Consider the following 115,343-nt stretch of genomic DNA (forward strand, 5'->3'; position numbering starts at 1 on the left):
AATACCGGCAGCTTTCGCCTTGTCCTCAAAGGACTTCTTAATCATGTCGGTAAAACCATCCCCATCTTTATGGTTCAGGTAAAACACCGTGCCCGAAGCACTTCCGCCGCCGCAGCCAGTAAAACACAACATGGTTACAGCAACCAACATCAGCCCTAGCAGTGTCCGAAATAGTTTCATCACACCCACTCCTCTTTCCCAGACATAAAATTAAACAATTTCCTCATGTTCCTCAGTGAGTTCATGAGCTAATTTTATTAAAACGCGGGTAATCCGCGCTCCGTCCACTTCTTCCACGTAGAAAAAATTTCCCTGGACAGCTGCCATCTGGCCGACCTTCGGCTCACTGCCAATCTGGTCATAGAGCCAGCCCCCTACGCTGTCCACATCTTCATCTTCAATGGTGATTTCCAAAATATCTTCGAGTTCTTCCAAGAGCATCTTGGCATCCACCGAATATACATTGTTGCCTCTGGCTTCCGCCGTGGGACGTTCCTCGTCAAACTCGTCCTGAATGTCGCCGACGATTTCCTCCATGATGTCCTCAATGGTCACCATGCCTGCCGTCCCACCATACTCGTCCACGACAATAGCCATCTGACTATGGCTGCCCTGCATGGTCTTTAAGAGCACATTGACATCCATGCTCTCGGGCACCACCAGCGCCTTGCGCGCCAATTTGCGGAAATTCGGCCGCCGCCCGCTGGCCATGGCCTTCATCAAATCCTTCACATGCAGGAAGCCGATGATATGGTCCTTGTCCTCCTTACAGATGGGATAACGGGTCATCTGCTCGGAGAGAATCACATCCATATTCGCCTGCCAGCTGTCCTCCAGATAAATAACCACCATATCCGTGCGCGGCGTCATGATTTCCCGCACGTTGAGCTCCGTAAAGTCAAAGACATTGTCCACAAAATCTGCTTCGGTATCATCAATCAAGCCCTGCCTGTGGCTTTCCTCCATAAGCAGGCGGATTTCTTCTTCGGTATGGGCCGACTCGCTCTCACTGGCAGCCTTAAAGCCCATGCGCGCCGTCACCCAGTTGGCCACATGATTGAGGAGCCAGACAAAGGGATACATGATACGATGAAAAATCAGCATGGGCAGAGCGACCGAAAGCATGATTTTTTCCACGTTCTGAATGGCCATGGTCTTCGGCGTAAGTTCCCCCAGCACAATATGCCCCGCTGTGATGATGGAAAATGCCACCACTAAAGACAGGGTATGTCCCACCATATCATCAAGCCCCGCCATCTGCGTAAAGGGCAGGATAAGCTGCGCAACGGCCGGTTCACCGACCCAGCCTAAGCCCAATGAGGCCAGCGTAATGCCCAGCTGGGTTACAGAAAGTGACGCATCCAGATGGTCGGTGAGCCTTTTGGCGTACACCGCCCGGCGGCTGCCCTCCGCAATCAAGGTTTCCAGCCGTGACGAACGGATTTTCACGCAGGCAAACTCCGCCGCCACAAAAAAGCCATTCATAAAGATTAAAAACGCGACCAGTACTAACTGCAATAGTATCGGTACAATGTCCAAAAGTTATTCCCTCCAAATGTTTTCGCTCACCTATGGTTATGTATTTGGTTTACTTCGCCGTTGCCTTCCGTTTTCCCTGCCGATTTGTATGTTTCTTATTTTTAGAGGCAGTTTTTTTCGGCAACGTGTTGTTGTTCTTCTTCACAGCCGCTTTTTTCTTGGCCGGTGCAGGCTTATCGCCGCCCTTCAATGGCTTGAACGCTATGCCCAGCTTCTTTTCGAGCTGTTCAAGCTTATAGGCTTCCTTGTTGTCCGCCAGCGTGATAACCGTGCCCTTGGCGCCGGCACGGGCCGTACGGCCTGCACGATGCTGATAAACTTCACTGCTTTCCGGCAGGTCGAGGTTGAATACATAGTCTACATCCGGAATATCGAGGCCGCGAGCCGCTAAATCCGTGGAGAGCAGCAGCTTAATGCGCCCTGCCTTAAAATCGGCAATGGCCTTCTGACGGGCCTGCTTGTTATTGTGTCCCAAGAGCGTGCCCACCATAAAACCTTCGTAGCGCAGCTGCGCCAAAATGCGCTCAGCATCAAAGACTTTGTTGATAAAGACCAGACCGCGCTTGACTGCCAGACGGCGGGCCAGATGGCGCACCGTTTCCACCTTGTTGCGGAACGGCGTCATGCGGTAGAGGTCTTCGCGCAGAGCCTGTACTGCAGGGTCTGCCTCCACCTTGATGACTTCCGGATGCTGCAGGAAATCTGCCCGCTCCAAGGCCTTTTTCGGTGCCGTTGCCGAAACCATCACCACCTGACGGTCTTCCGGCAGCAGGCGCACGACATCCGCGGTGTTTTCCATATTCTGGTCGTCAAAGAGGCGGTCGAACTCGTCGAGCACCAGCATTTTGACCTTGTGCAGTTTGAGTTTATTCTTCTGCGCCAGTTCGATAATGCGGCCCGCAGACCCCACAATCAGCTGTGGTTTATCTTTCAGCTTATCCATCTGGCGGGCAATATTGGCCCCGCCGATAAGCCCCTGCACCTTGAGCCCCAGGCCTGCGCCCTGCGCGAGGTCACGCGCCACATTTGTAATCTGCATGGCCAGCTCATAGGTCGGCGCCAAAATCACCGCCTGCACATCGCGGGATTCCGTGTCGATTTTCTGCAAAACCGGCAGCAGATAAGCCAGCGTTTTGCCCGTCCCCGTGGGGGCCTGAGCCACCAGATTGCCGCCGCCCAAAACTTTGGGAATGACGGCTTGCTGCACCTGCATAGGGGATTCAATATTCTGTTTCGTTAAAACAGCGGCTAACGCTTCGCTGATGCCGAGGTCTATAAAATTGCTCATTTTTTGATTACCTTTCTCTTGTTCGTGATGGTTGTTAATAAGTGCCGGGAGCGGGGGCACGATTGGGGAGCTGCACTAAATGTCTGGCATGATTAGTACGTGAATCTAGTTACTCGCGCCGGTCACCACGGCGCATTTACATCGCGTTGTCCAGTTTTTTTGACTTGCCAGCCAGCGGAGCAGTCGTTCCGCTCCCCAATCGTGTCCCCGCTCCTGCCGCTTTTGCGGCCGTTGCTATTCGCTTACTTTTTCATCGACTGCTATTGTGGGGAACGTGCATTCCCGTAAAAAGGCCTTAAAGTCAGTCTCCATAGATTATGAAAGCATTATACCATAAAAGACCGTCCTGCGCATAAAACCTCATACTAAAATTAACGGGCAGCGACTTGGGGGAGGGGGCATGTTTTGCGGGTGGAACGACTGCTCCGCTGGCTGGCACTACAAAAGGCCAACGAGCTAAGATGTCAATGCGCCGTGGTAACCGGCGCAAGCACCTATAAGCCACGACATTCTCATGCCAGACATTTAGTGGAACCCGCAAAATATGCCCCCTCCCCCAGCACAAACGCCTCAAAAGCAGGAATAATTACCTTTAACAACGAATAAAGATAAGGGTAATTTTATCTATGCAACAAAGGAGGTTCACTATCTTGAAAAGAATTATCACGTTATTTGCAATCGCCCTCTGCCTGGCCCTGCTGCCCACCAATTTCAGCACCGCAGCAGCCGCTCCTGCAGTTCAGGGCAAGAAAATAATCTTTATCCCCCTCGACAACCGTCCCATAACGGACAAGGAAACGCGGGAAGTTGCAGAAAAGGCTGGCTATAACATCGTCGTGCCGCCCGAAACCTTGCTTGGCAGCCGTGAGCAGCACGGCGACCCGGACGGACTTTGGCATTGGCTGCAGGATAATGCACGCGGTGCAACAGCCGCGGTTATTTCCACCGATGCCATGATTTACGGTAGTCTCGTCAGCTCCCGCAACCACGAACTGACACAGGAACAAATCACCGAACGGGTGAACCGCTTTCAAAAACTCCATCAGGATTTTCCCCGCCTGCCCGTCTACGGCTTTGGCACCATTTTGCGCACCCTCTTAACTGCGACCCATTCCGGCGCGGGCATGGAACCGGCAATTTATCAGCAGAATGCGGTAAAAATCCGCGACTACAGCGCTCTCCGCGATAAAACCGAAATGGGGCTGGCCTCCCAAAAAGAACAGCGTGCCATGCAGAAGCTGGAACAGGAAATCGCTCCGGCTGTCATGGAGGACTGGACGCACCGTCATAACCTCAACTACAATGCCAACAAAGCGCTGATGGACCTCACCAGACAGAACAACCTTTCCTTCCTGCTGCTCGGCGGTGATGACGGCGCTTTATACTCCCAGACCCATTACGAAATCCGCCACCTGCAGGAATATGGCCAGAATATCGGCAAGACGAAATTTCAGGTAACCTCCGGCGCCGATGAGCTCGCCATGGTCATGCTCTGCCGGGCCATTCTTGACGACAAGCGCGATATTCCCTTTGTCTACACCGCCTACAATATCGGCAAAGGCCGCGACACCATCCCTGCTTATTGCAATGAAAAAATCGGCATGGATATGGATAACACCATTATCGCCGCCGGCGGCATGCAGGTTCCTGTACCGGAACGCGCTGAACTTATCATGGCCATCAACACCAATCCGGACGGCAAAACCGGCGCGGCCAACTCCCCCGCCAACACGACTAAGCCCCGCCAAGGCACCAAGCCCTTTGTAAATATGGTCAAAGATTTTGTCAGCAAAGGCTATCCCACAGCCGTAGCCGACATCGCCTATGGCAACGGCGCCGACAACGCCTTGATGAACGAGCTGCACAAAGCCGATTTGCAGTTCAAGCTGCTGGCCTACGGCGGCTGGAACACCGCGACCAACACCACCGGCTTCCTGCTCGGCACAGGAATGCTTGCCAAATGGATGGACAGACAGTCGCAGGAAGAACTGATGCTGACCCGCTACTTAGAAGATTGGGGCTATCAGGCCAACGTGCGCCAGAGCCTTGCTGCTGCCGTTTGGAGCCAGCCCGGCTACAACCAGCAGACCGGCGAACTCAACGGTGCCCGCAGCTTTGCCGCCGCCAAAGGCACAGAGATGCTCAAAGCATTTGCCCAGAATAATATCAAAATCCCCGCAGGACTTTCCCTGGAGAAATTCCATATTACACATCCGTGGAACCGCTTGTTTGAATGTGCGATTTTCTTCTGATTTCATTCGCAGGATACATAGCTGACTCGTCAAATGACGGGTCAGTTTTTTATTGGGGTGTTCCCCGCCCAGCAATGCGCCCTGCCTTCAGCAGGCAAAATAAAAAGAGCACATCGGATGTGATATGCTCTCTGTCTATTCTGTAATCAAGCGAGAATGTTGTTTTGGGGCTTACCCGGTTGTGTCCACTTTGGTTTAAAGAAATCGAAGAACTCCTTTATTTCCTTAGCTCCATTTTTGACTTTGTTTTCCAATTTATCCATAAATTTCTTCATCCCTTTATCACATTCCTTGCTTGTAAAGAATGCACTACCTCCAGCTACCATGTCCAGTTCCATAACGTCCAGCTTATTCATGAATTTCTTATCCATTTTATTTTCCCCCTCACATCTTTGTGTGTTGTTATCTTGCTTTCTGTTCTTTATATCCCCGAAAGCAAAAAGTGTGTAGCGATGTGAAAAAAATTTTTGTAATGCAAATAAGCGCGGTGTCCGGTGATGTCTTTCCTTAGCTTGACAAACCTGTCTAAGTGAAGGAAAGATATTACCGAACACCGCGCGTCTTAGTATATCGATGTTCTACGAATCCAATAACGGCATGCCCTTATTATCATCGAAGGTCGCCGTACACCGCGGATAATTCGTGCATCCCCAGAATGCCCCGTTCTTCCCGCGAATCAGCCGCAAATGCCCTTCCCGGCATTTCGGACACAAATATTTATCATCTGCCGTCTTGCTTTCCTTGGCGGCTTTTTCCATGGGACTTGCCGAATACTTGGGCTTATCGCCCCAATTCTGCCACGGACGTGGTGCCGGACGGCTGGCCTCATAACTTGCCATATCTGCCGCCATCTGTGCTTCGTAATCGGCCGCGGCAAACAGGGAATTCAAATCCGCCATATCCTGCGCACTCGGGCCGGCGCCTGTCTGGGCATAAGCCATTGTGGGAGCCGGTCGCGGCGTGGACGCAGTACGAGTACGCACCGCTCCGCCGCTTTGCCGTGCCAGCTGACTGGCCGATACTGCCGCAGGGGCACTATTGCGGAAACTGCGTGCCATTCTTGCCTTGGCATCTTCAAAATCTGGCTTGCCGTCCTTGTCGTTGCAGGTCATGCGGCATTTAGGATAGTTGGAACAGCCCCAGAACAGGCCGTTCTTCCCCTTGCGCTGGGTCAGTACGCCGCTATGACAGCGCGGGCAGACGTTTTCGCCCGTGACTTCCATCTGCGCATTGCCCGCCTTGCCGCAGAGTTTTTTCGTGAATTCAATCTGGCCCTGCAGAAATTCTTCCAAGGTGCCATCCCCTTCGGACATGGAATGGAGCTTATCCTCCCAAATGGCCGTGGAGTCCGGATAGGTCATTTCATCGGGCAGGGCATCAACCAAAAGATACGCCGCTGGCGTGGGCACGAGATACTTCTTCTTGCCCTGTTTCTGCATGAATTTGCGTTTGACCAAATCCTCGATAATGGTCGCGCGCGTAGCTTCGGTGCCGATACCGTAGACATCCTTTAACTGCTTTTTGGCTTCGGGATTCTTCACATACTTGTGGATTTCCTTCATGCCCGCGAGCAGCGTGGATTCCGTAAAGCGCACAGGCGGTTTAGTGGCCCGCTGGGTAATATCTCCTTTTTCATAGTTGACATTATCCTTTTTCTTCATCACGGGCAGGGTTCCGTCACTCTCGTCCGATTCATTGTCGCTGTCGTTATCCTCGTCGGCAGATTTTTTCTTGGCCGCCTGATACATAATTTTCCAGCCCAAATCCCGCTCTGTGCGGCCGCTGGCGGTGAACAGTTCTTCCTTATAAGTAACCTCGACCTTGGTCTGGTCGTAGAGGTGTACCGGATAGAACTGCGCCATATAGCCGCGGGCAATCAAAAAGTAAAGATTGCGCTCCTCGGTGGTCATGGTCTGCATATTTGCCTTGACCGTGGTCGGAATGATGGCATGGTGCGCCGAAATCTTCTTATCATTCCAGGCCCGGCTTTTGCATTTCGTATCTACGCCATTTGTCCAGCCGGCCAGTCGTTCATCTCCAGCCTGCGCCAGATTGGTGATGATTTTCGTCGCATCGCCAAACTGATTGGTGGGCAGATATTCACAGTCAGAACGCGGATAGGTGGTGAGCTTCTTTTCGTAAAGCTTTTGCGCCGTATCGAGCACCACCTGCGGGGCATAGCCGAACATCTTGCCCGCCAGCACCTGCAAAGAGGACAGGGAAAACGGCAAGGGCTGCGGCTCCTGCTTTTTCGTCTTTTGGTAGGCCGAGATTACGCCTTCGCGCGGCTCCTGCTGAAATTCCGCGAGTTTTGCTTCGGCGATAGACTTATCAATCAGGCGGTTTTCGCTGTCCAGCCCCGCCATGGTATCCCTGGGCTTCCACTGTGCGGCAAAGCGGCCGTTCTCGTGGGAGAACTCCGCCTTAATCGTATAGTAATCGACGGGCTTGAAGTTCTCTATCTCCCGCTCCCGGCGCACGACGAGCGACAGGGTCGGCGTTTTTACCCGGCCAATGGGCAGCACCAACTTATCATGGCCCGCCCGCCGTGCCGCCAGCGTATAAGCCCGCGAAAGGTTCATGCCGATAAGCCAGTCCGCCCGCGCCCGCGCCAGTGCCGACTGCTTGAGATTGAAGAACTCACTGTTTTCCCGTAGGTTGGCATTGGCTTTCTTGATACTCGCCTCATCCAAGGCATTCAGCAAAATACGTTTGACCGGCTTTTTATTGCCCAGATAGTCGAGCACCTCATCCACCAGCAGCTGTCCTTCGCGGTCAGGGTCCCCGCCATGGACGATTTCATCACAGCGCTCAATAAGCCCCTTGACGATGGCAAACTGCTTTTCGCAGGATTTATCGACAAAGAGTTTCCACTGCTGCGGGATAATCGGCAAATCCTCCGCCCGCCATCTTTTATACTTCGGGTCGTATTCGTCAGGCTCCGCCTGCCGCAGGATATGGCCAAAGAGCCAGGTCACGACCCCTTCCCCGGTTTCCAGATAGCCGTCACCACGGCGCACAGGCCCCTTTAAGCATTTGGCGATTTCCCGCCCCATGCTGGGCTTTTCCGCAATATATAAACGCAATTTTTCTTACACCTCAAAAAATCAATCGATAAATTCCATAGATAACCAGCCCGAGCCAGCAGATGACGAACAGGGTCGCCGTAAACAAAATGGCCGGCATATAGCGCAGCATTTTCCCCGCCTGCGCTTCTGCCTGATAGCGCACATGCGATGGCAGCAGATTCGTAAGTCCCATGACCGCCGCCGGCACAATCACCGCATCATCAATGACTCCTGCCAAAGGAATGGCATCGGGAATCAAATCAATCGGGCTGACCAAGTATAAAATCGCCGCGATTAACAGCCCTTTCACATTCTTCGGGGTATCCCGATGTTTCAGAGCCACCAGCATCACCAGCAAATCATAGCGAAACAGTTTCAAAAATGTCAGGATTCTACGCATAATTTATAACACCTCACAACAGGAGCGCATTTATCTTTTTGTCGAGAATGTCCAGATTATTGGTGGAAATACTCAGCACCTCCGCCCCCTTGGACACTTCACTCTTGGCCTTCTGAGTGCAGGCATGGGAGACGGCATTGGTATTAATCACGAGGATATCCGTCCCTGCCAGTTTTTCCCGGTCAAAGTTCTTATTGCTGCCAATTATCTTAAAGCCGGGATGGCGGGCCACGACCTTGGCCTGCCAGGCTTCAGTGCCGCCGATAACCGCAATCTTCCACGGCAAACCGGCAAAGCAATCGACATCTTCCTCTGCCTGCGCTTCTTCCCCTTCGGGAACGTCCTCTGCCACAGGCTTTTCCACCAGCGGCTCATGCTTGCGCAAACGCTCTCTTACTTCCGTCAATTTTTCCTGCAGGTGGATATTTTCCACCAATATATCTTCGTATTTTTCCTTATAGCTGTCCCGCTCCGTCTGGAGCACTGCCAGCTGATTTTCCAAATCCGCACAAATCGTTTCCAGCTCCGCCAGCCGCTTCAACGCACTTTTCGGAGGCTTCGTCTGGGCCATCGCATTCACCTCATCTTCATCTGCTATTGTACTATGAATTCTTGGTGAGTCAAGCCTGCACGATGCAGAGCGCGGGAAAAATACGTTCATTAGTGCGTGCTGTAATATTTTTGTTACAGCTCAGTGGGGGCGGAGGTGGTAAGCAACAAGTACATCGATGTTCTTGTAACGGGAGTAACGGATTCGATGCAATAACCCAGGCCGTACCTTTGGGCGAATGGGGGAGTGCTTTTTCTGTAGGAGCGACTGTCTGAGCGCAGCGAAGACCGGCCCGCCGTAGGAAGTTACTAAGTTAATGCGCTGAAAGGAGCGCCGCCGGCCTGCCCGGCGCAGGTAACGAAACAGCTATAACCTTGCAGGGCGGGTCGTTTAGCGGAGACAGAAAAAGTACTCCCCCATTCGCCCCTGACAGCGTACAAACGGGATATATTTTGCACAAATCCGCTTATAATTTCTTATAACACGACGCATATATTAATTGACAATAGTATACCTCCCTGTTATAATTAGTTACAAATTTACAGTTAATAATCATTCTCTCTACCAACAGGAGGAAAGCGATGAGTAAAAAATATTTCCCTTTGTCCACTGACAAATTACATGAAGTCATCCAGAAATTCCCCACACCCTTCCATATATATGAAGAAAAAGCCATCCGCGAAAACATCCGTGCCCTGAAAGATGCGTTCAGCTGGGCACCGGCTTTCCATGAACAGTTTGCCGTCAAAGCCCTGCCCAATCCCCGCATTGTGCAGATTCTCCACGAAGAAGGCGCTGGCACCGACTGCAGCAGCCTCGCTGAACTCTTAATTTCCGAAGCCGCCGGCCTCAAGGGCGAGGAAATCCTGCTGACCTCCAACGATACACCCGCTGACGAATTCCAAAAGGCCGTGGAACTGGGCGCCATCATCAACTTGGACGACATCACCCATCTGGACTATCTCGAAAAACACGCTGGCCTGCCGCAGGTGCTCTGCTTCCGCTACAATCCCGGGGACGAAGTCGAAGGCAACGACATCATCGGCCAGCCCACGGAAGCAAAATACGGCCTGACCCATGACCAGATGCTCGAAGGCTACCGCCGCGCAAAAGAAAAAGGCGTCAAGCGGTTTGGCCTGCACACCATGGTCGCTTCCAACGAGCGCCGCACGGAAGCCTTCCTGCTCACAGCCCGGCTGATGTTCGATTTGGCGGTGGAACTCAAGGAAAAACTGGATATCTCCGTGGAATTCGTAAACCTTGGCGGCGGTTTCGGCATTCCCTACCGCCCCGAGGAAGAACCGCTGAACCTCAAGGAAATCGGCGAAGGCATCCATCAGCTGTACAACAAGATGATGGTGCCCCACGGCCTTGATAAGGTCGCTATTATGACGGAAAGCGGCCGCGCCATGACCGGCCCTGCCGGCTGGCTGGTTTCCACGGTCCTGCATGAAAAGCATACCTACAAGGACTATATCGGTCTGGATTCCTGCATGGCTAACCTCATGCGTCCGGCTCTCTACGGTGCTTACCATCATATCACCGTAGCCGGCAAGGAGGACGCCCCCTGCGACCATGTTTATGATGTGACAGGTTCCCTCTGCGAGAACAACGACAAGTTCGCCATTGACCGCAAACTGCCGGAAATCAATGTCGGTGATATCGTGATTATCCACGACACCGGCGCGCATGGCAGCGCCATGGGCTTTAACTACAACGGCAAGCTCTGGTGCGCAGAGCTGCTGCTCCGTGAGGACGGTTCCATTGAACTCATCCGCCGCGCCCAGACCATTGATGATTATTTCGCCACATTAAAATACCCGGGCTCACTGCTGTAAGTCCGGGCAAGAAAATCACATATTGACCACTACACAATTCCGGCCATTATTCTTGGCCTGATACAAGGCACCATCGGCGCGCTTGAACAGCGTGGCGGCGGTGTCTTTTTCGTTCTGCCAAAGGGTGATGCCAATGCTACAAGTTATCCTATGGCCTGCAAAAACCATACCTTCCACCTGCTGGCGAATCTTCTCGGCCAAAACCTTTATTTCCGTCAAATCGGCGCTGTTTACCAGCACGAGGAATTCCTCGCCGCCCCAGCGGACGCAGGGGTCGTCTTTGTCCAGCTGCTGCCGCACCACGGTGGCAAAGCCCCGCAAAACTGCGTCTCCGGTATCATGGCCATAATTGTCATTGATTTTCTTGAAGAAGTCAATATCAAGCATCAGCATGCCAAAGGGGATGTCTTTTTTCCGGGCCTTGGCGATAGCCGCCGCCAGTAAATCCTTCAGCTTGTTGCGGTTATAACAGCCCGTAAGCGCATCGGTTTCGGATTTTCGCTGTATGACGGCCACTTCCTGTTCCAGCCCGGCCGTCTGCTGCAACAGGGATTCCTCGTGGCGCACCTGCTCCCGCAGGATGCAGATGACGAAGTACAAAAAGGCATAGGCCCCCAACGGCGTCAGATACATACGCCATGGCAACAGATGATAGTGACCTGCTATCCCGTCAAACAGCCCGAGCAGGGTAAAGGCCACCGTGGGAAACAGTACCGCCTTGCAGAGGGCATCCCCCTCCCTAGCTGCCTGTATGCACCAATAGATAGCAAAGCCTTCCCCAAAAGGCAGCAGCAGATAGAAGAAGGGCATCAAGCCGTTCATGCTGTGCAGGCCTAAAGCCTCACCTGTCATAGCCGTCACAAAGAGCAGCACATTAGCTCCCAGCACGTATTTCATGCGGGCATAGCTTTTCCCCTTTAAGAGTTCCAACAGCACGAGATTGGAGGTGATGGGCAGCAGATAGGCAAAAATGCTCAGCATGTACCACCAAAAACGCGGCCAGTCCCCAAAGAGACTTTTCACGTTGGAAGCACTGACACACCAGAACACAAACACCGTCATAAAGAGGGTGATATACGCGTAGAGCCGTTTCCATCCCTGCGGATTGAAGTAGTAATAGAGGAACATGATAAAGATGATGGCCAGACCGACGGGAATCGCGATGACCAGCGGAATATCCGAAAAAAAGAGCTGGCTCATCTGAACCTGTTCTGTATCTACCGAAAACATACTAAACCAGCCCAAGTCTTTGGCAGCATGGGCATAGAGCTCAATCACCAATAGCTGCTGGCCGGAAAACTCCGGCAGATGAACCATATAGGGCTGTGAGCCTTCATCAAAACGCTGTGGCTGAAAACTGCCTGCCGAAAAGAAATACTCATCCCCCAGCCACATGCGCACCGCCTGTTTGGCTGTCAAAAAGAGCAGTATTTTCTTTTGCGGCTCTGTATCGTTCACCTTCACTGCCAAGAGCAGGCGGTCGGTGCCCTGCTTGAAGAGAGGCCGGCGTTCCAAATCAAAGAGGGGCCAGCTTTCCACATTCTGCCGGGCAAAATTCGGGGCGGCCGTGAAGGGGGCCCCCGTAAATTCATAGTAATGCCATGGGCCTTCGAGTTCAGCGGCTTGCGCACTGCCGCCTGCCAGCAGTCCCAGTCCCAAAACCAGGCAGAGCAAAATTCTATATATGCTTTTTCCCATCTCACTCTGCCTCCTTTCCCTTTTCTCCGCTTTTATTCTACCGCCACCTGATTGCGGCCGTTGCACTTAGCTTTATAGAGAGCATCATCCATGCGGCGGAAGATGCCCACCTGACTGTCGGTATCCGCATGCCACTGCGCCACGCCAGCGCTTACCGTAAGCTGCCGGTGACGGAAGAAGGGATGCACTTCCACCTGATGGCGGATTGTATCAGCCAGCACACAGGCCTGTTTCACATCATATTTAGGACAGTAGATAACGAACTCCTCCCCGCCCCAACGGAAGAATTCCTGTTTTTCCGTCATCTGACTACGCACGAGCTCCGCAAACTGCCCCAGCACCCTGTCTCCAGCTTCATGTCCATAAGTGTCGTTAACGTCTTTGAAGTAATCAATATCCAGCATAATCAGCGAAAACTTTTTGCCCGCCGTAATCTTTTGACGAATGAAATCTTCAAAAGCGCCCCGGTTGCGGCAGCCTGTCAGCTCGTCCATTTCCGCCCGCGCCATGGTGGCAGCAATTTCAGCCGTCAGTTCTTCCGCATGAGCCTCCAGTTCCCGTTCCCGCACAATCTGCTCCCGCACCATACAGATGACAAAGGTGGTGCAGGCATAGATACCCAACGGCAGCAGATAAAAATGCCAATTCCAGAAACGGGTGTAGAGCAGGACGCCATCTAACAATCCCAAAACAGCCATTACGACCATGGGCACCAGTGCAAATTTGGCGTAGGTGTTCCCCCGTCGAATGGACTCCCACATGCTATGAAAGACAAGTGCCTGTAAGCAGAGCAGGGAGCCATAGAGCAACTGGCGGCAGACGAGCAGGCCGTCATGTCCTGTAAATTCGAGCAGCAGGGCCACACCAGCTAGCCCCGCATACCCCACCACGGTACGGTTAATGGCTGGGCGCAAATCCGCCTCCAATATTTCGGCCATCAGGGAGTTGGCCACCACCGGCAGCAGATAACAGAGGAAATTCTCCAGAAACCGCCAAACCACCGGCGCATCCCAAAGCAACTGCTTCACATTGGACAAGCTCACCGTCCAAATGCCGATTATCGTCATCAGCAAAATCAGCTTGATATTAAGCCAGCGGTGCGCCGCCCGGTTGAAAACATACATCAGGGTAATCATGGCCAGCAGAACTGCCACTGGCAGAGAAATCACATAGGGAAAATCCATCGAGAATATGCGCTTGGCCTGAGCCTCCTGGCTATCCACGATAAAGTTCTTAAACACCCCCAACTGATGGGAGTGATCCGCATAAAAGTGAAAGAGCAGCATGGTCTGATGGGGCACATATGGCAGCTCCATCAAATGCCATTTGCGGCCATGCCCCAGAAAGCGGGCAGAAAAATCACCATCGCTGTAAATTTTGCTGCCCTCCACAAAGACCTCCACTGCCTGCCCATCGGTTGAAAACAGCAGGGTATTCTTCTGCGGTTCCGTAGGCAGCAGAGGAACCTCTAGCCAAACCTCGTGCTTATCACCGGGGATTGGCGACTGGAAACGGCCAAAGTCAAAATACTTCCACTTGCCCTCGCTGTCCTCCGTCAGATACTGCCAGTCTTTGCCGATTACCGCAGCCTCGCCTGCGGACAGAAAAAACAGCATACCAAAAAAGAGACACAATACAACTACGCTTATCCGCTTCATCGTCTGCGCCTCCTTCTGCAAAAACTGCCTTCCTTTGCTATATAATTAGATATTACCCGGTAAAATTCCTTTATTCTGATTCCTCATCACTGTAGAGATTTTTGAACCAGTGCAAATTGCTCTTCGGTTCCCGGCATACCCGGTTGCGCCCCGTGCGCTTAGCCATATAGAGAGCATCATCCACCCGCTTTAAGAGCTGTGTCTCCGAATCATCCGCACCATGCCAGGATGCCACGCCCAGACTGCAGGTAATGCGAATCTTGCCGTCATAGAGCGGCGTGCTCTCCACCTTTTGGCGCAGCCGCTCCGCAATCATCATGGCCTCCTCACCAGTGCAATGACGGAACAGGATGATGAATTCCTCACCGCCCCAGCGGACCAGCACATCCTTCTTCTTGATATTGTGCCGGATTACCTCCGCAAAACCGGCCAGCACTTCGTCTCCAACCTCATGGCCGTAAGTGTCATTAACTGTCTTGAAAAAGTCGATATCCAGCATAATCACGGAGAAGGGCTCCTCCTCATTCTTATGCTGCAGGATTTCCGTGGCCAGCACAATCTCCAGCTTATTGCGGTTGTAGCACTTGGTCAGATTGTCCATGGTGGCCTTTTCTATGGCCTGGCTTACCTCCTGCTTAAGACCGGCCTCACGGTTCATCAGCATGCGTTCCCGCTTAATCTGATGGCGCATGATAAAGGCCACGAATACACAAAGCGAAAGGGTGGTATAGGGCAGTAAATAGCCATCAACTACATACCAGTGGCGATAAAGGGAAATGCCATCCAATGTGCCGGCTCCCGCCATAAAGAGCAGGGGCACTGACACCGCCCTTGCATACATATTGCCCTGATGGGCAGAACGGGCAATGGCATATAGTGCTGCCATTTCCAGCAGCGGCAGGAATGTATAGAGGAGCACCCTGCCCCGGCTCATGCCGTTGAAGCCCAAAAACTCTGCGCCCACGGTGATAAACAAAAGCACCGCATAGATGAGTACCGTCCAGCGCACCATCTTCTTGTAGCTTCTGTCCACCACCTGAAAGATTACGATATTGGCCAGAAGCGGCAGCAGATACTCCGACATCTGCATACTGAAGCGCCAGAACAGCGGCGCATCCAGCACATACTGCTTGGAATTGGTGGCACAAATCATCCAGATAATGAACACCGTGATAAAGGCAATAAAGGAATTATAGAGTCTTTTGGGCGCAGCAGGACTGGTGGCGTAAATCATCATCATCACCAGCATGAACACCGCCAACGGAATATTCATCAAATAGGGCACATCCTGACGGAAGATGCGCAATACCTGTTCCACATTGCCATCCAGCCAAATCTGGCCAAAGTACCCCAAGGTAGCATCCGAGGCCGAATAAGCATGAATCCTTAGTTCCCTGCCCCCGCTGCCATCCGGAATACTCACGATATGCCAGCGCTGTCCATAGGACATAAAGGCAGGCCGCATCTCCCCATAGGTATAAATACAGCTATCGCCCAGCCAGACTTCAAAAGCCTGATCGCGGGACTGAATCAGAAGCGACGCATCCCGCGGCATATCCTGTGGCAAATTGGTCTTGAGCCATACCTGCTGCGTATCGCTTTCCACCGGCGGATTCTGCGGGAAATCAAAAGGGCGCCAGGGCTCCCCTGCCGCTGCGCCTTCCTCTGTCTGCCAGAACCATTGCCCAGCCAATTCAGCCGCTATCCCCCGCATGGGCAGCAGCAGTATGCATACAAAAAAGAGGGAACAGGCCAGCCATAGCAATAAGGCCGTGCCTTTCAAAGCCGACTTTAATTGCAAGGTTATCCCTCCCTCTTTGTTTGTTTTAATTTAATTTATGCCAGCACGCGGGCAAGGCGTACCAGTTCCGGATTCAGCGTCTTGGTGTTGTTTACGGCATCAAAGAGATTTACGCCCACAACCTTGCCTTCATTGAAACCAAAGACCACATTGGTTGCACCGGAGATAATGGCAAGCGCTGCCTTCTCACCCAGCATGGAAGCCTTGATACGGTCTTCAATGGTCGGAGAACCACCGCGCTGAATGTGACCAAGTACGGATACGCGGGTATCGATGCCCGTCTTGTCCTCAACCACCTTGCCGAGGCCCACAGCAGAGCCAGCGCCTTCTGCTACCACGATAATGCTGTAGCGCTTGCCGGCATCATACATAGCCTTGAGTTCATGGCAGATTTCATCGAGGTCATATTTCACTTCCGGTACGAGCACGTATTCAGCACCGCCAGCGATACCAGCCATCATAGCCAGCCAGCCGGAGTTACGGCCCATAACCTCTACGAGCATGATGCGGCGATGAGCCGAAGCCGTATCGCGCAGCTTATTGATGGCATCGACAATGGTGTTGGCAGCCGTATCGCAGCCGATGGTGTAATCCATGCCCCAAACGTCGTTGTCAATCGTGCCCGGCAGGCCGACAATCGGCATGCCCGTTTCCTTGGACAGGAGAGAGCCACCAGTCAGAGAGCCGTCACCACCGATGATAACGAGGCCCTCAATGCCGCGTTTCACCAGATTATCAAAGCCCTTCTTGCGGCCTTCGGGAGTCTTGAACTCCATACTGCGGGCCGTGCCCAGGAAGGTGCCCCCTCGCTGAATCATATCGGACACGCTGCGGCTCGTAAGCTCTTCGATATTATCGTCAATCATGCCGGCATAGCCGTCATAGATGCCGTATACCTTTACCCCTTCATGCAGGGCAGTACGTACTACAGCGCGAGCTGCCGCATTCATCCCCGGGCTGTCGCCACCAGAGGTCATTACGGCAATTGCTTTTTTAATCATGCAAACATCTCTCCTATATAGAAATCCATAACAAACAAAACTAATTCAAAACATAACTATCTTTATTTTACGCAAGTCACTAGCAAATGTAAAGTATTTCCGCGCAATTTGTCGGGCTTAACACGAAAAACCTTCCCCGCAGGGAAGGTTTTTCTATAAAGTTTCTAAATTACACCTTCATGATGCCCAGAGCATAGCAGATGATGCCCAGTGCGAAGAGACCGAAGATAATCCAGATTGCGTTGACTTTACGCTTCAGGAGTGCCATGCAGGCAAAGGTCATGAGCAGAGGAACGAGGCCCGGCATCAGCTGGTCGAGGATACCCTGAACCGTCGTTACCACATGTTCGCCCTTAGCATTGGTGATTTCAGATACAACTACCGGAATGTTAACGGACGTCCATTTGTTAACGAGCGCGCCCATTACGAACAGACCGAGGATGGAAGCACCTTCCGTAATCTTCTGCAGCTTGTTGCCAGCCACATCCTGTACAACATCCGTACCTTTGGCATAGCCGTACTTAATACCGTACCAGCGAACGCCCAAACGAATCAGGTTGAAGAGAACGAAGAACAGGATTGGGCCGATGATGCTGCCGGTCATAGCAAAGGAAGCACCGAGAGCAGCCGTAATCGGACGGAGCGTACCCCAGAAAATCGGGTCACCAACACCAGCCAGAGGGCCCATCATACCAACTTTGATACCGTTGATAACACCGTCGGGAATGTCAGCACCGTTGGCCTTCTTTTCCTCGAGAGCGGCCGTGATACCGATAATCGGAGCAGTTACGAACGGCTGCGTGTTGTAGAATTCCAGGTGACGTTTGATAGCCTGCTTCAGTTCTTCACCTTCATAGAGACGGCGCAGGATAGGAACCATACCGAAGCAGTAGCCCAGGCCCTGCATACGTTCCATGTTCCAGGAAGCCTGCAGGAAGTTAGAACGGACGAAAGTCCAGAAAAAGTCGCTAGAAGTAATCTTCTTTTCCATTATATTATCCTCCTCAAGTTTCAGCTCAGTGCAAAATTAGTCCAGTTCGTCGTCAAGGTCGCTGGAGCTTGCAGCGGCAGCAGCCGGAGCAGCAGCAACTTCAGAATACTTCGGGTTGAGCTGGATGTAAACCACAGCGCAAACGAGGCCGATAACGCCCAGAGCAACCAGGTTGAAGTTCGTGAAAGCAGCGACAACGAAACCGAGGAAGAAGAACGGCATGAGGTACTGTGCGCCCATCATGTTGATAACCATTGCATAACCAACAACTACGATGAAGCCACCAGCAACCTGCAGACCACCGGAGATAACGGGAGGAATAGCATTGAGCATGTCCTCAACAGCGCCCGTACCAACCGTCATAGCAACGAGCAGAGCGGGGATACCAACGCGGAGACCCTGCAGCAGCAGTGCGCCGTAGTTGCAGAGGTCGATACCGAAGAGGTTGCCTTCTTCAGCATAATCATCAGCTTTGTGCTGGAATACCACGGAAACCGTCTTACAAATGATAGCCAGAACCTGACCAGCAGCAGCCAGCGGCATAGCGATTGCGATACCCGTTGCCACATCCTGATGGCTGGCAATTACGAGAATTGTGGAAATTACAGATGCCAAAGCTGCATCCGGAGCGATTGCCGCGCCGATGTTCATCCAGCCCAGAGCCATCATTTCCAAAGTACCGCCAATGATAATACCGGTAGTCATATCGCCTAAGATAAGTCCAGTAACGGTGCAAGCAATCAGCGGACGGTGAGTCTGCATTTCATCGAGGCAGGAACCCATACCCGCAATTGTTGCAAAAATAAAGATTAACAAAATTTGCATAGTGCCCATTATATATTCCCTCCATTATGATAATCCTGCGGTGACGGGCCGGCATACACCCCAGCCCGCCGCCGCAAAAATACGGCCAATTATTTGAGGACATCCATCAGCATGACTTTCTTATCCGTGTCAACCTTGCGGATTTCCAGTTCAATGCCTTTTTCATTCAGCTTCTTGAAGGATTCGATATCCTGATCGTCAACGGAAACAGCGCCCGTAATCTGATGCTTGCCTTCGTGGAAGCTCATGCCGCCGATGTTAACGCTCTTGATGTCTACGCCATGTTCTACCATGTAGAGAACGCTGGTCGGGTTCGTGAAGAGCAGCAGGCATTTTTCGTTTTCGTATTTCGGGTTGTTGTAAACGCGAACAGCTTTTTCGAGGTCTACAACGTGGGATTTGATACCAGCCGGAGCAACCTGTTTCAGAAGCGTTGCGCGGATGGTGTCTTTTGCCACATCATCATCGCAAACGATGATGCGGGTGCAGCCCGTAACCTTGGACCAAACGGTTGCTACCTGACCATGAATCAGACGGTCATCAATTCTTGCAAGTACGATATTCATTACAGTTCATCCTCCTCATCATCGGCAATCTGGCTGGCATGGAACGTCTGCAAACCGCTGCGGCCTGCTTCTACGGCGCGTTCCATCAGAGCTTTGATGTCAGAACCATCATCAGCCAGCTGAGCGCTGCACATCTCGATGAGCATCGGCAGGCTTACGCCGGTAACAATGCCATAATTTTCGTTGCTGATTACCAGACGGCAAGCAGCGTTGTACGGGCTGCCACCGAACAGGTCGTTCAGGAACAGCACACCATCCTTGCAGTCAAGGCCTTTGATGGCTTCTTCGTACTTAGCCACCACATCGTCCGGGCCTTCACCAGGAACCAGCGTTACAGCTGCAACATTTTTCTGTTCACCGCAAATCATTTCACAGGAACGAACCAGTTCTTCTGCGAAGATGCCATGCGTACCAACAATAATACCAAACATTCTTTCTACCTCCTAAACAATTTCCCCTAAATTCATATTTATGGTTGAATTTGAACGTTTTTGGCTTTTTTTGCCTTACGCCCCTATATAATGCAAGATGCGTGCCAACTTTGTGTATCAAAAACGAAATTTTATGTTTTCGTTTGTTTTTCCGTGGTTTTCACGTTTTTTCAGAATAATAATCTTGTTTATGATACTATAATTCTTGTTTTGATACACTTCGATACACTATTCAATACTCTTTTCCTAAAAATGACCCTCATCATGATAAAAAAAATACACTATGACAAATGTCATTGTCATAGTGCATTATCTGTATCAGAGCATATTCGCCATAAAATAATACTCATCTTCGTCAAAACGTAATTTCAGTGTTTCATCGAAGATTTTGGCCGCTCTTTTGAGTGCCATGAGTTTCTTTTCATCTACGGCTGACTTGTCTTCCTTATATACCAGCGGGCTGCGGGTCACCACGCGCTCCAAGGCACAACCGCAGTGCACGAGCAGGCGCACCCGCAGGGGATTGGAGAGTTTTAACTGCAGGTCTGCTTCCAGTGACTTGTCAAATTCCAGCAGCACACTCATGATTTTGGCAGGATTCAAATAAGTAAGGAACCGTTGCAGGGATTCTTCGCAGAGCCGCTGCACCACCATGTTCCCCTTCCCCTTGCCCTCGCTGGGGGACAAACTCGTTTCCAGCACCGACTCACTGTCAAAGACCAGCTCGGTAAGCAGCCGCTCCCCTTCGCCGTCAATCAGCTGTTCCAAGGGAATAAACGGCACGTTCATGGCAGGCTTCTTCATGCCCACCGCCGCCACAATGCGGTATTCCTTGGCGATTTCCGCCAACCGGTCATCCATATGCAGAACGCCAATGGGAATGACCTCGATAATCCGTCCCGCATGACGCAGTACATCTTCCACGAGCGCCTTGAGTTTCATGGCCGCACCGTGTCCCGAGGAACAGATGGTCACAATGGCTTCCTGTGTATTAATGGGCAGCTCATGTGTATCAACTGCCTCATAACCTTTGAAACTCAACAAGGATTCATAGATACTATCCAAATCCATGCCGGCAATATCCACCTTGCGCATGGCTTCGAGTATCAGCGGCGTGGAAACCATATCCAGCGTGCGCACAGGAATCTTGAGCCGCTCGGCCAGCATGGCCCCGATATTGCAGAGGGATCCCATATCTGCAAGAATGAGTACCCCCTTCTGACATTCCATGCCCTTGAGCATGGCCGCCGTCTGTTCGAGTATATCCTGTGGATTAACCTCCAGCGGCATATCAATGGCAATGATGTTGGTATCCGTGGAGCTGAACAGCCGCTTGGCCACATCCACCATGGAACTGGCCGTAGCCTTTCCGTGAGTGGCCACCAGAATGATGATTTTTTCTTCCAAGTCATCATCATCCGAGGATTCCAACAGCAGCGCGATATACTCAATCTCAGCCTGCGGTACCTTCACATGGTAGTGCTTTTCAATCAGCGCGCCCAGTTCCTCCGCCACCCGCATATAGTCCGAATCCTTGGGGATGGCCCCTTCGATTTCCGTGTAGGGAATGGACTCCTGTGCCTTGACCCGCTTGAGGAAGGCCGACAGATGCAGGCTGAACGCATACAGGAACCGGTCACGGTAACTGCGGTTGAGCCGTTTCTGCACATAGAGAGAAATCTGCTCGGAAAAATCCACCAGCGCCTCATCCACAATCTTTAAGAGCCGTTCCCGGGTGGTCATGTTGACGGAATGCTTCTTATTATACAGTTCCTTTACGTAGACATTCACATCCGTGGCTACAATCTGCTTGACGAGCTCATCACTGATGCCTTCTCCTTTGAGCAAGGCCACCTTATCTTCCACGACCTGATAGAGGTTGAAGCCTTCCCGGCTGCCCTCGTCATCCACCTTGAACTTGCCGCCCGGTGGAGACACGAGCAACGGTTCGCTGACATACTGGGTCAGCTCCGCCAAAGCCTGACGGTTGGCCGAAAGGGTCAGCAGCCCATCCCGCACCCCCAAAGGCAGCATGCGGAAGTCCGCCTCGATAAAACTCGGATTGTCAATGCCGTTCAAAAAAGCCTGCGCACAGAGCAATTTGATGTTGGATTTCAGCTGCCCCACATTGCCGCTGCCGATACTGCCAATCAAAGCCTTGACGGCTTCCACGCTGATGCGCACCGGCTTCTTGACCCGCTGGGCTTCTTCCATAAAGAGCAGCTTCAAAATATCGAGCTTTTCTTCCAAGGTGCGTTCCGACAACGGCTTAATGGTAATGATGTTGGGAATACGGCGCACAAAAGTCTTGGTCAGCGCCGAATTGGGGTCCTCGGTGGTAGCCCCGATAATCAGCACCTTGGCCTTGCGGCTGCGGGTGGTTTCCCCCAAACGGTTAAAGGTGCCCGTATCCATAAAGTAGAAAATCATTTCCTGCCCTTCCGGTGGCAGGCGGTGAATTTCGTCCAGGAATAGCACGCCGCCGTCCGCTTCTTCCACCAGACCGGCTTTCGCCGTATCCGCTCCCGTAAACGCACCCTTGATATGGCCGAACACATGGGAGATTAAGAGCTGCGGATTGTTGTAGTAATCCGCGCAGTTAAAAGTGATAAACGGCGCATCTTCGGAGAAGCGCTTCATGGCCTTGCCATACGCAAACATCATATGGGCAAAAAGCGTCTTGCCGACACCAGTCTGGCCGACAATCAGCGTATGCAGGCCATCCGGCGGATAGAGAATCGCCGCCTTGCCCTGCTCTACCTGCCGCTTGAGGCTCTTATCCGCACCAATCAGCCGGGCAAAAGGATTGGCTTCTTCTTCCGCATCACTGGCAAACAGCCGCTTGCACTCCTCCACATCACGGAACTGCAAAGGCCCCTGCCCCAATTCTGTCCCCAACAACTCCGCTAGTGTCTCCCTGTCAAAATACCGCACCGGCCGTCCGGTAAACTTCACAATCTTGTCCTGCCGGTGCAGTTCATTTAATTCCTTGGACACATTATTCCGCAGAATATCCAGCTCCGCCGCAATCTCCTGGGCATCAAAACCGATTTGCCCTGTCAAATCCTTGGCCTTAATCGCTGCGGAACGCTCCTGTATATAAGTCAAAATCCGCTCACTGCGTTTCAACTGTATCACACCCCTTCGATACTCTTTCTAAATCATATAACAGAGTATCAAAAAAGGCAAGCAACCGATAAGCTCGTTGCTTGCCTTTTTTCTTTAATAACGCTGTCTATCTTTGAGCGCCCGTTCTACTTCGCGTTTTGCGGCTTTCTCATGCAAATCCTGCCGCTTGTCGTAGTTGTGCTTGCCCGAAGCCAAAGCCAGTTCGAGCTTGGCCTTGCCATTCTTGAAGTAAATCTTGAGCGGCACGAGGGTAAAGCCCTTTTCCCGCGTCTTGGCGAAAAGCTTGACGATTTCGCTCTTGTGCATCAGGAGCTTGCGGGGGCGCAAAGGGTCATGGTTGAAGATATTGCCCTGGTCATAGGGGGAAACGTGCATGTTTTCCACGAAAATTTCCCCGTTCTTAATCATGGCGTAGCTGTCCTTGAGGTTGGCCTTGCCCGCCCGCAGGGATTTCACCTCCGTGCCTTGCAGGGCAAGCCCGGTTTCATATGTTTCATGAATGAAGTAGTCATGCCGTGCCTTGCGGTTTTCGCAGACCACCTTCATGCCGATATTCTTCTTGCCCATTGTATCACCTCAGTTGTTATTTGCTATTGCCCGTGCCGCCTTCAGTCTTGCGGTGCGGACGGGGACGACGCTTGCCCTTGGATTTCTGCGCCTTTTCCTTTTCGGCCTTGGCGGCAGCAGCGGCCATTTCCCGTTCCTTCTTCTCATGGTATCCGGGAGGGTCCGGCCAGACGGCACTGTTGAGCCCCGTCACATAGACCCGATGATAACCGGCCTCTTTGTCGCTGCGGCGTTCCTCACGGTTGCGGCTGCGTCCTTCTCCGCGGAAAGAGCCTGTACCTACGCGGCTTTCCTTATCTGAGCGTTCATTACGGCCCGGACGGCGCTTGCGGTCAGCCTTGGGCTTACGGCTTTCACCCTCGCGCTTTTCGCCCTGCGGCTGGGGCAGTTTTTCCCCGGAAGCACCGCGCTTTTTGTGGCCGTGACGCTTCTTGGCAGGCTTCTGTTCCTTCTGCTTGGTTTCTTCCTCCGTCAGCATGGGTTCTGCAATCAGTTCATCTTCCAAGAGCGGCTTGGCTGCCTTCTTGGGACGAGGCCCCTTCTTCTTGTCCCCTTTGCCTTTTTTGCTGCTATTGCCCTTCTGCGCAGGGCGTTCCGGCACATACTGGCCGTTATCTTTCAACACAAAATCCAAATTCCGTTCCTCCACATTGGCCCGCGCCAGGATTACCTCTACCTCGTCGCCCAGACGGTACTGGGTGCGGGTGCGCTCGCCAATCATTGCATATTGTTCTTCCACATATTCGTAATAGTCATTGGTCATGGTGGAAACATGAACCAGACCTTCCACGCCGTTATCGAGCTCTACAAAGATGCCAAAAGCGGTCACACCGCTGATAACGCCCGTGAATTCTTCGCCCACGAACTGTGCCATATACTCGATTTTCTTCATGTCCGTGGTTTCCCGTTCCGCCTCGATAGCAACACGCTCCCGCTGGGATGTATGGTCGGCGATTTCCGGCAGAACCATCTTGAGCTTTTCCTGACGCTCAAGGGGCAGACTGCCCGTAGCAAAAGTCTCCCTGAGCAGACGGTGAACAATCAAATCCGGATAGCGGCGAATCGGCGAAGTAAAGTGCGTATAATAGCGGGCCGCCAGACCAAAGTGGCCCAGACTCAATTCACTGTAACGGGCCTGCTGCATAGAGCGCAGGGATACCGTGCTGATAATCCGTTCCTCGGGACGGCCTTCAACCTTTTCCAAGACCTTCTGCACATCCATAGGCTTAATCTGCCCGGCCTCATCCCGCTTCACATAGAGACCAAAGGTCGCCAGCAGATTGTTGAGCCGCTCGATTTTCTCTTCGCTCGGCTGCTCGTGAACGCGGTACATAAAGGGCAGATTCTTCGTATCCATATGGCGGGCCACGGTTTCATTGGCCGCCAGCATGCATTCCTCGATAATGGACTCGGCAAGGCTGCCCTCACGCTTGATAAGTGCCACGGGATGACCATTCTCATCCAATTTGACCTTTACTTCCGGCAGGTCAAAATCAATGGAGCCGCGGCGATGGCGCTTGGCCTTCAAGGCATGGCGCAGCTCGGCCAGCGTTTCCAGCATGGGCAGGATGTCACCATTATCGGAAACAAAAGGTTCTGCCTTGTCCACGAGAACCTTGTTGACGATATTGTAAGTCAAGCGGCGGTAAACGTGTATCACCGTCGGAATAATCTCGTAGCTTGTTACCTCACCCTCTGCAGAAATCTGCATTTCGCAGGCCATGGACAGGCGGTCAACGCCGGCATTCAAACTGCAGATGCCGTTGGAAAGTTCCTTGGGCAGCATGGGAATAACACGGTCCACCAGATACACGCTCGTCCCGCGGGCATAGGCTTCCCGGTCAAGCGGCGCATGTTCCCTGACATAATGGCTCACATCGGCGATATACACGCCCAGGAAGAAGGAACCATCCGGGTTCTTGCGGGCATAGACACCATCATCCAAGTCCTTGGAATCCTCGCCGTCCACGGTCACAATCTGCAAATCGCGTCTGTCGCGGCGGCCAGCATATTCGGCCGGATTCGGCTCCGTTTCCGTGGCCGTAGCTTCTGCCTGTACATCCTCCGGGAACGTCTCGGACAGCTCATACTGGCGCATAACGGAGAGCACATCCACACCGGGGTCGCCCACCTTGCCCAGCACTTCAATGACCTCGCCTTCCGCACTGCGGCGGCCGCTGGGCCATTTGGTGATTTTCACGACCACCTTGCTGCCGGTCTTGGCGCCCTTGAAATACTTTTTCGCCACAAAGATATCCTGCGTGAGCTTCACGTTATCCGGCGTTACAAAGCCAAAGGTCTTGCTGCGCTCGAAGGTGCCCACAATCTTTTCATTGGCACGTTCCAGAATGCGGATGATTTCCCCTTCGCGGGAACGCCCTTCCTCCTGCGCAGGCGTGACACGGGCCACCACGCGGTCCCCATGCATAGCCGAGCCCACGGCATTGGCGGGCACAAATACGTCCGATTCATCTTCCGTTTCCCGCACGTCGGGAATGATAAAGCCAAAGCCCTTGGCGGTCATGGAAATACGCCCCACCACCAGATGCATCCGGCTCGGCACACCGTAAAGGTCACTGCGGTTCTTGATAATGGCGCCCTCTTTTTCCAACTCTTCCAGCGCCACCGGAAAATCCACTAATTCCTCGTCCGTCAGTCCCATAGCTTCGCCTAATTCCTCTTCGGCCAGCGGTTTATAGGCGCTTTCCTTCATATAGGCGAGGATTCTTTCTTTTAAGTCCATTTGTTCTCCTTACAAATTTCGATTCTCCCACAGTCGTTCTCTTTAATTCTGCAGGAAGGCCACAGCCTCTTCAAAAACTCTCTCTCTTTCACTGGCCAGCGGCAGAAGATGTCCCGACTCCTCCAGCCAAATGATTCGCGCCTGTCCTTTTACATGGGACAGGATATAATCCGCACTCACCGGTGCGGCAGTATGGTCATCACGACTATGCATGATGAGCAGCGGAGCCGTTACTTCCTCAATGGCTCCCTTGGTCTTTTCGATAACGTCCACCAATTCATGAATAGAGATTAAAGGCATTTTCCGATAAGTACGATTAGCGGCAGGCGGTACGTTCTTCAGACGGCGGCGGGCCTTGGGCACATAGCCGCCATAGCAGGCCTCACGAGGCGGCAGCGCCGCAAGTCCCCGCTCCTCGGGGATAAAAATCGGCGCCGCCAGCGTCACCACATGGGAGACGATTTCTTCCGTGGCCAGAAGCAGGGCAAAGAGCCCGCCCATGGAATGGCCGATAACGGAAATATCCTCACAGTAGCCGGACAACAGGGCATAGCCGTCCCGCACAGAGTCCATCCAGTCTTCCCAGGTCATGTGACTCATATCCTCTACCGTGGTGCCATGGCCTGCAAGCCGCACCCCCAGCACGGTAAAGCCCTGCTTGTTCAAAAATTCCCCCATCAGCAGAAGCTCCGCCGGCAGTCCCGTAAATCCGTGGATAAGGAGCACCCCTTTTTTCCCGCCGGGCATAAAGAAGGGCTCCGCTCCCGGTAGTATCATCCTTTCACCCCCTAAACTTAAATATCCCTGTTCCGGCTAGAGAACAGGGATATTGCCGTTATTAGCTTGTCATTTTGGCAATCACCATGGTGATAATGGCAAACAAGATGGCAAGTACCACCGTCACCCGCGCCAGCAGGGCATCCATCCCCCGGGCCTTGCCGGAGAATACGGTATCAGCACCGCCGCCCATGCCGCCCATGCCAGCGGATTTTGCTTCCTGTCCCAGTACTGATGCGATAAGGCCAATGGCCACAATAGCATCAATTATCATCAAAACGGTAAGCATTAGATAAGCCTCCCTTTAATTACAGTCTCCAATCAATAGTAACACAATTACAAGGGCTTGTGCAAGTTTTTTCTCTATTAGTTTGCGGTGATGAGTTCGAGGCTAAAGGCGCGTCAGGCGGAGAATATCTGCCCTGCGCTATGACTGGGAGCTAAAATTGTTTTTTGCCCTTAACTCACTGACAGGAAAAGCCAAAACTCGCTTCGCTCAAACAGCAGCCTTTTCCAGCCAATACAGCGGTATGGCAAAAAACAATTTCTTCACGCTCCCAGCCATACGCTCCATTCAGACATCCCCCGCCTGACGCTCAATACCGTGCTTTGCACGCAATATTGGCAGAGCATCCTGTCTTTCTTGCTTGGACATATTCTGTTATAATATATGTGCCGCCTCGAAAAAGGAGGTGAGTCTCGGTTGAGTCGGAAAATCGTGGAGTTGATACTAGCTCCGCTGATAGTGGGCATTTTGGTGTCATTGTTCAACTATTGGTTGAATCACTAAAAGCAAAGTAGTAGAGAACACCCCCAGTACTGGCATACTGGGGGTGTTCGAGTCTCGGTTGTTCGTTTTCGTAACCTCATTATAGCACTCCACATCGGGAAAATCAATCATCCCCACCCACGTTTTATGCTCCCTTAAAATGAAAATGTACGTTCCAACGCATCCAGCCACACTCCAGTATTGTAGTCATAGGTACGGATGACAATGCGGTCTTTGTAGATATAAAGTGAATTGGTATACAAATGCCGCGCATCTATTGTCGGATTGTGGATATTGACCAGATTTTCATTGATACGGTTCACGCGGATATCCGCATAGCTGTCATTGGTCGGCGGCGTATGCGTATGGCCGGATATCCAGAGGCTGCCCGGTGGAACAGCAGACAAAATTTCCAAAAGCTTCTGCGACGGCTGCGCCGTAGCTGCCACCGTATTAATCTTCTTACTATACGTGCGCAAAGTTCCCATAATCGGGCCATGGAAAAAGAACAGTATCGGCCCGTTACGATGGGACGCAATCTCCTTCTTCAGCCAGACAAGCTGCTCGTCTGAAATCTCCACCGAACTGTGGCATCCATCCGGGGACAAATATAGCATCCGGCACCGCCCCACATCACGGGCGTAATAAGCCCCAGGCAAATGATACCGCTTTTGAAAAGCTGCCAGCTTTGCCTTTTTCTCGGCCAAAGTCCCCGCTGCTAATTTGTGCTTTTTGCCCTTCTTCGTTTCAACCGGCTCGTCCTTATATGCATAGTCATGATTGCCCGCTACAGCATAATAAGGAAATTGCAGCTGTCCCAGATAATCATCTACCACACGGAATTCTTTCTCATTGCCATAACGGGCAGCCAAATCGCCTAACAAGGCCACCTCATCCACATCCGCCCACGCATTTACGGTTTTTAGCAGGTTTTGTTTTTTCGCCCAAATATCGGCCTGTGCTTCCTTGTTCGGAAATTTCTTCACCCGCACAGGCAGATGCAAATCGCTGATAAGCAGAATGTGATAATAATCCCGCCCTTCGGCAAAGCCCAAAGGCATTCCGCCCATAGCAAACCAACCTAAAAAAGCAACTGTAGATTTTAGGAAATCTCTACGTTTCATGGCAAAATCGCTCCTTATAAATACAAAAGCTTTAATTCCATGTTTGGTTTTCGTACTCCCATTATAGCCCCTCCGCATCAGGAAAATCAATCATATGTATCGGATGGCGTATCCACCATGCAGAGCTGTGTTATTCGCTAAAAAAGAACAGCTACTGCACACATCACATTTATGTGCAGTAGCTGTTGGGAAGCTGCTAATCAGGTAATATCTTTTACGAGCTCGTAAGTATCTTCAACGATGTTTTTAAGATCGTTCCACCAGCTGCCACCAGACACATTGTCCAGTTCCATAATCTCCAGTTCTTTCTTCTCCACTACGTTAAGTTCTTTCTTGTCCATCATTTTGAACATCCCCTTTCTATTGATATTGTTATTGGATAGGATTTACCGTATCATACACGAGCTTCATGCCCTTCCAGGTCACTTCCACCGCTTCGTTTGTAACATCTTTAACGCCATCCCAGACATCTTCTACAACATTTTCAACCTCATCCAAAAGGTCACCAAAGAAATTACCACCAGCCACTGTGTCCAATTCCATTAAGTTGAGTTCTTTCTTGTCCATCATTTTTTGACAACCCCTTTCTGTTGTGCTTAGTTGACTTTGTTTACCTTTGTCTATACTTACGATTGATAAGGTCAAGCATTACAAAATTTTTTCCAATATCGCACACACCGGACTCGATGCTGCTATAGACAAATTCGCTAAAGCCGGCTTAGTGGCTTGGGACGCAATCAATGCACGACGGGGTGGGATTATTGACAAAAAACCTCTATTCTTCTTAGAAGAATAGAGGTTTATCATTTCATTATGGTGACCCAGGAGGGACTCGAACCCCCGACCCTTTGATTCGTAGTCAAATACTCTAATCCAACTGAGCTACTGAGTCATTGGTTAACTGCTCTCGCAATCAACAGAAATCATTATAGCGTTTACGAGAGCAGGTGTCAATACTTTTTTTGAAATTATTTTTCCAAAACTGCCTCTGCTTCCACTTCAGCTTCTGCATCATCCTGTTTATTGATCAGGCGATTAAGCAGGGGAACTGTCAGGGCCATAACCAGCGTTACGCCCAGCGTAACCATACCAATCTGCGTGAACACGTCAGAGTAAACGCCCAGCGTCAGCACAGGGTCGGTTACATCCTTCGGCACAGCCGTGAGGCTGGCTACCCAGCCGCCGATGATAGAAGAAATAGCCGTGGTCAGGAACCATGCGCCCATCAGGAAGCCGATGAGTTTCTGCGGCACGAGTTTGGAAATCATGGAAAGGCCCAGACCGCTGATGAGAAGCTCGCCAATGGAGCTCAGGAAGTAGGAACCTACCAACCACCAAGCCGATACAATACCTGCTTCGCTGGCAAAGTTAGCCGAGAAGCCAACCACAAGGAAGGAACCTGCCGTCAGCAGCATGCCCAGCGCAAACTTAGCCGGCATCGAAAGGTCTTTGCCCTGGCTGCCGAAACGGGAATAGAAGTATGCCAAAACCGGGCTGGCCAGCATAATCCAGAACGGATTGAGGGTCTGGAACACCTGCGCATCAGGGATGTTAATGCCCATAATGCTGTGTTCCACGTTTTTAATCGCAAAGAAGTTGAGCGACGTCGGCATCTGATTATACAGCGTGAAGAACACGATAGCTTCCACAATCAGAATCATAGCCGCAATCATATGGCTGCGGGTAGCACCAGAAGACTGGAAAATCATCTTGATGAATACACCGTACACCAGAATACCAATGATAAGGAGCAGCCAGTGTGCTACGGACAGATGGCTGAGCAACCAGCTGGATATAAAGGTCATAGCCACAACGCCAGCAATCGTTGCCAGGAGTTTCGGCATGGACAGTTTTTCAGCACCTGCCGGAGAGTCAATGCCGCGTACCAGATGACGGAAACTTACGAAGCCGCCAATAGCCAGCACCAGCCCCATAGCGCAAATCATAAAGCCCAGGTCAAGGCCGTACTGCGCACCAATGATAGGCACGAGCAGCATGGAAACGAAAGAACCGATATTTACGGCCATGTAGTACATGGTAAAGGCACTGTCCAGTTCTTCCTCTGCACCTTCATAGAGTTTGGAGAGCAGGGAGGACGGGTTTGCCTTGAAGATACCATTACCGCAGGCAATAGCACCGAGTGCCAGGAACACCATATCCTTGTTGGTACCAGCCATGCCCATCATGAAGTAACCAATCATGAGCACCGCTGCGCCCAACGTAATCGTGCGCTGGGTCCCTAGCACTTTATCGCCTAAAAAGCCGCCAATGGATACATAACCATATACCATGGCGCTGAATGCACCAAATACTACGAAAGACTCTGCATCTTCCATGCCCAGGCTCTTAACAAAGAAACCTGCCAAAACGGCCTGCAGGCCATAAAAACCAAACCGTTCCCAAAACTCCAGGAAGAAAAGCATATTAAACGCCTTTTTACGGTTCACCGGTTGCGTTCCAACCATAAAACATTCTCCTAACTTCTTACAAATTACACATACAACAACGCATTTCCCACAATGTTTGTTACGAGTAGACATTATAGCACAAATTTAAGTATCTGCAAACCACCCGTAAGTGTAAAAACTGTTACATGGACAACTATACATTTTTTGCCTCTGTATTTCAAAGACATTTGTCTTTATATTAAACTACTATCCAATCATCATAATGCCACATCCTCATCCAAGGAAATATATGCTATAAAAATAACACAAAAAATTTATCGTATATGTAAAGATGTATTTTTATCACTACAAGGCCATAAAATGTCCACAATCTGTATACACTACCCCCGCCTGCAAATTGACATTTGAAGGATATTTGTTACAATAATAGCGGACATGCAGTCCATTACTTTATTGCAGAAAGAAAGGTTTTATCATGCTCTACATCGTTACCTGTCTTATAACAGAGGAAGCCAGTACGGAGTTTTCCATCATTGGCGCCGCCGCCGACAAAAAAAAGGCCGCCGCTATGGCCGCCGAAATTTACAAGGATTATAACAAGGTTGCATCCTTCCAGAATATCGAAATGATTACGGAGTGGCTGGCCACCCGCAGCAGCTATTCCTTCCGCAAAGACAAAAGTCATCGCCTGCAGCTGGCCATCACTGAAGTGGATGCCGAAACGGAAACCGCCAATAAGCAGGTAATCTTCTCTGCCGCCGCTGAACAGGACGAGCTCATGCGCAAGGTCAGCCAGGCACTCTTTGAGGGCAAACACACCGCCGAGCGCGGTGGCGAAGTGCCCTCCTGCCCGATAGGTTAACCAACCCACCGCCTCCACGGCCATATGTGCTAAACACATATAAAAAGCCAGCCCGTGTGACTGGTGATGTTTTTCCGCAGCTTTTGACAAGCCTGTCTATGGCGAAGGAAAAATATTACCAGTCACACGGGCGTCTTAGTACCACAATGTAAATGATATAAACTATGCAATATATACACTAAACCCGTCACCGGGCATCTTTTGCATATAAACTGGTGCGATTGGCGCGATTCGAACGCGCGACCTGCCGCTTAGGAGGCGGACGCTCTATCCAACTGAGCTACAACCGCAACATAGATTAGTATAGCAGAAATCCTGCCAAATGAAAAGCCTTGCCGCAAAATCGGCAAGGCCTTTCTATTTTAGGAATCCCGGCGGCAGATATCTGCGCCCAGTCCTACTAATTTATCTACTAAGTTATCATAGCCACGGTCGATATGATGGATGTAGCCCACCTGGGTTTCCCCTTCGGCTACGAGACCAGCCAGCACCATAGCAGCACCGGCGCGCAGGTCAGTGGCTTTCACCTGACAACCCGTCAAGGTTTCCACGCCCTCCACCACAGAGGTACGGCCATCAATCTTGATGTTGGAGCCCATGCGCTTGAGTTCATCCACATGCATAAAGCGGTTCTCGAACACCGTTTCCGTCACGAGGCCAGTGCCCTCCGAGATAGCCAGCATAGCCATAAACTGCGCCTGCATATCCGTCGGAAAGCCCGGATACGGCATGGTCTTGATATCCACGGCCTTGGTCCGCTTGTCGCAGGTCACGCGGATGCCATCCACATCTTCTTCAATGGTAACGCCAGCTTCCTTGAGCTTGGCGATAACCGGTTTCAGATGTTCGCTGATGGCGTTTTCGATATAGACATCCCCCTGCGTCATGGCAGCGGCTACCATATAGGTACCTGCTTCAATGCGGTCAGGAATGATGGTGTAATCACGGCCTGTCAGTTTGGGCACACCTTCGATCTTGATGACGTTGGTACCCGCACCGCGAATCTTAGCGCCCATCACATTGAGGTAATTGGCCAAATCCACAATTTCCGGTTCCTGCGCGGGATTTTCCAGCACCGTAACACCTTCTGCCATGGAGGCAGCCATCAGAATGTTCTCCGTAGCTCCTACGCTGGGGAAGTCCAGATAGATTTTCGCACCTTTGAGGCCTTCCGGAGCCGTGGCTTCGATAAAGCCGTGGCCAATCTTAATCTTGGCTCCGAGGGCTTCAAAACCTTTCAAGTGCAGGTCGATGGGACGGGTGCCAATGGCACAGCCGCCGGGCAGGGAGATTTTCGCCTGTCCGCAGCGAGCCAGAAGCGGCCCCATAATCAGGAAAGATGCCCGCATCTTGCGCACCAAATCATACGGCGCTTCGCAGCTGCCGATTACCGTGCTGTCCACATTCAGCTGATGCTTTTCCTCATCAAATTCTGCCTTGACCCCTAATTTCTTCAAGACCTCGGTAATGGTGTGTACATCTTCCAGAGCCGGGACTTCGTCCAAGAGGCTTGCCCGCTCCTGGCCCAAAAGGGTGGCTGCAATGATGGGCAGCACCGCATTTTTGGCCCCGCTGATTTTTACGCGCCCTTTAAGTGGACGTCCCCCATGTATAATCAACTTTTCCATTAAGTTCCTTATCCTCCTAGTAGTCATGCTCTTCAAAAAGCACCAACCAATAGTTTACCATTAACCGTCAGTCTTTACAATAGGTTAGTTTTACTTTTGCCCAGGAACGCTTCCCCTTAGCGTTCCACTATCAGCGAGGCATGAATCACATTGTCAATGATGTAGCCTGTTGCAAATTTCGTCTCGCCCGGAGTCACCGGTTTCTTGCCCAGCTTGTCGAGGTTGCTGACCCGCTCTTTGCTCTGCTGCATAGCGGCCTGCTGCGCCTCCTGCATGGCACCCTTGCTGACCGGTTTCTGTACCTGTCCCGGAGCAATGACGATTTCATTGTTCTTGCCGGCTCTTTCCAGCTTTTTCAGTTTATCTTCCGTGGTCTGCTTGTTGTCGCCTTCGCTGACCACATCCACGCCGGACTGCTGCAGGAGCATCAGCGTGGTGACAGGCACCAGCCCGCCGCCCCGAATATCCAGATTCAGCGTACCGCTGGGCTGTGCCACGGGTACCGTGTACGGAATAATCAACGTTTCCTTGGCTTTGCGATAGGGTTTGATGGTGGTGGTGAATTTCACCGTCTCACCGGGTTTGACCTTTTTCTTGTCCGGTACGGCCGAAATCAGCGAAGCCGTTTTGCGGTCGCCGTCCACGGTAATGTCCACCTGTACATCGATGATGTCCGATTCCTTGTCGGAATTCTGGCAGATGGTGCTCATGGCCTGCATAAGCTCTGCCATGGCAATCTGGCCTACATCCGCCGTGTTATAGAACATATTATCTCTTGCGACCACACCATCCTTCACCGCATCAGTACGAATCTTGAAGCCGACTTTGGCTGTGCTGCCGCTGAGATTATCGCTAGTCTTGGAAAGCGCCGCATAGGCAATACCCCCGGAAAGCTGCGGCAGGAAATCCTCATCATAGGCAATCCGTGCACCGTAGTTTTCACTGCGGGAAAGGCCGTTGTCCTTGACATTGACCTTGATGGGAACCACCGATGGGAACTGTCCCAAAGTCCCGGCAATGCCCGTAGCCCGGTCCTGACTAATACGGCCGATGATATTGCCGATATTGGCCACCTTCATGCCGTTGCTCTGACCGCTGATGGTGCCCACTACAGTGGCATCGGTCATAAAATAGTTCACATTGCCCCGATGGAGGAAGGGATGGCCAAAGGCCAGAATCCGCTTGCCGTCCACGGCCGTAACCGTGCCCGTAGCACCTACGGCAAAGTCACCATAAGTAACCGCCACGCCCACTGCCGAGCCCGGTTCGAGCGTTGCATGGTAGTCGGTCTTATTCATATCCGCTGCACTCGGTGCGCCCATGGGCAGGAACTTGTAACTGCCCTGCGGGTCAATCTGGCGCTTCAGAAAATCCAAGCCTGCCTGATTGAAGCCGGAAAAATACATGACATCCTTGGGTTCTGCGTTGGCATCTGCATTCTTTTCCGCATCGGAAGCAGGCTGTTTTTCCTTGCCCTTTTCCTTATCAGCAGCTACTGCCGCCCGCGCTCTGTCCAGAAGTTCATCCCCATAAACTTTCTTATCCTGGGATTTAGCCCGTTCTTCCTGCTTTTTCTTCTTCTCGGCCTCAGCCTTTTCCCGCGTTTCCGCCGCTTTCTTGATATTTATCGTGGAAATATGCGTCTTGTTCTTCTTGTCCGGCATGGACCAAAGGGGCAGCATCTCATCAATCGGCGTAATGAAGAAGGTATACGGCGTCATATCCTTGATACCTGCCGCCACGGCGCCGATAAGATAGCCATCCACATAGACCGGACTGCCGCTCATGCCCTGCAGGATGCCGCCGGTCTGCTCAATCACAGGGCCGGAAGCCTTAGCCATAATCATGGGCTGGGAGCCTTTGCCGTTGTCCATATTGCCCACGATATCCACCTGGAAATTCCGCAGCTCGCCGCTACTGTCAATCACCGTGTAGGCCGTGCCCGACATCCCTTCCGTTACCTGACTGTGGGGCAGTATCGGGTCCATAGCCATCCCTGCAGTCGGCGGCACAGCCAGCATGGCCGCCATTCCTAAAGCAGCCACTTTCCTTATATATTTACGCAAAACAATTCACCTCATTTGCTCGCTTTTAATCATTATTTTTTTATTATATCGTGATTAAGACGTTTTTGCCATAGGCACAAAGTCCCATTCGGATTATTTATTGGTGAGAACCAGTGCCGACCCCACGGAACGCTCATGGCCATCACTCGGCGAGTTCTGCAGTTGGCCGCCCACTACCAGAGCGCTGGAACCGCCGCCATCCAGATTCATGGCGTCCTTGGCGCCCATCTTCACCAGCAGTTTTGCCCAATCGGTGAGGGTCAGGCCCTTGCTGCTCGCCTGGCGGCCATCTACCACGCCAAAGAGGTAATTGCCGTTTTTAAGGATGGCCACTGCACTGCGGGGAGCACGCCCATAGCGAATATCCGAGGGGAACTGTTCGGCTCCAGCCGTTACGTTCACCTGACCATTCTGCACCAGACGCGGGCCGGCGCCCATGATTTCCAAAGCCTGATTCCAGGGAGCGCCCAGTTCCTGGGAGATAACCGCCCGGTCTCCGACCTTGACTCCGGCAAAGGCATCTGCAACCTTACCATGCACCGATATCACGCAGCCATTCTTGGGAATTACGGAATTGCCCGTGTTGATGGCCGTTACCTTGCCATTTACCACGGTGTATTCGCGGCCAAACTCATTGGTTCGCGTACGGCTGCCGTACCAGTGATTGTAAACGGTCAGATTGTCCGCACCGCGCTCCGCATCCACACCGGATATCGGCTGTGTCACTTTTCCCAGAGTTACACGGCCCGTGTAGGTGACCTGCCCCATGAAGGGCTTGCCGTCCGAGCCGATGCCCAGCGCGGTGCGCCGATAATAAGTAGTGCCTGCCATATCGCCATCAATCTTCACCATGCCGATGGCATCGCCATTGCCGGCAAAATAGGTGGCATTGACGGCCGCCACCGCATCCGTCATATCGGAGATGCCACTGGTGGTCTGCAGCCCCGGCACCCGCCCGCGAGCCAGTACCGGCTTAATCTTATAGAGATTCTTGTCCGCTTCGATAAAGTACGCGGAAATCTGCCCGGCATCATCCCAGTAGACATACTCACGGCTTGCCAGTCCCGGCGCCACCATTTCCGTATACAGGCCATCATAATGGAGATTCATCACATTGCCACCGGTAATGGTCGTGCCCGGTTTCTTATTGGTACCCGGCTTAACCTGTCCCGCAGGTTTCTGCGCCTGCTTGCGATTGCTTCCCGCTGCCTGCGGCAGTATATCGATAAAGACGCGGGCAGGATTCGCAAGCTTTGCCACCTTATAGGTCAGCCCGGGCTTCAGCCGCACCGACACCAGAAGATGCCCGTTCTTCTCCGTATAGGACACCTTCTCAATGCGGGAGCTGGAGAAGGATTTTTCATCAATACTGCGCTTGTCCGCATTGTAAAAGTCCAATGTCACCGTCCGCTTGTCGCTGGAAACCGTCACATTGTAGCGGGGCATTGCTGACCAGTCAAAAACCACCCGGTCATGTGCCGAGCCGGAATGATAGCGCACGGAATTGAGGTCCGCTGCCTCAGACCAGGCAGGAACACCTAATAAAGATACGGCCAATGTCAAAGCCGTCAAATTGCGTTTATTGAAAAACAAAATATGACCTCCCTAAATAGAAATCGGGACGGCCCTTTCACCGTCCCGCCTTCCATTCATTTTATCACATTTTGCGCTGCATTGCGACTCTCAACCTGCGGTTTGAGCTGTTTGTACATCATATCCGCAATACCAATGCCGCCGCCCGCCGCCACGTTCTTCATCAGTTCGTCATCCCGCATATCCTGAAAAATTTTCAGGGCATGGGACTCGCCGAAAAGTGTGTTTTCCGGCACCGTGGCCCGCATTTGGCGATACATCATATTGAGAAAGATGGCTTCAAAGCCCTCGCAGGCTTTTCTAAGTTCTTTATCCCGCTTTTCCATGGCCTTGGCTTCCTGAAGAGCCGCTGCCTCCTTGGGGTTCAAGGCTTTTTCTGCCCGGCCCTGTACCTCCTCAAGAATCTTGGAGAACTTCACCGAGTCAGCCGCGGCTTTGGCCGAATTATAACTGGTGTTGCCGCTCCCCTCCAGACCTGGCGCTGTAAGTGGTCCTATCTGCATTGCCATCACCTGCCTCCTGCAAAGAATCTTAAATCAGCTGCAGGTCTGCATGAATAGCCCCAGCGGCCTTCATTGCCTGCAGGATGGAAATAATATCTCGTGGGGTTGCTCCTACTGCGTTGAGCGCCCCGACAATATCGTTGATATTGGCCGTAGCCGGCAGTACCACGGTGCTGGCCTTATCCTCCGTCACGGTCACATCCGTATTCTTGGTCACGATGGTAGTACCATAGCTGAAGGGGTCCGGCTGATTGGCATTTTCGTTTTTCTGCACCCGGATGGAAAGGCCGCCCTGCGTGATAGCGATTTCGTCCACCGATACATCACCGCCCATGACAATGGTACCCGTGCGCTCGCTCACCACAATCTTGGCCACATTATCCGGTATAATCGGCAGTTCCTCAATGGACGCCACAAAGCCCACGACATTCCCACGGAAATAGGAAGGAATGTTTAGGTCAATACGCCCGGGGTTCACGGCATGCGCCACGTTCCCATACTGGGAGTTGATGGCTGCCGCCATGCGGGTTGCCGTGGTGAAATCCGGATGGGCGAGGGACAGCGAAATACGCCCGTTAGTGCCCAAATCATCCTCCACCGTCCGTTCCACGATAGCCCCATTGGGCGTCATGCCCACCGTGGGAAAGTTCTTGGTTGCCGTGGAATTATTGCCTCCACGGCCAGCCTGAAAGCCACCGGTAGAAACAGGGCCCTGTGCCACGGCATAGACATTGCCGTTGCCCGCCTTCAGCGGCGTCTGCAGGAGCGTCCCCCCCTGGATGCTTTTCGCATCGCCCAGGGACGATATCGTCGTATCAATCGTATCCCCCTCACGCACGAAGGGCGGCAAGGTAGCCGTTACCATAACCGCTGCCACATTGGAGGATTTCAGGGAACCCTGATTTACCGCCACGCCGTAAGTCTTCAGCATATTTACAATGGACTGTACCGTTTCCGTGGATTTATTGGAATCGCCGCTGCCGTTAAGCCCTACCACCAAACCATAGCCCATGAGCTGGTTGGAGCGGACGCCCTGCACCTTGGCAATATCCTTTATTCGTGTCACCGCATTATCTGCCGAAGCCAGCGAGGGGATTCCCCCTAAAACCAACGCTCCGGCCAATAAACAAGCCAATACTCTTTTCATAAATAGCCTCCGTATCCTGTTAGAACAAGAAGTTGAATATCTGCGTCAAAATGCCCTGCCGCTGTTTCGCGTTCAGGGGGCCCTTGCCGTCAAACCGCACCGTGGCTCCCGCAATCTTCGTCGAGGAAATGGTATTGTTGGCGGTCACATCTTCCGGACGGCATATTCCCTTGAAGGTAATCTTGTGTTCATTCTTGTTATTCCAGATGGACTGGGTGCCTTCCAGCACCAGATTGCCGTTGGGCTGCACATCCACCACCGTCACCGTCACATTGGCACGGGTGGTATTCTTGGATGAAGCCGCCCCATCGGCATTAAAGGAATCCGAACCGCCAATGGAAGCCGCTTTGATGAAGTCAAAAATGCCAATACCAGCATTCACAGATGACTTTCCGCTCTTGCTGTTGGAAGTGGAGCGGGTATCCGAAATGCTAGTGGACTCACTGATGACAATGGTGAGGATATCCCCCACATCCTGAGCCTTGCGGTCAGCAAAGACACTGCGAATCTTGCCTCCATCTGCCGCCCATAAAGACTGCGCATCTACCGTAGCCGGAGCCAATGCATAGAAAAGGCCTCCCGCCGCCAGAGCCAGAGCAATCTGCCGCTTATATTTATTCTTCATAGTCACTACCTGCCTTTTTCTGTCACTCTATCTCCACGGTCGCAGCATCCACTACCTTGCCCTGCAGAATCCGGGAGGAATTGGCATTGCGTACCTTTATCCTGCCCCCCACACGGCCCTTCTGCATGGCAATGCCATTGGCACTGACCTCTATGCCCTTATATTTGGTCACGAGTTTTACAGGCGTGCCCGCCTGAATCACCACGGGATTTTGCAGCATATTCTGCTCCAAGGGCTGTCCCATATGGATATAACGCACAGGAACCCGCCCGGCAATTTCCTCAAAGGAGGAAAGATAGCGGCCCTGTCCGCCATGGACTTCCCGCTCCTCCAACCGCACAGCATTCGGCGCGATGGCTTTTTCTAAAGCCAAATCCGCCCCCGCCACCAGCACCTTATCAAACACCTGTACCCGGTAATAGCAGACTACCTGACGGTAGAGTTTTTCATCCAGTAACAGGCGAATATGAACCGGCTGAACATTGCCGTAACGCAAAGGCCCGGGAAGTTCTGCCTCATAGCGCAGTTTCCCGGCCGGCAGCCGCAAATCACTGGGTGCATTGGTCAGCGTCAGCACATGCCGCCGCTTCTCCCCGGCTTTATAAAATTCCAGTTCCAGCTGCTGCCGCGCAATCCCTGCCAGCTTCTGGGAACTTATCATCTGCGGGAAGACTTCCGCCTGCATATGGCCGCCATAAACAGCTTCTGCCTGCGGCGAAAAAGCAAGGGCTAACAGACAGAAGAAGCCACTCCATAGCATACAGAGTATGCTGCGAATGGCTGGGCGGCTCCTCTTAATATTCATCAGCGTTTAAGCCCGTTGGCAATTTCCAGCATGGAATCGGAAGTGGTGATAGCCTTGGAATTGGACTCATATGCACGCTGGGAAACAATCATATTGACCATTTCCTCCACAATCTGCACATTGCTCATTTCCAACGTGCCCTGGGTAAGCGTTCCTGCCCCGTCCTCACCAGGATTGCCTTCAATAGGCTGACCGGATGCTTCCGATACGATAAAGAGATTCTTGCCAATGGCCGTCAGCCCCGCAGGATTGACAAAACGAGCCAGCATAATACGCCCCACATTCTGCTGCGTACCGCCTGCCGGCGTTTCCGAAACCTGACCATCGCCAGCAATAACAATGGAGTCCACTGGCGAATTTTCATTAAAGGTAATACCGTCTGCCAGCAGATAGCCGTCAGAGGTCACAAGGCGCCGCTGGGAGTCCAGCTTAAAAGAGCCATCACGGGTATAGCCCGTGGTGCCATCCGGCAAAGTCACGCGGAAATAACCTTCCCCCTGAATGCCCACATCCGTAGGATTCTCCGTCGTCTGCAGTGGCCCCTGGGTGATTACGCGCTGCGTAGCCGCAACACGGGTACCCAAGCCAATCTGCAAGCCGGTAGGATACTGATTATCCTGCCCGCTCTGTGCCCCGGCATCCCGCAGGGTCTGATAAATCAAATCCTGAAACTCCGCCCGAACCTTCTTGCCGCCATATGTATTTACATTGGCAATATTATTGGCAATAACATCCATATTAGTCTGCTGCCCCTTCATCCCCGAAGCTGCCGACCAAAGTGCTCTCATCATAACGAGCTACCTCCTTACACCACAAAACGATAATGCTATATCGTTGCCCAGCGCCCAAGAAAAGTCACACCTCGAACCTCTCCAATATATATCGAACAAATCATCAAAAAACTTAAATAAAAATCAGGTTAAACGACCTACATCATTAACCGATTTATCCAGCATCGCATCCTGGGTCGTAACCGCTTTGGAGCCGGCTTCATACATGCGGTAATTATTGATGAGTTCCACCATCTCCGACACCACATTGGTATTGGAGCGCTCCAACAGTCCCTGCTGAATCTCCCCTGTCGCAGGTGCAGGCCGCGCGCCTTCCTGCGGATAATAGAGGTTATTTCCCTGTTTGAGCACCGCCCGCCGATTGTCGAACTGCACGAACTGCAGCTGCCCAATCTGCACATTGTCGGCATAGACTTCCCCTTTGCTGCCCACCATGATGCTGACCGTGTCCTGCGGGATAGTGATGCCGCGCCCGTTGCGCCCGAGCACCGTCTGACCATTCACGGTCTGAATCTCGCCTCGGGCCGATTTATAGAAGTTGCCGTCACGGGTATAACGCACCCCGTTTTCCGTCTGAATGGCAAAATAGCCGTTGCCGGAAATGGCCAAATCCAAAGGATTTCCCGTGGTTTCAAAAGCCCCCTGGCTGTGCTCGGTGGCAATTTCGTCAATATAAGACCCCAGCCCCAAAGTCCCCACCACAGGATACTGCTCCCCGACATGGAACTGCTTGAAACTGGTTACATCATTATGATTAATTCCGTCGTTGATGCGTTTAATCAGCATGGGATGGAACTCCCGGCTGATGGCTTCATCCCGTTTGAAGCCGGTGGTATTGGCATTGGCAAGGTTGTTTGCCAGCGTATCTGTGCGCTTGCTCTCGGTAATCATGCCCGTGCCTGCAGTATATAGGCCACGCCACATAGTATAATCCTCCCTTAAAACCTCATCCGTCTCGCATATGCTCGACACCGTCCCCATAGAGGAAGACATTTCCATACTTCTTCTTGCCTGTATATTTCGCGCAAAAAGGCGAAACTCCTTTCGAGTTTCGCCTTTGTCAAAAAAATATATTTTTTTATCGTCCAGTCTTTACATTGCGGGCTTTGCCGTCAAACTTATTAAAGCTGTCCAGAGCCATGCCGCAGCCGATAGCCACGCAGCTCATGGCATCTTCTGCCAGGGCCGTGGGAATATCCGTTTCGCGGCGAATCAGCTCGTCCAGACCATAGAGCATAGCGCCGCCGCCCGTGAGCACAATACCGCAGTTCATCACGTCTGCCGACAATTCCGGCGGCGTGTCCTCCAGCACCTTCTTGACGCAGTTGACGATTTTCGTCACGCTGTCATGGGTGGCTTCTGCTGCCTGTGCCGTGGTAATCTGCACATTCTTCGGCAGACCGGAAAGCATATCGCGGCCGCGCACATCCATGATTTCATTGCGTGCACCGGCAAAAGCCGCGCCTACACGCATTTTGATTTCCTCAGCGGTACGCTCGCCAATCATGATGTTGAATTCCTTCTTCACGAAAGCGGTGATATCCTCATCGAACTTGTCACCGGCCACACGGAGGGAGGCACTCGTCACAATGCCGCCCAAGGAAATCACGGCGATATCCGTAGTGCCGCCGCCGATATCCACGACCATGGAACCACGCGGTTCTACGATATCAAGCCCGGCGCCCAAAGCAGCGGCCAGCGGTTCTTCAATGAGCTGGGTATGACGCGCACCAGCCTGCTCAGCAGCTTCCTGCACCGCACGCTGTTCCACCATGGTGCAGCCTGAAGGAATGCAAATCATGATGCGGGGACGGAATACGAAACGGCGGCCCACCACCTTTTCAATGAAGTGGCGCAGCATGCTCTCCGTGATGTCGTAGTCGGCGATAACACCTTCCCTCAGAGGGCGGATAGCCACGATATTGCCCGGCGTACGGCCAATCATCTGGCGTGCTTCCTCACCGATAGCCAGCACCCGGTTCGTATCGCGGTCCACAGCCACAACCGAGGGTTCCCGCAGCACAATGCCCTTGCCCTTTACATATACCAGCACGTTAGCCGTGCCCAAGTCAATACCAATATCTAAAGACATGCCAAACATATGTCAAACAATCTCCTTCCGAAGTCAGCCAATCAAAGTAACAATCTATAATATATAATAAATAACCTGCAAATACAACCGCCTCTTATAAAAAATCTACGGCTTTCCCGCAGGTCTGACGAATTTACACATTTTCCCGTCATTTTTGACAGTTACACTAATTTTGCGAAAAATATTGCTTTTGTTTCTTTGCAAATACTTATTGACACCAGGTATTAATAGTGCTACCATTAACACGACTTAGGGATATATTTCACAATTTGATTCAGGGGGTAATAACAAAATGAACAACAGAAGAAAAATCGTCGTCATCGGCGCCAGCAACGTTGGCTCCGCAGTTGCCAACAAAATCGCTGACTTCCAGCTTGCTACGGAAGTAGTCCTCATCGACCTCAACGAAGACAAGGCTTGGGGCGAAGCTAAGGACTCCAGCCATGCAACGAGCTGCATCTACAGCACGAACATCAAGTTCCATCTCGGTGACTATGAAGACTGCAAAGATGCAAACATCATCGTTATCACGGCAGGCCCGTCCATCCGCCCGGGTGAAACTCCGGACCGCCTGAAGCTGGCTGGCACCAACGCTAAGATCATGAGCTCCGTAATGGGCGAAATCGTTAAGCGCACGAAGGAAGCTATGATCATCATGATCACCAACCCGCTTGACGTTGCTACTTATGTTGTTTCCACGCAGTTCGATTATCCGCGCAACCTCATCCTCGGTACCGGTACGATGCTCGAAACCTATCGTTTCCGTCGCATCCTGGCTGACAAGTACCAGGTTGACCCGAAGAACATCAACGGTTATGTTCTCGGTGAACACGGCAACGCTGCTTTCGTTGCTTGGTCCACGACTGGCTGCGCTGGTTTCCCCATTGATGATCTGGATGAATATTTCCATCGTACGGAAAAACTCAGCCACGAAGCTGTTGAACAGGAACTCGTTCAGGTTGCTTACGATGTTATCAACAAGAAGGGCTTCACGAACACCGGTATCGCTATGGCTGCTTGCCGCTTCATCAAGTCCGTTCTCTATGATGAACACACCATCCTGCCCTGCTCCGCAGTTCTCGAAGGCGAATATGGCATCAAGGATGTGGCTCTGTCCATTCCTCGTATGGTTTGCGCTGATGGTATCATGCGCTCCTTCGAAGTTCACCTCACTGACGATGAACTCGAAAAGATGCACAAAGCTGCTCAGAGCGTTCGTTCCGCTCTCGATGGCGCTGGCATCAAATAATTTCATTTGTTGCTTATATGCAGACAATAAAAATCGCTGGACTTTCGTCCAGCGATTTTTTATTGTCCTTATTTATCAGCAAGTATGGCACTCGTCGTAAATGCCCGCTTTTTTCAGCGTATCGACAACGGTTGCGCCGATATGGGCAACGGTGTCGGCTACTTCAATACCAACGCCGTTGAGGGCCTTAATCTTATCGGCAGCTGTACCTTTGCCGCCGGAGATAATTGCACCGGCATGGCCCATGCGTTTTCCCGGAGGCGCCTGACGGCCGGAGATAAAGGCAGCTACCGGTTTGTCCGGCATGTTTTCCTTAATCCATTTGGCGGCGTCTTCTTCAGCCGTACCGCCGATTTCACCAATCATCAGCACAGCCTTGGTTTCGGGGTCATTCTTGAAGAGTTCCAAGGCATCGATAAAGTCCGTGCCCTTGACCGGGTCACCGCCGATACCGATAGCAGTCGTCACACCAATTCCGGCATTCATAAGCTGAAAAGCTGCTTCATAAGTCAAGGTTCCGGAGCGGGAAACGAGGCCTACATGACCTTTTTTCTGGATATTGCCCGGAATGATACCGAGTTTGCATTCATCCGTGGTCAGAATGCCCGGGCAGTTCGGCCCAATCAGGCGGGTCTTCTTGCCTTCCATATAGCGGCGGACTTTGACCATATCCTGTACGGGAATATGCTCCGTAATGCAGACTACCAAATCAAGACCGGCATCCACACCTTCCATGATGGAGTCAGCGGCGAACCTTGCGGGTACATAGACCACGGAGGCCGTAGCCCCTGTTGCGTCCACTGCGTCCTTAACGGTGTTGAATACGGGAACTCCTTCTACAACTTGTCCGGCTTTGCCCGGCGTTACACCAGCGACAATCTTCGTGCCATAGGCCAGCATCTGCTTCGTATGGAAGGTAGCCTGTTTGCCCGTAATGCCCTGTACGATTACCTTTGTATCTTTATTTACTAAAACACCCATTTAGATGGCCTCCCTTACTTTGCTGCCTTGACACGTTTTACGATTTCTTCCGCGCCGCCCTCCATGGTCGGTGCCATGATGACGTTGGCAATCGGAGAATCCTGCAAAATCTTACGGCCCTGTTCCACATTGGTGCCCTCTAAGCGCACAACTACAGGAACCGGCAGGGACTTGCCATCATCCGAGATAATCTTGGCTGCTTCGACAATACCGGCTGCTACTGCATCACAGCGATTGATGCCGCCGAAGATGTTGACGAAAATGCCCTTGGCCTGACCGCCGTCCAGCATAATCTGGAAGGCTTCGGCAATCTTTTCCGGCGAGGAATCGCCGCCCACATCGAGGAAGTTGGCCGGCTCGCCGCCATAGTGTTTGATGATATCGACTGTAGCCATTGCCAGACCTGCGCCGTTAACCATGCAGGCAACATCGCCGCCGAGGTTGACGTAGTTGAGGCCAGCTTCTGCTGCACGGCGTTCCTTGGGATCTTCCTCGCTCTCATCACGGAGTTCTTCGATATCCGGATGACGGAACAGGGCGCTGTCGTCAAAGTTCAGCTTGGCATCAAGGGCAATCACATCATCTTCCGCCGTAACTACGAGCGGATTGATTTCCGCCAGCGAGCAGTCCTTGCCAACAAAGGCATTGTACAGGCAGGTCATGAGCTTCGTAGCCTTGCGGATGGCCGGCTGTGGAATGTTGATATTGTAGGCCATGCGGGTAGCCTGGAACGGTGCCAGACCAACCACCGGGTCAATGTATTCCTTGAAAATCTTTTCCGGCATTTCAGCGGCCACTTTTTCGATTTCCATACCGCCTTCTTCGGAGCCCATCATGACCACGCGGGCCGTCTGACGGTCAATGACGAAGGACAGGTAATATTCTTTCTTGATATTGGAACCAGCTTCGATGAGGAGGCGTCCCACCTTCTTGCCTTCCGGCCCCGTCTGATGGGTCACAAGCGTTTTGCCCAGCAACTCGCTTGCATAATTTTTCACTTCATCAAGATTCTTGGCCAGCTTGACACCGCCAGCTTTGCCGCGGCCGCCAGCATGAATCTGGGCCTTCACTACGACTACAGGAGTGCCGATTTTCTTGGCATTTTCCACAGCTTCATCCACCGTGAATGCAGGCAGCCCCTCAGGAACTGCTACCCCATAGGCTTTCAATACGGCCTTGCTCTGGTACTCATGAATATTCATCAAACATGCCTCCCTGAAATTGGTATGACCTTTTCGAGAATGATAAAATGCTTTATGTTCTCGTTCATGTTTATATTGTATGCTTTTTTCGTGTTTTTGTCTACTATTTATTATTCATTGCATGTATTCGCTAAAATTATCGTTATTAATGTTTTTATATTTCCCCATCATTTACGACACTAATGAATAAAGAATACATATTGGTATTATAAATTTAATTAATCTTTCGGCCAGAGCACGAAAATCGTCTGGGATTCCCATTTTTCTCCGGCTTTGATGATGGGCTGCGGGAAGTTCGGATTAGCCAGCGAATTCGGGAAATACTGCGTTTCGAGGCAGAAGCCAGAACGATACTGGAATTCCACGCCCTTCTTGCCCGGCAGACCGCCTTCAAGGAAATTTCCCGTATAGAACTGTACGCCCGGCAGGTCGCTGTAACAGGTCAGCGTCAGACCGCTGTTATCCGATTCGGCATAGGCCACTTTCTTGAGCCCGCCCTTGAGGTAATCAATCGGGCAATGCGGGTCATAACCGAACATCCCCGGCTTCATTTCCACACTGACCGGTTCCTCGCGGATAACCCAGTTGTGGTCATAGCCCTTGCCCATGACGAGCTCATCAAAATCATCATCAATATGAGCGCCAATTTTCGTCGGCTGGCGCAAATCCATCGGCGTGCCCTCTACATCAAGAATACGCCCATCCGGCAGGGATTCGCTATCTGCCCAGGTATACTTGTCGGCAAAAATCTGGATTTTCTGGTCGAGGATGGACGGGGATGCAAAGCCATCCAAATTGAAGTAGCTGTGGTTGGTCAGGTTGCAGATGGTATCCTTGTCACTGACCGCCTCATACTTAATGGACAGCTCATTGTCGTTAGACAGCGAATAGATAACGGCTACATCCATATTTCCTGGATAACCTGCGTCCCCATCCTTGCTGTGATAGGTCAGACGCACACCTTCATAGACTTCCTCTGCCTCCCAAAGTTCATTATGGAATCCCTTGCTGCCGCCGTGGATATGGTTCTGATTCTTGGAACCGGTATTCAAATCCAGTTGGTATTCCTGCCCATTGATGACGGCCTTGCCGCCGGCAATGCGGTTGGCATGACGGCCCACCACGCCGCCCATGCTGGTATCGTCTTTCTCATAAGTCAGTGCATCCGCATAGCCCAGCACGATATCTATTTTCTGATAATCTTTGGCATAGGTACTCCAGCTCACGAGCCGGGCACCATAGTTGGTGACTTTTACTTCCGTCCCCTTGGTGTTGCGCAGGGTATAGAGAAACGCCTCACGACCATCGCTTAATTTGCCAAAGGATTCTTTCTTGATGATTGCCATGAAAATACCTCCCGGTCATTCAACTCTGAATTGACTACGATTTCTTACAATTCTATACAAGTTTCACTTTACTCTTTCTTGTTTTATTTGTCAACCACCTGTGAAGATTCAATTTAATTTATCATTTTTGACAGAATGTGTTATAATGTCATTATTGGTTACATATTTATAAATGGAATAATATTATATGTATTTCAAGGGGGATTATCATTATGGCAACCGAAAAGAAAGTTTATGTCTTCTTCAACTGTGATGAAGAGAAGACAGAGAAATCCATGAACATCTTCTACAACAAGACCATCTACAACGACACGAAGAAAGCCCGCAAGGAACTTCTGGCCAAGGTAGAAGAAGAAGTCGCAGCCGGCCGCGTGAATATCGCCGAAGGCAAGGACGCTTCCGTCAACAAGGCCATTCTGGAAGGCGACCCGACCAAAGCAGACAAATATCTGCAGTATGCCACGATTAAGGCATTCAGCTTCATCTAATACCCCGCCAACAGGACTGCGTTGACAATACGCAATAAAAAAGCCCGTATATACTGTTTCTTTCACTGAGACGCTGCGCGTCAAACGTTACAGAAACAGTATATACGGGCTTTTATTGATTGTTTTCGTCTTGTCCTGCTGGAAGTTACTTTACGTTAACCGCCAGCTTATTCACATCAATTTCCTTCAGGCTGTCCACCACTCTGTCGGCCAGGGTTAAATCCTGCTTGCCAGAGTGAGGATTGCGGTAAGCAGTGCAGAACATACCGGCCCTTTTCGCGGCCAGAATGCCGTTTTCCGTATCCTCGATTACCATACAGTCAGCAGGCTCAACGGCTAAGCGTTGCGCGCTAATCAAATAGATGGCAGGATTCGGCTTGCTCTCGGGCAGTTCCCCGCCGGAGAGTATCGAAGTGAAATACTTGCGAATGTCGAAGCTATCCAGCACCGTATTCATCACCCGCACATTGGAGGATGTGGCAAGCGCCAGAGGAATGCCTGCCTCATGCAGGGATTTTATCAGCTCCACGCTGCCCTCCACTGGGGCAATTTCCCCGCTTTGCAGGATTTCCAGATAGTGAGCATGCTTATAATCTGCCATATCCTGCGGGTTGATATCCGTGCGGCCATGTTTGGCCAAAGTCTCGCGGAAGATAGCACCACTTGTGCGCCCCATATAATGAACCAAATCCGCTTCATTGAAGGGAATACCAAAATGCGCGAAGGTATCCATTTTCACCCGGCTGTGGATGGGTTCGCTGTCGATGATGACCCCATCCATATCGAAAATTACTGCTTTTACTTGTTTCAAATATCCTGACTCCTCTGCACCAATCCCATAAAGGTTTCCTTATCCATGGGCTTGGCAAAATAATATCCCTGAATCTCCCGACAGCCAATCTTGCTCAAGAAATCCAGCTGTTCCTGGGTTTCCACACCTTCCACCACGACATCCATGTTCAGGTGCTTGCCCAGTTCCACAATACTTTCCATAATGGCTCCGGCACGGCTTGACTTGTCCACTTCCTGCACAAAGGCCATATCGATTTTGAGCACATCCACCGGCAAATCCTTCAGCATGGACAGCGAGGAAAATCCGCTGCCAAAATCGTCCATAAGTACGGAAAAACCATTGCCGCGGAAGGCCCGCACCATGGCAATCAGCTGATGCGGATTTTCCATATAGGCGCTTTCCGTGATTTCCAATTTCAGCATCTTGGGCTGCAAATCGTATTTTTTAATCAGGGACTGCAAGTAATCCAGCAAATCCTGACTGTAGAAATTCAGCCGCGAAATGTTCACCGAAATCGGCAGCGGATTGTAGCCTGCGTCAATCTGCGCCCGCAGTACCTTGCAGGCCTCCTCCCAAACAAAACGGTCCAGCCGCACAATAAAGCCGTTGTTCTCAAAAATCGGAATGAACTTCGACGGCGGAATCGGCCCCTTGGGATAACGCCAGCGCACCAGAGCCTCCGCTCCGATGATTTTTTTGGACGGAATCTCATACACCGGCTGCAGATTGATGACGAACTGCCCCTCATGCAGGGCATATTCCATATTGCGGACAATCATCTGCTCCTCAATCATCTGGTCCCGCATAGCCTTGTCATAGAAGGCATAACGGGTCATATAACGGCCTTTGATGCGATTGAGAGCCATATGCGCGCGGTCACACATCTGATCCACCGGCAGAAAGACATTTTCCACCGGATAAACCCCTGCATAGAACAGAATATTGTGGCTGATTCCCAAGGACTGAATGGTGCTGTCCAGCCCCGCAATAAGGTTATCCATATCCAGTTTTTCCGTAGGCTGGCACAGGGCAAAATGGTCGGCCTCAATACGGGCACACAGACCGCCGTCCCCCGTCAGCACATTGAAATAAAACGCTGCCGTCTTCAAAATGAGGTTACCCGTCTCGATGCGGAACAGGTCATTGACCACCTTGAAGCAGCTGATGTCCAGATACACGATGCTGTACCCGGTCTGATGATGCTCCTGCATCAGTTCTGCCGCCTTGCGGTAGAACGCCTCCCGGTTGTAAATCCCCGTCAGGCTGTCCTTTTCCACATGCTGATGCATCTCGACCAGCTGGCGGTTCTGCGCCATCTGCGCCACCTTGCGCCACTCATTTTCCTCACGGGCCATAACGTTGCGGATGCGGCAGCGCACAATGGTAGGATTGTAGGGCTTTGTTATAAAATCCGCCGCCCCCATCTCCATGGCCCGGGCCTCGCTGTCCCCATCGTTATTGGCCGTCATGACCACCACAGGAATCCCCGCGAGCTGGTCATTCCGCTTCATCATGGCTAGCACCTGAAAACCATCCATCACCGGCATAACCAAATCCACCAATACGATATTCACCGATTGGCCTTCGATGATTTCCATGGCTTCCTGGCCGTTCTCGGCCTCCATGATTTGATATTCTTCCTGGAAAAACTGGGTCAGCACCACCCGGTTGATTTCCACGTCATCCACAATTAACATTACTGGTTTATCGTCCACAATATCACCCTCTTTTGTGTGATTTTTGAATCACGCCCATAGGTATACTAACTATATTATACTACAGAGCCTATGAAAAATCCTTCCACGCCAGAAATAAAAGCCGTCCCTTTGCGCTGACGAATTCGTCCATATACGACAAAAGGCGTATTCGATCTTGCAGGAATCAAACACGCCTTTTATCAAAGCTTTATGTAAATTCTTCTTTTTAATTAGAACCTTGCCTGGAAAACAAGATTCAAGAGGAAAAGAAAGCCCAGTACGTAGCTCAGCGCATGAACATTGCGCCAGCCGCCGTTCAGGATTTTGAGCAGCGGATACGCGGTGAACCCGAAGGCCAGCCCCGTCGAAATACTGCCCGATAAAGGAATCAGCACCACCACCAAGAAGGCGGGGAACCACTCCGAAAAATCCTTGAACTCCATGTATTGAAGCTGCTGCATCATCATTGCTCCCGTGATGATGATAACCGGAGCAATCGCCGCCGCCGACACATAAGCCAGCAGGGGAATGAAAAACAGCGACAGAATAAATAATATGGAAGCCGTCAAGGCCATAAGCCCAGTGCGTCCGCCGCTGGCAATACCAGCCGCACTTTCCGCCGCCGCCACCGTCGGACTGGTGCCCAGCATGCTGGAAACCATGGTGGTAAAGGCCGAACCCTTGAAGGTCTTGGGGAACTTCGCCTGGTTGGGCAGGATACCTTCCAAAAGTCCCATGGTCTCAAAGACCATAATCATGGACATGGAAAACACCGCCAGCAAAAAGGGGATGGAAAGCATTCGCGAAAAATCCGCCTGCAGCAAAAGCTGCGGATAAAGACCGATGTCTGCCAGATTCACGCTGACCTGACTCCCCTGCCCCACACCCATAAAGTAACCAAGCACGCTGGTCACCACAATGGCGATGAAAAAACTGCCCATCACATTGCGCAGGTAAAGAGCCAAACTCAGAACCAAGCCGAAGATGGCGAGCAGCGCCGCCGGATTCGTCAGCGAGCCCAGCTCGATAATCGAACTCGTGCCGCGGCGGATAAGTTCCGCCTTCTCCAGACCAATCTCCACGAGAAAGAGTCCAATGCCTGCCGTAATCGCACATTTCAGCGACGGGGCCACAGCACCGCTAAGACGGGCCGCCCATTTCGAGCAGGCCACAAAGGCAAAAATCAAGCCCGAAACCAGTGAAATCGCCAGCGCCTCATGCCAGCTAAGTCCCATCTGCACGCAGATGGTGTAAGTAAAGAAGGCATTAATCCCCATGCCGGGGGTCAGCACAATGGGCGCATTGGCCACAAAAGCCATCAAGAGGCAGCCAATCACCGACGAAAAAATCGTCGCAAACACGGACAGTTCCACTGGAATCCCCGCGTCAGCCAAAATCAAAGGATTGACTATTATAATGTAGGAAATCGCAAAAAATGCTGTGATACCTGCTACGATCTCCCGCTGCCAAATCTTTGGATGACTCAGTGCATGACCAAACAAATTCCGCATCATTCGCGCTCCCCTTCCATTTTATCTCATTATCACTGTTAGTTTATCCTTTTTTCGGCAATAAAAAAAGGACATTCGTCCAAATTAATGTCCTTTTTTATTTTGTAAAAATCATATATAATGAAAGAAAAGTATTTTTATCGGAAAGGAACCGCCTCTATGAAACTCCAATACATTCTCGACCATATGCCTGCCGACATCAAACGACAGACCACCCATAAAGTCTACCTGCCCGGCGAGTCCATTGTCCGCAAGGGCGAGGAAGCGAAGCATGTCTACCTGCTGACCAAGGGCGAAACCCGGGTCAGCAACGAATTTGCCAGCGGGCAGCGCTATACCTTCGGCTCCCTTGATGTGCCCGATTTGATTGGCGATTTGGAGGTACTCGCCGGCCAGCAGCTTTACGCCGCCTCCAACGAAGCCAGCTCCACCTGCGAAGTCATCGCCATGCGGGCCGAAACCTTTCTGCAGTGGATGCGCATTGACAACGACTTCGCCGTAGCTGTCGCTCAGCTCTTGGCCGCCAAGATGTACCCAACCTCCAACGAAGCAGGCCGCGTAAAATTCCTGCCCAGCCTTGACCGCCTCCATGGCTATCTCTTAAAACGCCTCGGCGATATTGAAACCGACCTCTTCATCCTCCACACCAGCCGCCAGCAGATTGCCGACGACATCGGCACCAGCGTAAAAACTGTCAACCGCGGCGTGGTCAAACTAAAAGAAGCAGGGCTTATCTCCCTGCTTCACGGAAAGATTACCATTAACAAAGAGCAGCAGCAGATGCTGAAAGAAACATTTACAGAAGAGTAAAAGTTAAGTTCTATGCCTGAAAGCCCTTGATGACTTATTCCTGCGCTAGTACACGCTTCGCGTGTAAATCGCTTAGGAACAAGTCATCAAGGGCTTTCATTGATAATTGACTTGTCAAAAACATTAAATCTGATATACTATATCTAGCGCACATCCTGTGTGCTGGCCACCATAACGGTAGGCGGCGTATTTTCCTCGCAGAAAGGGTCGTAATCCCTTAGAGAAAGCGGGGTCATAATGGTGAGTGATATGTCATTTCAGCTTTTAATGCTGTTGCTTATTATCATCGTTCTGAAAAAGAAATAACCGCCTGAGCTCCTACACTTGACGGTTATTCGCAACTTATATGCCGATATTAACCAACGAGCTGGGAAAGCACGCCGTCTATCGGTGGTCTTTTTTATCTGTCTTTAGTCTAGCACAGTTGACCGGAAAAGGCAAATGAAAAGTTCTTGCCATCGCTGAAAGCCCATGGTGGCTTATTCCTGCGCTAGTACACGCTGCGCGTGTAAATCGCTTAGGAACCAGTCACCATGGGCTTTCATAGTTAATTGACTTGTCAAAAACATTAAATCTGATATACTATATCTAGCGCACAACATGTGCGCCGACCACCATAACGGTAGGCGGCTTGTTTCCCTCGCACAGAAAGGTCGAAATACCTTACAGAAAGCGAGGTCATAGTTTTGAGTGACGCAACTATGCAGCTTTTGCTGATTTTGTTGATTATTCTTGCCATGAAACAGAAATAACCGCCCCAGTGTCCTAAGCTCTGGCGGTTACTTCTAAAGTTTTGAAGTTACTAACCATCGAGTGCGGGAACTAGCCGTCTATCGGTGGTCTTTTTTATCTGCCTTTAGTTTAGCATAAGGCAGGGTAAAATGCAAGAAAAAGACCTGCCCTGCATTTTCCAAACAAAAACGTAGGGAGTTTTGTAGCATATACGTACAAAACTCCCCTGCTTTAAGTGTAGTGACAAACTACAGTGTCCTAATTTTAAGTGCGGGTGACCCGCGTGTTTATGGGTTAATATTACATCATTACCTAATTGTTGTCAATAGTTTTAAGATACAACTCCCGAATTACAGATTTGATGTACGCTTTTTCAATTCATCCTTGTTCGTAATATCTTTTAAGTCCATTCTTGGCCTCTCCTCTAATGTGTTTAGAATTATTTTATCATAAATACATAGAGAAGTGCAAGAAAAAGACCTCCACCGAAGTGGAGGTCTTTGTTAGTTGCGTATAATCTGCTAATCGTTAGATTAGAACAGGAATTCAACACGGCCGAACAGCGTGTTGTATTTCTGGTTGTCAGAAATGCGCTTGCCAGTGCCGTACTGAACCTGGGTAACGATGTTCTTCCAGGGAACATACTTAACACCGAGTTCGAGGCCCTTGAAACCACTTTTTACAACATCATAAGTCGGATCAAGAGCTACCATCGTACCGAGGTAACGGTAACCAACCCATGCACCCCAAGTGCCCTTGTTGGCAGCTTCAGCGCCCTTGTAGGATACGCCATAAGCGAAAGCAGTCTTTTCGTTGGTCACAGGAACACCTGCAACTTCGCTGAAGTTAGAACGAGCGTAAGTAGCATCAATAGCAAAGTTCTTATCGAATCTGTAACCAGCACCGATAGACCAAATGCCATCAGAATCGCGACCATTAAGAGCATTTAAGCCAGTAAGGGTACCCCAGTCATCAAACTTGAAGTGCTGATAGCCAGCGCGAGCGCTCAGCTTGCTAGCATCATAGTTCAGACCAATGCCCCAATAAGTGGAAGTGCTGCCGAAGTTGATGTTATCACGTTCACGACCGAAGTTTACAGTAGCCTTCAGGTCTTTGCCGCCAAATACTACGCCGATACCAGAGAACGGATCATCAAATACGAGGTCGTTAGCAATGGTGTTAGCGAACTTACCAGCTTTAACCGTGAAGTTCTTGTAGTCACCCTGAGCCCAGATGCGCTTCAGTTCAACTTTGCTGCTGTCATTACGAGTAGCTGCATTAGTATTTAAATCGTCAGAAGCATCCCACTCAGCATCGAGACGTGCATTTACATGCCAGTTTTCATTTACTTCAGCGCTGGGTTCGAGACGGAACAGGAATTTGTGCGTGTTGGTGTCGCGATCTTCCGTGGCAGTGCGAGCCGGTTCACCTTCATAGTGATTACGAGTGAAGGTGTACTCAGCCTTGCCATTCCATTTCACCATGTCAGCGTTGCGTTCGAGCTTAGCTACGCGAACACCGAGGTTGTTGAGTTCTTCAGCGAATTCAGCAGCCAGTTTGTCAACCAGAGCTTTGTCAGCGCCGGAAGTGTTCTTAGCCATAGCTTTAGCTACCATCTGAGCCATTTCGTAACGGGTGATGTTACGGTTGCCCTTGAAGGTGCTGTCGCCATAGCCTTCGATAACGCCATCAGCAGCGAGCTGGCTTACAGCGTCATAAGCCCAATGATCAGCAGGAACATCGGAGAACGGATTTGCAGCAGCAAAAGTCGTGCTAGCTGCACCAACAACCAGAGCGGTCGTCAGAGCGGATACGAGAGTCTTCTTCATGAGAAACTCCTCCTTCTGTAAAATAGAATTAATATTCGTTCTGAAGGCGGAATAGAAGACTTTGCGAGTGTCCATGTTTCCTCAGCAATTTTCCATTCGTTTTTCAGAACCTAAGTTATCTTAACATAATATAAAACGATTTGCAATAGGAAACTAATTAAATTTCGATTAAATTTCCATTAAAAATTCAGAATCAAGACAATACTTTGTGAGCGTTGCTAGATAAGTTCGCGACCGAAAAGCCCGTGGCAGTATATTCCTGCGCTAGTACGCGCAAGCGCGTAAATCGCTTAGGAATACACCGCCACGGGCTTTTCTATGGGTAACTGTTGTCCATTAAAAGTTTTATTCACTGTAGGAATATGTTATAATGCGTGTGTTGCCACAGCCTTCGTCAAAGGTTAATCCGGCGAGGAAGGAGGTTATACATATGTCTTTTCACGAATTCTGGCTCTCTGTGCTGGCAAGTATAATCGGCAGCGTTGCTGTTGAGCTTACTATGCACTGGCTAGGCATGTAGCCAATGCCAATGGTGGTAATTAGCCAATTGTTCCCCCTGCCCGTCAGCAGAAGAACATAAGAAAAAGCCCCTTATGTTGGTTCGTCAGGCCAACGGGGCTTTTTCTTTTTGGTTATAAAATGTCTCTTCACGTTATGGGCTTATTATAACATTCGCCATTTTTCCTGTCAATCTGACGACAAACACAAAAGACTATCATGGATATTGACAAACCATGATAGTCTTTACTAAATTCTTAATTGGTGCGGTCGATGGGACTTGAACCCATACGTCTTGTGAACACTACCCCCTCAAAGTAGCGCGTCTGCCAATTCCGCCACGACCGCAATATATTCAATTAAAAGGTTTTACACATAAAAAATGGTGCGGACGAGAGGACTTGAACCTCCACGATGTCACCACCACTAGTACCTGAAACTAGCGCGTCTGCCGATTCCGCCACGTCCGCATTAAGGTGTCGTCGGTGTAAGCACCGAACCAACACAAACGATTATACGGGATAATTCTGAATGTGTCAATAGTTTTTTGAAAAAAATCAAAAAGGAAGCCGTTTCCAGCTTCCTCATAATTCAATATGGTGCTCGCCGAGGGATTCGAACCCCCGACCCCCTCCATGTGACGGAGATGCTCTAGCCAACTGAGCTAGGCGAGCTTATGGTGGGGTTAACAGAATTCGAATCTGTGACCTCCTCGATGTCAACGAGACACTCTAACCAACTGAGCTATAACCCCATGTCGTAAGGACAAGACTCATTATAGCCAATGTTTATTGTTCTGTCAAGGAATTATTGTGATTTCATCATACAGGCGCTATAATATTGTTGTTGCCACAGCCTTCGTCAAAGGTTAATCCGGCGAGGAAGGAGGGCTGTTTATGAATTTCTCTCAATTTTGGTTATCGGTACTTGCAAGTTTTATCGGCGGTATTATCGTTGAGCTTGCACTCTACCTGCTGGGCCGCTGACCAGTGGCAATGTGGTAATCCAGCATAATGCACTCCCTGCAAGCATCAGCAGATGAACAAGAAAATCCCCCGCACAGGCATCACTCTGGCGGGGGATTTTCTTTGTTTAGTACTGTAATGAACTTCTCTCAATTCATTTGTAATTTTAGTCTAGCATCGACGTCTTTTTTTGTCAATGATATTTTACGGCCAGTAAGTGCAATACTAGAACTTTCCTCCCCCGCCGCCGTGGCTGCTGTCGCTGGAGGATGATGAGCTGCCACTGCTCTTGGATTTTTGCCGGCGGGTTACGGTGGTATAAAGGTATCTATCCTGCCGCTGGAAGATGTCAACGCTATCCTGTTTCAGGTAGGCGCTGGCTTCTACGGCAGGAGTAACATTACTCATGCCGCAGATGAGGTAATAGGCAAAGAAAAAGCCGCTTGCAGCTGCCACTGCTGCCGCAATAATCGCTGCCCAAATGTCAAATTCATCACCAGGGTCATAGGGCACGCCCTCTTTTTCGTAATAACTCAAATAGCGGTCTATACCGTCCACGAAATGATTAAAGCCGTCGCTGTAATCGCCATTGGACAAATCATCCAAAAAGAGATTTTTGAGGCCGTGTATCCCCGCTTCGTCGGTGATTTTCATCCGCATTTTATTATCGGTGGAGATATACCAGTCGCGGCTGCCCATAGCCAGCACGAGGACAATACTGCCGTTTTCCCCATTGGCAAAGTTTTTGTCCAGAATGTTGTTGGCGTATTTGCCAATGCTGATGCCCCCCGGCACCTCCTGCATGGTGCAGATGCCGATTTTGATTTTATGGGCAGCCTCTACCTGCTGGATTTTTGCCGTAAGCGCTTCACGCTGGCTGTTATTCAAAAGTTTTGCCTGGTCCACCACGGGCGCAGCCGCCAAGGCCGCTGTCTGGCAGATAAGCAGGAATGCGAGGCAGGCGCCCTGCAGGATTCTTAAGATTTTTTTCATCGCCATTCCCTCCTCAATCTGCCAGCAGCCACTTGGCTGCATAGTACACAATGGGCAGGACTACAGCAAAGACCGCCAGCCCATAGGCCACGGCTTTTTTCATGTCGTAGGGAAGGCTGCCGACCACCTTGCCGGACTGGCCGTTCATCATAAAGGTATAGGGCTTGTCCTGATAGCGGGTGGTGACAATCCAGACGGGTGCCATACAGTAAGCCACAACGCCTGCCTGTTTCTTCACATCAGATTCGGTGCAGTGAACACTGTCATACCCTTCCACGGTATCCGACAGAACATCAATGGCACTCTGCTGTACCCGCTTATCCGCCCGCGGCACGGAAGCCTCAGCATCCACATCGTATTTATCCGCGAGAAAACCTGTCATATAGGCGTTGGAAAAGGGCACCATTTCGCTGTAGTCAAAGGGTTCAATGCTCTCCATATAGGTGTCGTCCATCTTTTCACTGCCGTCCACCGGAATGCGGGAAAAAGCCATACTGCCGGAGCGCAAACACTCATAATGGCTGGTCTCCGTGACCTCCTCGTCACTTGTTTCGTAGATATGAATTTTCTCCGCCCGAAAATGAGCATAAGCATCCACCTCGGAATCAAAGAGCCAGAACGGCACATAAAGCGCCTGAATGGCCTCAATACGATTCTGAGACTTAAAGAGACTGGGCAACAGCCACTTGTTTTCATAGAATGCCTTTAGCGCCGCCTTGGCATCGTCCTTGGTCTTTTTGAACGGAATGATGTAGTCGGGCTTGAGCATGCCCTCAAAACGGCTGGGCAGCATCACCGCATGACCACAGTAACAGCATTCTGTGGCCATGGTATTGCCATCGGCCACGATTTCCGCACCGCAGGACTCGCAGGTGTAGGACTTAAACGCCTCTGCTTCTTCGGCTGTCCACTCGCCCCCCGCTACTGCCGTATCCCATTTTTCATCTTCTCGTTCGGCTGCTTCTGCCGCCATGGCCTCTTTGGCCTGAAACAGTGCTTCAATAGATTCCGCATCAAGCTCCGTACCGCAGTATTCACAGGTTATCTTCTGCGTGCCAGGCTTAAAATCCAGTGGCGCACTGCAGTTAGGGCATTTATAAGCTACGGAAGAACTTGCCATACCGCCACCTCCTTATCCAATGTCAATTTCATCACGGACGCGGGCTCCCGCATTCAGCGCAGAACTTGCCGCTGTTTTTGGCCCCGCAGGCACAAACCCAATCACCAGCAGGACGGGGTTTGCCACATTCCGAGCAGAATTTGCCCGTATTCTTGGCACCACATGCACAGGTCCAGCCGTCCTCCGGTTTGGCAGCACCGCATTCGGAACAGAACTTGCCCGTGTTGCCGCTATGGCCACAGGCACAAGTCCAGTCGCCCGCAGGTGCCGCCTGACGGGCAGCGGTCTGCTGTACCTGGGCAGCTCTTTGCGCCTGCCCCTGTGCCATCATATCACCGACATTGATGCCATTTGCATTGCCAGCCATGTTCATGCCCATAAAACCGATAGCTGCGCCGCCTTCGTTGTTCGCCGCATCACGCAGAGCGTCCGCCTGCGCAGCACCATAGAATCCTGCCATCAAGGACGGGTCACGGCCCAGGACAGCAGCTTCCTGCATCTTCTGCAGTTTTTCGAGCACTGCCTGACTCTCATCCGTGAGGCTGACACTGGCCACGGCAACAGATACGACTTCGATACCGCGCAGATTGCCCCATTTCTGGCTGAGGCTTTCGTTCAGGGCATCGGCAATATCCTGCGAATGTGCCTCCAATTCGTCATAGCCCACCCGCATAGCCGAAACTTTGGCCATAGCCGGTTTGAGTGCCATCATGAGCTCGGATTTGAGCTGACTGTCGATTTCCTCACGGCTGAACGTATCACTGACATTGCTGGCAATATTGGTGTAGAACAGAACCGGATTGGTAATGCGATAGCTGTACTCACCGAAGCAGCGAATCTGGATGGTCTGCTCATAGTTCAGCGTATCGTCCCGCACCTTGAAGGCAATCGGCGACGGCGTGCCGAACTTGTTGCCGTAGATTTCCTTGGTATTGATGTAGTACACCCGCTGGTCACGGCCTGTATCCCCACCAAAGGAGAAACGGCGGCCGATTTCTGCAAAGACCTTCGGAATTGTATCGGAAAGGTCGCCTGTGAAAAGCGACGGCTCCGTTTCCCGGTCATAGGTGTATTCCCCCGGTTCGGCGCAAATGTCCACCACCTCACCATTTTCCACAATGATGAGACACTGGCCATTGTTGACCGCTACTCTTGAACCCTGAGAGATAATGTTGTCGTCCCCCTTGTTGGAAGAACCGCTGCCGGTCTTGCGGTGCCCCTTGGCCATAAGTACGTCTGGCGGCAGACTGTCACAGTAGATATATTCTTTCCACTGGTCGCCCAGCACACCGCCCACGGCACCAATTCCTGCTTGCAAAAGTCCCATAATTTTACCTCCTATGTAAATCCACTAAAGACAATTTTATCTGTATTAAGATTCGCCATGCCGCAGACAAATTCCCCCTTGCAATACAATAACAAAAATGATATACTGAAAAAGTCGTTGCGGGCATAGTTCATCGGTAGAATGAAAGCTTCCCAAGCTTTAGAGGTGGGTTCGACTCCCATTGCCCGCTCCATTGATTATTCAGTCACTACTTTGGGTAGTGGCTTTTTTCGTATGCAAAAATAAGAACGTACCTACATTCGCAGAGGTACGTTCTGTCAAATAAGCTCGTTATTCTTAAGCTGTCTGTACAGTGTATAAAAGGCTGCGGGAAAGCCCAGGATAATGCCACCGATTATCCCTGCTTTCCCCAACTGGAGAAAATCTCCGATAAGACTGCCAATGTAACCGCATATGCCTACGAATACCACTAGGTAGATGCCAACTCCGCCCAGTATCGAAAAGGCTTTGACGGCCTGTTTGAGGCCGCTTGGTTCCTGTCCGGCCATCTTATTTGCCTACGAAAATATCGGGGCGGTTATCAGCCAGGCCATAATAGTAGAGAATGGCCTGAATGATGCGCGGGGAGGCCTTGCCGTCACCGTAGGGGTTTACGGATTCTGCCATGCGGCTATAGGCGGCTTCATCCGTCAGCAAGGTCTTGGCTTCGTTATAAACCACATCCCGGTCGGTGCCGATGAGTTTTACCGTGCCCGCAGCAACTGCTTCGGGACGTTCCGTGGTATCGCGGAGCACGAGAACCGGCTTGCCGAGGGCAGGAGCTTCTTCCTGCACGCCGCCGGAATCGGTGAGAATCAAATGCGCACGGCTCATCAAATTGGCAAACGGTTCATAGTCCAGCGGGTCAATGAGGTGAACCTTCTCCAAGCCGCCCAATTCTTCCTGCACGACTTCACGGACTTTCGGGTTCTTATGCACCGGGAAGACCACTTCCACATCGGCAAATTCTTCCGTCAGCTGGCGCAGAGCCTTGTAGACATGGCGCATGGGCTCACCCAGATTTTCCCGGCGATGGGTGGTCACGAGGATGATGCGCTTGTTCTCAAAGTCGATATTCTGCAGCAGTTCATCTTCGAACTGGAAATCATCCTTTACCGTATGATGCAGGGCATCGATAACGGTGTTGCCCGTGATGAAGATGCTTTCGGGCTTCACATTTTCCGCCAGCAGATTGCTCTCGGAGGTTTCCGTGGGGGCAAAGTTCAAGTCAGCAATGCAGCCCGTGAGCTTGCGGTTCATTTCTTCCGGGAAGGGGCTGTACTTGTCATGGGTTCTGAGACCTGCTTCCACATGGCCTACCGTCGTCTGATGGTAATAAGCGGCCAAAGCACCGGCAAAGGTGGTCGTGGTATCACCGTGTACCAGCACGATATCCGGCTTTTCTTCTGCCAGTACCTTATCCAGGCCCATCATGGCCTTGGAGGTGATGTCAAAGAGGGTCTGGCCCTGTGCCATGATATCAAGGTCATGGTCCGGCGTGATGTTAAAGAGTCCCAGAACCTGGTCCAGCATTTCGCGGTGCTGAGCCGTTACCGCCACCACCGGGGTGATTTTGTCCGGGTGCTTCTGCAGTTCCAGCACGATAGGTGCCATCTTTATCGCCTCAGGCCGGGTGCCAAACACCGTCATAACCTTGATTTTCTTTTGTTCCATTAATAGTCCCCTCTCTATATAAGCCTTCCCCTATGGGGAAGGTGGCAGCCGCAGGCTGACGGATGAGGTTTCAGGCAATCTCTGACATGAACCTCATCCACCGCAAGGCGGTCCCCCTTCCCCAGAGGGGAAGGCAATCATTGCGAATATTTCTTTTAATGCTGCTGGGCTGAATCATTCATGCGAAAGATGCCGATGCGTTTTGCACCGTAGAGCACCAAAGCCACGACCATGCAGACGATGGCAATGGCGAACTGCGAGCTGACTTCCGTCAGCGCCACAGCGCTAAGCCCCAGCAGGGCGCTGATGACGTACATCAGCAGTACGGCCTGCCGCTGGCTGAAGCCCAAATCCATCAGACGGTGGTGGAGATGACCTCTGTCCGGCTTGAAGATGGGCACACCGCCACGGTAGCGGCGCACGATGGCAAAGGTCGTGTCCAGAATGGGCAGCCCCAAAGCCAGAATCGGTACAATCAGCGCAATGGTAGCCGCGCATTTCACAGCACCGATAACGGAGATACCTGCGAGCATATAGCCCAGGAACATACTCCCCGAGTCGCCCATGAAAATCCGGGCAGGATTGAAGTTGTAGTAAAGGAAGCCAATCGCAGAACCAGCCAGTGCTGCCGTCAGAACAGCCACGAGCAGAATGTTCTGCTGCAAAGCCACTAAGAAGATGGTGACGGACGCGATGGTAGCCACACCAGCCGCCAGGCCGTCAAGTCCATCAATGAGGTTTACCGTATTGGTAAGACCTACAATCCAGAAGATGGTCACGGGAATGGCCAGCCACTCCGTGTAGAAGAAATCGCCGAATGGGTCTGTGATGAAGTCAATGCGCACATCAAAGGCAATGACCAGCACAGCTGCCGCGACAATCTGCCCAACCAGTTTGACTTTGGCCGGCAGGTTCTTGTAATCGTCGATAACACCCACGAGCACAATCAAGGAACCGCCCACCAAGAGGCCGGTGACCTCGAAGAGCACATCCGGCTCCACGTCGATGAACTGCATAATCCCAATAATCGCCACCATAAAGGCTGCGTAAATACCCAGACCGCCGATACGGGGAATAGGTTTTTTATGTACTTTTCTCGCATCAGGAGCATCCATGGCTCCCGTCTTGGCCGCCAGGAAAATCACACCAGGCGTAATGAGCAGAGCCACACCTGCGGCAATGACAAACGCCAACATATAATCCGGCATACAAGTAGCACCTCTTTTTCTCAAATAATTACTAGAAATTCATAACAAGCCTATTTTAGCGCAGAGGGCCTATAGTGTCAATGAAAATAAGCTGAAAGCGCAATTTTTTAAGAGAATTTTAATCATGAATTTCATCGGGGCGGCAGGTAACAATCGTACCATCGGTTTCGTAATAAATCACCTGCCCGAGCTTGGCATTGCGCAGCATGCGGCGGCACAGCAGGCAGGGTTTGCCGGAGGCCAGCGTGCCGTCTGCATTGATGCCCACAATGTAGATAGTAGCTCCCTCCATGGCGGCAGGGTCAGCGTTGATGATAGCGTTCTGCTCGGCATGAACGGCCACGCAGAGCTCGTAGTTCTGCCCTTTGGGCACATGGAGCCGTTCCCGCTCGCAGATGCCCGTGTCGATGCAGTTAGCTTCCCCACGCGGAGCGCCGTTGTAGCCGGTGCTGATGATGATATGGTCCTTGACGATAATCGCACCATAGCGGCGGCGCAGGCAGGTAGCCCGGCGGCCCACCGCCCGGGCAATATCGAGGAAATACTCCGTCCAATCGGGACGCGGCTGGGAATTCTTGTTCTGCTCCATTTCGTTACTCTCCTTTGCTCTGCTGTTCTTCCTGTAAAAAGCGGCGTGCTAAGATGACCGCCACAAAATCATCCACAGGCACCGGCGGCACCTGCATGGTGACGGGGATAAGACGGCGCCAGCCCTTGGGCGGATTAGCCTTCCAGTATTCTCCCTTGGCTAGTTCCGTGGTGCGGTATTCATCCCGCACCAGTACCACCAGCTCCGGCACTTCTTTCAGCCGCCCTTGGGCGATTTTGCTGGTGGTGCCGTTGCCGATAACGAGACGGCTAAAGCCGTAGTCAGCTTTAGCCGCAGTTACTTCTTCTATGAGTTTGTCTGTCTCGATGACCCGCTGGGTCAGGACCTTGCCCTCACCGTCAAGGACGGCGAAACCGCATTTATCCCGCCCGGGGTCGAGGGCTGCGATAGTCATTGCGTGTTTTTCTCCACATTTATCTTCAGACGCAAGGGCCCGGAAGCATCGGTGTTGCCGTTGGCATATGCCGAAAGAATCACCGGCCCCCGCTGGCCGCGGAGCTGCGCTACAATCTCGTAGAACTGAGCTCCTTCCATTACCCCCACAGTCCCCCGCAAGGGGTCAGGCAGAATGCCCTTGGAGGTAGCGGCAAAGTTTACATCCTTCAAGAAGTTCATAATGGTCTGTTCTGCTTCCGCATCCGAACCATCCATCATGTCATAGGGGCGGGCAATGATGAATTCCTTATCCCGGAAAATCACACTGTTGGGATAAAGCTCCAGATTGGTGCGGACTTCCTCGCCCCGCACCAAATTGCCGGCTGCCACAATGCGTACCACCATATCCCGTGAGCTCTTGGCAATGTTTTCTACCGCCGTGTCATATTCGGGCTGGTAAATCCAGATTTCCTTGTCGGAACGGTCACTGCCGAAACGGGCCGATACATTGCGATTGGCCAGAGCCGCCAGCGTCTGCATGTCTGCGGCCACATCCTCCACGGAGCGATTGCCCCGGATTACGCCGCTGGCGATGATTTCTCCAGCGCGGAAGGCGATATCGCCTTCGCGAATGGTAATCAGGCCATCGCGTAGCTGCTGCGTGCGCTGCTCCAAGGATTTGTTATCGTTGGTCAGCTTGTCATTGGCCGCCAGGAGCTTCTCATTGGAGCCGGACAGTTCCTCATTCTTTGCCGTCAGCTGTGCCTTGGCACTTTCCAATTCGGTAATGCCGGACTGCAGCTTAGCAGCCTCTTCCTCCAAGGTTTTCTGCTGCTTGTTGAGCCTGTCTACGTCCGCTTTGGACTGCTGCAAAGCTGCATCCGTCTTTTCCTGCTCGGACTTAGCCATAGCCAAATCCGCCTGCGTATTCTCCAGATTGTTTTTCGTCTCCTGCATGGTGCGGTTCAGCTTCTCCATGCCGAAGAGTGCAGTGCGCACGTTATCCGAAGCCGCTGCCATTACGCCAAACGTCAGAGTGGTAATGACAATACCGGTGAATATCGTAATGATTATGGATGTATGCCGGGGACGCAGGCCGAAAATCGACAGGCGTTTCTTGCCGATTTTCGTGCCGAGCCTATCCCCGATAAAGGCGATTACCCCACCGGTAATAACCAGCACGGTAATCAAGGATATTCCTGACATCTGTCAACCACCTTTCCTAAAATTTAGCGGGCCGCCCGCCTGATGAGTAAACCGCCTGCGATAAGACCGATAATGTTAGGCAGCCAAACAGCCAGCAGCGGCGGCAAGGCCTCACTGCGTGCCAAAGCGCTGCCCATGGTCATCAGCGCATAGTAAGCAAAGATAATGATAACACTCATCGCAAAACCTGCCGATGAGCTGTTGCGGGTCGGCTGCAGACCCAAGGGCACACCGACCAGCGCAAATATCAGACTGGCCAAAGGAACCGTCACACGCTGATAAAGTTCTGCCTCAATCGCACTCGTATTGACATACTGGGTCTTCATGATTTCAATCTGCGCCCGCAGTTCCTTCATGGTCATCTCTTCCAGTTCCTTCTGCTCCCGGACAATCTGCTGGGGATTCGAAGCAATCGGAAGCACCTGGGTCTTAAAGCGAATCATATGTTCGCTCTGGTCTTCATTCTCGGAAATATCGTAGATGACACCGTTATGCATAACCCATTTCTTGCCATCCCAGTCTGCAAAATCTGCATTTTCTACATGCTTTACTTTGCCGTCCGGGCCAAATTCCTGCAGTGTCACGCCCTGCAGCTGCTGTGTCTCGGCATTAAAGAGACGCGCATAAGCCAGACGCTGCATCTTGCCCTCGGAAATCTCCTTGAGGATGATGTGCTCCTGACTCTTCATGGTCGTGTTGCCCTGAATCTCGTAATAGAGCACATTGCGGTAGGCAGTATTTGCCCAAGGAACCACGTATTCATTGAAGGCAATCGCCCCAATGCTGACAATGAAGCCAAGGACAAGGGCGGGCATGGCAATACGGGAAAAGCTGATGCCGCAGGACTTCATGGCCGTTATCTCACTGTTGCTGGACAAGCGGCCAAAGGTCAGCAATGTAGCCAGCAGCATGGACATGGGAAAGGTCCACATAACGACACCGGGCAGACCAAAGATGAAGATTTTGATGACCGCCTGCAGGGAAGCGCCATAATCCGTTATGTACTGAGCAATCCGGAATAATGTCCCCGAACCGATGAACACCGCAGAGAACGCGCAAATGCCAAAGACGAAGGTCATGAAAACCTCGCGGAATATATATTTGTCCAAAATTCGCAATCGCATATCTGTTCTCCTTACAAGGTAAAGTTCTCGCCGAGATAAAATTTCCGCGCGATGGGGCTCTCCGCAATCGTGCGGCTATCGCCCTCCAGCAGAATTTTACCTTCACTCAGTATATAGGCCCTGTCCACAATCTGCAAGGTCTCGCGCACATTGTGGTCCGTAATCAGGATGCCCATGCCCCGCTGACGCAGGTACTGGATAATCTCCTGAATGTCTGCCACAGCCAGCGGGTCAACGCCGGCAAAGGGTTCATCCAACAGGATGAACTGCGGTTCCAGCGCCAGACAGCGGGCAATTTCCACCCGGCGGCGCTCACCACCGGAAAGCTCTGTGCCCTTGCGTTTACGCACATGGGTGATATGAAACTCCTCTAAAAGCTCCTCGAACTTGTTTCTCTGTTCAGCTTTGGAAAGTTCCGTGGTCTCCAAAATGGCCATGATATTTTCTTCCACTGTGAGTTTGCGGAAAATGGAGGACTCCTGGGTCAAATAGCTGATTCCCAAAGAAGCCCGGCGATACATGGGCATTTTGGTGATATTCACATCGGACAGAAACACCTCACCGGAGGTCGGCTGCTCCAAGCCCACAATCATGTAGAAGGATGTGGTCTTACCGGCACCGTTAGGGCCTAAGAGGCCTACGATTTCCCCCTTTTCTACACGCAGGGACACCCGGTCCACCGCGGTGTGTTCCTTAAACTTTTTTACCAGATTTTTTGCCTCAATATGCAAAGCTCTGCCCTCCAAATTTATCGTTACAGCCCCTTACTTGACCTTGGCTCTGCCATTGGGGTCAAGATAAAGGGTAAGTCTATTGCTCTTCATGGTATTGTTTTCCTGAATGGCCCAGGCATTGCCGGTCATGATGACACGGCCCTGTTCCTTGCCCACGTAATCTGCGTGGTCGCCGCCGGCTTCCATCTTACGGGACGGGCTGTTGACATGGACATTGCCCTTGCCGATGTAATGTTCATCATCCAGCCAGCCTTCCATATAATCAGCCGTAAAGGTGTCGCCGCCATCCGTAATGGTGCCGCCCGTAGGGATTTTCACATATTTATTCTGATTGGGATAGTAGTCCACATGTTCACCCGTAAAGGTCTTCTGGCCCTGAACACCATGCACATTCCCCGTGGCACTCATATGGCCCTGACCATCGGAGACAACCTTGTCACAGGTAACACGCAAGTCGTCACGCACAGCGATAACATTGCCTTCCACGGTCCCCTCCTGAGTCTTGGAATTGTAGGTAGCTTTGGCACCAGTAACCTTAGCATTGCCCTGCTTCATCAGCACATCACCGGTGGCTATAGCCAAACCGCTTTTCATATCGTATTCCACCGTGTCCGCATCCAGGCTGGCCGGTTCATTTGCGGCGAGCAGTGTACCCACAGGCAGAGCTGCGGTCAAGCAAAGGGTCAATAAAAGCTTTCTCATCTTATTTTGCATTTGTATTTCCTCCTTTGGCCAGATGGGCTTTGCCAATCACCTTGACTTTGTTGAAGCCGTCACTGCTTTCAATCCGCTCACCCGTAGCCAGCATATCTTCTTTCGTGACCTTGGCACTGCCCACAGCAGCCAGCAGCTGCTTGGCAGCCTCCCAGCGCAGTTCATCACTAGTCAACCTGGCACCATCGCTGTTTTTCACATCCACATTGCCAGCAATGACAATGTTCTTGGTCTTATCCTCATAAGTACCCTTATCAGCGGTTACTTCCACCACCCGGCCATCCTCGGCATAAAAATGACCTTTCAGTTTTTCCAGTTTGGCGTCGCGGGTCTTCACATCCACATCGATATGTTCAGCCGTCAAATCCCAGATTTTCCGGCCGTTCTTTTCCTCGCTGAGTACATTGCCATCATAACTCATAAACCGCCCACTATTGGGGTCAGCATCCGGCGAAGGTGTATCCGGAACGGTAACCACCGCCCAAACAATCGCAGCGATAAAAACTGCCAGTCCTGCGCCAAGCCATAACTTGCGCTTCTTGTCCATCAGGCTTCCTCCTGTGCTTTAACCGTGTGGTGCTTGCCCACATTCTGCTGTTCCGGGGGCGTATTCCACCGCTTCTGGAACCACAGCCACTGGGTGGGGTTTTCCCGGATAATATCTTCGATTATTTTCGTCATCTTCACGGTGAAGTCAAACAAATCCTTGTCCGTATCGCCGGTGTCCTCGTACCGCATGACCTCGCCAATCACCACTTTATGCTTGCCATTCTTCTGGCGCAGGATGAAGGCGGGCAGCACCGGCGCCTTGAACTTGCAGGAAAAGACTGCCGGGCCCATGGGCGTAGCTGCCAGCTTGCCAAAGAAGGGCAGGAATGCACCATTGGGGCCGCCGTCCTGATCCGCCAGGAAGCCAAGGATTTTTCCTTTTTTGAGTGCCTTGGCTGCCGCTAACAGCTCACTGGTGCCCCGGGAAAAAATCTCCACATTGATGGTCTTACGCAAATCATTCAGGGCATTGGTATACTGCATATTGGGCTGTGGCTTGGCAATGGCCGTTACCGGCAGGCCGTTCATGGTAAAAGCCGCCGACAGCCATTCCCAGGTGCCGATATGACCGGTGAGCACCACGACCCCATGGCCTTCTGCCAAGGCATCCGTCATGCGCTCCAAATGGTCAATTTCGATATACTCGTGAAAGTTCTTGGGGGTCAGCTTGGGCATATAGAGGATTTCGAGCACATTGCGTGCCAGATTCACAAAGGAATCCCGCACGGTTCTGCGCGCCTCAGCCTCATTAAGCCCCAAGGCAGGCATAATCTGTGCCACTGCCAGCTCCCGCTGCTTCTTAATCAGAAGATAGTATAGCTGTCCCAGTACCCAGCCGGCAGCCATTACGAGTTTATAGGGGGTATGACGCACCACCCAGCTCATAAACATCACAAATTTATACTGCATTAATCTTCTTCCCCCACAATTACATTACTTGCTTTACTGAATCAGTCCGGCATTTTCCTCAGATTTCACCGGAATCAAAAAGCTGGCCATCAAATCTTCCCATTCGCCCTGAGCCTTGAAGATGAATTCCAACAGTTCCCGAACAGCACCTCTGCCGCCGGGGCAGCAGGAAACCACCAGAGAATGCATGCGCACATCGGGAATGGCATCGGCCACAGCCATGGGCAGGCCAACCTGCAGCATGATGGGCAAGTCGATGAGGTCGTCACCAATGTAGGCGATTTCTTCATCGCGGAGACCAGTGCGCTTCTTGAGCTCATCATAAGCCTCCCGCTTGTCGGAATTGCCCTGGAAGACCTCGCTGATATTCAGTTCTTTGGCCCGAAACTCCACTTGCTTGGACTTCCGGCCGGTGATGATGGCAGTCTTAAGCCCCACCTTATGTGCTAAGGTTATGCCCAAGCCATCCCGGCAATAAAAGGGCTTATAAAGCTCCCCCTTCTCGCCAATATAAATCCCACCATCTGTCAACACGCCATCCACGTCAAAAATAATCAGCTTTATCTTCTTGGCAGCTTCAATTGCTTTGCTGTGAATCTCCATTATACCACTCCTTGACGCAAAAGGTCAGTCAAATGAATAATACCCACAGGAATTTTATTGTCATCAATAACCGGCAGCACCGTAACGGGGCGCGGTTTGTGTTTTTCCATAACCGAGAGGGCCGCCGAAGCCATGGCTTCCTGCTTGATGGTCAGCGGCGTTTCGAACATGATATTGCCCACGGCTTCATCAAGGAATTTATAATCCTTGGCCAGCGCCCGGCGGATGATACCATCGGTGATGATGCCTACAAGCTTGCCGCTGTCATCAACAACAGAAGCGGCGCCCAAGCCCTTATCCGTCATGATAAAGAGGGCATCCTTAGCCGTCTTATCCTTATGCACCAAGGGATTTTCTTCGCCCGTGTGCATGACGTTTTTGACGGTGAGCAAGAGTTTACGGCCCAAAGCTCCGCCCGGATGGAACAGGGCAAAATCCTGACTTGTGAAGTCCCGAACACTCATGAGGGCGATAGCCAGAGCATCGCCCATGGCCAACGTGGCCGTGGTGCTGGCGGTAGGTGCCAGTCCTAACGGGCAGGCTTCTTTTTCCACGCCGATATCGACAAAATGGTCAGCGGCCTTGCCGAGCTGCGAATCACGGCGTCCGCACATGGCAATGATGCGGGCGCCAATACGGCGGATAATCGGCAGGATGTTGACCACTTCTGCCGACTCACCACTGTTGGAAATGGCAATCACCACATCATTTTCCGTCACCATGCCCAAATCGCCATGGAACGCTTCACCGGGATGCATGAAGAAGGCCGGCGTGCCGGTGCTGGCAAAGGTAGCGGCCATCTTGCGGCCCACATGACCGGATTTGCCCATGCCGGTTACAACCACACGGGCCTTGCAGTCCAGAATGCACTGCACAGCAGCCACAAATTCCTCGTCAATGCGTTCCTTGAGTTTTTCTACGGCAGACGCCTCAATGGTGAGAGTTTCCAGTGCCGCTTCTTTTATCTTGTTGATCAATCTTATCCCCTCGATTTACTAAAGCTTAAATCATTTCTGCTTATGACGGACGATTTCGTGAATGGCAACAGCATCCTTCAAGAGGTCTTCCAGCTTGTCCAGGTAAACCATGTTGGCACCATCAGACAGGGCCTCTTCCGGATTGTCGTGAACTTCCAGGAACAGTGCATCCACACCGGCAGCCACAGCAGCCCGCACCAGATATTCCACATACTCACGGTTGCCGGCAGAAGTAGTGCCATTGCCACCCGGAAGCTGTACACTGTGCGTGCCATCCATTACCACGGGATAACCGAAGGAGCGCATGATGGGCAGGGAACGCATATCCACCACCAGATTGTGGTAGCCAAAAGAAGCACCGCGCTCGGTGAGCATCATCTGGTCACAGCCGCTTTCATGGAGCTTGTCCACCACATTGCGCATGTCCTCAGGCGCCAGAAACTGCCCCTTCTTCACGTTGACCACACGCCCCGTCTGAGCAGCGGCATGCAGAAGATCCGTCTGACGGCAGAGGAACGCCGGAATCTGCAGGATATCGGCCACTTCAGCCACAGGCTTAGCCTGCGCGGACTCATGGATATCCGTAACCACAGGAACCTGCAGTTCTTCCTTGATTTTCTTGAGCATCTCAATGCCCTTTTTCATGCCAGGGCCACGGAAGCTATGATAGGAAGAACGGTTCGCCTTATCGAAGGAAGCCTTAAATACATAGTTGATGTCCAAACGCTGGCAGATTTCCTTGATGGTACGACCAATCAGCAGGCAACGATCCAGACCTTCCAACACACAGGGACCAGCCAGCAAAGTCAGCTTTTCTCCGCCACCAATCACATAATTACCAACTTTAACCTGATTCATATTCAAGCTCCTTTCGATTTATATATCTCGTTGACCTTCGCCAAATCCTCGGCAGTATCAACACCAACAAACTTCGCTTTTGTCTCGACGACCTTGATGCGGTAGCCATTTTCCAGTGCACGCAGCTGCTCCAAAGACTCCGACTGCTCCAGCGGGGTAGATTCCATCTTCGCATAGCTGAGCAGGAAATCCCGCTTGTAGGCATAAATGCCGATATGCTTATACACTGGACAGCCTTCATTGCGCGGATACGGCATTACCGAACGGGAGAAGTAAAGGGCATAACCATTTTTGTCGGTTACAACTTTTACATTATTGGGGTTCTCGATTTCCGCCCGCTCCGTCATCTTTGTCTTGACGGTAGCCATCTTGAGTTCACTGTCCATCTCAAAAACAGCGGCCAGTTCATCAATGAGTCCCGGTTCAATCAGCGGCTCATCCCCCTGCACGTTGATGATCAAATCCACATCCGGAAATGCCTCAGCTACCTCGGCCAGACGGTCGGTGCCAGTGGGATGGTCGTCCCTAGTCATCATGGCCTTGCCACCATTTGCTTCCACGGCCGTTACGATGCGTTCATCATCGGTCGCCACAATGGTATCCGAAACTTTTTTGGCCTGTATCGCCCGGTCGTAAACCCGGCAAATCATGGGCTTGCCCGCAATGTCCTTCAATGGTTTGCCCGGCAGGCGGGTGGATGCATAACGGGCGGGAATAACACAAAGTACCTTCATAATGGTCCCTCTTACTTTTTATTTTGCAGTCCGCGGCCCCAGTTTGTCTGCCAAACGCTGGGCCAGCAGTGATTTGAATTCTTCTTTGCCCTGCTGGAAGGTCACTTCCACGCAGATGACGTAAACGGGAATCTTGATGCCGGCATGGATGACTTCCATGGGAATTTTCACCGCATCTTTTTCCGTAATGACAATGGCTTCTGCTCCCATGCGTTCAGCCTGATGGAGAATGTCAGCCATTTCCTGCATACTGTAGTCGTGATGGTCGGGATAGCGCAGACTTTCCAAAATCACCGTGCCCAAATCCGACAGGGTCTGTTCAAAGGAGGCAGGATTGCCGATGGCGGATACCGCCATAATCTGCTTACCCCGCATCTGATTCACATCGATGCCATCACCGGCAATGTCCACATACCAGTCAGCCAGGGGGATAAAACGCCGTGGCTGATGGATGCTTTCCACAATCTGCGCCTCTTCGTTGTAGCGATGTACCGTATCGCGAATAAAGTCACGCGAACCCTCGGCCGCCTGGTCCACTTTGGTCAGCAGGCATACATCAGCACGGCTGATATGGGTGATGGGTTCGCGCAGTGTGCCGCGTGGCAGCATATAGCCGTTGCCAAAGACATTGACGGCATCCACCAGCAAAATATCCATATCGCGTTCAAGCTGCCAATGCTGGAAACCATCATCCAGAATGGCTACCTCGGCACCAAAGTTTTCAATGGCGTACTGCCCCGTAACAGAACGGTCTGCGCCAATAAGGACCGGCACTTCCGGCAGGTGCTTGGCCAGCATGAAGGCCTCGTCACCGGCATCAGCAGCCGTCATATGAAGGCGCTCACCATCGGAAACAATACCGACCTTGCCATGCCATTTAGCCCGGTAACCACGGTTCAAAATGACCACCTTGTAGCCCATATCGCGAATATCGCTGGCCAAGCGCTGAGCAGTCGGCGTCTTGCCTGTACCGCCTACGGTCACATTGCCCAGACTGATGACAAAGCAGTCCAGCTTTTTGCGGCTGAACATACCATGGCGATAGCCCCAAAGTTTGAAATCCACCAGCAGCGCATAGATTTTCGACAGGATGTAGAGCAGCGCCGTCAGGATATGCTCCCCAAAGCCGTTTACTTCCTTCAGATGTACCAGCTCGATAAAGTAGGTCTGGAAGTTGTCAATCTTCTGGGTAAAGCGGGCCCGCTGACGGTTCTCAGGAATACTCTCATAGGATTCCAGCATTTCCCGCAGGATAATCGCCGACTTGCGGGATGCGCCCTTATTTTCGCCCACAATAGCCAAGGTTTCCGCTTCCAGCTGATGGCGGTGTGCTGCATCATCAAAGAGCTGCACAGTCTCTGCCGCCAGTTCCTGTTCGTTATTCACCGTGATGCAGGCATTGCGCTTCTTGAACAAGGCATGGGTATCCTTGAAGTTGAACATGTAATGGCCCACGATAATGGCCTTGCCATGGGCTGCAGGCTCCAGAATATTGTGCCCGCCATGAGGAATCAGACTGCCCCCGACATAGACCACATCACCAACACTGTAAACCTTGCCCAGTTCGCCAATGGTATCGAGAATCACGATATCCGCATCCTGCGGCCCCTGTTCCTGCTGCTTGGTGCGGGTGGTTACCGTAAAACCGGCCCGCTTGCAGATATGAATGACCTCCTGGGTACGCAGCAATTCTCTGGGCGCAATGACCAACTTGGCCTTGCCATGCTTCTCCCGCACAGCCTTAAAGGCTTTGAGGACGAAATCTTCTTCGCCGCGATGGGTGGAACCGGCCAGCAAAATACCTTCGGCCTTTTCCAGCCCCATCTCACGGACAATGGCTGCCTTTTCTTCCGGGCTGACATCGGTGTAGGTCTGGTCAAACTTGGTGTTGCCCGTCACCGTCACGAGTTCCGGGGAAGCCCCCAGCCGCATAATATAATCCGCATCAATATCAGACTGCATGGCAAACTTGGTCACCGTGCCAATCATGTCACTGAGCAGGCTTCTAAGATAGCGGTACTGCTTCACACTGCGGTCGCTGATACGGCCATTAACCATCATGACCGGAATATGCAGCTTGCGAGCCGTCTTCAAGAAGTTCGGCCAGAGCTCCGTTTCCACAGGCAGGAATACCCGGGGATGGATGCGCCGCAGGACACTGCCTGCCAAAAACGGCAGGTCAAGCGGGAAGTAGATAATGGCATCCGCATCTTTGATGATGCGGTTGGCCATTTCATAACCGCTCGTAGTAACTACAGACACCAGAATTGGCGTCTTGGGAAATTCCTTATGAAATTCCTTAATCAGGGGACTCGTGGCTACGATTTCACCTACAGAAGCCGCGTGCACCCAGATACAGTGTTTTTTGGCCACCTTTTCCAAAGTCTCTACCGGGTAGAACCCCAGACTCTGGCGGATACGCTCCACAAAACCTTTTTCCCTGACCGAGCGTATCATAAACACCGGTATAATCAATATGACGACCAGAATCGCCGCTAAGTTGTAGAGGATTTGCATTACTATTATGCCCCTTCTGCTGCCACGTTACCGCCGCCGAACTGAATGTTGTAGAGGTGGCTGTACAAGCCGCCCTGCTGCAAGAGTTCCTCGTGAGTACCGTGTTCTTTTATCCTGCCGCCATCAATAACATAAATCTGGTCGGCGTTGAATATCGTAGACAGGCGATGAGCGATAACAAAGGAAGTTCTGCCCACCATCAGGCTGTCCAAAGCCGCCTGTACGATTTTTTCGCTTTCCGTATCCAAAGCCGAAGTGGCTTCGTCCAAAATCAGAATCTGCGGATTCTTGAGGATTGCCCGGGCGATGGCCATGCGCTGGCGCTGGCCGCCGGAAAGATTCAGCCCCCGCTCCCCAATGGTTGTATCATACCCCTGGGGCAGTTCCCGAATGAAGCTGTCGGCATTCGCCGCCTTGGCTGCCTCAATGACTTCTTCGTCCGTGGCGTCCAGCCGCCCGTAACGAATATTTTCCATGACCGTTGTAGAGAACAGCATGGTTTCCTGCGGCACAATGCCAATCTGCTCCCGCAGGGAATCCAGCTTCACATCCCGGATATCGTAACCGTCAATGGAGATGGAACCGCCGTTAATCTCATAGAAGCGGGGAATCAGGTTGGCGATGGTAGACTTACCTGCACCGCTGGGCCCCACAAAGGCAATCATCTGCCCCGGCTTCACATCCAGAGATACATCTTCCAGCGCATTAACCCCTTCCTTATAGCCAAAGGTCACATTCTTGACCTCCACATGGCCCTGAATCTTCGGCAGGGATTTCGCATCTTCCTTATCGCTGATGGGTTCCGGCAGGTCGATTACCGCAAATACGCGGTCCACAGCGGCCATTGCCCGCTGCAGATTGCCGTAAACACGGGCCAGACGCTTTACGGGGTTCGCCAGATTGACCGCATAAGTTAAGAAAGCCACCAAAGCACCGGCCGTCATCTGGCCGTTGACCACTTCATAACCACCAAAGCCTACAATGAAAGTAACGGAAACCGCCGCCAAAAATTCCACAGTCGGTGTCAAGAGGCTGGTGAGCTGCACATTCTTCATGGCCGCCTGGAAGTTCAGGATGTTCTGATTGATGAACCGCTTGATTTCATAATCCTCACGGACAAAGGATTTCACCACCCGAATGGAGGAAATACTTTCCTGTAAGAGAGACGTGATATCCGCGGCCCGTTCCTGAATCACCGTACCATTGCGCTTGAGCTTGCGGCCAAAAATCTTCATTGCTTGACCTACCAGGGGGATAACCACCAAGGTCAGCAGGGAGAGTTTCCAGTCCAGATAAATCATCATGGCAATGGAACCAATCAGAATGGAACCTTCCGTGACCATTTCAATCAGCTGGTCCACCAAGGCTGATTGGATAGCCGCCACATCGTTGGTGATATAGCTCATGGTTTCGCCTGTCTGATGCTTGTCAAAATAGGCCATGGGCATGCGCTGGAACTTGCGGAACATCACTTCCCGCACGTCGATAACCACTTTTTGTCCAATATAAGACACCAGATAGGACTGGCCGTAGTAGAATATCCCGCGAATCAGGAAAACCACCACAATGCTGACGCAGATGACGTACAGCATGACCATATCCTTTTCAGCCAGCACCTTATCCACCATGTCCTTGATAATCCAAGGCAGGTAGAGGTTACAGGCTGCTGCCACCACAATGCAGACAATGGCCAGTGCCAGGCGTTTCAGATAGGGCCTGATATATTGCAGAAGCCGCTTATAATTCTTCATGTATTTCCCTCACTAATTTATTCAGCGGTAAATTCCCGCACTGCATTCAAAATCCGTTCCGCTACCCGCTGAGAAGCTCCGGGAGCTCCCAACTTCCGACAAGCCAGTTTCAGCTTCTCAACCACTTCCTGCCGATGGGCCTCACCGGGATAGAGCTTCATGAGCTCACCGGCAATATTTTCCGGCGTGACTTCATCCTGCAGCAGTTCCCGCTGGAAGCTTTCATTCAAGAGAATATTGGGCAGACTGAAATTATCAACATGCACCAATAGCTTCCCGATAGCATAGGACACGGGTGACAAACGGTAGAGCACCACGCAGGGAAGCCCTAAAAGTGCCGCCTCCATCACCACGGTACCAGAAGTAGCCATGGCCGCATCCGCTGCCGCCATAAGGCTGTAGTGCTTTTCGTCGGTCAACGTAACCGCTACGCCGGATGCGGCAATCATCTCTTCAATCCGCTCACGACTCACAGTATCGGCCACCGGCAGATAGAATACCGTATCCGGCTTCTCGGTCAAAAGTTTTTTAGCCCCCGCCAGCATGGATGGCAGCAGAAGTTCAATCTCCTGCTTGCGGCTGCCGGGCAGCAGCAGAATCACCGTCTTATCCTCCGGCATCTGAAAGAACCGACGGGCCTTCTCCCGGGGCATTTCTGCCCGTACGGCATCTACCAGCGGATTGCCCACAAAGGAAATCTTTGCCCCGGCCGCCTCATACACCGGCAGTTCATGGGGGAAGATGGCGATAAATTCATCGGCAATCTTCGCACAATCCCTGGCCCTACCCTTCCGCCAGGCCCAGGCCGAAGGCGGAATATAGGAGAACACGGGTATCCCCAAAGACTTGGCCCGTTTGGCCAGCCGCCAGTTGAAATCGGGATAATCGATAAGCACCAGCATGTCGGGCTTTTCTTCCCGCATAAACTCCGTCAAATCATTCAAGAGTTTCCAGATGCGGCGGATATTCACCAGGACTTCCCATACGCCCATTACGCTGTAATCGGCAAAATTTCGGCACAGGCGCACGCCGGCATCTTCCATGCGGCTGCCGCCGAAGCCAATAAGCTCCGTGGCTGGTGACATCGCCAGAATTGCCCGGGCAATATTTTCGCCGTGCACATCCCCAGATGCCTCACCAGCGGAAAGCATAATCTTCATGGGTCGTCCTCCTCAATTCAATACTAAGCCAAATTATATTATAACGCAAAGAGGGAAGTTTTACCAGCGGCAAAACCATCACTTATCTATCATAACAAGCAAAAAAGACGCTGGGCATACATATTTGCATCCCCAACGTCTCTGTATCGCTTACATAGCCATAATGGTGATATCATTGGCTTCGGCCAGAGCGATAACTTCTGCCCGCTCCACCAACAAAGTAGCATCAGCTTCGATAGCCAGTGCCTTAGCGCCGGTTTCCACCATCATCTGCAGGGTCTTGAGCCCCACCGTGGGCACATCAAAGCGGCTGTCCTGCTGAGGTTTGGCCACCTTGGCCACCACAGCATTGCCGCCAGCCAGTTTGCCGCCCCGCAGGATGCAGGCATCTGTTCCCTCGATCGCTTCCAGCGCCATCACAGCCATATCCTTGACCACCACAGTCTGTCCCACATCCATTCGGCCAATTTCCTTAGCCATCTGAAAGCCGAACTCCATATCCTTTCGCTCGGCTTCCGTAGGCTGGCGTTTGGTGAGAACACCTTTGCCTGGCATCAGCTTGCGGATGAGTTCCGTCTGGTCAAAGGTTTCTACATCAATCTTCCTGAGCTCATCAATGATGGCCAGCATGATGGTATCGTCCTTCCGATCCGGCACCCGCATAAGAATCTGCATGGCCTTTAAGTCCGGCAAAGTTTTCTTGGCGAACAGAACTTCCTTGGTAACCTTGCCAATCATAGTCACCTTATGGATGTCATTCTTCTTGAGATACTTGAGAATCTTGCCCACCTTCAGGACATTGATTTCCTGATAGTCATCGGCATAGTCGCGCAGACGCTGGTCGGTATCGGGCAAGAGTGCCACAGCATAGACCTCATAGCCCAGCTCCTTGGCCGCCCTGGCAATCTCCACCGGCAGGGCGCCAATGCCTGCCAAAAGTCCAATCCGCTCCATTACAAACCTCCGCAACTACAAACAATCCTCATTTATCGTCCCGGCGTTCCCGGCAAATGCCCCGATCGGCATTGCGCAGGAAGCGCAAGAGATGATCCACTTCTTCACAGGGAGCAACTTCCTGTTCAATAATCTCCACCGCTTTCTGCAGGCTCAGACCGGAACGGTACAGAATCCGGTATGCCTGTTTCAGACTGCGACGGGCAGACAACTCAATGCCAGCCCGGGAAATGCCCACACTGTTAAGCCCGGCCACTTTGGCAGGCTGACCAGCCACAATGGTGTAAGGCACTACATCCTGCGTCAGACGGCTCATACCGCCAATCATGGCATTACGGCCAATCTTGACGAACTGATGTACACCGGTCATGCCACCCACAACAGCCCGGTCTTCCACAATGGCGTGACCAGCCAGGCTGGCCAAATTGGACATGATTACCCGGTTGCCAATCACGCAGTTATGGGCAACATGGGTCAGAGCCATCAGCAGACAGTCATTGCCAATGCGGGTTTCCTCGCCTTCACCGGTAGCCCGATGTACCGTAGCGCCCTCACGGATAACGGTGCGGTCGCCGATATAAGTAAAGCTTTTTTCGCCCTTGAATTTCAAATCCTGCGGCACTTCACCGATGGAAGCGCCCTGAAAGATATGACATTCCTTACCGATTTTCGTCCAGCCTGTGACTACTACATGAGGTCCGATAATGGTGCCCTCACCAATTTCCACATCGCTGCCGATTACGCTATAGGGGCCAATCTGGGCCCCAGCGGCGACTTTGGCTCCTTCTTCCACAATCGCCGTGGGATGTATCTGTGCTTCTGCACTAATATTTTCCGTGCTCATCTCTACAACTCCTTATAACCAATCTGCCGACTCCCCACAATATCAGCAGCCTCTTTGCTCTGTCTTTTTTATATACTCCCAAACTGACCTCTAATTCTCTCATTCTATCTGACAGCAAATTCAGGCGTTATCCGAGCTGAACAAAGATTATCATCAGTTTATCAGTAAAAATCACATGTTTTCTTCTTTTCTCATAGCAAACTTAAAGTCAGCAGAGGCAACCAATTTGTCATCTACATAACCATCGCAATGGAGCACACCGAATTCGCCGCGAACCTTTACGATATGTGCCTTAGTTACCAGCTGGTCGCCGGGTACTACCGGACGCTTGAACTTGATGTTTTCCATGCCGCCAAACATGGCAATCTTGCCCCGGTTTTCTTCCGGATAGAGCATGGCTACGCCGCCTACCTGCGCCATAGCTTCCAAAATCAGCACACCGGGCATAATGGGATGTCCCGGAAAATGGCCTACAAAAAACGGCTCGTTCATGGTCACATTCTTAATCCCCGTAGCCGATTTGAACGGATCGATCTCCACAATGCGATCCACCAGCAGCATAGGCGGGCGATGCGGCAAAATCTTCATAATATCCGTAATTTCCAAAACCATTGTAATTCCCTCTTTCTAATAGATTTCTCTATCCAAATATCAACCCAAATTTTCCACAAGTTTTTTCGCCAAATTCGTATTCAGCGCATGTCCCGAGGCCACCGCTATAACATGGCCGCGAATAGGGCCTGCCAGACGCAGGTCGCCGATAACATCCAGGATTTTATGACGAACCAGCTCGTCCTCAAAGTGAAGCGGATTGAGCCAGCCTGCATCATTGTAAACGATAACGCTCTCCAGCGTACCGCCAAGCCCCAGTCCCATACTGCGCAGGGCTTCAATCTCCTGCTCATACGCAATCGTGCGGGCCGGTGCAATCTCCCGTTCGTAAAGCTCCGGACTGATTTCGAAGTTTTCATACTGCACGCCGATAAGCTTATGGGGATTTACAGAAGTAAAGCTCACCCGGAAGCCGTCATAGGGCAGCACCATGACAAAGCGGTTAGACTCCTCATCATCAATGCGGTAAACTTTATCAATGACGATTTCCTTACGCTCGGCCGCAAGTTCCTTAACACCTGCATCCTTCATCTTCTGGAAGAATGCCAGCGAAGAACCATCTGCCACCGGCGGTTCTTCGGCATCTATTTCAATATAGCAGTTGTCAATACGCAGGGCATGAAAGGCACTCATCAAATGCTCGATGGTGAACACCTTGCAGCCATTTTCCTCCACAGTAGTTGCCCGCATGGTGGAAGTGACATTAGATGCCGTTGCATGAATTCGGGGCTGCCCCTCTAAATCCGTGCGCACAAAAACCAGCCCGGTATCCGCCGGAGCCGGCTTGAGCACCATGTGTACCTCACGGCCGGAATGCAGGCCGATACCAGTATAGCTGGCCTCTGCCGCTAATGTAGTCTGTTGCAAATCTATTCCTCCTGATAGCTTCATACGCTCTTCGAAAAATCCGTATCGCGATATTCCTCCCGAATGGATTTCCAACGATCATGAAGCCAGAACCATTCCTCCGGATATTTCCTTATATGTGCCTCAATGGCATTGTTGATAAGCTGCGTGGTCCGATTGATATCTTCACGCTTATCCGCCGTCTTCTCCACATAAAAAGGCCCTTCCACAATCAACGTATGGAAGCCTGCCTTATCCCGATGCATAAAGGATGTAAAGATCGGCACTCCCTGAAAGCGCGCCATGGAGGCCGCTCCCGGAGTCGTATTGGTCGGCTTGCCGAAAAAATCCAGAACAATGCCGTCATGACGGTTGGTGTCCTGATCCATAATCAGGCCAATAGCCCAGCCCTTCTTCAGCATGGCAAACATTTCCCGCACGCCGGTCTTGTAAGTGATATGCATGCCAATCAGCGTACGATATTCATTGATAAATTTATCCGCAGCCGAATCCTTCTGCTTCATGGCCACTCCCACCAAAGGAATGCCCGCCATCGCAAAAGCGCCGCCCATGAGCTCCCAGTTGCCGCTATGGGACGCCGCAATCACAGCCCCTTTGCCTGCCGCCATTCCCTGCTGAAGTTTTTCCAAGCCTTCAATGCGCACATAATTTTCCGGCTGCTTCTTGATGAGAGGAAAGCGCAGAACTTCAAAGAGCATGGGGCCAAAGCGCACGGTACTTTCCTTGGCAATACGGCAAGCCTCATCATCGTCGGCACCCAGGCACATCTTTATCTGTCCTATGGCCAGCAGTTTGCGCTTGCGTGGAATCACCAGCCATGCCAAATTTCCCAGACCGCGGCCCATTTTCTCACAGAGCCCGCGGGGCAGGGCACAGACCAAAGCACTTATGCCCTTTAATATATAGTACAACAACTTCTTAGCCCTCGTACTTTGCTAATTTCTTTTCCAGCTGGCTGATTTTCTTCCGCATTTCCGGCAGTTTCTTCATCGCCGCCTGCATGCGCAGCCATTCCGTATGGCTCTGCACCGGGAAGCCAGCACAGAATACACCTTCCGGCATATCACCGATAATACCGGAGCGGGCCGCATAGACAGAGTTTGCTCCGATATTGATATGGCCTACAGTGCCCACCTGACCGCCGAACGTAACATTATGACCTACGGTAGTCGAGCCAGAAATGCCCGTCTGAGCTACAATCAGGCAGTTAGCGCCAATTTTACAGTTATGGCCAATATGCACGAGATTGTCAATCTTCGTGCCCTTGCCGATAACCGTAGCGCCCATAGCAGCGCGGTCGATGCCGTCATGAGCACCGATTTCCACATCGTCCTCTAAAACTACGATGCCTACCTGCGGCACCTTGGTATGCACGCCGTCTTTCGTGGTAAAGCCAAAGCCGTCGGAGCCAATAACTGCCGAGCTATGAACCACACAACGTTTGCCCACCCGGCAGTGTTCGCGAACAGTGGCATTGGAATATATGACACTGTCATCACCAATTTCTGCATACTGGCCAATATAGGTATGAGGATAGAGCACCACATTGTCACCGATAACCGCATGGTCATCCACCATGGCAAAGGGCATAATGGTAACATTCTGGCCCAGCTTCACATCCTTGCCCACATGGGCCTTGGCGCTTACTTCCGCGGGACGCTCCAATTTCGGCGTGAAAATCTCCAGTAGTTTGGCAAAAGCTGCTCTGGGGTCATCCACATAAAGGGCCGTCTTGGGGAAGTCCTCTATCCCTTCCGGCAGCATTACAGCCGCGGCCTTGCAGGTCTTAGCCTCCTCGATATGAGGCTCCACTGCAAAGGTCAGGTCACCGGCACCTGCTCCGGCAATATTGTCCAGGCCATCTATTTCAATCGCTTCATCGCCGGCGACGCGGCCGCCCACAATGGCTGCAATTTCCTGCAAAGTCTTCTTCATGCTGGTACTCCCATCTTACTGCAACTGGGCAATGACATCATCCGTAACATCTACAGCTCCGGTAACAGCCACCGGCTGATCCGTGCTGTTATTCACAACTGCATCCAGTTTCTTATTCTTGCTGACAGCCGCCAAAGCTACATCCATCTTCTGACGAAGCTGCAGCGAATAGGACTGATTTAAGCCCTGAATCTTGCGCTGACCATCCATCTGAGCCTTCTGCAAATCTTCCTGGCTCATGTTAGGATTCTCCTGCATTTTCTTCTGCAAATCCTGGCTGGCCTGCGTCTGCGCTTCTTCAATCTTCTGATTGCCTTCTTCGATAAGGCTGTTTATCTGCGGAGCTTCTTTGGAAACCCGCTCACCATCTATATAGCCGATTTTCGTCTGGCCGCAGCCGCTGGCCAAAGTGGCACAGAGCAAGGCCATAATCATAGCAGCTGCTGTTTTCTTGCGTAATTTCATCCTATCTTCGCTTCTTTCTTTATAAGTCAATTACAGATTTTTCATCTCTTGCACAATTTCCCCGGTCACATCCTGCGTGCGTATACCAATGGCCACACCAGCTTTGCGCAGCAAGGGATTAAACTCAGCTGCACCAGGCATAAAACTTGCCAATGTCTGGGGATGGTGCACCAAAATCAAGGTGAAGTGGTGCATAATGGCAATCTTAGCGGCTTTGCCGGCCACATCATTGAGAACATGGGCCTGCAGAGCAGCAAACTCCGTTTTTTTCTCCGCCAGAAGCTGTCGCTTTTCCAGCCTGGCCTGCACCTTTTGCGCCAGCTCCTGCTGTTTGGACAATGCTTCGGCATTGCGTTTATCGTCCTCGCTTTTGGTCTTCAATGCTGCAGCCATTTCCTGCTCACGCAGATTGGGCAGATTGGCCTGCCACTGGGCTAGTTCAGGCCCCAGTTCCTTTTGGACATAGGCTTCAATCTCGGCCTTATAGGACTGCCAAAGCTCATACTGACGCCTTCCGCGCTCTGCCTGCAGCTGGCTGCGCTGAGCCAGCCAGTCAGCCCGCTCCTGTGCAATGCTTTCCTTGGAATCCAGCGGATTGTGCATGGACTCCTGATTGTCCAGCCGGATATTGAGATTCAGGATGGCGTTCAGGAATTCCTCATCGACAACCTGCCGCCGGGCATTATATTCTGCCTCGGTACGCTGCCTGTACTCCTCACGAAGTTTTTTTGCCTTGCGCTCCAGCTCTGCCCGGCCGCCGATTACATCCGCTGCATTTTTCTGCCAGACAGACTCCTTGAAGGTTTCTGCCAATAGCTGCGGAGGCTGCATGGTCAGCAGATCACCCACATCACTAACTTCCATCTCCAATAGTTCGCACTGCGCCTGCAAATCCGTCAGTTTCGCATAATCGGGATGCGCCTCCAGCACCTGCTGCCAGTCAATCAGTCCCGCATCGGGAATCTCTGCGAGGCTTTCCGGAGCCTGCCGGGGAATGATAAATTCTCTTGCCAGCCATGCCCCTAGCAGGACAAAGAGCAGTGCTACTAACGCACCTGCAAGAATATGGCGGCCTCGCTGCCTCTTTTTTTCCTGCTCGTCCTTGCTTGCTTCTGCCATGGCCGACACCTCAACTTTTAAGCTTAAAAGTAGTACCGAGCATATCTTTGCTCGGTACTGCCTTTTATTATTCTAATCAGTGTAGCACCTGACTATTATTTGCTGACCTGCTTCAGTACATCCTGCGTGATGTCTACGCCACCGTAAACCACAGCGCCCTTGTCCAGAACTACGGACAGGCCCTTCTGTTCAGCAACCTTCTTCACGGATTCTTCCACACTCTTGGTGATGGGTTCCATGAGTTCCTGGTTCTTCTGCTGCAGACGCTGCTGGGTCTGGGCATAATAGTCACGTTTTTCATTATCGTTCATATTGGCAGACTTTGCTTCAAAGTCCTTCTGTGCTTCCTGAACTGCCGTCTGCATTTCCGTGGAAGCAGCCTGAACCTTCGGATGCTGGCTCATAATCTGGCTGTAATCAACCACGCCCACATTGGAGCTGGCTGCACTGGCCATGTTCGGACCGAACTGCGTCAAAGCCATGGCTACAACGGAGCCTACAAAAGCCAACGCAATGAGAATGCTAACGATTTTAACCTGTTTTTTCTGCAATTTAACCATTTCAAAATCTCCTTTTCCTAATTGAGGAATTTTTCGAGTTAATAAATGCCATATACGATTGACATTATAACAAAATAACTTTTTTTATTCAAGATATTCCCTTAAAAATTACCGATAAGCCGCAGCCAATTCTGCTCATTATCCAGTACATATTCAAGGCTTACAAAATCATGCAGACGGTAGCGAAGCGCTGCTTCCCCCATATTGTCCGCTGTGCGGTACTCGTACCGCAGAAGCCAGCGGGGAGCCAGCTGCTGACGAATATCATAGATGAGCTTATGCTTCCGCATATCATAGCGCAGGCCCACCAGCCTGCCGCCCCGCAAATCATGCTGCCAGCCCAGCTGCCAGTTCCATTTCATCTTTTCTGGCAGCAAATCGGCCAGTACAAAGATTTCATCCTTCGAACCCAGCATCTGTCCGGCATGCAGCCGCAAAAGCAGGTTTTCGTCATTCTTATGACTCGCTTTCTCTTTGCGGCCGATATCCAGCCAGCCTGACAAACGCAAACGATAGCGGCTGGTATCGGAACGGCTCATAACCTGGGTGCGTTCCGCCGGCTCAATCGCCACCTTTGTCTGCATGCTCAGAGCGCGAAAATCCTGACGGTTATCCAACCCTTGCGCAAAAGCCTGTTCCAGCTCCTGCCGATGACGGCGGACGAATCCCACAGGAACACCTACAATTTCATCGACCTGTGCCTGCATCACATCCCGCCGTGCCAATAGTGCACTATTGGGCACTGTATCCGAACGCATGGATAAATCCACCGTCCGCACCACAGGCAGCCGCGGATAAACCATCAGCTTCACCTGCGTATGCGGTTCCGGATTTACATCAAAATCCGCCCGAAACTCTGGCAAATGCTGTTCCAGATAAGCATTCAGATGCTGCTTCAATACGCCATTGGTCCAATCTGCTGCTGCAGTGGGAAGCCCCATCATCGCATCTTCAAAGACACGTTCCACTCCTGTCAGGTCCTGCCGCACCATATTCTCTATACGGGGCGGCATTCCTTCGACAGATGTTTCCACCTGCACAGACTGGATGACCTCCGACCAAGGAAGCAGTTCCACCTCCACCTTTGTTTCAGCAGCAGGCTGGATACGAACTTGTTTTACCGTGTACCCTACCAGCACCTTATCAAAGACTTCATGAATGAGTCCCGCATAACCGGCATTACCAGCCTGCACCGCAGCAATTTCCTTGCCCTCCAAAAGTTGGCTGGCAATAGCCGCCACACTATGGTTCATTCGCTCTGCCACCAAAGGCGGCAGACTGTCATGAGCTGTGGTTACCGCCACAACCCTGTCCACCTTCGCCGCTTCGGCGGGAAAAGCCAACAATATGACCAAAAGCGCGATAACCGCCGCTATAGCCGGCTTCATCAGAAGGCGCCGCCAACACTGAAGTGAACGCGGCCACCATTGCTGCCTCGGCCATAATCAAGACGCAACGGACCCAGTGGCGTATTCAGAGACAGACCTATACCAACACTGCCATGAATCGTACCACTCTGCGGCAAAAAGTCATCGAACCAGGCACCGCCCCAATCCGTAAAGATTGCGCCCTGCACCTTGCTGACAATCGGGAAACGGTATTCTAACGTAGCCAAAATCATATGGTCACCGCGGTACTGGTCATCGCGATAACCGCGCAGGCTGTTCTGGCCACCCACTCTGTACTGATTGAATTCAGAAATGTCGCCATGGCCCCAACCATACTTGCCACGCAAAGCAATCACCTGCGCACGCCCCACTTTGAAGTAGCGCTGATCTTCAATCGCCGCCTTCTGGAAATTGAAATCGCCGCCTAAGCCAGCCACTTCAGCTGACAGGCTGACCCGGCCACCTTCCGTGGGGTTATAGATGTTGTCACGCGTATCGGTAACATGTTCAAAGGTAACACTGCGGGTTGTACCGAAATTATCATCGCGCCACTGCTTCCATGCGGGCGTGCTGCGATCCCCCTGATTACCATTCTTCGTGTGACGCACATAGCTATCCGAACGATTTTTCAAGGTGATATAGTTCGTGGAAAACTCACTGATCGGACGTCCCAGTATAATTTCTCCACCAGCGTATTTGCGCATATAGCTTTCCTTGAGATTACCGTTTGTATCATAATCGCTGTATTCATACGTTCTGTTATACACACGCAACGTACCAACGGTTTCCTTCTTGTCAAGATAAGGATGACGCCAGGAGAAAGTAAAACCATGTGCATCTTTTTCATTACCGCTGCGTTCGTAGGTAATGCTCACAGCATCGCCAGTACCCCGGAAGTTGGAATCGCCAATGCTCACCATCCCGATAACACCATCTGCGGTGCTGTAACCAGCACCGATACCAAAGGTACCCGTGCGTTTTTCCTTGACATCCAGTTCCATAATCACAGCATTGGGTTCCACGCCGGGATTCATCTTGATATTTACATCTTCAAAGAAACCCAAGTTGTAAACTCGCTGCATGGAACGGCGGGCCTTCTTGGAGTTAAAGGGTTCTCCAACCTTTTGACGCATTTCCCGCAGGATAACGTAATCCTTGGTCTTGGTATTACCCTTTACCTTATAGCCCTCCAATACGCCTTCATTGATTTTCAGCGTAAGGTTGCCATCCTTATCAATATTCATATCCGTAACCTTAGCCAGAATGTAGCCATCGTTGCGATACTTTTCCTTGACAGCCTGCACATTCTCCTGCAGCGTACGGTTATTTAGGATTTCGCCTTCTTTAACGGTAATACAGGAACGCAAATCCTCCGTCTTGTAGACGGTATTGCCCGTAATTTCCACGCTCTTGATAATCGGATTTTCCAGTACATGATAGGTCAGTACCACACCTTCCGGCACTTTCTGGAAAGTGGGGAACAAGTCATAGAAATAACCTGTATTGTATATTGCTTCCCGGTCCTTATTCATGCCATTAACCGTGAACATATCACCAGTTTTCATAGACAGCGATGACTTCGCCGTAGCTTCCGTAACGGCAGTAGTCCCCTCAAAAACCGTATCCACGATGGTCTGGCCTTCGTATTCCTTACTGTACTTTTCAATGGCATCTTCCTGCGGACGGTTCTTGGACCAGTCAGCTGTACGCTTATCTTCCTGCGCATTTCCCTGCTGAGCAGCCATCTCCGCAGTTTTTTCCGCCGTTGCAGATGTATTCGCAGCAGGCGCACTTGCCGTGCCCGCGGATTCTGCTGCCACAGCCGTGGCGGCTTGGCCGGCCGGTTTAGCAGTCACTTCTGCATGCGACACTCCCGGTACAGCAGCAAAACTGGTAGCCAGCGCTACTGCACAGGCAAGGAATCGTCTGTTTTGTTTGTTCAAAGGTCAAACCTCCCAAAATCTTCTTATTGCCGCAGGATTTTTCCTGCGGACTGCATAAGTTGTTGTTTTTCCTGATTGGGTATCTGAGGCGAAGGGGATACAGGTGCGTCCGCCTCCACACTTGGCGCCGGAGCATCGTTCTTTTCGGGCAGCAGCGTAACAGGTACCTGAGCCGGTACTTCTGCTTTTGGCTCCGCAGCTATCTGCTCAGTCTGCACGGGTATCTCCCTTAGCGGCAAACTGGGCTCCTGACTGGCAGCCGGTACATTTTCAGCCACCGGTGCTGCTGGGGCCGGCATTTCCGGCGCAGGTGGTGCTGCCGCCGGTTTCCACCAAAAGATTACGGCCAACAGCACTGCCGTTAACAAGGCCAGACCTCTCCGCCCCCATATTTTCAGCCGGCAGCTGCGGGCACTTGGCCCCACATGAGCAAGTTCTGCCCGGGCCAGCATCAGCTTCAAATCCCCCTGCACATCATTATCCTGTGCTAAGGAATCGTCCGCCCTGCCCAGCCATTCCCGGGCCGCCCGTATGTGATTACGTTGTGTCCGTTTGTCCATACCTGCCCCTCCGACCGTAAAATTCACTAAACTCTCTTTATTTACAATCGGCTGACTGTATTTCCCTTTGACACATCATATCACGTCGATACCGACTCTCACAAGCCATTAGCATGTTATTTCGTCATTTTTCAGCTTAACTTTGCTCATTTGAAAATTATTTCACCAATACTGCATGAATCTGGACAGCATTCCCCGAATGCGCCGGATGCCTGTCTTCTGCAAGCGGTAGACATGACTAGGACTGATATCCATAGCCTCTGCCACTGCTTGCACATCCTGACTGGCTAGATAAACATTTTCCAGCACCTCTTTTTCCCGGGCAGGCAGGCGCGCCATGGCTGTCCGGAGTTTTCCCACCAGCTCATGATTCTCTGCCTGCTCGGCCACGGTAGGCGAGGTGTCGTCCATCAGGTTTTCCTTATAGGTGGAGCCGCCCTCATCCTGCACAGCATCCATACAAGGGCTGTCCGAAGCCCCTTCCTTTTGCAGAAAGTCAAGCATCCGCCCGCGAATGCGGTGAATGGCAAAGAGACTGAAAGCAATTCCCCGCTCCGGGTCATATCGCTCCACCGCTTCAATGAGGCCCACCGTACCTTCCTGCACCACATCCATGATATTCTGCAGGCTGCGGTAAGGCAGTGCCTGTTTGAATACCAGGGGCTGATAGGCCTCGATGAGCTGGCGGCGGGCATCTTCCTCGCCACCGGCCTTATAGGCCTGCCAGAGCTGCGCTTCTTCCTCTCTTGCCAATGGTTTTATCCGTTGTAATTCTTTTACATATTGTGCAAAACGCAGCCCCATCACCCCCTTTCTGCGCTAAGCATTGTTAAAATGTCATGCGGGCTTCCACACCAACAATGGATTTGTTGGACTCCCGCTCAAAGGTCAAGCCCCAATGGTCATTGATATCATACTGCACGCCATAGCGGTTGATGTCTTTACTGCCAAAACCATGCGTATAACGGAGCATAACCTTGTCTGATATATATTTTCCCATAGTTACATTAAAATCATATTTGTTTTCGGCATTTTCTTTATCTTTTTCTGCATTATAGTTGCTGAACAGAGAACCGTTACCCCGGGAAATGGTTAATTTATCCATATACAGGTAGTTCCGCATAAGGCCCTCTACCTCCGAGAGGAAGGTCATCTGCAGGCCCACCGCCAGCAAATCGCCAGCATTCATACTGCTATTGCCATCCCGGTAAGCATCCCGCAGCGTCAGCAGCTGCACAATCTGCGTCTGGCTCATGGCTGGGCTGGAAGAAAGTTTCATCTTCGCCGCCCCTAACGGCCCTCTTACCGACAGAAACACCCTGGCCCGAGCCAGTTTTGTATCGGCAAAGAAATCGATACTAGGCATAAACGAGGCTACCTGATTGAAGTTCGCGACACCTTGACGGATATTGAACTCCGTCTTCATATAGTTGATGGTGCCCCCGCGTTTCACCTGCAGACTGCCACTCATCTTGGGATGGCTCATAATGCCCCCGGCATGGAAAGCACCGGTCAGATAAAGGTCATAGAGATAGGGACTGTAAAAATGCACCTTATCTCCCACATTGACCTGCACATCCAGAACCATTTCCGGCATTTCGCCATCACTGTCCGGAATCGTCGGCACTGACACCTGACAATGCTTAAAATCCAGCTGGCCATAGAGCTTAGGCAGGCGATGTCCATAGAAGTCCGTATCCTTTAGGCTGAACTGTCCATTCAGCGGGCCGGTAAAGAACTTGCTGTTTATCCCAAGCTGGTCGATATTCAGCGAAAGGTCATAATGTTCCGGTTCCAAACCGTTAAAGCTTACACTGCCTTGTAAACGATAGGAACCACCGCCCATTTTACCAGAAAAATCTTCAACTGTCACTTTACTGCCGGCAAAATTCACCTTGACGGCCATATCCGTAACCGGGTCATTCAGTTCTTTGAGCTTCACCGCCCCATTGGGAACAACAATACTGCCATCTATCAGCGGATGGGCCAGGGAACCGTAAATTTTTACTGCACCTTCCGTAGCCCCCAACGCCCAATCCACCTGTTTGGATATGGTGGGCAGCAGGGACAGATCTGCATTTTCCAGACCAATCTGCAGCTGAATCTGCTCATAATCTTCCAGCCATTCATCCTTGCCTGCCGTCAGTGCCCGCAAAGGAACAATCCCTTTAGCTATAGCCGAGCAGCTGCGCTCGCCCACCTGCTTGGCCACCTTCAGTTCAGTCAAATCAATCAGGCCATTTTTCAAATGTGCAGCTCCGATAAGGGTATCAAAGGACGATCCCTGAACGCCTCCATTTACCACCTGCAAATTCAGATCTGCCGCTGGATTATAGGTATAACCGCCAATATTTGCCTCAATATCTGCAGCCCCGGTAACATTCTGCAGCCGCAATCCTGCCAGTCCCGTAAACATACCAAAGTCCAGCTGACTGGCCGAAAAATGCACATTCATCGGCCCGCCAATGGTCACGGTTCCCGCTGCGGAAAAGAGTCCATTGGGGCCCTGACTGCCGCTCAGCTTGTTGATGTAAACGATATGATTCAGCAGCTGCAAATCCAAGGCCACATTGTGCACATCATAGCCGCCCGCAGTCCCCTGCTGAATGTCGCCATCTACCTTGACCGTAGGATTATCCGCAGTCCCGCTGATATGCGCAAGCAGGTCGGCCCTGCCGCTGATAACATCAGTTTTGGCATTGGCCAATGCCGCCACAGCCGCAATATCGGCATTCTGCACCACCATATCGCCATCCAGCCTGCCGGTGTTGGTATCATACTCCAGCTCCAAATCATAAGTACCGCCATCCTGTTCAAAGCCAAAATGGTCAATATCAAAGCTGTTGTTCATGAATTTTACCAAGCCCCGCAGGTTGGTCAATGTCACCCCATTGAGCTCCACCGCAGGCGCATTCAAGATTCCATGGAATATAGGATTATTAATCGTGCCATCAATCTTGCCCATAAAGGTTCCATGGCCGCTGACCTCATAAGGAAGTTTATGCTCCACCCGCTTCAAATCGATATCACTGGCCTTCACTTCCATATCCAGCGACTGATCAGCTGTGGTAAGGTTGCCATTCAGCACCATATCAATCATCGGGGAATACGCATGAAAATCCTGCAGGCGCAGCTTGCCATTTTCCAGGAAATAGTCGCCATCCATACCGGACAGCAGTACCCCCCGATAGCTGCCCCGATAAAAATGAATATAGCCGACCGCCTTAGGGTTATCTAACGTCCCCGTAAGCTGAATGACATTATCCACATTGCCGGTAATGGGCTGATCCGGCGCAATCAAAGCCGCAATATCTTCCATGCGTGCCCCCATGGTATCCAGCCGGAGATTTATGCGCTTCTCCCCGGTAAAACCCACAGAACCTTTGGCCTGCCAGACTTCCTTGCCATCTTTTTCCATGAGGAAATCATCAATACCAATTCCATCGAGACTGCCGCTGGCGGCTATTTTCAAACTGTCATAAGGCTGCTTGAAAATCTTCCCTTGAAGGCCGGAGAACTTGATGTCCACCTGCGGATTGCGCTTATCACCATGAACAGTACCTTTGAAATCGGCCAGCCCTGACATGTCAATGCGGCTGTCAATATTTTGCAGCATGGCCAGATCAAAGTGACCGCCATAAAAGGCCAAATCCAACTGAGCGGAATCCCGCATATCCCGAATAGAGCCTTCCAACCCCAAACTGCTGTGGTTAGGCATCTTCACACTTAAATAATCAATCAGCAAATCATCATCAGCCAGATAGAAAGATGTCGTTGCTTTATCGACCCGCAGTCCCTGCCAGCCAGCATTTTTCACACTGGCACTGCCATAAAGCTGCAAGGTACTAAGGTCAGTACCGATACCATTACCGCCCACGTCTGCTGACACCCGGCCGGTAATTCCCGCCAGTTGGGGCAAATACGCCGCACCCTGGGCAGCATCAATATCATCCACTTTAAGATGGACCGTGTAGCCCAAATTTTCCGTGGAGATTACCGCTTCACCACGCGCCTTTCCGCCCCAAACCTGTGCAGAAAAATCCCGCACAAAGAGGTTCTTGTCCTGATAGCGCACATCTGCAGTCACGCCACTAAAGGGTACATCCATGATTTTCCCCTGAGGTACTTCCACCTTGCCATCCACGCTGGGATTATTGAGCGCCCCCGTAACTTTCACTGCAAACTTTGCCGCGCCTGCATAGGGAAGATTGGTTAAAATCTTGCCCGGGTCAAAGGACTCCGAAGCCGCTTCCAGTTCCATATAGGGTGTTGTCTGCAGATGTTTGATTTTACCATGAACATTAACCTGCTGACCTGCCGCCGAAGCATTGATGTTCAAAAGTCCCTCTTCATTGGTAAAAGATGCATGGCCGGCAATATTTTCGATTTCCGTGTCCTCTACCCGAACAGCACCAGCGGCCAGTTCCGCTTCACCGCTGAAGGAAAGGTCTCCATCCCGGCGGTAGATATGCAGCTCGGCCTCAGGAATATTGCCCCCCTTAATCTCCACATTCTCAGGAAGCAACCCCGCAGGAATAAATGACAGATAGTTCTTTATCTCCATTCCGGACAGGCTGGCGTTGATTATCTGACGGCTATCGGAGATGGTCGCCGTTCCTTTAATGGCAGTGCCTTGATTTTCAGCAGCAAACTCAGCCTTATACACGGGATTATCTGCCAAATCTACCAGAGCATTTACCTTTTCCAGTGACAGTTCCTGTCCCGCCCGGCGCAAACGTACCCGTGCATCCGTCGCCTTGACCCGGCCCCGGAATTTTTGCGAGCTCTTTTCCTCGGTGATTAAATCCTGCACGTTCCAGCTGCCGTCAGCACGCTCGGCCAATACAGCCTGCAGCCCTTTGACCTCAACTTCAGCCACTGCTTCTGCAGGGTCCATAACCGCCGCAAGCAGGCGGCAGCTGACCTGCGCCTCGTCGGCACTGGCAATCAGCTCCGCCTGCTTGTCATAAACAGCCAGATTATGGAGTTTGATATCCCGCAGGGAATTTACTTCGATTTCCCCCACCGTCACATCTGCGCCCAGAGCCTGGGTGGCCAAGGAAGATACTTCCTCCCCGGCCCGTTCCATGAAGTTTTGCGTATGTACATAGTACCACAAGCCGCCGGCTGCTACGCAGCCTGCCGCCAATGTTCCTATTATCCATGTCTTTACCTTCATTACGTTCTCCCCAAAGGCCCATCATAGGCATTAGATTACAGTCCTTTAGTGTTACTTGGCCATTTCACTGGCCACTGCTGCCGTACTGGCAGGCTGTTCCGTTTTCTTAGTCGGTTCGCTGACCACGGCGGTCTTTTTTTCCGTGACAGCTTTCTTTTCCGTTGCTGCCTGCTTATTGGCATCAGCAGTGTTGCGGACTTCCCGTTCAGCCTGACGCATAGCCTTGATTTCTTCCTTGGAAGCCTTCTTGGCTTCCGGCGTCAGTTCCAATACAGGATTTGCCGTCACTTTGGCATCGTCCCGGACTTTCTTCAAGCGGTTGCCTTCCATCTGCGATGCTTTGTATTTCGCCACATCAATATCCACAGGAATACCCATAGCCTTATCCAGTGCAGCTTTGGATACATTGTATTTATACAGCGCCGTGTTGTAGTTCGTACGCGCTAAGGTCATTTTCTCCGTAGCATCCATTACATCAAGGTTGGTACCCACACCGGCGGAATAACGAACATGCGCGATTTTTAAATCTTCTTCCGCCTGAGTCACAGCCGTCTCCGTGGTGCTGATGTTCTTTTCAGCAGCCTGCAGATTCAGCAGCGCCGTGCGCACATCGAGCTGGATGGTTTCATCCTGCGTTTTCAGTGCTTCCTGCGCTTTAACCAAGGATGCTTCGGCGTTATTCACATTGGCAGTCGTTACGCCATTATCAAAGATATTCCAAGTGGCAGTAGCGCCAAACACCCAGGTATTGCTATGGTCAGCATGGAAGGCATTCTTACCTTCAATGGCCTTGTTGGCAGAAGCCGTAACAGTCGGATACCAGCCGGCTTTGGCCGTATTGATGCCTGCCTCAGCCTGCTTCACGGCATAATAAGCAGCAGCTCCGTCCGCACGGTTGTTCAGCGCATAATTCGTGCAATCATTCAGATTGAGGTTATACGCAGGATGCTTCAGTTCTTCATCAATTTCGAGCGCCGTATCCGTCGGCAGGCCAATGACATTGTTCAAAGTAGCGATGGCAATATCGTAATTGTTCTGCGCCGTGGTCAGCGCCTGCTGCGCATTGGCCAGGTTTACCTGGGAAGACAGTACATCCGATTTGGCTACTGTGCCGACCCGGTACTGAGCATTTACATTGTCCAAATGCTCCTGATAGGCCCGTACCGCATCTTCCTGCACCTTGATTAAGTTCTTGTAATTCAGGATATTGTAATAATCAGCCGTGGCCTGATAGCGAATGGACTGCTTGGTATTCTCCAGTGTAACATCCGCAGCATTCAGAGCATAGCCAGCGGATTCAATCCCGCTGCGCAAGGAGAAGTTGTACAAGGGAATGGACGCGGAGGCACTGTTGGTAAAATAGGAATTGTCTCCGCCATGTGAAGCCTTAGCCAGCATATCATTTGCACGATTTGCCCCCGTAGACAGTGACAGCGTCACGCCAGTCTGACGGCGATACTTGGAAAGATTCCACTTGGCCACATCCACGTTAGCCAATGCAGTTTTTATACTGCGGTTGTTCTCCAACGCCATCTGCACCGCATCATTAAGATTCAGCTGTACGGTATTAGCGGCCGATACAGAGCCAGCCGACACCGTCAGCAAGCCCCCCAAAATCATTGCCGTCAATCTTTTATAAAAAAGCTTTTTATTCATTACAAATCCTCCTTAGAAATACTGCTTGAGGCCCACATAGGCCGCCCGCTTGTCATGTTTGTTGACATTCTGCCACTGGCCCATGAGCCAGGTATTATCCATAACCCTGACCTGCGCGCCTAAACGCACAGACAGGTCATTAAAATCATAAGCATCTGCTGAGAACTTAAAGTTCTTGCCTGCATAGGCATCCACCCCCACACCGGCGGCACCACGAATGGCACCGACCCGGCCTGCAAGATTGCCCTGCCGTTTGCCCAACTGGAAGTTAATCCGATTGGTTTCTCCGATATCTTCGACCCCCATGTTGAGGAATGGCCCCTGTTCCATGCCGATGTTAAATCCCATACTGGTATCCCAGTCACGTTTTTGACCGCTGTACAGGGTTGTCACTTCCGCATGCGTCTCGATGGAATCCAGCTGTTTCTTAACCTTCTTGGCTTTCTCCGTCAGTTCCCGGGCATTGTGAATGGTAGCCTTTACATCTTCCACCGTCTTTTCATCCCCAGCCACCTTGGCAATGCCTTCCGAGATTATCCGGATTTTTTCACTGGTCTGCGTGATATTATCCAAGGTTATGCGCAGGTTTTCCGCCGTCTGCGGGTCCGCCCCCACCGTGGCCAGATTGGCCATTATGGCTTCCACGGAATGCATCGTACGGTTCAGGCTGGCGGTCGTGAGATTAATATTGGTCAGAGTCTGATTGACATTCCCCTGATTGGTTTTGACCATGCTTTCCATAGCCCCCAGCATGCCGTTGATATGCGCGGTGGTATCCCGCAGGTTCACCACCATCTGCACAATGGAGGTCTGGAAGGCTTCATTGCCCACAATGTTATTCATGCTGGTCAGAAGGTCCTGGGCCTGTATCACCACTTTGTTGATGTTACGAAACATCTCGTCCATGCCTTCTTCTTCGCTTCCCAGCAGAAAATCCCCTTCATCCAGATAGCCGTCTTCGCTGTCTCCAGGGGTGATGTTGATGAATTTATCCCCCATGACCCCGCTGGCTCCAATTCCCACCTTGGAGCCCTTGGGTATCTGTACGCCGTCATTTATCTTCATGCCCACAGTAACACCGCGGCCATCGTTCTCTATGGAGGTTACATGCCCCACAGGTACCCCGGACAATCTCACCAGGGATTGGGGTTCCACCCCCACTACCTGCTTAAAGCCGGCATAGAGAGTATAGCCCTTGTTCCCGCCGAGCTGAAATCCGCTCAGCATGATAATGACTGCGGCCAAAAGTGCCAGTCCTGCCAGGGTAAAAGCTCCCACCTTTGCTTCTACGCTCATGCCCGCTATTCATCCCTTTCCGTTTTCTCTGTGTGCAGGATTTTGAAAAAAGCCTGCACACGTTCATCCTCTATCTGTTGAAACCGGTCCACCGTATCCACGGCAATTAAGTCACCTTCATAAACCATGGCAATCCTGTCAGCAATCCGGCAGGCACTGGCCATATCATGCGTGACCACCACGGAGGTAACCCCGAGTTTTTTCTGCATATCTACGATTAATTCATCGATTTTGGCTGTGGTAATGGGGTCCAGGCCGGAACTCGGCTCATCGTAAAAGATGATATCCGGCTCAAAGGCAATAGCCCGGGCAAGTCCCACCCTCTTTTTCATACCGCCGGAAAGTTCACTGGGAAGTTTTTTCTCCACCCCGTGCAGTCCTACCAAATCCAGTTTTTCCTTGATGATACGCTGGATTTTTGCTTCCGGCAGTTTCCGGTGCTCCCGCAGGCCAAAAGCTACGTTCTCCCCTACGGTCATGGAGTCAAAAAGCGCAGAATACTGAAACACCATGCCCATGTTTAAGCGCACCTTATCCATTTCTTTCTCCGAAAGATGGGTGATTTCCTGCCCGTCAATATAGATTTCCCCACTGTCAGGACGAATAAGCCCCACCAACAACTGTAAAAGCGTACTCTTACCGGAGCCAGAACCACCGATTACCGCCAGAGTCTCCCCTTTTTTGATGGTGAGATTGATGTCCCGCAGGGCATATTTGCCATCATAGACCTTATTTACATTCGCCAGTCGAATCATATTATCCTCCTGCCGGCCTTAGTATAGAACAAAAGTCAGCGCGGCATTTAAGATAAAAATCACAATAATTGAAGTCACCACGGTACGAGTGGTGGCTTTACCCACACCTTCAGCACCGGCCGGGCAATGCAGGCCGTAGTAACAGCCCAGCACCGCAATGACATTGCCAAAGAAAATGGCTTTTATCATACCGCCAGTCAGGTCAAAGGCTACGGCAAAGGTGTGAATGGAATTGATATAGCTAAAGGAACTGATACCGGAATAATACACCGCCACCAGATAACCACCGAGCACGCCGATAACATCGCCAAAAACAGTTAAAAGCGGCACGACCATCATACAGGCCAGCATGCGGGGCACAATCAGGTAATTGACGGGATTAACCGCCATAACCCGCAAGGCATCTATCTGCTCCGTAACCTTCATGGTGGAAATCTCTGCCGTAATGGCAGCCCCCACCCGCCCGGCGCAGACCACCCCCACCAGCACCGGCCCCAGTTCGCGGCCAATGGCAATGGAAATAATTCCGCCAACGGTGCTCTGGGCTCCAAAACGAATCAATATATCCGCCGTCTGCAAGGCAAACACCGCTCCGGTAAAGAGCAGAGTCAGACTCACAATCAGCAGGGAGTCCACCCCCAGATGAGACATCTGGGCCAGGATATGGCGGGGCCGTGGCCGGGTAAAGAGCTCCAGCATGGTATCACGATAAAGAAGCACGATGGTGCCAAATTCGGCCAACCGCGCAAGAACCCAAGCGCCCAAGACCTCCAAAAATCGCATCCAGCGTGCCTCCCTTCACTCATATCTTAACCACCCTTTGATTGTAACAGTCAAAAGGCAATTAGTAAATATAAGTGTACTATTTTTTTGTCAAAATTTCAAGTTATTTCCATCATGGATGTGGGGTTACATCGAGGTAAAATGCCAGATTGGTGCAGGCGGCAGGGGCATGTTTTGCGGGCTGCACGAAAAGTTAGTGCGTACTGCAGACGGGGGCGTATTTTGTGGACTTCGCTAAATGTCTGGCAGGGTGAGAAAGTACCTCGTTGTTACCCGCGCCGGTTACCACGGCGCATTGACATCGCGATGTATTGCTTATACACCTCGCCAGCCAGCAAAGCAGTCGCTCCGTTCCACAAAATACGCCCCGTCTGCCAGTAGCTTTATGTTACGCTTCTGCCGTTCCGCCCGCAAAACATGCCCCTGCCGCCATTCGCTTCGCTGTGGCGGCTTTGCTTCGATCGGCCAATACATGCCTGGACACCGGTGCTTGTATTTTGCTCGCAGATGCGAAGTACCTTGGCACGGGTGGTTGTTTTTGGACTGCAGCACACTGCCGAAGGCTGGCTCCTAAGCGAAAAGAACTAAACACATCGCTGAAAGCCGCGACGTGGTAACCGGAACATCCACCTAAGTCAACGGAATCTTCGAGGGAGTCATTTCGTGCGGAAGTCCAAAAATAACCACCCGTGCCACGCCCATTTAGCGCAAAGGTAAAAAGTAAGCACTGGCGCCCCCCACGCCTTCATATCATGCGGAAGTCAAAAACAATCACCTGTGCCACAGCCTATCTGCGAATCTCCAATGGCCGGTAAATCCCGCCCAGCAACGCTTCATAAACAATCCGCTTAACCGCAGCCGGGTTGCTCTGCCGCATCCCCATAGACTCAATCAGCCCGGTAATCAGCCCAAAGAAAATGTCATTCATATCCGTAGAGGAAAAATCCCCCAGCAGTATGCCCGCTTCCCTGCCCCGACGGAAAAAGCCCGTCAGCACGCCATCGAATTCATTCCATTCCGCCTCACTGAGGCTGCAGGGCAAGGTTTCCCTTCCCATACAGCGCACATAATTGGCATTGTTGGCAAATATTTCGATAATCTCCTGTAAATCCGCCAGCCAGTCCTCATGCTCCTGCTGAATCAGCTCCCGCACTTCCCGCAGCACCATGCGTTCCTCTGTGGCCAGCAGTTCACAGATATTCTGCTTATTGGTGTAGATACGATGGAGGCTAGCCTTACTGATGCCTACGGCGTCTGCCAGTTCCTTTATGGTGCAGCCGGGATTGTCCGCCAATGCTCCGGCCATTTTTTCCAGTAATTCTTCGCGATCAAATGCCATAACTTTTCTCTCCTTGTTCAATGAAATCAAGTATAACATCATTCAGGGGAAATAGAAACCATATCCTCTGATTTGGCCTGACGGCGGTCAAGGGCATTTCTCAACAAGCTGTACAGGCAGGGAATCACCACCAGGGTAAGAATGGTCGAGGTGACCAAGCCGCCCAGGATGGCATGTGCCATAGGAGCACGGACCTCAGCACCGGGCCCCAAGGCCATAGCCAAGGGCAGCATCCCCATCATCATGGCAGCGGTGGTCATAAAGATGGGGCGGAAACGGGCCTTGCCTGCCATCACCAGAGCTTCATTAACCGCCACACCTTCTGCCATGCGCTCCTTGGCGTAATCCACCAGCAGAATTGCATTCTTCGTCACCAGCCCCATCAACAGCAAAATGCCGATACCGGATATCATGGAAAAGCCGCTGCCGAAGATAAGCAAACCTGCCAACGCTCCGATAAATGCCAGAGGTAACGCCGCCATAATAGTCAAGGGCTCCAGGAAGGACTCAAACTGCGCCGCCAGAATCATGAAGATAAAGGCAATGCCCAGCACCAAGGTCTGCAAAATGCTTTTCATGGTTTCATCCATTTCCGTGGCCTCACCGGCACTGCCGGTGCTGACGCCCGGGGGCAGCTGCAGATGTTCCAGCTTTTCCTCCCACTGCTGTTCAAACTCACCTAAAGATACGCCGTCCACATTGGCGGAAATGCGCACTTCCATGCGCCGCTCATAACGGCGGATGCTGCCGGGACTGGTCTCGTATTTCCAGTCCGCCACCGCCGACAGGGGCACCAGCTGTGCATTGCCTGTGGCATCGGTGCGTCCCGTCACCACCTGAATGACATTCAGCTGGCTGGGATTTTCCCGGGCGCTTTCCGTCAGGCGCAGGCGCACATCCACCTGCTCGTCCGTGCCATTGAACTTGCCGGTTTTCTTCCCTTCAATCAGGGTGGAAACCGTATTGCCAATGGTCTCATTACTGACCCCCAAATCGTGGGCACGGGCATCCTTGGTCATAACGGAGAGCCGTGGCGCACCGGGGCGGTAGGAACTGGTCACGTCAGTGGCTCCTGGCATTTCTTCCAGCGCCTTGACCACCATATCCGAGGCCTCCCCCAATTTCTGCAAATCCGTCCCCGTCAGGCTGATGGCAATGGGCCGGTCACCGGAATCGGACAAGCCTTCCACATAGATTTTCACCCCGGGAACGGCATTGAGCTGCTCACGCAGCTGGGCCACCACTTCGTTCTGACTCTCTCGCTCCTTCTTAGGCTTGAGTTTCACAAACATGGCCTCGGCATCCGTAGCGGAACTTGTAGCGTAGACATGCTCCACCGCCGGATGCTGGCGGATAATCTCCGTCAATTGCTGGGTGCTCTCCTCTTTCTTGGCCAGCGAGATGCCATCCTGCAATTCATACTTCACCGTGAACTGTCCCTTATCGCTGGCAGGCAGCATATCCATGCCGATAAAACTCAGCATAGAAAGGCTTACGGCAAAAAGTCCCACCGCCAGCAAGGCGGTCTTCCTGCGATGGTGAGCCAAAATCTTCGTCAAGATTTCCCCATAGCGCAAGGCCATTTTATCGAAGGAACGGCTGAACTGCCGCTGCTTGTCCCAGATAAGGCCCTGAGGCTGCACCTCCGGTCGCAGGAACTTCGAGGCCAGCATGGGCGTCAGCGTAAAGGAAATAAACAGGGATATCAGCACCGCAAAGCTGATGGTCAGGCCGAATTCCTTGAAGAAATCCGCCACGGAGCCGGTCATAAAGCCCATGGGCATAAACACGGCAATCACGCTAAAAGATGTAGCCATAACCGCCAGCACGATTTCCTTCGTACCCAGGGCCGCAGCCGCCTGCGGGTCTTCCCCCTGCTCCCGGTGGCGGATGATATTTTCCACCACCACGATGGCATCATCAATCAGCAGGCCGATGGCCAGAGACAGCCCCAGCATGGTCATGGTATTGATTGAAAAACCTGCCTGATTCATAAAGAAGAAGGTAGAAATCAGGGATGTAGGGATGGTCACGGCACTGATAAGAGTACTGCGCAAATCCCCTAAGAACAAGAACACCACCAGCACCGCAAAGATGCCGCCGATAATCAAATCCTCGTAAACACCATGCATGCTATCCTTAATGCGCTGGGCATCGTCCCGCACAAGATGCACCCGCACCGTATCCGGCAAGGTCTTTTGCAGTTTGCCCAGTTCCTCCTTGACGGCGGCGGCCACCTTCACCGCATTGCCGCCGGACTGCTTGCCCACCTCAATGCCGATGGCCTGTACGCCATCATAGCGGGCCACGCTTGTTCTGTCCTTGATGGTGTCTTTCGCTTCACCAATCTGCCGGAAATACACCGGCTGGCCGCCCCGCTGCGCCACCATAAGGTCGTTGAAATCCTGGGGACGGGCAATTTTTGACTTGGTGCTTACGGAGAGCTTTGCCGTGCCGCTATCCAAGTTGCCCCCGGGCACCTCCTTGATGCCCTGCTCGATGTTTTCCGCCACTTCCGCCGGTGCCAAAGCAAAGGCCCGCAGGGCTTCGGGACGCATCAGGAGCTGCACTTCCCGCTTTTCCTCACCGAAAACGGACAGCTTCCCCACACCGGCAATCTGCTGGATGGCCGGCTTTACCTGTTCCTCCACCAGAATGGAAAGTTCCCGCTGGGAAAGCTTATCCGAGGTAATGGCAATAGCCGCCACCGGGTCGGCATTCATATCGAAGCGGGAGACCACCGGCTCATTGACGCCCTTGGGCAGGTCATCCTTGATGGCATTGACCTTGTCCCGCACCTCCTGGGTAGCGGCGGCAGGGTCAACCTCCATGGCAAACTCCACGCCGATATCCGCTGAGCCCTCCGTGGAAGTGGAGGTGATATGGCGCACACCCTTGGCTTCGCTGACGGCCTCTTCCACCTTGCGCACAATCTGCGCATCCATCTGCTCGGGGCGGGCTCCGTCATAGGTAATCTGCACCGACACATAAGGATAGGACATATTGGGATATTCGGCAATGCTGAGCTTAAAGAGACTCACTATGCCCAACAGCACCAAAGCTGCCGTCATCACCGTGGCCAGCACCGGCCGTTTGATACTAAGTTCCGGCAAACTCATCAACTTTCTCCTCCATAAGCATTCACACGGTCCCCATCCTTGATTTTATCCAGATTATCCGTAATCACCAGCGCGCCTTCCGCCAAACCGCTCTTGATTTCCAAATCCTCATCGTACAAGGCACCGGGTTCCACCATGACCTGCTGAGCCTTACCCTCATCACTCACCACGAACACATAGTTCTGCCCCTTGCGGGAAGTCATGGCACTGCGGGGCACCGTCAGCACCGGCTTGGCTGCTTCATCCGCCAAGGTAACTTCCGCAAACATGCCGGGCATCAGGACAAAGTCAGGATTTTCCACCCGGATTTTCACTGTAAAGAGGCGGTTTTCCCGGCCTGCCACCGGATTGATGACCGCCACTTTTCCCGCAAAATTTTTGTCCTTGTAGGTGTCCACCTTCACCGTAGCATCCTTGCCAATCTGCACCTTGTCGATATCCTGCTGTTCCACCTGCACCGTCACATAGACCGCATCAATCTGCTCCACCGTCATCAGCTGGGTGCCGGCGGAAACCATCTGCCCCAAAGTCACATTCTTATTGGCTACCACACCGGTGACGGGACTTACCACCGTGGCATCCGCCAGCCGCTTTTGAGCGATGGCCAGATTGGCCGCCGCATCATCCATTTCCGTACGGCTGGTGGCCCATTGGGTCTGGGCCGCATCCAGATTCTGTTTGGATGTTGCGCCCGTATCGTAAAGACTGCGCTGGCGCTGCAGATTCACGGCGATATTATCGTGGTTCACCGCCGCCTTGTGCACACCATTTTCCGCAATGCGCACATTGTTCGCCAGCTCCTCGCTGTCCGTACGCAAGAGAGGTGTCCCGGCCTGCACCTGCTGGCCGTTTTCCACGGTAAGTTCCTCCACCGTGCCAGAGTAACGGCTGCTGATGATGGCTGAGGTCAGACCCTCCACCGTGCCAGTAAGGCGCAATCCCTGCTGTTTCTCCGTGACCGCCGCCCGCTGCGTACTAACGGAAATAGCGGCCACCGGCTTCGTTTCCTCGGCTTCGCCGGAATCACTCCACCAGAATACGCCCCCCAGCAAAACCGCTCCTAAGAGCAGGTTCACCCAGAACGGCTTTTTTCTTATCTTCAGCTTTTGCACTTATATCGCTCCTTTTAAGACCATATTGACTCATTTAAACTAATATTATCATCTTCTCACAAATAAGTCAATATGGTCTTATTTACATTATTATCGCCTTGTTTACAAAACAAAGCAGGAGTCCCCATGAGTGCGCCGAAATAAATAACAGTGTATTGTTGGCATGAATTTAACAGACAATATAGAAGGAGGTTTTTCTATGGTTTTTGGTAAACGGAAATTTTCTCTGGGGTTAATGCTGCTGCCCCTGCTGGTATTCGGCCTGCTGCTGGGCAGCCTGCCCAGCGCTTCAGCCGCCCCCCAGAGCAAGGTCAATCCTCACGATTCTTCTGGCTTTGTGGTGCTCGCCGATGTGGTGCCGGATATCATTCAGGAAATTCGCTACTACTCCACCTACAATTTTGTCGGTGACCGCATCGATGGCTACAACGAGCCCATCGCCCTGATGACCAAAGAAGCTGCTCTGGCCCTTAAGGCTGTATCAGATGATGTCAAAGCCCAGGGCTATCGGCTGAAAATCTACGACACCTACCGGCCCCAGCGGGCAGTCACCAACTTCGTCAAATGGGCAGAAGACCTGAATGACAAGCGCATGAAGAAATACTTCTACCCGGAGGTGGAAAAGGACCGTCTCTTTGCCGAAGGCTATATCGCCGCCAAATCCGGCCACAGCCGGGGCAGCACGGTGGATTTGACTCTCTTTGACATGAACACGGGCAAGGAACTGGATATGGGCGGCACCTTCGATTACTTCGGCCTGCTGTCTCACCCCGACTACCGGGGCAAGCTGACGGAAAAGCAGATTAAGAACCGCATGATTCTGCGGGACGCCATGCTGCGCCACGGTTTTAAGCCGCTGGAAGAAGAATGGTGGCACTTCACCCTGAAGGATGAGCCCTATCCCGATACCTACTTTGAATTTCCCGTGCAGCGTCTGCCGGAATCCAATCTGACCACGAAGGCTTCGCCTGCCTGGGTAACGAATCTGCCCGCAGCCAAAACGGCTAAGCAAATGTTTGTAGTAGGCGCAGTCAGCGGCACCACCGCCTGGGTATCCCTGCATGAAAAAGATGCCAACGGAAAGTGGCAGCAAATTATGACCACGCCGGGCTTTATTGGCAAGAATGGTTTAGGCAAGGAAAAAGAGGGCGACAACAAAACGCCAGTAGGCACCTTCCGTTTCACCGCAGCTTTCGGTATTGCACCGAATCCTGGTTCCATCATGCCCTACAAGCAGGTGGATGAAAATTTCTACTGGTCCGGAGATGCCCGTCCCGGCATGAAGTACAACGAAATGGTAGATATCCGCCAGCTGCCCGGTCTGGATAAAGATGGCAGCGAACATCTTGTTGACTACAATCCCCATTACATTTACTGCCTGAATATCGGCTACAATGAAGCCGGCACGCCGGGCAAAGGCTCTGCCATCTTCCTGCATTGCTTAGGCTCTAACAAGCCCTACACTGGTGGCTGCGTTGCCATTCCCGAGGACAAAATGCGCTTTGTACTGCAGCATGTACGCCCCGAATGCAAAGTAGTCATTGACTCCCTGACAAATTTAGGCGGCAGTCTCTGACATTTTTTCTCCACCAGTAGTAGACATGTCCACATAAAAGTGTTACAATGTAAACATCATAAATCGCGCAACGAAGCCGCATGTCATATCCGTCAGGGATATTAGCATGCGGCTTTCTATGTAAGGGCGATTGCAGAAAATTTTGGGAGGGTTCTTTATGTCAGAAAAGAAACACAGCAGCCTCGACAAACTAGGGATTTGGATTATCGGGGCTACCGTCCTGGGTGCCATCACCGGCCTGCTTCTGGGGAAAGATGCACAGATGCTGGCGCCCATGGGCAATCTCTTCATGCAGCTGATTAAGATGGTCGTCGTACCCTTGGTACTCTTTTCCCTAATTGGCGGTGCCGCTTCATTGGGAAAATCCAGCAGCGCCGGGAAAATCGGTATCCTGACCTTTGCTTACTATGGAATTACTACGGCTGTAGCGGTAGCGCTCGGCCTTGCCGCCAGCGAAATCTTCCAGCCGGGACGGGGTATTGAAATGACTGCTCTTTCGGAGGCAGCCATTCATGTGGACCACATGGAGGAAAGCACCCATATCCCCGGCTTTTGGGAGACGGTGACGGGCTTTGTGCCCACCAATCCGTTCCAGGCTCTGGTAGACGGCAACATTTTGCAGATTATCGTCTTTGCCCTGTTCATGGGTTTTGCCGCTACCTATATGGAGGAGTCCAAACGCAATTATGTCTTGAACTTCTTTAATTACCTGACAGAATTATTCATCAAGGTCATGACGGGCATTATGTATGTTGCCCCCATCGGCGTCTTCTGTCTGATGGCCGATGCTACCGGAACTTTTGGCTACGCAGTGCTCACTAAGATTCTCTATCTGATTCTCCTCTATGTCGTCGTGCTGGCCATCGTCACCTACGGCATGCTTGGCGGTTCCGTAGCCATGTTCTCCCGCTGCACTACTTATAAACAGTTCTTCAAGAGCATGTGGAAGGTACAGATTTTTGCCTTCTCCACCGCTTCTTCCATTGCAACACTGCCTCTGAATATGAACACCGCCACTACGGAACTGGGCGTATCTAAGGAAACCACATCCTTTGCCCTGCCGTTGGGGGCCACCATCAATATGAATGGCAATGCCGCTTATTACGCTATGGCGGCCACCTTTATCGCGCAGATGTACGGTATGGAACTCTCCTTGTCCCAGTACATCGCCATCATCATCACCAGCACCCTGGGGGCAGTAGGCCAGGCCGGTGTTCCCGGTCCCACGCTGCTGGTAGTGGCCGTACTGGTTTCCGCCGGCATCCCCATCGACGCCCTGCCGATCCTCTTTGGTGTGGACAGAATCTTTGACATGCTGCGTACCGCCGTCAACATCACCGGCGACGCTGCCTGCGCCACCATCGTAGACAGATTCCGGGAGCCCACTGCTACGAAAGAAAAAGAACACGAACCGGTTATTTCTGCATAAAAAGTTACGTGAAGCATTAATGCTTGGTACAGATATTTATAAAGGAAAAACTCCGTGGCCGTTTATTTTACGGCTGCGGAGTTTTTTCTCAGTAAATTGCAGTTTATCGGGGAGTTCGTGGTAAAGGTATCTTGTTCATACGTAGTTTGGGGTCAGACGGGGAAGTAATTTTTCTGTTTTCCGCTAAACGACCCCTTCGAAAAAGAGAGCTATCCAGTTACTTGCGCCGGGCAGGCCAACGGCGCTTCTTTCAGCGTATTTGCTTAGCAGGGGACTACATGGGGCCGGCCTTCACTTCGTTCAGGCAGTCGCTCCCTACAGAAAAATCACTCCCCCGTCCGTCCCAAGATACGATCTATGCTATTGCCACGAACTCGTTGCTCCCGTTACAAAAACATCGATGTACTTGCTGCTTGCCACCACAAAAATGATGATTGATACGGTCATCGCTTAGGGCGGAGGTGGTGATGCTTTTCGCCGTGGAACGACTGGCCGAACGGAGTGAGGACTGGCCCACAAACGGCATAGACTAAATATTGCGCTGAACATACGCGCCGCCGGTCTTGCCCGGCGCAGGTAACTAAAAAGCCCATAAATTTACTTGTGGGTCATTCAGTGCAACGGCGAAAAGTATTACCACCTCCGCCCCCACTGAGCTGTAACAAAAAATTTTAGCACGTACTGGCAAACTGGAATTTAAGATGTTTTTATTGAAACTTCATTGCTTCCGCCTTAGCCAATTCATCACAGCGCTCATTCTGTGCCACCCCCACATGGCCTTTTACCCAATGGAACCGCACCTTATGGGCCGCAAAGGCTGCATCCAGCTGTTGCCATAAGTCCTGATTCTTCACGGGAGTCCCTGCCGCCGTGACCCAGCCTTTCCGTTTCCAGCTGACCAGCCAGTTTTTCGTAAAGGCGTTCTTAAGATACTGGCTGTCGGTGTAGAGGTCAATGACTGCGCCTTGGCGGGCAAAGGACAATGCCTGCAAGGCCGCCGTGAGTTCCATGCGGTTGTTGGTGGTAGACTCCTCACCACCGTGCAGTTCCGTAAGTTTCCCCTCGATTTGGTCAGCAATCACCGCCGCCCAGCCGCCGGGACCATCGGGATTGCGCAGACAGGAACCATCCGTGTAGATGATATAATCCGCCGCATCGTCAAAATCCGCTTTATCCTCTGCCACAGGCTGGCTGGCAGCTGCTTTTGGCGCGCCTCCATAAGGCGGCACATAATCGAGATTTAACCAGGCCGTCGCCTCGTTTGGGTCCGTAAAGCCTTTATACCGCGCTCCTGGGAATCCATCCACCTGGGCCTTGCATTCTGCCCATGTGGTAAAAATCCCCGTCTTACGGCCATTTCTTACTGCATATACTTTTTTAGCTGCCATCTTACCCTTCCCATCTTGCAAACAAATCTGTATCAATCCCCAGCTGGTCACAGATTTTCCCCACCAGCATATCCACCAAATCCTCAATGGTTTTAGGCCGGTGATAGAAGCCTGGTGCCGCCGGCATAATCCGCACGCCCAGCTGAGCCAGTTTCAGCAGATTTTCCAGATGAATAGCATGCATAGGAGTTTCCCGGGGCACTAATATCAGCTTACGGCCTTCCTTGAGCATCACATCCGCTGCTCTTGTCAGCAAATTATCCGACATGCTATGGGCAATACTGGCCGCCGTTTTCATGGAGCAGGGTAAAACCACCATCGCATCAGCCCGGAAAGAGCCGCTGGCAATCGCCGCTCCCACGTTATCATTATCGTAAAGCACCGCCACCCGCTTGGCCAAAGCCTCACGTGATACACCGCACTCATAATCCAGAACCTGCCAGCCGCTGTCGGTCACAACAGCATGCACCTCATGGCCTGCCTGCCGTAAAACCTCAATCAAGCGCAGAGCATAAATACTGCCACTGGCTCCGGTTATTCCTACCACTAGCTTCATGATATTTTTCACCTCATCCCCCTCAAAATAAAGGGCTTTATCCACTATCATAGGTACTCCGGCCCGGCGGCTGTTTTTGACTCGCTGCGCTTAGCCGTTAAGCTAAAAACAGCCGCCGGGCCTCCTCGCCTTATCAATACTGACTTAAATTTACCTTGGTCTAATTATAACGAAGGCTGCAATGGCCTGTCAACGAACCACTATCCTATAATGTGACGATGACAAGCCTCAGTTAACCGCCGATAGGCTTATTTTGTCATTGGCAAAATCTGAACAACGGCGTTATAATGATTATACTTTATTATTAGAAGAAAGCTGGTGCAAATCCATGAAAATAGATGACATTCCGGTATTAATTGCAAAAGAACTTGGCGTGACACCGAAGCAGACCTCTGCGGCCATCGAGCTGTTAGACGGCGGCAATACCGTACCGTTTATTGCTCGCTACCGCAAAGAGGCAACGGGTGCTTTGGAAGATGAGCAGCTGCGCACGCTCGAAGAACGCCTGACCTATCTGCGCAATCTCGTCAAACGGCAGGAAGAAATCCTCGCCAAAATCGAGGAGCAGGGCAAGCTGACCGATGAACTCAAAGCCGCCATCGAAAAGGCACAAAAATTACAGGAACTTGAGGACCTCTATCTGCCCTACAAACAGAAAAAGCGCACCCGCGCCCAGATTGCCCGTGAGCGGGGTTTGGAGCCGTTGGCCCAGATGATGCTGGAACAGGCAAAAATCAAGGGCACACCTTTAGAAGAATCCAGCAATTACATCAACGAGGAACAGGACGTCGCCACTGCCGAAGATGCCTTGCAGGGCGCTATGGATATTGCCGCTGAAGTTATTATGGAAGATGCCAAACTGCGTGCCAATATGCGTACCCGCCTTTGGAACAACGGCCACATCGAAACGGAACTCGTGGAGGATGCCGAAGAAGCCGACACCTTTGCCATGTACAAGGATTACAGCGAGCTTATTCATACGCTGCCTTCGCACCGCATTCTCGCCATCAACCGCGGCGAAGCTAAGGGCTGTCTCAAAGTCCATGTCACGATTGACGCCGAGGACTGCCAAGGCCGCATTTTCCGCCGTATCAGCAAGGCGCCCTCAAAATGGGATGAAACCTTGAAAGCCGTTATCGAGGACGGTTGGAAACGCCTGCTGTTCCCGGCTCTGGAGCGCGAAGTCCGCAGCCAGCTCACCGAAGATGCCGAAGCGCAGGCCATCAAGATTTTTGGCGTGAACTTAAAGCAGCTGCTCCTGCAGGCGCCTCTTGCCGGTCATACTGTACTGGGTCTTGACCCCGGCTACCGCACGGGCTGCAAGATGGCGGTTGTCGATGCCACCGGCCATGTTGTCGACCACGGTGTAATTCAGGTAACGCAGAGTGACGGGGCTAAAGCCGCCGCTGCCAAAACGGTATTGGGGTTGATTAAAAAGCACCACATCACGCTGATTTCCATTGGCAACGGCACGGCTTCCTACGAAACGGAACAATTCACGGCCCAGCTGATTGCCGACAATCACTTGACAGATGTGCACTACCTGATTACCAACGAAGCCGGCGCTTCCGTCTACTCCGCTTCGGCACTGGCCAAGGAAGAACTGCCCGAATACGATGTCACTATCCGCGGTGCGGTCTCCATTGCCCGCCGCATTCAGGACCCGCTGGCTGAACTGGTCAAAATCGACCCCAAAGCCATCGGCGTAGGGCAGTATCAGCATGATGTCAACCAAAAGGAACTGGGCGCGACTCTCGATGCCACCATCGAAAGCACGGTTAACCATGTGGGCGTTGACCTCAACACGGCCAGCGGCGCACTTCTCAAACATATCGCAGGCATCAACGCCACCATTGCCAAAAACATCGTGGCTTACCGCAATGAAAACGGCATCTTCACGAGCCGCAAGCAACTGCTGAAGGTTCCCCGTCTGGGCCCGGCCGCCTTTACCCAGTGTGCCGGTTTCCTGCGCATTGCGGGGGGCAAATCACCCTTGGACAACACCCCGGTTCATCCGGAATCCTACGATTTAGCCGAAAAACTGTTGGCACGTTTGGGCTTTAGCTTAAATGACCTCAACGATAAAGATGCACTGGCCATGCTGGCGGCCAAGGCAAAACTTGCCGACTGCGCGAAACTGGCCAAGGAATTGGACGCCGGCGAACTTACGGTCAAGGATATTCTCGATGCCCTCGTAAAACCGGGCCGCGACCCGCGCGAAGACCTGCCGGCACCGCTTACCCGTCAGGCGGTTGTGAAACTTTCCGACATCAAGGAAGGCAGCATTATGCGGGGCACGGTGCGCAATATCACCGACTTTGGTGCCTTTGTCGATATCGGCCTCAAAACTGCCGGCCTTATCCATATTTCCGAAATGAGCAATAAACGCATCAAGCATCCGCTCGATGTGCTGGCTGTCGGAGATATTATCAAAGTCATGGTCATCAGTGTTGACGAGAGCCGCAACCGTATCGGCCTGTCCTTAAAACAAGTACCGAAGGAGAACATCGGATGAGTTTGTTAAATAGAACACTTACCGCCATTGAGCCAGCCAATCACGAATTAGCGCAGCAGGCAGCCGCCCAGCTGACCAAGGTTATGGAAGGCGACGAAGATTCCCTGGGACTGCTCAAGGACCTGCTGCTCAAATATCTGGCCATAACCGGGGAAATGCATCCTGCCGTTCCCGATAAATGCACGGTCATCTGCTGTGCCAGCCACGGCGTTGCCGCCGAAGCCGTCAGCGCCTATCCGGAGGAAACCACCCTGCAAATGACCAAAAGCTACCTGATTGGTCAGGGGGCCGCCGCCAATGCCTTCTCCGGCTTTGCCGACAGCGAAATCTTTATCGCCGACTTCGGCATCAAGGCAGATACCACTGACATTCCGGGGCTATTGGACTGCCGGATTGGCAACGGCACAGATAATATCGCCCAAGGCCCGGCCATGAGCAGAGAACAGGCCATCGCCGCCCTTGAAAAGGGCATTGAACTAGCCGAAAAGCTCATTGGCGAGGGCTTTGACTGCCTGCTCCCCGGTGAAATGGGCATTGCCAACACCACCGTCAGCGCGACCATCTGCGCCGCCATCTGCAACAAAACAGCCGCGGAAGTCACTGGCCGCGGCACAAATATATCCGATGAACGACTGGCTAAAAAGACTGCCATTGTCGAAAAAGCATTAAGCCTCAATCAGCCAGATAACACGGATGCTATTGATGTACTGGCCAAAGTCGGCGGCTTTGAATTCGGCGCCATTGCAGGACTCATGCTGGGCTTTGCCGCGCATCATAAAGCGGTAATCTTAGACGGCTCCAACTGTGCCGCCGCCGCCCTGATTGCGCAGAACCTTGCACCGGACTGTGTCGATTACTTCCTGCCCTCGCATCGCGGCGGCGAACCTGCGCAGGGCTTTGCCCTTGAAAAACTCGGTCTTACGCCGCTGCTGCACCTTGACCTGCGTCTCGGCGAAGCCTGTGGCAGTTCCATTCTCGCCCGTGAGCTCGAAGCCATGCTGAACCTTTGGGATGTCGTGAGCCACCTGCCCCATGACCCGGTGGAAACACCTTTCCAGCAAGCCTATATGCCCAATCTTGCCCCCAAAGTCACCAACAAAACCTTTGATTTCTACCTCTCCACCATGCAGGATTTGGATACGCAAGCCATGGAAGCCTGCAAGGAGCGTCTGGATAATCTGGTCAAGCCCTTGGAAAGTTTAGGCGCGTTGGAGCAGATTGCTACAGAAATCGCAGGCATCATGGGCGATGAACTGCCCAACTGCGATTTGGACCGGGCTCTGCTCTGTTTCACCAGCAAGGTGAGCAATCCCCTGCAAATGCAGCTTACCGCCGCCAGTTCCCAAAGTGCCAAGGCAGATGTCACCATCGCTCATGTGCGCGAAGGTCTGCCGCTAACGGCCGCCTTTGACTTTGGCCGGGAACAGGGCGAATTTTTATCCCTGTCCTATCCGCTTTTAGGTCTTTCCATGACCGAAATGGACGAGCATGCGCCCTTTGGCACAACGGCAGAACTCCTGCGGCAGGAACTCTTGAACGCCGATGGCAGTTTGAAATATCCTGCCGATGAATTCCTGGCCCATGCACCGGAAGCCGTGCAGCCCTTTATCGGCGCGATGATTGGCGCCATCATCGCCGCGGCCCATAACAGCGCCTTTATCATCTTGGATGACGAAGCCAGCGAAATCATCGCCCGCTATACGGAGCTGCTCTGTCCTGCAGTGCGCCCCTATATCCTCCATGTACAGCCTTTGCTCGTAAAGGCAAATTGCACTCTGCCCGGCGGACTTATTGCGGGACTCGGCATGGATATCGCCGAAGCCGCCCTCTATATGCTCAACTATATGCGCACCTTCGCCGAAAGCAAGGTCGCTATCGCCAGCGACGGCCCCGGCGCGCAGCGTCAACAGAACTAAACAGAAACGCGTGTCAGCGGAAATCATAATCATCCTGATGCGAATCACGCTCCAACGGATAATCCAGCTCCATCGTGTGAATAACCAACACGATATCGGGCTGGGTTTTCTTTATATAACTGCGGATACTACCCTTGAACCAGCGCGGGTCAAGAATATCCATCTGCTTTACGCAGAGTGCTAAAAACGGTGCCACACTGTTGGCAAAGGAATCCTTCACCACAAGGATTTTGACCGTCGCGGCATCCTCTGAAAAGTTCTCGATATGAATCAGGGAGCAGTCGGCAAAATTATAGGCCGCATAGGGATTGGAGCCATAAAAATCCTTCCGTTCCACCTCATGCCTATCGTAGGTGACGGAAAAATCCCCATAGGTGTCGATGACTAACCCCGGAATTTCATAATGCAGGCTCGTGGGAAATTTAGGATAAAGAAGCATAAAATCATCAGGCTCTGCCAAAACTCTGGTCCGCCGCTTGCCCTGACTGCCCAGAAAATAGGCCGCGAACTGCTCCTGTCGGTAGTTTTCCGGCTGCAGAAGTTCCTCCCGCAAAGGTACGCCCGCTGCCTCTTTCAGCCAGCCAGCCACCTGCCCCGCAGCCCACAAGCCTGTGGTCGGCAGCCAATGATGGTCCGTGCGGAAGAACAGCTGATGATAGGGCCTATCCGGAAACGCCGCCTGCATGCGCGGATAGAGG

General features: G+C 51.9%; 98 protein-coding genes and 7 tRNA genes (2 of these 105 only partly in view). 12 read left to right on the forward strand and 93 right to left on the reverse strand.

Going from position 1 to position 115,343, the window contains the following annotated elements:
• The 3 genes in view from P157_RS0101320 to P157_RS0101330 are tightly spaced (at most 49 nt apart) and all read right to left on the reverse strand, a layout consistent with a single transcriptional unit that may run on beyond the window.
• Positions 1-180, reverse strand: partial view of a sugar ABC transporter substrate-binding protein gene (locus P157_RS0101320; RefSeq protein ID WP_026759421.1) — the 5' portion only. Its footprint begins 747 nt before the window's first position; only the first 180 of its 927 coding nucleotides appear in the window; it begins with the start codon at positions 178-180; its stop codon lies beyond the left edge, outside the window.
• Positions 181-210: 30 nt separating this feature from the next.
• Positions 211-1,539 (reverse strand): hemolysin family protein, encoded by a 1,329-nt coding sequence (locus P157_RS0101325; RefSeq protein WP_026759422.1) that lies wholly within the window; start codon positions 1,537-1,539, stop codon positions 211-213.
• Positions 1,540-1,588: 49 nt separating this feature from the next.
• Entirely contained in the window at positions 1,589-2,827 is a 1,239-nt protein-coding gene (locus P157_RS0101330) for a DEAD/DEAH box helicase (RefSeq protein WP_026759423.1), read from the reverse strand.
• A 650-nt stretch (positions 2,828-3,477) separates the two neighbouring features.
• Here P157_RS0101330 and P157_RS13580 point away from each other — a divergent pair.
• A complete protein-coding gene (locus P157_RS13580) occupies positions 3,478-5,079 on the forward strand; it encodes a DUF4127 family protein (protein ID WP_051598439.1) in 1,602 nt (533 codons plus the stop codon).
• A 146-nt stretch (positions 5,080-5,225) separates the two neighbouring features.
• Here P157_RS13580 and P157_RS0101340 read toward each other — a convergent pair whose 3' ends face one another.
• From P157_RS0101340 to P157_RS0101355, 4 genes are all read right to left on the reverse strand, one after another.
• Positions 5,226-5,450 (reverse strand): hypothetical protein, encoded by a 225-nt coding sequence (locus P157_RS0101340; protein ID WP_026759424.1) that lies wholly within the window; start codon positions 5,448-5,450, stop codon positions 5,226-5,228.
• Positions 5,451-5,657: 207 nt separating this feature from the next.
• Positions 5,658-8,165: a DNA topoisomerase 3 gene (locus P157_RS0101345; RefSeq protein ID WP_026759425.1), complete on the reverse strand. Its 2,508-nt coding sequence runs from the start codon at positions 8,163-8,165 to the stop codon at positions 5,658-5,660.
• A 13-nt stretch (positions 8,166-8,178) separates the two neighbouring features.
• Entirely contained in the window at positions 8,179-8,547 is a 369-nt protein-coding gene (locus tag P157_RS0101350) for a YkvA family protein (protein WP_026759426.1), read from the reverse strand.
• Between the two features lie 13 nt (positions 8,548-8,560).
• Positions 8,561-9,118 (reverse strand): hypothetical protein, encoded by a 558-nt coding sequence (locus tag P157_RS0101355; RefSeq protein ID WP_026759427.1) that lies wholly within the window; start codon positions 9,116-9,118, stop codon positions 8,561-8,563.
• 560 nt (positions 9,119-9,678) lie between these two features.
• Here P157_RS0101355 and P157_RS0101360 point away from each other — a divergent pair.
• Positions 9,679-10,935: a diaminopimelate decarboxylase family protein gene (locus P157_RS0101360; protein ID WP_026759428.1), complete on the forward strand. Its 1,257-nt coding sequence runs from the start codon at positions 9,679-9,681 to the stop codon at positions 10,933-10,935.
• 15 nt (positions 10,936-10,950) lie between these two features.
• On the opposite strand, the gene P157_RS0101365 is transcribed toward P157_RS0101360, so the two are convergent.
• The 13 genes from P157_RS0101365 to secG all read right to left on the reverse strand — a co-directional run bounded on the left by P157_RS0101365 (position 10,951) and on the right by secG (position 27,411).
• Positions 10,951-12,633 carry a sensor domain-containing diguanylate cyclase gene (locus P157_RS0101365; RefSeq protein ID WP_026759429.1) on the reverse strand — a complete coding sequence of 561 codons (1,683 nt, stop codon included), beginning with the start codon at positions 12,631-12,633 and terminating at the stop codon, positions 10,951-10,953.
• Positions 12,634-12,665: 32 nt separating this feature from the next.
• Positions 12,666-14,291, reverse strand: coding sequence for a sensor domain-containing diguanylate cyclase (locus P157_RS0101370; RefSeq protein WP_026759430.1), 1,626 nt, complete (start codon positions 14,289-14,291; stop codon positions 12,666-12,668).
• A gap of 70 nt (positions 14,292-14,361) precedes the next feature.
• On the reverse strand, positions 14,362-16,092 hold the full coding sequence (locus tag P157_RS0101375; RefSeq protein WP_026759431.1) for a sensor domain-containing diguanylate cyclase: 1,731 nt from the start codon (positions 16,090-16,092) through the stop codon (positions 14,362-14,364).
• A 35-nt stretch (positions 16,093-16,127) separates the two neighbouring features.
• On the reverse strand, positions 16,128-17,093 hold the full coding sequence (pfkA, locus tag P157_RS0101380) for a 6-phosphofructokinase (RefSeq protein ID WP_026759432.1): 966 nt from the start codon (positions 17,091-17,093) through the stop codon (positions 16,128-16,130).
• Between the two features lie 169 nt (positions 17,094-17,262).
• Positions 17,263-18,084: a PTS mannose transporter subunit IID gene (manZ, locus tag P157_RS0101385; protein ID WP_026759433.1), complete on the reverse strand. Its 822-nt coding sequence runs from the start codon at positions 18,082-18,084 to the stop codon at positions 17,263-17,265.
• A 36-nt stretch (positions 18,085-18,120) separates the two neighbouring features.
• Entirely contained in the window at positions 18,121-18,918 is a 798-nt protein-coding gene (locus P157_RS0101390; protein ID WP_026759434.1) for a PTS mannose/fructose/sorbose transporter subunit IIC, read from the reverse strand.
• Between the two features lie 80 nt (positions 18,919-18,998).
• Entirely contained in the window at positions 18,999-19,475 is a 477-nt protein-coding gene (locus P157_RS0101395) for a mannose/fructose/sorbose PTS transporter subunit IIB (RefSeq protein ID WP_026759435.1), read from the reverse strand.
• Positions 19,475-19,906, reverse strand: a complete 432-nt coding sequence (locus P157_RS0101400) for a PTS sugar transporter subunit IIA (RefSeq protein ID WP_026759436.1) — start codon at positions 19,904-19,906, stop codon at positions 19,475-19,477. Before P157_RS0101400 ends, P157_RS0101395 begins: the two co-directional genes overlap by 1 nt.
• A 318-nt stretch (positions 19,907-20,224) precedes the next feature.
• Positions 20,225-23,044 (reverse strand): sigma-54-dependent transcriptional regulator, encoded by a 2,820-nt coding sequence (locus P157_RS0101405; protein ID WP_329811582.1) that lies wholly within the window; start codon positions 23,042-23,044, stop codon positions 20,225-20,227.
• Positions 23,045-23,128: 84 nt separating this feature from the next.
• On the reverse strand, positions 23,129-23,602 hold the full coding sequence (gene smpB / locus P157_RS0101410; protein WP_026759438.1) for an SsrA-binding protein SmpB: 474 nt from the start codon (positions 23,600-23,602) through the stop codon (positions 23,129-23,131).
• Positions 23,603-23,618: 16 nt separating this feature from the next.
• Positions 23,619-26,345 carry a ribonuclease R gene (gene rnr, locus P157_RS0101415; protein WP_026759439.1) on the reverse strand — a complete coding sequence of 909 codons (2,727 nt, stop codon included), beginning with the start codon at positions 26,343-26,345 and terminating at the stop codon, positions 23,619-23,621.
• Positions 26,346-26,387: 42 nt separating this feature from the next.
• Positions 26,388-27,122 carry an alpha/beta hydrolase gene (locus tag P157_RS0101420; RefSeq protein WP_026759440.1) on the reverse strand — a complete coding sequence of 245 codons (735 nt, stop codon included), beginning with the start codon at positions 27,120-27,122 and terminating at the stop codon, positions 26,388-26,390.
• A 61-nt stretch (positions 27,123-27,183) separates the two neighbouring features.
• A complete protein-coding gene (gene secG / locus P157_RS0101425) occupies positions 27,184-27,411 on the reverse strand; it encodes a preprotein translocase subunit SecG (protein ID WP_026759441.1) in 228 nt (75 codons plus the stop codon).
• 381 nt (positions 27,412-27,792) lie between these two features.
• On the opposite strand from secG, the gene P157_RS15825 reads away from it, so the two are divergent.
• Complete coding sequence (locus P157_RS15825) at positions 27,793-27,912, forward strand: type I toxin-antitoxin system Fst family toxin (RefSeq protein WP_143555546.1); 120 nt, start codon at positions 27,793-27,795, stop codon at positions 27,910-27,912.
• Between the two features lie 134 nt (positions 27,913-28,046).
• Here the strand turns inward: P157_RS15825 and P157_RS0101430 are convergent, their stop codons facing one another.
• The 5 genes from P157_RS0101430 to P157_RS0101450 all read right to left on the reverse strand — a co-directional run bounded on the left by P157_RS0101430 (position 28,047) and on the right by P157_RS0101450 (position 31,480).
• Positions 28,047-29,015 (reverse strand): metallophosphoesterase family protein, encoded by a 969-nt coding sequence (locus P157_RS0101430; protein ID WP_196243091.1) that lies wholly within the window; start codon positions 29,013-29,015, stop codon positions 28,047-28,049.
• 200 nt (positions 29,016-29,215) lie between these two features.
• Positions 29,216-29,359, reverse strand: coding sequence for a hypothetical protein (locus P157_RS15415; protein ID WP_155266683.1), 144 nt, complete (start codon positions 29,357-29,359; stop codon positions 29,216-29,218).
• 28 nt (positions 29,360-29,387) lie between these two features.
• A complete protein-coding gene (locus tag P157_RS0101440) occupies positions 29,388-29,585 on the reverse strand; it encodes a hypothetical protein (RefSeq protein ID WP_026759443.1) in 198 nt (65 codons plus the stop codon).
• Positions 29,586-29,829: 244 nt separating this feature from the next.
• A tRNA-Arg gene (locus tag P157_RS0101445) sits at positions 29,830-29,907 on the reverse strand.
• 76 nt (positions 29,908-29,983) lie between these two features.
• Positions 29,984-31,480, reverse strand: coding sequence for an oligopeptide:H+ symporter (locus tag P157_RS0101450; RefSeq protein ID WP_026759444.1), 1,497 nt, complete (start codon positions 31,478-31,480; stop codon positions 29,984-29,986).
• Positions 31,481-31,898: 418 nt separating this feature from the next.
• On the opposite strand from P157_RS0101450, the gene P157_RS0101455 reads away from it, so the two are divergent.
• On the forward strand, positions 31,899-32,285 hold the full coding sequence (locus P157_RS0101455; RefSeq protein ID WP_026759445.1) for a hypothetical protein: 387 nt from the start codon (positions 31,899-31,901) through the stop codon (positions 32,283-32,285).
• A 213-nt stretch (positions 32,286-32,498) separates the two neighbouring features.
• Here P157_RS0101455 and P157_RS0101460 read toward each other — a convergent pair.
• From P157_RS0101460 to P157_RS0101510, 11 genes are all read right to left on the reverse strand, one after another.
• A tRNA-Arg gene (locus P157_RS0101460) sits at positions 32,499-32,575 on the reverse strand.
• A 72-nt stretch (positions 32,576-32,647) separates the two neighbouring features.
• Entirely contained in the window at positions 32,648-33,913 is a 1,266-nt protein-coding gene (gene murA, locus P157_RS0101465; RefSeq protein ID WP_026759446.1) for a UDP-N-acetylglucosamine 1-carboxyvinyltransferase, read from the reverse strand.
• 116 nt (positions 33,914-34,029) lie between these two features.
• Positions 34,030-35,979 (reverse strand): SpoIVB peptidase S55 domain-containing protein, encoded by a 1,950-nt coding sequence (locus tag P157_RS0101470; RefSeq protein WP_026759447.1) that lies wholly within the window; start codon positions 35,977-35,979, stop codon positions 34,030-34,032.
• A 93-nt stretch (positions 35,980-36,072) separates the two neighbouring features.
• Complete coding sequence (locus P157_RS0101475) at positions 36,073-37,572, reverse strand: phosphodiester glycosidase family protein (RefSeq protein ID WP_026759448.1); 1,500 nt, start codon at positions 37,570-37,572, stop codon at positions 36,073-36,075.
• A gap of 56 nt (positions 37,573-37,628) precedes the next feature.
• Positions 37,629-38,075 (reverse strand): rod-binding protein, encoded by a 447-nt coding sequence (locus P157_RS0101480; RefSeq protein WP_037368451.1) that lies wholly within the window; start codon positions 38,073-38,075, stop codon positions 37,629-37,631.
• A 28-nt stretch (positions 38,076-38,103) separates the two neighbouring features.
• Positions 38,104-39,222 (reverse strand): flagellar basal body P-ring protein FlgI, encoded by a 1,119-nt coding sequence (locus P157_RS0101485; RefSeq protein ID WP_026759450.1) that lies wholly within the window; start codon positions 39,220-39,222, stop codon positions 38,104-38,106.
• Between the two features lie 19 nt (positions 39,223-39,241).
• A complete protein-coding gene (locus tag P157_RS0101490; RefSeq protein ID WP_037368063.1) occupies positions 39,242-39,847 on the reverse strand; it encodes a flagellar basal body L-ring protein FlgH in 606 nt (201 codons plus the stop codon).
• A 22-nt stretch (positions 39,848-39,869) separates the two neighbouring features.
• Positions 39,870-40,607, reverse strand: a complete 738-nt coding sequence (gene flgA / locus P157_RS0101495) for a flagellar basal body P-ring formation chaperone FlgA (protein ID WP_051598441.1) — start codon at positions 40,605-40,607, stop codon at positions 39,870-39,872.
• 44 nt (positions 40,608-40,651) lie between these two features.
• Positions 40,652-41,443 (reverse strand): flagellar basal-body rod protein FlgG, encoded by a 792-nt coding sequence (gene flgG / locus P157_RS0101500; RefSeq protein ID WP_026759453.1) that lies wholly within the window; start codon positions 41,441-41,443, stop codon positions 40,652-40,654.
• Positions 41,444-41,566: 123 nt separating this feature from the next.
• Positions 41,567-42,367, reverse strand: a complete 801-nt coding sequence (locus P157_RS0101505) for a flagellar hook-basal body protein (protein ID WP_026759454.1) — start codon at positions 42,365-42,367, stop codon at positions 41,567-41,569.
• Between the two features lie 154 nt (positions 42,368-42,521).
• Positions 42,522-43,544: a rod shape-determining protein gene (locus P157_RS0101510; RefSeq protein WP_026759455.1), complete on the reverse strand. Its 1,023-nt coding sequence runs from the start codon at positions 43,542-43,544 to the stop codon at positions 42,522-42,524.
• Positions 43,545-43,827: 283 nt separating this feature from the next.
• On the opposite strand from P157_RS0101510, the gene P157_RS0101515 reads away from it, so the two are divergent.
• Positions 43,828-44,784: an L-lactate dehydrogenase gene (locus P157_RS0101515; RefSeq protein ID WP_014423306.1), complete on the forward strand. Its 957-nt coding sequence runs from the start codon at positions 43,828-43,830 to the stop codon at positions 44,782-44,784.
• Positions 44,785-44,859: 75 nt separating this feature from the next.
• On the opposite strand, the gene sucD is transcribed toward P157_RS0101515, so the two are convergent.
• From sucD to P157_RS0101530, 3 genes are all read right to left on the reverse strand, one after another.
• Complete coding sequence (gene sucD, locus P157_RS0101520; protein WP_026759456.1) at positions 44,860-45,765, reverse strand: succinate--CoA ligase subunit alpha; 906 nt, start codon at positions 45,763-45,765, stop codon at positions 44,860-44,862.
• 14 nt (positions 45,766-45,779) lie between these two features.
• Positions 45,780-46,967: an ADP-forming succinate--CoA ligase subunit beta gene (sucC, locus tag P157_RS0101525; protein WP_026759457.1), complete on the reverse strand. Its 1,188-nt coding sequence runs from the start codon at positions 46,965-46,967 to the stop codon at positions 45,780-45,782.
• A 218-nt stretch (positions 46,968-47,185) separates the two neighbouring features.
• The gene (locus P157_RS0101530; protein WP_026759458.1) at positions 47,186-48,313 is read right to left on the reverse strand and encodes an aldose epimerase family protein; all 1,128 of its coding nucleotides are present in this window, start codon (positions 48,311-48,313) and stop codon (positions 47,186-47,188) included.
• A 212-nt stretch (positions 48,314-48,525) separates the two neighbouring features.
• Between P157_RS0101530 and P157_RS0101535 the strand changes: the two genes are divergently transcribed.
• The gene (locus tag P157_RS0101535; protein ID WP_026759459.1) at positions 48,526-48,801 is read left to right on the forward strand and encodes a hypothetical protein; all 276 of its coding nucleotides are present in this window, start codon (positions 48,526-48,528) and stop codon (positions 48,799-48,801) included.
• A 145-nt stretch (positions 48,802-48,946) separates the two neighbouring features.
• On the opposite strand, the gene P157_RS0101540 is transcribed toward P157_RS0101535, so the two are convergent.
• From P157_RS0101540 to P157_RS0101550, 3 genes are all read right to left on the reverse strand, one after another.
• On the reverse strand, positions 48,947-49,612 hold the full coding sequence (locus P157_RS0101540) for an HAD family hydrolase (protein ID WP_026759460.1): 666 nt from the start codon (positions 49,610-49,612) through the stop codon (positions 48,947-48,949).
• Entirely contained in the window at positions 49,609-51,309 is a 1,701-nt protein-coding gene (locus P157_RS0101545) for a putative bifunctional diguanylate cyclase/phosphodiesterase (RefSeq protein ID WP_026759461.1), read from the reverse strand. The genes P157_RS0101540 and P157_RS0101545 overlap by 4 nt, the downstream gene beginning before the upstream one ends.
• Positions 51,310-51,521: 212 nt before the next feature.
• Complete coding sequence (locus tag P157_RS0101550) at positions 51,522-52,805, reverse strand: NCS2 family permease (RefSeq protein WP_230578424.1); 1,284 nt, start codon at positions 52,803-52,805, stop codon at positions 51,522-51,524.
• 156 nt (positions 52,806-52,961) lie between these two features.
• Here P157_RS0101550 and P157_RS0101555 point away from each other — a divergent pair, with 156 nt between their 5' ends.
• Positions 52,962-53,612 carry a Crp/Fnr family transcriptional regulator gene (locus P157_RS0101555; protein ID WP_026759463.1) on the forward strand — a complete coding sequence of 217 codons (651 nt, stop codon included), beginning with the start codon at positions 52,962-52,964 and terminating at the stop codon, positions 53,610-53,612.
• Between the two features lie 1,265 nt (positions 53,613-54,877).
• On the opposite strand, the gene P157_RS0101560 is transcribed toward P157_RS0101555, so the two are convergent.
• From P157_RS0101560 to P157_RS0101605, 8 genes are all read right to left on the reverse strand, one after another.
• Positions 54,878-56,173 carry an S-layer homology domain-containing protein gene (locus tag P157_RS0101560; RefSeq protein WP_026759464.1) on the reverse strand — a complete coding sequence of 432 codons (1,296 nt, stop codon included), beginning with the start codon at positions 56,171-56,173 and terminating at the stop codon, positions 54,878-54,880.
• A 760-nt stretch (positions 56,174-56,933) separates the two neighbouring features.
• Positions 56,934-57,019: transfer RNA gene (locus P157_RS0101570), tRNA-Leu, on the reverse strand.
• Positions 57,020-57,054: 35 nt separating this feature from the next.
• Positions 57,055-57,141: transfer RNA gene (locus tag P157_RS0101575), tRNA-Leu, on the reverse strand.
• Between the two features lie 127 nt (positions 57,142-57,268).
• A tRNA-Val gene (locus P157_RS0101580) sits at positions 57,269-57,345 on the reverse strand.
• A gap of 3 nt (positions 57,346-57,348) precedes the next feature.
• Positions 57,349-57,425: transfer RNA gene (locus P157_RS0101585), tRNA-Val, on the reverse strand.
• A gap of 436 nt (positions 57,426-57,861) precedes the next feature.
• The gene (locus P157_RS13585; RefSeq protein WP_051598442.1) at positions 57,862-58,629 is read right to left on the reverse strand and encodes a TPM domain-containing protein; all 768 of its coding nucleotides are present in this window, start codon (positions 58,627-58,629) and stop codon (positions 57,862-57,864) included.
• Positions 58,630-58,642: 13 nt separating this feature from the next.
• Positions 58,643-59,749: a hypothetical protein gene (locus tag P157_RS0101600; RefSeq protein WP_026759465.1), complete on the reverse strand. Its 1,107-nt coding sequence runs from the start codon at positions 59,747-59,749 to the stop codon at positions 58,643-58,645.
• A gap of 31 nt (positions 59,750-59,780) precedes the next feature.
• On the reverse strand, positions 59,781-61,076 hold the full coding sequence (locus P157_RS0101605; RefSeq protein ID WP_026759466.1) for an SPFH domain-containing protein: 1,296 nt from the start codon (positions 61,074-61,076) through the stop codon (positions 59,781-59,783).
• A 119-nt stretch (positions 61,077-61,195) separates the two neighbouring features.
• On the opposite strand from P157_RS0101605, the gene P157_RS0101610 reads away from it, so the two are divergent.
• Positions 61,196-61,269: transfer RNA gene (locus P157_RS0101610), tRNA-Gly, on the forward strand.
• Positions 61,270-61,354: 85 nt separating this feature from the next.
• Here P157_RS0101610 and P157_RS0101615 read toward each other — a convergent pair.
• From P157_RS0101615 to P157_RS0101805, 40 genes are all read right to left on the reverse strand, one after another.
• The gene (locus P157_RS0101615; RefSeq protein ID WP_026759467.1) at positions 61,355-61,585 is read right to left on the reverse strand and encodes an AtpZ/AtpI family protein; all 231 of its coding nucleotides are present in this window, start codon (positions 61,583-61,585) and stop codon (positions 61,355-61,357) included.
• Position 61,586: 1 nt separating this feature from the next.
• A complete protein-coding gene (gene wecB / locus P157_RS0101620; RefSeq protein ID WP_026759468.1) occupies positions 61,587-62,750 on the reverse strand; it encodes a non-hydrolyzing UDP-N-acetylglucosamine 2-epimerase in 1,164 nt (387 codons plus the stop codon).
• 155 nt (positions 62,751-62,905) lie between these two features.
• Positions 62,906-63,958 carry an MraY family glycosyltransferase gene (locus P157_RS0101625; RefSeq protein ID WP_026759469.1) on the reverse strand — a complete coding sequence of 351 codons (1,053 nt, stop codon included), beginning with the start codon at positions 63,956-63,958 and terminating at the stop codon, positions 62,906-62,908.
• A 118-nt stretch (positions 63,959-64,076) separates the two neighbouring features.
• Positions 64,077-64,547 carry a deoxycytidylate deaminase gene (locus P157_RS0101630; protein ID WP_026759470.1) on the reverse strand — a complete coding sequence of 157 codons (471 nt, stop codon included), beginning with the start codon at positions 64,545-64,547 and terminating at the stop codon, positions 64,077-64,079.
• Positions 64,548-64,551: 4 nt separating this feature from the next.
• The gene (locus tag P157_RS0101635) at positions 64,552-64,962 is read right to left on the reverse strand and encodes a resolvase (RefSeq protein WP_026759471.1); all 411 of its coding nucleotides are present in this window, start codon (positions 64,960-64,962) and stop codon (positions 64,552-64,554) included.
• Positions 64,959-66,149, reverse strand: a complete 1,191-nt coding sequence (locus tag P157_RS0101640; protein WP_026759472.1) for a DUF3084 domain-containing protein — start codon at positions 66,147-66,149, stop codon at positions 64,959-64,961. The genes P157_RS0101635 and P157_RS0101640 overlap by 4 nt, the downstream gene beginning before the upstream one ends.
• Positions 66,150-66,172: 23 nt before the next feature.
• Entirely contained in the window at positions 66,173-67,273 is a 1,101-nt protein-coding gene (locus P157_RS0101645; protein ID WP_026759473.1) for an LptF/LptG family permease, read from the reverse strand.
• 11 nt (positions 67,274-67,284) lie between these two features.
• On the reverse strand, positions 67,285-68,004 hold the full coding sequence (gene lptB / locus P157_RS0101650; RefSeq protein ID WP_026759474.1) for an LPS export ABC transporter ATP-binding protein: 720 nt from the start codon (positions 68,002-68,004) through the stop codon (positions 67,285-67,287).
• A gap of 33 nt (positions 68,005-68,037) precedes the next feature.
• Positions 68,038-68,721, reverse strand: a complete 684-nt coding sequence (locus P157_RS0101655) for an LptA/OstA family protein (RefSeq protein ID WP_026759475.1) — start codon at positions 68,719-68,721, stop codon at positions 68,038-68,040.
• Positions 68,711-69,268 carry an LPS export ABC transporter periplasmic protein LptC gene (lptC, locus tag P157_RS0101660; RefSeq protein WP_026759476.1) on the reverse strand — a complete coding sequence of 186 codons (558 nt, stop codon included), beginning with the start codon at positions 69,266-69,268 and terminating at the stop codon, positions 68,711-68,713. Before lptC ends, P157_RS0101655 begins: the two co-directional genes overlap by 11 nt.
• Positions 69,268-70,179 carry a lysophospholipid acyltransferase family protein gene (locus P157_RS0101665; RefSeq protein ID WP_026759477.1) on the reverse strand — a complete coding sequence of 304 codons (912 nt, stop codon included), beginning with the start codon at positions 70,177-70,179 and terminating at the stop codon, positions 69,268-69,270. The genes lptC and P157_RS0101665 overlap by 1 nt, the downstream gene beginning before the upstream one ends.
• A gap of 33 nt (positions 70,180-70,212) precedes the next feature.
• On the reverse strand, positions 70,213-70,782 hold the full coding sequence (locus P157_RS0101670) for a KdsC family phosphatase (protein WP_026759478.1): 570 nt from the start codon (positions 70,780-70,782) through the stop codon (positions 70,213-70,215).
• On the reverse strand, positions 70,782-71,759 hold the full coding sequence (locus tag P157_RS0101675) for a KpsF/GutQ family sugar-phosphate isomerase (RefSeq protein ID WP_155266684.1): 978 nt from the start codon (positions 71,757-71,759) through the stop codon (positions 70,782-70,784). Before P157_RS0101675 ends, P157_RS0101670 begins: the two co-directional genes overlap by 1 nt.
• 30 nt (positions 71,760-71,789) lie before the next feature.
• Positions 71,790-72,617, reverse strand: coding sequence for a 3-deoxy-8-phosphooctulonate synthase (gene kdsA / locus P157_RS0101680; RefSeq protein ID WP_026759480.1), 828 nt, complete (start codon positions 72,615-72,617; stop codon positions 71,790-71,792).
• A gap of 2 nt (positions 72,618-72,619) precedes the next feature.
• Positions 72,620-73,351 carry a 3-deoxy-manno-octulosonate cytidylyltransferase gene (gene kdsB, locus P157_RS0101685; protein WP_026759481.1) on the reverse strand — a complete coding sequence of 244 codons (732 nt, stop codon included), beginning with the start codon at positions 73,349-73,351 and terminating at the stop codon, positions 72,620-72,622.
• An 18-nt stretch (positions 73,352-73,369) separates the two neighbouring features.
• The gene (gene lpxK, locus P157_RS0101690) at positions 73,370-75,868 is read right to left on the reverse strand and encodes a tetraacyldisaccharide 4'-kinase (protein WP_026759482.1); all 2,499 of its coding nucleotides are present in this window, start codon (positions 75,866-75,868) and stop codon (positions 73,370-73,372) included.
• A gap of 5 nt (positions 75,869-75,873) precedes the next feature.
• A complete protein-coding gene (msbA, locus tag P157_RS0101695; RefSeq protein WP_026759483.1) occupies positions 75,874-77,619 on the reverse strand; it encodes a lipid A export permease/ATP-binding protein MsbA in 1,746 nt (581 codons plus the stop codon).
• A 17-nt stretch (positions 77,620-77,636) separates the two neighbouring features.
• Complete coding sequence (gene lpxB / locus P157_RS0101700; RefSeq protein ID WP_026759484.1) at positions 77,637-78,779, reverse strand: lipid-A-disaccharide synthase; 1,143 nt, start codon at positions 78,777-78,779, stop codon at positions 77,637-77,639.
• Positions 78,780-78,929: 150 nt separating this feature from the next.
• A complete protein-coding gene (locus P157_RS0101705) occupies positions 78,930-79,733 on the reverse strand; it encodes an LpxI family protein (protein ID WP_026759485.1) in 804 nt (267 codons plus the stop codon).
• A 28-nt stretch (positions 79,734-79,761) separates the two neighbouring features.
• Positions 79,762-80,577 carry an acyl-ACP--UDP-N-acetylglucosamine O-acyltransferase gene (gene lpxA / locus P157_RS0101710; RefSeq protein ID WP_026759486.1) on the reverse strand — a complete coding sequence of 272 codons (816 nt, stop codon included), beginning with the start codon at positions 80,575-80,577 and terminating at the stop codon, positions 79,762-79,764.
• A gap of 171 nt (positions 80,578-80,748) precedes the next feature.
• Complete coding sequence (gene fabZ / locus P157_RS0101715; RefSeq protein ID WP_026759487.1) at positions 80,749-81,189, reverse strand: 3-hydroxyacyl-ACP dehydratase FabZ; 441 nt, start codon at positions 81,187-81,189, stop codon at positions 80,749-80,751.
• A gap of 39 nt (positions 81,190-81,228) precedes the next feature.
• The gene (gene lpxC, locus P157_RS0101720; RefSeq protein ID WP_037368067.1) at positions 81,229-82,080 is read right to left on the reverse strand and encodes a UDP-3-O-acyl-N-acetylglucosamine deacetylase; all 852 of its coding nucleotides are present in this window, start codon (positions 82,078-82,080) and stop codon (positions 81,229-81,231) included.
• Positions 82,077-82,970: a lysophospholipid acyltransferase family protein gene (locus P157_RS0101725; protein ID WP_026759489.1), complete on the reverse strand. Its 894-nt coding sequence runs from the start codon at positions 82,968-82,970 to the stop codon at positions 82,077-82,079. Before P157_RS0101725 ends, lpxC begins: the two co-directional genes overlap by 4 nt.
• A 4-nt stretch (positions 82,971-82,974) precedes the next feature.
• The gene (gene lpxD, locus P157_RS0101730; protein WP_026759490.1) at positions 82,975-83,991 is read right to left on the reverse strand and encodes a UDP-3-O-(3-hydroxymyristoyl)glucosamine N-acyltransferase; all 1,017 of its coding nucleotides are present in this window, start codon (positions 83,989-83,991) and stop codon (positions 82,975-82,977) included.
• A gap of 15 nt (positions 83,992-84,006) precedes the next feature.
• Entirely contained in the window at positions 84,007-84,456 is a 450-nt protein-coding gene (locus P157_RS0101735; protein ID WP_026759491.1) for an OmpH family outer membrane protein, read from the reverse strand.
• A gap of 30 nt (positions 84,457-84,486) precedes the next feature.
• Positions 84,487-85,575, reverse strand: coding sequence for a hypothetical protein (locus P157_RS0101740; protein ID WP_026759492.1), 1,089 nt, complete (start codon positions 85,573-85,575; stop codon positions 84,487-84,489).
• Between the two features lie 95 nt (positions 85,576-85,670).
• Positions 85,671-86,135: an OmpH family outer membrane protein gene (locus tag P157_RS0101745; RefSeq protein ID WP_026759493.1), complete on the reverse strand. Its 465-nt coding sequence runs from the start codon at positions 86,133-86,135 to the stop codon at positions 85,671-85,673.
• Between the two features lie 101 nt (positions 86,136-86,236).
• Positions 86,237-87,523, reverse strand: coding sequence for a hypothetical protein (locus tag P157_RS0101750; RefSeq protein ID WP_051598444.1), 1,287 nt, complete (start codon positions 87,521-87,523; stop codon positions 86,237-86,239).
• Positions 87,523-89,466 carry a BamA/OMP85 family outer membrane protein gene (locus P157_RS0101755; protein ID WP_026759495.1) on the reverse strand — a complete coding sequence of 648 codons (1,944 nt, stop codon included), beginning with the start codon at positions 89,464-89,466 and terminating at the stop codon, positions 87,523-87,525. The genes P157_RS0101750 and P157_RS0101755 overlap by 1 nt, the downstream gene beginning before the upstream one ends.
• Positions 89,467-89,489: 23 nt before the next feature.
• Positions 89,490-90,026 carry a hypothetical protein gene (locus P157_RS0101760; RefSeq protein ID WP_026759496.1) on the reverse strand — a complete coding sequence of 179 codons (537 nt, stop codon included), beginning with the start codon at positions 90,024-90,026 and terminating at the stop codon, positions 89,490-89,492.
• 162 nt (positions 90,027-90,188) lie between these two features.
• Positions 90,189-90,830: a sigma-70 family RNA polymerase sigma factor gene (locus tag P157_RS0101765; RefSeq protein WP_037368069.1), complete on the reverse strand. Its 642-nt coding sequence runs from the start codon at positions 90,828-90,830 to the stop codon at positions 90,189-90,191.
• Between the two features lie 25 nt (positions 90,831-90,855).
• Positions 90,856-95,205 (reverse strand): translocation/assembly module TamB domain-containing protein, encoded by a 4,350-nt coding sequence (locus tag P157_RS0101770; RefSeq protein WP_026759498.1) that lies wholly within the window; start codon positions 95,203-95,205, stop codon positions 90,856-90,858.
• Positions 95,206-95,256: 51 nt separating this feature from the next.
• A complete protein-coding gene (locus P157_RS0101775; protein WP_026759499.1) occupies positions 95,257-96,861 on the reverse strand; it encodes a TolC family protein in 1,605 nt (534 codons plus the stop codon).
• 12 nt (positions 96,862-96,873) lie between these two features.
• A complete protein-coding gene (locus P157_RS0101780; RefSeq protein ID WP_026759500.1) occupies positions 96,874-98,157 on the reverse strand; it encodes an MlaD family protein in 1,284 nt (427 codons plus the stop codon).
• A 5-nt stretch (positions 98,158-98,162) separates the two neighbouring features.
• Positions 98,163-98,912, reverse strand: coding sequence for an ABC transporter ATP-binding protein (locus P157_RS0101785; RefSeq protein ID WP_026759501.1), 750 nt, complete (start codon positions 98,910-98,912; stop codon positions 98,163-98,165).
• 18 nt (positions 98,913-98,930) lie between these two features.
• A complete protein-coding gene (locus P157_RS0101790) occupies positions 98,931-99,695 on the reverse strand; it encodes an MlaE family ABC transporter permease (protein WP_026759502.1) in 765 nt (254 codons plus the stop codon).
• Positions 99,696-100,010: 315 nt separating this feature from the next.
• A complete protein-coding gene (locus P157_RS15420; RefSeq protein WP_155266685.1) occupies positions 100,011-100,169 on the reverse strand; it encodes a hypothetical protein in 159 nt (52 codons plus the stop codon).
• A gap of 313 nt (positions 100,170-100,482) precedes the next feature.
• Positions 100,483-101,034 carry a TetR/AcrR family transcriptional regulator gene (locus P157_RS0101795; protein WP_026759503.1) on the reverse strand — a complete coding sequence of 184 codons (552 nt, stop codon included), beginning with the start codon at positions 101,032-101,034 and terminating at the stop codon, positions 100,483-100,485.
• A gap of 38 nt (positions 101,035-101,072) precedes the next feature.
• Positions 101,073-104,153, reverse strand: a complete 3,081-nt coding sequence (locus P157_RS0101800) for an efflux RND transporter permease subunit (RefSeq protein ID WP_026759504.1) — start codon at positions 104,151-104,153, stop codon at positions 101,073-101,075.
• Complete coding sequence (locus P157_RS0101805; protein WP_051598447.1) at positions 104,153-105,265, reverse strand: efflux RND transporter periplasmic adaptor subunit; 1,113 nt, start codon at positions 105,263-105,265, stop codon at positions 104,153-104,155. Before P157_RS0101805 ends, P157_RS0101800 begins: the two co-directional genes overlap by 1 nt.
• Before the next feature lie 199 nt (positions 105,266-105,464).
• On the opposite strand from P157_RS0101805, the gene P157_RS15700 reads away from it, so the two are divergent.
• Entirely contained in the window at positions 105,465-106,841 is a 1,377-nt protein-coding gene (locus tag P157_RS15700) for a M15 family metallopeptidase (protein WP_072000137.1), read from the forward strand.
• Positions 106,842-106,998: 157 nt separating this feature from the next.
• Complete coding sequence (locus tag P157_RS13600) at positions 106,999-108,270, forward strand: dicarboxylate/amino acid:cation symporter (RefSeq protein WP_037368070.1); 1,272 nt, start codon at positions 106,999-107,001, stop codon at positions 108,268-108,270.
• A 707-nt stretch (positions 108,271-108,977) separates the two neighbouring features.
• Here P157_RS13600 and rnhA read toward each other — a convergent pair.
• Positions 108,978-109,658, reverse strand: coding sequence for a ribonuclease HI (gene rnhA, locus P157_RS0101825; RefSeq protein WP_026759506.1), 681 nt, complete (start codon positions 109,656-109,658; stop codon positions 108,978-108,980).
• A 1-nt stretch (position 109,659) separates the two neighbouring features.
• A complete protein-coding gene (locus P157_RS0101830; RefSeq protein WP_026759507.1) occupies positions 109,660-110,217 on the reverse strand; it encodes a UbiX family flavin prenyltransferase in 558 nt (185 codons plus the stop codon).
• A gap of 325 nt (positions 110,218-110,542) precedes the next feature.
• Here P157_RS0101830 and P157_RS0101835 point away from each other — a divergent pair, with 325 nt between their 5' ends.
• The gene (locus P157_RS0101835; RefSeq protein ID WP_026759508.1) at positions 110,543-112,729 is read left to right on the forward strand and encodes a Tex family protein; all 2,187 of its coding nucleotides are present in this window, start codon (positions 110,543-110,545) and stop codon (positions 112,727-112,729) included.
• Positions 112,726-114,645, forward strand: a complete 1,920-nt coding sequence (gene cobT, locus P157_RS0101840) for a nicotinate-nucleotide--dimethylbenzimidazole phosphoribosyltransferase (protein WP_026759509.1) — start codon at positions 112,726-112,728, stop codon at positions 114,643-114,645. Before P157_RS0101835 ends, cobT begins: the two co-directional genes overlap by 4 nt.
• Before the next feature lie 13 nt (positions 114,646-114,658).
• Here cobT and P157_RS0101845 read toward each other — a convergent pair whose 3' ends face one another.
• Positions 114,659-115,343: the 3' portion of an alginate O-acetyltransferase AlgX-related protein gene (locus P157_RS0101845; RefSeq protein ID WP_026759510.1), read on the reverse strand. It continues 653 nt past the right edge of the window; the window shows 685 of its 1,338 coding nt (coding positions 654-1,338); the start codon falls outside the window, past its right edge; its stop codon occupies positions 114,659-114,661.

The sequence above is a fragment of the Selenomonas ruminantium AC2024 genome, from assembly GCF_000687995.1.
In the GTDB taxonomy this organism is placed as follows: Bacteria; Bacillota; Negativicutes; order Selenomonadales; family Selenomonadaceae; genus Selenomonas_A; species Selenomonas_A ruminantium_B.

What these genes read in the sequence shown, in the direction of transcription:
- P157_RS0101330 (WP_026759423.1), bottom strand. Translation starts at nt 2,827, where the DNA reads ATGAGCAATTTTATAGACCTCGGCATCAGCGAAGCGTTAGCCGCTGTT.
- P157_RS0101340 (WP_026759424.1), bottom strand. Translation starts at nt 5,450, where the DNA reads ATGGATAAGAAATTCATGAATAAGCTGGACGTTATGGAACTGGACATG.
- P157_RS0101350 (WP_026759426.1), bottom strand. Translation starts at nt 8,547, where the DNA reads ATGCGTAGAATCCTGACATTTTTGAAACTGTTTCGCTATGATTTGCTG.
- P157_RS0101355 (WP_026759427.1), bottom strand. Translation starts at nt 9,118, where the DNA reads ATGGCCCAGACGAAGCCTCCGAAAAGTGCGTTGAAGCGGCTGGCGGAG.
- P157_RS0101360 (WP_026759428.1), top strand. Translation starts at nt 9,679, where the DNA reads ATGAGTAAAAAATATTTCCCTTTGTCCACTGACAAATTACATGAAGTC.
- P157_RS0101365 (WP_026759429.1), bottom strand. Translation starts at nt 12,633, where the DNA reads ATGGGAAAAAGCATATATAGAATTTTGCTCTGCCTGGTTTTGGGACTG.
- P157_RS0101370 (WP_026759430.1), bottom strand. Translation starts at nt 14,291, where the DNA reads ATGAAGCGGATAAGCGTAGTTGTATTGTGTCTCTTTTTTGGTATGCTG.
- pfkA (WP_026759432.1), bottom strand. Translation starts at nt 17,093, where the DNA reads ATGATTAAAAAAGCAATTGCCGTAATGACCTCTGGTGGCGACAGCCCG.
- manZ (WP_026759433.1), bottom strand. Translation starts at nt 18,084, where the DNA reads ATGGAAAAGAAGATTACTTCTAGCGACTTTTTCTGGACTTTCGTCCGT.
- P157_RS0101390 (WP_026759434.1), bottom strand. Translation starts at nt 18,918, where the DNA reads ATGGGCACTATGCAAATTTTGTTAATCTTTATTTTTGCAACAATTGCG.
- P157_RS0101395 (WP_026759435.1), bottom strand. Translation starts at nt 19,475, where the DNA reads ATGAATATCGTACTTGCAAGAATTGATGACCGTCTGATTCATGGTCAG.
- P157_RS0101400 (WP_026759436.1), bottom strand. Translation starts at nt 19,906, where the DNA reads ATGTTTGGTATTATTGTTGGTACGCATGGCATCTTCGCAGAAGAACTG.
- smpB (WP_026759438.1), bottom strand. Translation starts at nt 23,602, where the DNA reads ATGGGCAAGAAGAATATCGGCATGAAGGTGGTCTGCGAAAACCGCAAG.
- rnr (WP_026759439.1), bottom strand. Translation starts at nt 26,345, where the DNA reads ATGGACTTAAAAGAAAGAATCCTCGCCTATATGAAGGAAAGCGCCTAT.
- P157_RS0101420 (WP_026759440.1), bottom strand. Translation starts at nt 27,122, where the DNA reads ATGATACTACCGGGAGCGGAGCCCTTCTTTATGCCCGGCGGGAAAAAA.
- secG (WP_026759441.1), bottom strand. Translation starts at nt 27,411, where the DNA reads ATGCTTACCGTTTTGATGATAATTGATGCTATTGTGGCCATTGGCCTT.
- P157_RS15825 (WP_143555546.1), top strand. Translation starts at nt 27,793, where the DNA reads ATGTGCCGCCTCGAAAAAGGAGGTGAGTCTCGGTTGAGTCGGAAAATC.
- P157_RS0101430 (WP_196243091.1), bottom strand. Translation starts at nt 29,015, where the DNA reads ATGAAACGTAGAGATTTCCTAAAATCTACAGTTGCTTTTTTAGGTTGG.
- P157_RS15415 (WP_155266683.1), bottom strand. Translation starts at nt 29,359, where the DNA reads ATGATGGACAAGAAAGAACTTAACGTAGTGGAGAAGAAAGAACTGGAG.
- P157_RS0101440 (WP_026759443.1), bottom strand. Translation starts at nt 29,585, where the DNA reads ATGATGGACAAGAAAGAACTCAACTTAATGGAATTGGACACAGTGGCT.
- P157_RS0101450 (WP_026759444.1), bottom strand. Translation starts at nt 31,480, where the DNA reads ATGGTTGGAACGCAACCGGTGAACCGTAAAAAGGCGTTTAATATGCTT.
- P157_RS0101455 (WP_026759445.1), top strand. Translation starts at nt 31,899, where the DNA reads ATGCTCTACATCGTTACCTGTCTTATAACAGAGGAAGCCAGTACGGAG.
- murA (WP_026759446.1), bottom strand. Translation starts at nt 33,913, where the DNA reads ATGGAAAAGTTGATTATACATGGGGGACGTCCACTTAAAGGGCGCGTA.
- P157_RS0101480 (WP_037368451.1), bottom strand. Translation starts at nt 38,075, where the DNA reads ATGCAGATAGGACCACTTACAGCGCCAGGTCTGGAGGGGAGCGGCAAC.
- P157_RS0101485 (WP_026759450.1), bottom strand. Translation starts at nt 39,222, where the DNA reads ATGAAAAGAGTATTGGCTTGTTTATTGGCCGGAGCGTTGGTTTTAGGG.
- P157_RS0101490 (WP_037368063.1), bottom strand. Translation starts at nt 39,847, where the DNA reads ATGAAGAATAAATATAAGCGGCAGATTGCTCTGGCTCTGGCGGCGGGA.
- flgA (WP_051598441.1), bottom strand. Translation starts at nt 40,607, where the DNA reads ATGCTATGGAGTGGCTTCTTCTGTCTGTTAGCCCTTGCTTTTTCGCCG.
- flgG (WP_026759453.1), bottom strand. Translation starts at nt 41,443, where the DNA reads ATGATGAGAGCACTTTGGTCGGCAGCTTCGGGGATGAAGGGGCAGCAG.
- P157_RS0101505 (WP_026759454.1), bottom strand. Translation starts at nt 42,367, where the DNA reads ATGTGGCGTGGCCTATATACTGCAGGCACGGGCATGATTACCGAGAGC.
- P157_RS0101510 (WP_026759455.1), bottom strand. Translation starts at nt 43,544, where the DNA reads ATGTTTGGCATGTCTTTAGATATTGGTATTGACTTGGGCACGGCTAAC.
- P157_RS0101515 (WP_014423306.1), top strand. Translation starts at nt 43,828, where the DNA reads ATGAACAACAGAAGAAAAATCGTCGTCATCGGCGCCAGCAACGTTGGC.
- sucD (WP_026759456.1), bottom strand. Translation starts at nt 45,765, where the DNA reads ATGGGTGTTTTAGTAAATAAAGATACAAAGGTAATCGTACAGGGCATT.
- sucC (WP_026759457.1), bottom strand. Translation starts at nt 46,967, where the DNA reads ATGAATATTCATGAGTACCAGAGCAAGGCCGTATTGAAAGCCTATGGG.
- P157_RS0101530 (WP_026759458.1), bottom strand. Translation starts at nt 48,313, where the DNA reads ATGGCAATCATCAAGAAAGAATCCTTTGGCAAATTAAGCGATGGTCGT.
- P157_RS0101535 (WP_026759459.1), top strand. Translation starts at nt 48,526, where the DNA reads ATGGCAACCGAAAAGAAAGTTTATGTCTTCTTCAACTGTGATGAAGAG.
- P157_RS0101550 (WP_230578424.1), bottom strand. Translation starts at nt 52,805, where the DNA reads ATGATGCGGAATTTGTTTGGTCATGCACTGAGTCATCCAAAGATTTGG.
- P157_RS0101555 (WP_026759463.1), top strand. Translation starts at nt 52,962, where the DNA reads ATGAAACTCCAATACATTCTCGACCATATGCCTGCCGACATCAAACGA.
- P157_RS0101560 (WP_026759464.1), bottom strand. Translation starts at nt 56,173, where the DNA reads ATGAAGAAGACTCTCGTATCCGCTCTGACGACCGCTCTGGTTGTTGGT.
- P157_RS13585 (WP_051598442.1), bottom strand. Translation starts at nt 58,629, where the DNA reads ATGAAAAAAATCTTAAGAATCCTGCAGGGCGCCTGCCTCGCATTCCTG.
- P157_RS0101600 (WP_026759465.1), bottom strand. Translation starts at nt 59,749, where the DNA reads ATGGCAAGTTCTTCCGTAGCTTATAAATGCCCTAACTGCAGTGCGCCA.
- P157_RS0101605 (WP_026759466.1), bottom strand. Translation starts at nt 61,076, where the DNA reads ATGGGACTTTTGCAAGCAGGAATTGGTGCCGTGGGCGGTGTGCTGGGC.
- P157_RS0101615 (WP_026759467.1), bottom strand. Translation starts at nt 61,585, where the DNA reads ATGGCCGGACAGGAACCAAGCGGCCTCAAACAGGCCGTCAAAGCCTTT.
- wecB (WP_026759468.1), bottom strand. Translation starts at nt 62,750, where the DNA reads ATGGAACAAAAGAAAATCAAGGTTATGACGGTGTTTGGCACCCGGCCT.
- P157_RS0101625 (WP_026759469.1), bottom strand. Translation starts at nt 63,958, where the DNA reads ATGCCGGATTATATGTTGGCGTTTGTCATTGCCGCAGGTGTGGCTCTG.
- P157_RS0101630 (WP_026759470.1), bottom strand. Translation starts at nt 64,547, where the DNA reads ATGGAGCAGAACAAGAATTCCCAGCCGCGTCCCGATTGGACGGAGTAT.
- P157_RS0101635 (WP_026759471.1), bottom strand. Translation starts at nt 64,962, where the DNA reads ATGACTATCGCAGCCCTCGACCCCGGGCGGGATAAATGCGGTTTCGCC.
- P157_RS0101640 (WP_026759472.1), bottom strand. Translation starts at nt 66,149, where the DNA reads ATGTCAGGAATATCCTTGATTACCGTGCTGGTTATTACCGGTGGGGTA.
- P157_RS0101645 (WP_026759473.1), bottom strand. Translation starts at nt 67,273, where the DNA reads ATGCGATTGCGAATTTTGGACAAATATATATTCCGCGAGGTTTTCATG.
- P157_RS0101655 (WP_026759475.1), bottom strand. Translation starts at nt 68,721, where the DNA reads ATGCAAAATAAGATGAGAAAGCTTTTATTGACCCTTTGCTTGACCGCA.
- lptC (WP_026759476.1), bottom strand. Translation starts at nt 69,268, where the DNA reads ATGGACAAGAAGCGCAAGTTATGGCTTGGCGCAGGACTGGCAGTTTTT.
- P157_RS0101665 (WP_026759477.1), bottom strand. Translation starts at nt 70,179, where the DNA reads ATGCAGTATAAATTTGTGATGTTTATGAGCTGGGTGGTGCGTCATACC.
- P157_RS0101670 (WP_026759478.1), bottom strand. Translation starts at nt 70,782, where the DNA reads ATGGAGATTCACAGCAAAGCAATTGAAGCTGCCAAGAAGATAAAGCTG.
- kdsA (WP_026759480.1), bottom strand. Translation starts at nt 72,617, where the DNA reads ATGAATCAGGTTAAAGTTGGTAATTATGTGATTGGTGGCGGAGAAAAG.
- kdsB (WP_026759481.1), bottom strand. Translation starts at nt 73,351, where the DNA reads ATGAAGGTACTTTGTGTTATTCCCGCCCGTTATGCATCCACCCGCCTG.
- lpxK (WP_026759482.1), bottom strand. Translation starts at nt 75,868, where the DNA reads ATGCAAATCCTCTACAACTTAGCGGCGATTCTGGTCGTCATATTGATT.
- msbA (WP_026759483.1), bottom strand. Translation starts at nt 77,619, where the DNA reads ATGAAGAATTATAAGCGGCTTCTGCAATATATCAGGCCCTATCTGAAA.
- lpxB (WP_026759484.1), bottom strand. Translation starts at nt 78,779, where the DNA reads ATGAAGATTATGCTTTCCGCTGGTGAGGCATCTGGGGATGTGCACGGC.
- P157_RS0101705 (WP_026759485.1), bottom strand. Translation starts at nt 79,733, where the DNA reads ATGGAGCGGATTGGACTTTTGGCAGGCATTGGCGCCCTGCCGGTGGAG.
- lpxA (WP_026759486.1), bottom strand. Translation starts at nt 80,577, where the DNA reads ATGAGCACGGAAAATATTAGTGCAGAAGCACAGATACATCCCACGGCG.
- fabZ (WP_026759487.1), bottom strand. Translation starts at nt 81,189, where the DNA reads ATGGTTTTGGAAATTACGGATATTATGAAGATTTTGCCGCATCGCCCG.
- lpxC (WP_037368067.1), bottom strand. Translation starts at nt 82,080, where the DNA reads ATGAAGCTATCAGGAGGAATAGATTTGCAACAGACTACATTAGCGGCA.
- lpxD (WP_026759490.1), bottom strand. Translation starts at nt 83,991, where the DNA reads ATGAAGAAGACTTTGCAGGAAATTGCAGCCATTGTGGGCGGCCGCGTC.
- P157_RS0101735 (WP_026759491.1), bottom strand. Translation starts at nt 84,456, where the DNA reads ATGAAATTACGCAAGAAAACAGCAGCTGCTATGATTATGGCCTTGCTC.
- P157_RS0101740 (WP_026759492.1), bottom strand. Translation starts at nt 85,575, where the DNA reads ATGGCAGAAGCAAGCAAGGACGAGCAGGAAAAAAAGAGGCAGCGAGGC.
- P157_RS0101745 (WP_026759493.1), bottom strand. Translation starts at nt 86,135, where the DNA reads ATGGTTAAATTGCAGAAAAAACAGGTTAAAATCGTTAGCATTCTCATT.
- P157_RS0101750 (WP_051598444.1), bottom strand. Translation starts at nt 87,523, where the DNA reads ATGAAGCCGGCTATAGCGGCGGTTATCGCGCTTTTGGTCATATTGTTG.
- P157_RS0101760 (WP_026759496.1), bottom strand. Translation starts at nt 90,026, where the DNA reads ATGGACAAACGGACACAACGTAATCACATACGGGCGGCCCGGGAATGG.
- P157_RS0101765 (WP_037368069.1), bottom strand. Translation starts at nt 90,830, where the DNA reads ATGGGGCTGCGTTTTGCACAATATGTAAAAGAATTACAACGGATAAAA.
- P157_RS0101770 (WP_026759498.1), bottom strand. Translation starts at nt 95,205, where the DNA reads ATGAAGGTAAAGACATGGATAATAGGAACATTGGCGGCAGGCTGCGTA.
- P157_RS0101775 (WP_026759499.1), bottom strand. Translation starts at nt 96,861, where the DNA reads ATGAATAAAAAGCTTTTTTATAAAAGATTGACGGCAATGATTTTGGGG.
- P157_RS0101780 (WP_026759500.1), bottom strand. Translation starts at nt 98,157, where the DNA reads ATGAGCGTAGAAGCAAAGGTGGGAGCTTTTACCCTGGCAGGACTGGCA.
- P157_RS0101785 (WP_026759501.1), bottom strand. Translation starts at nt 98,912, where the DNA reads ATGATTCGACTGGCGAATGTAAATAAGGTCTATGATGGCAAATATGCC.
- P157_RS0101790 (WP_026759502.1), bottom strand. Translation starts at nt 99,695, where the DNA reads ATGCGATTTTTGGAGGTCTTGGGCGCTTGGGTTCTTGCGCGGTTGGCC.
- P157_RS15420 (WP_155266685.1), bottom strand. Translation starts at nt 100,169, where the DNA reads ATGTATTGGCCGATCGAAGCAAAGCCGCCACAGCGAAGCGAATGGCGG.
- P157_RS0101795 (WP_026759503.1), bottom strand. Translation starts at nt 101,034, where the DNA reads ATGGCATTTGATCGCGAAGAATTACTGGAAAAAATGGCCGGAGCATTG.
- P157_RS0101800 (WP_026759504.1), bottom strand. Translation starts at nt 104,153, where the DNA reads ATGAGTTTGCCGGAACTTAGTATCAAACGGCCGGTGCTGGCCACGGTG.
- P157_RS15700 (WP_072000137.1), top strand. Translation starts at nt 105,465, where the DNA reads ATGGTTTTTGGTAAACGGAAATTTTCTCTGGGGTTAATGCTGCTGCCC.
- P157_RS13600 (WP_037368070.1), top strand. Translation starts at nt 106,999, where the DNA reads ATGTCAGAAAAGAAACACAGCAGCCTCGACAAACTAGGGATTTGGATT.
- rnhA (WP_026759506.1), bottom strand. Translation starts at nt 109,658, where the DNA reads ATGGCAGCTAAAAAAGTATATGCAGTAAGAAATGGCCGTAAGACGGGG.
- P157_RS0101835 (WP_026759508.1), top strand. Translation starts at nt 110,543, where the DNA reads ATGAAAATAGATGACATTCCGGTATTAATTGCAAAAGAACTTGGCGTG.
- cobT (WP_026759509.1), top strand. Translation starts at nt 112,726, where the DNA reads ATGAGTTTGTTAAATAGAACACTTACCGCCATTGAGCCAGCCAATCAC.